Here is a 115,343-nt window from a genome sequence, read left to right as displayed (position 1 = left end):
CACCTGGCCTCGTCGAAGTCCTCCGGCGCCCAGGGCGCGAAGGGGGCCTTCAGCCAGGGGCTGCAACGCTCGGTGAAGTCCTTCACCGCCAGCATGCGGATGTGGTCGCCGTTGATCGCCTCGCACTTCTTCAGGTCGAAGCGGGCCGGGTTCGGGTTCACGTCCGCGATGTCGAAGGCGGCGACCATCTCCTCCACGGAGAAGATGTCCTGGTCGGCGGAGAGCGACCAGCCGAGCAGGGACAGGTAGTTGAGCAGGCCCTCGGGCAGGAAGCCCTGCTCGCGGTAGAGGTTCAGGGACGCCTGGGGGTCCCGCTTGGAGAGCTTCTTGTTGCCCTCGCCCATGACGTAGGGCAGGTGGCCGAAGCGGGGGATCTCCTTCGCGACGCCCAGTTCGATCAGCGCCCTGTAGAGCGCGATCTGGCGGGGGGTGGAGGAGAGCAGGTCCTCACCGCGCAGGACGTGGGTGATCTCCATCAGGGCGTCGTCGACGGGGTTCACCAGCGTGTACAGCGGGGCGCCGTTGGCGCGGACGATGCCGTAGTCCGGCACGTTCTCCGGGGTGAACGTCAACTCGCCGCGGACCAGGTCCGTGAAGGTGATCGTCTCGTCGGGCATGCGGAAGCGGACGATGGGCGCGCGGCCCTCGGCCCGGTACTGCTCGACCTGCGCCTCGGTCAGCTCACGGCAGTGGCCGTCGTAGCCGGAGGGCCGGCCGGCGGCGCGGGCCGCCTCGCGGCGGCTGTCCAGCTCCTCCTGGGAGCAGTAGCAGTGGTAGGCGTGGCCGCTGTCGAGGAGCTTGGCGGCGACCTCCTTGTAGAGGTCCATGCGCTGCGACTGGCGGTAGGGCGCGTGCGGGCCGCCGACCTCGGGACCCTCGTCCCAGTCGAAGCCCAGCCAGCGCATCGCGTCCAGGAGCTGGTGGTACGACTCCTCGGAGTCGCGGGCCGCGTCGGTGTCCTCGATACGGAAGACCAGGGCGCCCCCGTGGTGCCGCGCGAACGCCCAGTTGAACAGGGCGGTGCGGACCAGGCCCACGTGGGGGTTGCCGGTGGGCGACGGACAGAAACGGACGCGGACGGAGGAGCCGGGTGCGCTAGCCACGCTGTACAACCTTGTTGGTGAGAGTGCCGATGCCTTGGATGGTGACGGCGACCTCGTCGCCGACGGTGAGGGGTCCGACCCCGGCCGGGGTGCCGGTGAGTACGACGTCGCCCGGGAGCAGCGTCATGGCCTCGGTGATGTTGACGATCAGGTCCTCGACGGAGTGGATCATGTCGCTCGTGCGACCGAGCTGGCGCTGCCGGCCGTTGACGGTGAGCTGGATGGTCAGGTCCGAGGGGTCCAGGTCCGTCTCCACCCAGGGGCCCAGCGGGCAGGAGGTGTCGAAGCCCTTGGCCCGCGCCCACTGCTTCTCGCGGCGCTGCACGTCGCGGGCGGTGACGTCGACGGCGCAGGTGTAGCCGAGGACGACGTCGCGGACGCGGTCGCGGGGCACCTCACGGCACATACGGCCGATGACGACGGCCAGCTCGGCCTCGTGCTGGAGGTCCTCGGTGAACGAGGGGTAGCGGATCTCGTCGCCGGGGCCGATCACGGAGGTGGACGGCTTGAAGAAGGCGAACGGGGCGTCGGGCACCTCGTTGCCCAGCTCCCTGGCGTGGTCGGCGTAGTTGCGGCCGAAGGCGACGACCTTGTTGGGCAGCACCGGCGGCAGGAGCCTGACCTTGCTCAGCGGCACCTTCGTGCCGGAGAGTTCGAAGTCCGCGAACGGGATGCCCTTGATGATGTCGAGGACGAGCTCGTCCGGCGAGTCGCCTTCGACCACGCCGAAGGCGACGTTCCCGTCGATGGAGAACCTGGCGATGCGCACGGGATCCTTGCGCCCCTTAACTGTGTCACTGAGCCGACTGGAGTCTGACGCTCCAGGCTAACGCGGGTGAGGGCGGTTGATCGCGCGCATTGCGCCGCCGCGGGCCCGGTGCGCCCGCCGGCGCGGAGCGCACCGCGCACGTCGCGGGGGGTCCGGCCACGACGAAGGGCGCCCGCCGGTGGCGGGCGCCCTTCGTACGGCGCGGGGTGGCCGCGTTGAGTGGATCGCGGACCGCGCGCGTATCCCCCCGTGCGAGGTCACTGCGCGGCGGCGGCGACGGGGATCTCGTCGAGGACGGTGCGCTGGGGGTTGGCGGTCTGGGTGGGGAGGTCGACGGAGTGCTCCGGCCACTCCGGCCGCTGGAGCTCCGCGGCATCCTCGAGGTGGGCCAGCGTCGTGCGGCGCGGGTTGGCGATCTTGTGGAACATCGGCGGCGTCTTCACTGTGGAACTGAACCTCGTCGTGTCGGGGCGCGGAGGGAATCCTGAGGCGGATCAACGTATCCCACAGGCGCGTGGTTACCAGACCGTGGCGTTCTGTAAACCGTCAGGTTAAACGCGCGAATTCCCACCCGGGACGCGGAGCGTGCACGGCTCGGGTGTGATTTTACTCACGAGTCGAGACTCAAACCGGTCAATTCAGACCCCGCTCGGAATTCAGCGAAACGGACATTCTGCCGCTGAAGCCATCATTCCGCTCCTGATCATGGCGACTGGGACACCCGACCCGACCTGGCGGCTCGCCCCAATTCACCCGATTCGCACGGGAACACATTCCACACCAGGTAACCCATCACTCACATGGTGTCACGGAGGTCACAGCCTGGCCCACGAGCCTTGTTGGAGATCCTGCACTGTGCTGGAATGCCACGGACCGCCGCGGGATGGATCCGGCGCGCTGGGGCGCAACGCAGCGCCGAGTGGCGGCGGGAAGGGGGAGCCAGCGCCGGTCACTCAGACCACCCGGGGGGCGTGTTCAGGACGCTCCCCACAACGCCGACACCGCTTCTCCGTTCACCCGGAGGGGCGCCTGGTCCAGAGGTTGCGACGCTAGTGCAGGGACGTTTCAAGAGGGATGGCAGCGCTTCGGCGGAGCCGGAGCCGCACGGCGGGACTGGCCCGATGGCCGTCAGCTCCTCGCCCCAGCACGCCCAGAACCCGGGCCCGACCCCGTCCGGCGACGCCGGTGAACGCTCCGGCAGGCCCGGCGCGTCCGCGTCGTCGCCGGCCCCCGCGCCCCCCATCGCCGCCCCCGCGGCGAAGGCGCCCAAGACCCCCACGGGCCCCGGCCCGCGAATAGCCCTGCGCAACTGGCGCATCTCCACCCGTCTGGTGTCGCTGCTCGCGCTGCCGGTGGTCGCGGCCACCACTCTCGGTGCGCTGCGCATCAGCGACTCGATGGACGAGATCCAGCAGCTCGACAACATGAAGCTGCTGACGGAGATGACCAAGCAGGCCACCGAGCTGGCCGCCGCGCTCCAGGAGGAGCGCGACCAGTCCGCCGGCCCGCTGGCCCACAAGGGCAAGGCGACCGACTACACGGTCACCGGCTACCGCAACCGCACGGACCGGGCCAAGGAGAGCTTCCTCAACGCCTCCGAGGCGGTCGACACCGCGAGCACCAACGGCAACCTCCAGGGTGTCCGCGACAGCGTCATCGGCATCGCCCGCGACCTGAACACCCTGAGCAAGATCCGCTCCGAGGCCTACGGCGACGAGGGCAACTCCACCCAGACGGTGGAGGCGTACCACCGCCTCATCAGCCACCTGCTGGACCTCTCCCAGGACATGGCCGAGGCCACCAGCAACCCGGAGATGATCCAGCGCACGCGCGCCCTGGCGGCGTTCTCCTCCGCCAAGGAGTACGCGTCCGTGCAACGCGCCGTCATCGCCGCCGCGCTGCCCGCCAACAACACCACCTACGGTGACCTCTCCGAGAACGACCGGGCCTACGCCTCGTCGGCCCTCGACGGGCAGAAGTCCGATCTGAGCACCTTCCGCAGCATCTACGGCACCGAGAAGGCCGAGGAACTGCTCAAGCCCATCGACCAGGGCAACCCGACGATCGAGGCCACCGACCTGTACGCGACCCGCGTGCTCAGCGGCACCGGCGGCCTGAAGAAGCTCGACAAGCGCTCCTACCGGGACTGGGTGGACGACAGCTCCACCAAGATCCAGCAGATGAAGAACATCGAGCACACGCTGCTCGAGGAGATGGAGCAGAAGGCGCGTGCCCTGCGGGCCCAGTCCGAGCGCGAGGCGATCATCTCCGGTGCCCTCATCCTGCTCGTCCTCGGTGTCTCGCTGGTCGGCGCCTTCATCGTGGCCCGCTCCATGATCCGCTCGCTGCGCCGCCTGCAGGAGACCGCCACCAAAGTCGCCCAGGACCGCCTGCCCGAGCTGGTCAAGCAGCTCTCCGAGTCCGACCCGCAGGACGTCGACACGTCCGTGGAATCGGTCGGTGTGCACTCCCGGGACGAGATCGGCCAGGTGGCCGCGGCCTTCGACGACGTGCACCGCGAGGCGGTCCGCCTCGCCGCCGAGCAGGCCCTGCTGCGGGGCAACGTCAACGCGATGTTCACCAACCTCTCGCGCCGCTCCCAGGGTCTGATCCAGCGCCAGCTCTCCCTCATCTCCGAGCTGGAGTCCCGCGAGGCCGACCCGGACCAGCTGTCCTCGCTGTTCAAGCTCGACCACCTCGCGACCCGCATGCGCCGTAACGGTGAGAACCTCCTCGTCCTCGCGGGTGAGGAGCCCGGCCGCCGCTGGACCCGCCCGGTTCCGCTGGTCGACGTGCTCCGCGCCGCCGCGTCCGAGGTGGAGCAGTACGAGCGCATCGAGCTGGCCGCCGTGCCCGCCACCGAGGTCGCCGGCCGGGTCGTCAACGACCTCGTGCACCTGCTCGCCGAGCTGCTCGAGAACGCCACCTCCTTCTCCTCGCCGCAGACCAAGGTCAAGGTCACCGGTCACGCGCTGCCCGACGGCCGCGTGCTGATCGAGATCCACGACACCGGTATCGGCCTCTCCCCCGAGGACCTCGCGGCGATCAACGAGCGGCTCGCCTCGCCGCCCACCGTGGACGTCTCCGTCTCCCGCCGCATGGGCCTCTTCGTGGTCGGTCGTCTGTCGCAGCGCCACGGCATCCGCATCCAGCTGCGCCCGTCCGACTCCGGTGGTACGACCGCGCTGGTCATGCTGCCCGTGGACGTCGCCCAGGGCGGCAAGAAGCCGCAGGGCAAGCCCGGTCAGGGCGGTTCCGGAGGCCCCGCCGCCGCGCAGGCCGCCGCCGGTGCAGCCGCCGCGCGCCGCCAGGCCAACCAGGGCGGTGCGCAGGGTGCCGCCGGCCTCGGTGCCGGGCAGGGCCCCCGGGCCGCACTGCCCGGCCGCGAGGACGGCCGTCCGGGCGCTGCGGGTGGCACGCGCGGTCCGCAGGGGCCGCAGAACCCCCAGCAGGGCCGCCCGGCTCCGTCCGGCGCCCCGGCCGCCTTCGGTCAGGCCCCGAACGCCCAGCAGGGCTTCCAGGGTTCCGGCGCCGGACAGCAGACGCAGGGCGGGGGTGCCCCGGCCCAGGAACAGGACGCCTTCGGTGCGGTGCGCGGCCCGGTGCCCGCGCAGCGCGGCAACGACAACCAGGGCCCTGCCCGGAACGAGCAGGGCCGCCGCGGCCGTCAGCCGCAGCTGCCGCCGCGGGGTGGCGCACGGGCCGAGCTGCCCGGCGGCAACCCGCAGCAGCGCACGCCCAGCTGGAGCGACGACAACGCGCAGCCGCCCGTGCCGCGCGCCTCGCTGGACGCCCCCCGCGGCCACGAGGAGCCGGACGTCGCGCAGACCTCGCGGATGCCTCGCCTCGACGACCGCCAGGGTCCGGGCGCGACCGCGGAGATCCCGGCGATCGGGCGCCACGACGACCGGCAGGGTCCCGCCGGCGCCTCGGAGTACGGTCGTCCGGACTTCGACGCGCAGAGCTCCGCGGACCACGGTGGCAACGACCAGTTCGTGCGCTCGGACGTGTTCGGTTCACCGGGCGCCCAGGGCGGCCCCGCGTCGACCGGTCGGTTCGAGCGCCCCCAGGGCTACGACAACGGCTCCACCGGCCAGTTCGAGGCCCCGTCGGCGTCAGGCAACGGCTCCACGGGCCAGTTCCAGCGGCCCCAGGCCTACGACAACGGCTCCACCGGCCAGTTCCCGGCCCCGCAGGCCTACGACAACGGCTCCACCGGCCAGTTCCCGGCCCCGCAGGGGTACGGCAACGGCTCCACGGGTCAGTTCGACGGCCTGGGCCAGGACGCGTCGTCGACCGGTCAGCACGCTCTGCCCGGCCGCCAGGACGGGCCGGGCAACGGCCGGTACGACCGCCAGCAGACCGGCGGCTACGGCTACCCGCAGCCGGCTGGACCACAGCGGCCCGAGCGTCCGGGACCGGAGGCGCTGCCGCCGGCGGGCCCCGGCGACGGCCGTACGCCGCTGTACGACACGCTGGAGACGAACTGGTTCCGCGGTGGCCGCGGCGGTGACGCCGGGCAGCCGCAGCAGGGCGGTCCGGCACCGGCCGCGCAGCAGCCGCAGCAGGCACCCGCCCCGCAGCAGCCGCCCGCGGGGTCCGGTTGGCGCTCCTCGCCCAACGACGATCTCGTCCGGCAGGCGGAGCGGGTGCGCCAGCCCGCCTCCGGCGGGGTGACGACGTCCGGTCTGCCGCGGCGCGTGCCCCGGGCGAACCTCGTCCCCGGCACGGCTCAGCAGCAACAGCAGCAGAACGGTCCGCAGGTCTCTCGCGCGCCCCAGGACGTGCGCGGCCGGCTGACCAATCTCCGTCGGGGCATCGCACAGGGCCGTCAGGCCAACAACGGCCAGACGGGCAGTTTTCCCAGCCCCACTCACCAGCAGGAGCGTTAGTTGAGCCAGATGAGCCAAGCGGCACAGAATCTCAACTGGTTGATCACGAATTTCGTGGACAACACCCCCGGGGTGTCCCACACCGTGGTCGTGTCCGCCGACGGTCTGCTGCTGGCGATGTCGGAGGGCTTTCCCCGCGACCGCGCCGATCAGCTTGCGGCGGTCGCCTCCGGTCTGACCTCGCTGACCGCCGGTGCCTCGCGGATCTTCGAGGGCGGCAGCGTGAACCAGACGGTTGTGGAGATGGAGCGGGGATTCCTGTTCATCATGTCCGTCTCGGACGGCTCCTCCCTGGCCGTCCTCGCGCATCCGGAGTGCGACATCGGCCTCGTCGGCTACGAGATGGCGCTCCTGGTCGACCGCGCGGGTGCGGTGCTCACGCCCGACCTGCGCGCCGAGCTCCAAGGAAGTCTGCTTCACTGACCGGTTCAGGATCCACCCGTCTCACCAAATCACCGTCCGGCCGCCACAATCCCCCCACCGGCCCCGTCAGACGGCACGACCGCGACTCGCTCGACCTGCTGTCCAGCCCGGAGGATTCATGACCCCGCCCACCGTCCCTCATGATCCGTACGCCGAGTCGTACGAGGAAGAGGGCGACCAGCCGCTGGTCAGGCCCTACGCCATGACCGGCGGCCGGACCAGGCCGCGCTACCAGCTCGCCATCGAGGCGCTGATCAGCACCACCGCCGATCCAGCGGCGCTCATGGGGCTGCTGCCCGAGCACCAGCGGATCTGCCACCTGTGCCGCGAGGTCAAGTCGGTGGCCGAGGTCTCGGCCCTGCTGAACATGCCGCTCGGGGTCGCCCGGATCCTGGTGGCGGACCTCGCCGAGGCCGGTCTGGTCGCGGTCCATCAGCCGGGTGGCGACGAGGCGACCGGCGCTCCGGACGTGACACTGCTCGAAAGGGTGCTCAGTGGACTTCGCAAGCTCTGAATCTTCGCGCTCCACCACCTCCGCGAAGATCGTGGTGGCGGGCGGCTTCGGCGTGGGCAAGACCACGTTCGTCGGCGCCGTCTCGGAGATCAACCCGCTGCGCACAGAGGCCGTCATGACGTCCGCGAGTGCGGGCATCGACGACCTGACCCACACCGGGGACAAGACCACCACCACAGTGGCCATGGACTTCGGCCGCATCACCCTGGACCAGGACCTGATCCTCTACCTGTTCGGCACCCCCGGACAGGACCGCTTCTGGTTCATGTGGGACGACCTCGTGCGCGGCGCCATCGGCGCGGTCGTCCTCGTGGACACCCGCCGGCTCGCCGACTGCTTCCCCGCCGTCGACTACTTCGAGAACAGCGGCCTGCCCTTCGTCGTCGCCCTCAACGGCTTCGACGGACAGCAGCCCTACCAGCCCGACGAAGTACGCGAGGCGCTCCAGATCGGCCCCGACACCCCGATCATCACCACCGACGCGCGCCACCGCGCCGACGCCAAGTCCGCGCTGATCACGCTGGTGGAGCACGCCCTGATGGCACGCCTGCGGTAGCGCAATCGGCCGTTTTCATACGGTAGTTGTCGTAGAGGCTTTCGGAGCCGGCTGTGGCTTTTGACACGGCCGGCTCCGGTGTTCATAACAGTTCGGCAGAGGAATCCCGCAGGTCCGCCACGCGTCGCGGTCGTGCGGTGCCGCTGTGCGTACGAATGCCCCGTCTTTTGGCGGGGCTCGCTCTTTATGACCGTTTTATCTAGGGCTTACATCACTCCCGATCCGCTCCGCGCAGTGTTTGGAAGAGCGCTGGTCGACGTGCTGGAATGCCTGAACTGCCCAATAGTCAATGACGTACTACCGGTCGACGTACTCCTGGTCGTCGCACACGAGGTCGTCGGCGACGGAACGGGCTCTGAGACACTGCGGCACGACATAGGTGCCGACCGCCGAGAGGTTGTTGGTCGAGTGAGGCGAAGCAAGAACGGTCCCGAGCCGGCGGCGCGGGGCAACTTCACCCCGCCGCCGCGCGGAGCGGCGCCCGCCCCTGCATCCGGCTCCGAGCCGCCAGCCGCGCCCGCAGCGAGCAGCGGTCGCCTCTCCCCACGCAACTGGCGGGTGCCGACCCGGCTGAACGCGATCCTGCTCATACCCGTGCTGGTCGGCCTCGTCATGGGCGGCTTCCAGGTGAAGAGCTCGATCGACACCTGGCAGGAGGCCGAGGACGCCGAGAACGTCGCGCTCCTCGTGCGCGCCGCCGACGACTACGGCAACGCCCTGCTGAACGAGCGCGACCTCACCGCCTCCGACCTCCTGCAGGGCAAGGGCTCCACGGAGACGGTCAAGCAGCTGCGGGCAGCCACCGACTCGGCCAAGGACACCTTCGACCAGGCGGCCCAGAACCTGCCGCACACGGCGGCGCTCGACCGCCGCATGCAGCTCTTCCGCTCCAACGAGTCCAAGCTGGCGGCGCTGCGCGAGGCGGCCTACGGCAAGACGATGGACCCGGTGAAAACCGAAGAGGGCTACGTCACCGTCCAGCACTCCCTGATGGAGTTCGCCAACGAGCTGGGCCTGGGCACGGGCAACGTCACCTCCTACGGCCGGACCGTCTACGCCGTCTCGCTGGCGAAGGCCGCCGTCTCGCTCCAGCGCTCCATCGGCGTGCACATGCTGGTCCGGCCCAGCTCGAAGGAGGCGGTGACGCGCCAGCAGAGCAGTTCGCTGGTGTCGTACCGCTATCTGGAGGGCATCGCCGTCAACGAGTTCGTCTCCGCGGCCACGCAGGGCGACGTCGACAAGCTCGACGAGATCATGGCGGCCCAGCGCAAGAAGGTCGGTGACACGGGCACCGCCGTCGGCGCCGGCGACAGCTCCTCGACGCAGGGCGGCGCCTACACCGCCATGCCGGTCGCGGACGCCATGCTCCAGGGCATCGCCGCGGGCAGCTTCACCGCCGACGAACTGGCCGCCAAGGGCGTGACCGAGAAGTCGTGGCTGGCCGCGTCCACCGCAAAGTTCGACGGTTACCGCGAGGTCGAGAGCGACCTGGTGAACAAGGCCGTGTCCGAGGCGCAGGACGTCGCCGACGGGGCCAAGCGCGACGCTCTGATCACCGGTGCCGCCGTCGTGGTCGCCCTGCTCGCCGCGTTCATCCTGGCCGGCATGGTGGCCCGCCAGATGAGCCGCTCGATGCGCCAGCTGCGCAACGCCGCCTTCGGTATCGCCGAGCAGCGCCTGCCGATGCTGGTCGACCAGCTCTCGCGCACCGACCCCGGCCGCGTCGACACCCGGGTCGCCCCGATCCCGATCGCCACCACCGACGAGATCGGCGAGGTCGCCCGCGCCTTCGACCAGGTCCACCGCGAAGCCGTCCGGCTCGCCGCCGAGCAGGCCCTGCTGCGCGGCAACATCAACGCGATCTTCACCAACCTCTCGCGTCGCAACCAGTCGCTGATCGAGGGCCAGTTGACCCTCATCACCGACCTGGAGAACAACGAGGCCGACCCCGACCAGCTGGAGAACCTCTTCCGGCTGGACCACCTTGCCACCCGTATGCGCCGCAACGGCGAGAACCTCCTCATTCTCGCGGGCGAGGAGCCCGGCCGCCGCTGGGACCAGCCGGTCCCGCTGGTGGACGTGCTGCGCGCGGCGTCCTCCGAGGTGGAGCAGTACGAGCGCATCGAACTGTCCGGCATACCCGAGGCCGAGATCCACGGCCGCGCGGTCACCGACCTCGTGCACCTGCTCTCGGAGCTGCTGGAGAACGCGACGACGTTCTCGTCCCCGCAGACCAAGGTCCGCGTCACCGCGACCCGTCTCCCCGACGGCCGCGTCATGGTCGAGATCCACGACAAGGGCATCGGCCTGACCGCCGAGGACTTCGCGGACATCAACCACAAGCTGGCCAACCCGCCGACCGTGGACGCCGCGATCTCCCAGCGCATGGGCCTGTTCGTGGTCGGCCGGCTGTCCGACCGGCACGGCATCCGCGTCCAGCTGCGCCCCTCCGGCGAGCAGGCCGGAACGACCTCGCTGGTCATGCTCCCGGACGCGATCACGCACGGTGGTGGCGGTGAGTCGGTGCTGGAGCGCGACGAGTTCACCGTCTCGCAGATGATCCCGCAGCAGCACTTCCAGGGCGAGGACTTCAACCAGCCCCAGCCCATGCGCACCGCGGCCGAACTCGGCTTCGACGACAGCCGCTACGCGGAGGTCCCCGACGACGTCCGCGAACTCGACCCCGTGGGCCGCTCCCTGATGCGCGAGGAGCGCCGGGCGGCGCTGGAGGCCCAGGCCCATCCGCAGCCCGAGCAGCACACGTCCCAGGCGCCGTCGTACGCCGACGAGTTCGGCCCGGGACAGCCGGGTCAGCACGACGGTTACGGCGAGCAGGAACACGCGGCGTACGACGGGCAGACGGCGTACGAGGAGCAGCAGCACCAGGCGGGCTACGGTGAGCCGCAGCAGCCGACGTACGACGACCCGTACTACGGCCAGAACGGCAGCCTGCCGCAGACCGACGGATTCTCGTCCGGTGGCTACCCGGAACCGTCGTATGCGGAGCCCGTCCAGCAGGAGTCGACGCCCGCGCACGGTGCCGCGGCGGAGGACTACCCCGGCCTGGACAGGCAGTCCTACCAGGACGACTGGCCGCAGAACAACGGCTACCGGAACGGCTACCCGGACGAGTACGCTCCGGAAGCGGAATCTGCGCAGGCCGCTGACGCAGGTCAGCGGGACAGCGTAGGCTTCGACCGTCCTGGAGCGGCCGCTTCCGCCGGCCACGACCTGACGGACGCCGGGCTTCCCCGCCGCGGATCCTTCGCGGGCGGTACGAACGGCTCCGCCGGGCACGGGCAGCAGGAGACGCCGGGGTCCGTTCCGGACAGCGGCGGCGACAGCGGCGACTGGCGGTCGGCGAACGACGAGCGCTGGCAGCAGGCCTCGCAGCTTCGTAAGCCCAAGGCAGGCGGGGTAACCGCCTCAGGCCTGCCTCGGCGGGTGCCCAAGGCCAATCTGGTCGAGGGTTCCGCCACATCCACTCCCCAGGGAGGCCCACAGGTCTCCCGTGCCCCGGAAGACGTCCGGGGCAGGCTGAGCAACCTGCGCCGAGGCGTCCAGCGCGGACGCAGCGCAGGCAGTGAAACGAACGGCCAGGGCTTCGGTCCTGACAGCACCTACGACCAGGAGCGTTAGTGTGAGCCCGATGAGCCAGGCGGCACAGAACCTGAACTGGTTGATCACCAACTTCGTGGACAACACCCCTGGTGTGTCGCACACGGTGGTGGTCTCCGCCGACGGACTCCTTCTGGCGATGTCCGAAGGCTTTCCGCGCGACCGAGCCGACCAGCTGGCGGCCGTCGCATCCGGTCTGACCTCGCTGACCGCCGGTGCCTCTCGGATCTTCGAGGGCGGCAGCGTGAACCAGACGGTTGTGGAGATGGAGCGGGGATTCCTGTTCATCATGTCCATCTCCGACGGCTCGTCGCTCGCGGTTCTGGCACACCCGGAGGCGGACATCGGTCTCATTGGGTACGAGATGGCCCTTCTGGTGGACCGGGCCGGCACGGTCCTGACCCCGGATCTCCGGGCGGAGCTCCAGGGGAGCCTTCTCAACTAGAAGTCGGACGGTGCGTTTTGGCGTCCCGGGGCCGTAAGGTTTCGGGACGCGGCGTCCACAATGATGGATGCCAGGCACAGTCGGAGGAGGAGAACAGAAGTGGCAACACCCCCAGGCGGTTCACAATCGGGCAATTGGTCGTACGGTCCCGCACAGGCACCGGGCGACGGTTCGGCGAACCGGTACAACTTCCCCCCCTCCGCGCCCAACCACCGGCAGCCGTACGCACCTCAGGGCCCCGGCCCGTCGCCGTACGACCAGCCGTCGGCGCCGCGCATCCAGCCCGGGCAGCCGCACCGCCGTACCCCCGAGCCGGCGCCCGCCGGGGCGTCCAACAACCCGTTGGTGCGTCCGTACGCCATGACCGGTGGACGGACCCGACCGCGGTACCAGCTCGCCATCGAGGCGCTGGTGCACACCACCGCGGCTCCGCACCAGATGCAGGGGCAACTGCCCGAGCATCAGCGGATCTGCAACCTCTGCCGCGAGATCAAGTCGGTGGCCGAGATCTCGGCCCTGCTGACGATCCCTCTCGGCGTGGCCAGGATCCTCGTCGCCGACTTGGCGGAGGCGGGCCTGGTCGCCATCCATCAGCCCGGCGGCGACGAGAGCGCCGGCGGCCAGCCAGACGTGACACTGCTCGAAAGGGTGCTCAGTGGACTTCGCAAGCTCTAGCGGCGGTCCTTCCCGCTCCACCACCTCCGCGAAGATCGTGGTGGCGGGCGGCTTCGGCGTGGGCAAGACCACGTTCGTCGGCGCCGTCTCGGAGATCAACCCGCTGCGCACAGAGGCCGTCATGACGTCCGCGAGTGCGGGCATCGACGACCTGACCCACACCGGGGACAAGACCACCACCACAGTGGCCATGGACTTCGGCCGCATCACCCTGGACCAGGACCTGATCCTCTACCTGTTCGGCACCCCCGGACAGGACCGCTTCTGGTTCATGTGGGACGACCTCGTGCGCGGCGCCATCGGCGCGATCGTCCTCGTGGACACCCGCCGGCTCGCCGACTGCTTCCCCGCCGTCGACTACTTCGAGAACAGCGGCCTGCCCTTCGTCATCGCCCTCAACGGCTTCGACGGACAGCAGCCCTACCAGCCCGACGAAGTACGCGAGGCGCTCCAGATCGGCCCCGACACCCCGATCATCACCACCGACGCGCGCCACCGCGCCGACGCCAAGTCCGCGCTGATCACGCTGGTGGAGCACGCCCTGATGGCACGCCTGCGGTAGCCGGTTCAGGACGAAGGGGCCTCTCCGCACGGGAGGGGCCCTTCACGCGTGCCCGAAACCGCGCCCACGCCCCGTCGGGCCGTCTCCCCCGCCGCCGCGCCTGCGGCCTCCCCGGCAACGCCGAAGGGCCCCTCTCCTGGGCGGATTCCAGGGGTCGTCGCAACACGCGGTGAGTTGATCAAGCCGCGAGCAGTGTGGACAGTCTGGCCGATCTTGCCGGGCTTGGGCCGGGGCCGGCGGGCCAGGGCAGGGGCCTGGGCAGCGTGCGGCCGGTACTGGCCGTTCACGGGGTGCCGGTTGCGGCGTATCTCCCGGCTGACCGTTGAGGGGCTGCGGCCCAGCTCGGCCGCGACGGCCCGGATGGTGGCCTTCTCACGCAGCCGGTCGGCGATGTGAATGCGGTCCGCCTCACCCAGGTAGCGCGAGGGCGCGGGCGGGCCCGTCCCAACGGGCGGCGGCACCACCGCGTTGATCGGTGGTGCCGCCTTGTTCCTGCCCGAGGCGCCGCGTCCGTTCCGCCATCGCTTGCCAGTGCGGACGTTGATGCCGATGACTGCGGCAGCCTCGGAGTAACCCATTCCTTGATCCACAAGCCGGAAGTATGCCTCCCGCTCCTGGACCAGCTTCCTGGGTCCCTGCGGCCTCCGGTTCTCCCGGATCTTGAAGTCCATTGCCACCCCTGAACTGGGGTGTTGCAACGACCACCAGAACCTAAGCTGCGAGAGGGGCCCTTCGGCGTGTCGTACGGCGGCCGGCCGTGGAGGCCGGCCCGGTGCCGGCTGCGCTGCCGGCCGGGGGCCTGGTTCAGCGCCAGCTGTGCGGGGCGCGGAAACCGGACTCGCGCTCCAGGCGGCGCCACCCGGCACGCGGGCGGCCGCGGTGGGAAGGAGTCGTGTCGGCAGGCCGGGCGGCGGCGCGGGCGAGCAGGACCGCCGTGATGGCGGCGACCTCCTCGGGCTCGGCGTGGCCCTTCTCGACGCGGATGTCGGGAGTGTTCATGGGTGTCAGTCTCCGGAAGAGAGGTTTCCGCGGGGGTACCGCGAAGAATCCGCTGGGTTACTGCGGGGGGTTGCCGTGCTTGCGCGAGGGCAGGTCGGCGTGCTTCGTCTGGAGCATCGCCAGCGAGCGGATGAGCACCTCACGGGTCTCGGCCGGGTCGATCACGTCGTCGACCAGTCCGCGCTCGGCGGCGTAGTAGGGGTGCATCAGCTCCGCCTTGTACTCCTTGACCATCTTCTGGCGCATGGCCTCGGGGTCCTCGGCGTCGGCGATCTGACGGCGGAAGATGACGTTCGCGGCGCCCTCGGCGCCCATCACGGCGATCTCGTTCGTCGGCCAGGCGTAGGTGAGGTCGGCACCGATGGACTGGCTGTCCATGACGATGTAGGCGCCGCCGTACGCCTTGCGCAGGATCAGCGAGATCCGCGGCACGGTGGCGTTGCAGTAGGCGTAGAGCAGCTTCGCGCCGTGGCGGATGATGCCGCCGTGCTCCTGGTCGACACCCGGGAGGAAGCCCGGCACGTCGAGGAACGTGACGATCGGGATGTTGAAGGCGTCGCACATCTGGACGAAGCGCGCGGCCTTCTCGCTCGCCTCGATGTCGAGCACGCCGGCCAGCGTCTGCGGCTGGTTGGCGACGATGCCGACGACCTGGCCGTCCATCCGGGCCAGCGCGCAGATGATGTTGCGGGCCCAGCGCTCGTGGACCTCCAGGTACTCGCCGTCGTCGACGATCTCCTCGATGACCTTGGCCATGTCGTACGGCCGGTTGCCGTCCGCCGGGACCAGGTCGAGCAGGACGTCGGAGCGGCGGTCTGCGGGGTCGGAGGTCTCCGCCTGCGGCGGGTTCTCCCGGTTGTTCTGCGGGAGGAGGGAGAGGAGGTAGCGCACCTCGGCGATGCAGGTCTCCTCGTCGTCGTAGGCGAAGTGGCAGACGCCGGAGGTCTCCGCGTGGACGTCGGCACCGCCGAGCCCGTTCTGGGTGATCTCCTCGCCCGTCACGGCCTTGACGACGTCGGGGCCGGTGATGAACATCTGCGAGGTCTCGCGGACCATGAAGACGAAGTCCGTCAGGGCCGGGCTGTAGGCGGCGCCGCCGGCGCACGGGCCGAGCATCACGCTGATCTGCGGGATGACCCCGGAGGCCTTGGTGTTGCGCTGGAAGATGCCGCCGTAGCCGGCGAGCGCGGAAACGCCCTCCTGGATACGGGCGCCGGCGCCGTCGTTGAGCGACACCAGCGGCGCACCGGCCGCGATGGCCATGTCCATGATCTTGTGGATCTTGGTGGCGTGGGCCTCACCGAGGGCGCCGCCGAAGATGCGGAAGTCATGGGCGTAGACGAAGACCGTGCGACCCTCGACGGTTCCCCAGCCGGTGATCACACCGTCGGTGTACGGCTTCTTCGCCTCCAGGCCGAAACCGGACGCCCGGTGCCGGCGCAGCTGCTCGACCTCCCGGAAGGACTCCGGGTCCAGAAGCAGCTCGATCCGCTCCCGGGCGGTGAGCTTGCCCTTCGCGTGCTGCGCCTGGGTCGCCTTCTCGCTCGGGCCGGCCAGCGCCTGGGTGCGGATCCCGTGGAGCTCGGCGACCCGTCCGCGCGCATCCGTCGGCTCGCCGATCGGCTCACCCGTCGTCTCTTCCAAAACGGTCATGTAGCGACCTTACGAAGCCCGCCGAGGAAAGCGAGCCGTCGACTCCGTACAGTCTCGGGCGCGTTTTCCTGGTACCCCTGAACAGAACCTTGGCCGAGTGCAGGCGTTCCGACTGCCCAGAGGGCCTCGGCGTTGTAGGTCTCCGACAATCGCAGGGGGTGCGACGTGCCCCACATCCGGCGCGCGGGATGCCATCACCGGAGTGACGCGGGGACCGCCGAAGAGGTTAGCGGGAGGGGTGACGCCCCGGACACGCGGCACAGAAATGTTGAAGCTTGAATGGAATAGGGCTACGGTCGACAGCGTTGGGCTAGTTGAACATTCAACAGAAGGCTCCGAGTCACAGGCCTTCCCTCCGTCCCCAAGGAGCACGTCATGGGCATCTTCGGCCGCAGGACCACCGAGACCACCGCCGTCGCGACCGCACCGGCCGCCGTCAACCCCGAACTGGCCGTCCTCACCGGCGACTACACCATCGACACGTCCCACTCCACCCTCGGCTTCGTCGCCCGGCACGCGATGGTGACGAACGTCAAGGGCAAGTTCGGCGACTTCACCGGGAGCCTGCACCTGGACGGCACCGACCCGTCCCGGTCCACCGCCGCCATCGACGTCGCGATGGACAGCATCGACACGGGCAACGCCGACCGCGACGGCCACCTGAAGAGCGCGGACTTCTTCACCGCGGAGGAGTTCCCGACCATGACCTTCCGCTCCACCGATGCAGAGGCCCTGGGCGGCGACGACTACCGCATCACCGGCGACCTGACGATCCTCGGTACCACCCGGCCGCTCACCATCGACCTGGAGTTCAACGGCTCCGCCAGGGACCCCTACGGCAACGAGCGCGTCGGCTTCGAGGGCAAGGCGGAGATCCTCCGCTCCGAGTGGGGCCTGACCTGGAACGCCGCGCTGGAGACGGGCGGCGTCCTGGTGTCCGACAAGATCAAGCTCGTCTTCGACATCTCGGCGATCCGCAACGCGTGAGCCGAGGCGCCCGGGAAGCGAGGAGCACGGCGGGAACCGAAAGGCCCCACCCGCTCCTCCCCCGGAGCGCACATCGCACGAACGTCCGCGGGGTCCACTCGCCCGCCCCTGTGCGTCCACCGGTGCCGCGACAAGCAGCAGCCCCCGGCGTGCTCCGCCTCGCCGGACGGCTCGGACCCGCGGTCGGCTCCGGCACCGCTGCCGTGGAGCTCCCCCTCACCGCCTCCCCCGCAGCCGGCATCGGCCGGAGGAGGACCGGAGGAGGACCGGAGGAGGAACCGCCCCGCCGTACCCACGGCCGTCCGCATGCGCGTCGCGAACGCCCCGCCGGACCCGTGCCCGTCGTCGCGCCCGCCACCCGGCGGGAGTTCCCGGGACTCATCCGCCGGGCGCCGTCAGCCCCGCCACCGCCGCCTCGGCCCTGGCCGTGCGGGCGGCTGCGGTGCGGGCACGCAGGACGGGAAGCGTCAGGAGGTAGCGGTCGGTACGGCCCAGCGCCTCGAAACGCTGCCTGGCACGCGGCGCACGCGCCAGGGCCCGGGACAGTTCGTCCGGCATCGGCGCGTCCTTCTGCGAGGCGTAGGCGGCCGACCAGCGGCCGTCCGCCCGGGCCGCTTCCGCCTCGGCGACGCCTGCGGGTCGCATGCGCCCGGCGGCGGTCAGTTCCGCCACGCGCCGGACGTTGACCTGCGACCAGACGCTGCCGCGGCGGCGCGGCGTGATCCGCTGGAGGAAGCAGGCGTCGTCGAGCCCCTTGCGTTGCCCGGTGATCCAGCCGTGGCAGAGCGCGACGTCGTTGACGTCGGCCGCGCTGACGGACGGGATGCCGCTGCCCTTCCTGGCGACCTTGATCCACAGGCCCGGATGGGAAGCGGCGTGTGCCAGCAGCCAGGAGTCGAGGTCGCCGGCGGTGCGGAAGGCGAGCGGGGATGTCGTCATGCGGCGACAGTACGGGCGATGTAGGACAGGTCCTGTCCGCTGTCGCTCCATGCCGGTCCACGTCGGACCGTCCGCCGCCTCAGAAGCCTCCGAAGTCCCCTCCCCCGCCGTCGAAGCCGCCTCCCCCGTCGAAGCCGCCGCCGAAGCTGCCGAAGTCCCCGGGGTCGAAGTCGGCGCCCGAGACGTCACCTCCCTGGTAACCGCCGCCGAAGTCGCCGTATCCGCCGCCGTAGTCGGCGCCGTAGGCCGGGGCGGCCATCATGTTGCCGAGCATCGTGCCGATCAGCAGGCCCGGCAGGATGCCGCCGCCGAAGTATCCGCCGGCCCAGGGTCCGTAGGCGGGGCCCGCGTCCCAGTAGGGGCGGCGGCCCTGGTCGGTGTCGACCTCGCGGACCATCGGGTCGTGGCCGTCGGCGAGGCGGACCCGGTCGGCGGCACAGACCGGCACCTCGCGCGGGGAACCGGCGGGCGGGGTCCACTCGGCGTCGGCCACCGAGGGACCGTGGCGCGGGTCGAAGAAGCAGGGCGGGCGGCGTTCGGGCAGGGGGCTGCCCTCGCGGCGGGCGGCCAGCTGGACGAGGGAGAAGCGGCCGTCCTCCAGCGCCTCGGTGACCCCGCGGACGTCCTCAGGCCGGGTGGCGGCACCCATCAGCGACTTGGCCTCCTCGTAGGCGTCGAGAGACCGTTCGTAGTCCGCGCGCATCGCGTCGTCGGCGCCCGCCTCCGCGGGGTGGAAGTCCAGGCGGTCGAGCTCCTCGCCGAAGGCGGTGATGTCCTCGTCCACGACGACCCGCAGCTTCTCCAGCGCGGCCCGCTGCTCCTCGGCGCGACGGCGCCGGCTGCGGCGGACCAGCGCGTACGCGCCCGCTCCGCCCGCGAGGACCACGGCGCCGGCGGTGACCAGCGCGGTGGTGGAGGCCCCGCCACCGCTGCCGGAGGAACCCCAGCCGGCGGGCGCCGCGCCGCCCATGTTGACCAGCGCGCGGTCGGCGAAGTCGTCGAGCTGGGTCGCGGCGTCGCCGTCGCTCCGGACGCTCGTGACCAGGTTCCGGACGGCCGTGGGCGGCAGGACCGCGGAGTCGGCGCGAGCGTCGAAGCGGTCGCCGAGGCGGACGGCGTACAGGCCGGTGATGCCGGTCGCGGTGCGCAGGTCGGTGAACAGGTTCTCGGTGGGGTAGTCCGCCGGCAGCACCGCGACGAACAGCGGCTTGTCGGCGTCCTTGATCTTCTGGGCCAGGGCGCCGGCGTCGGCGGGCGACAGCTGGCCGGAGGCGGCCGGGTCGACGTAGACGGGCCCTTGGCGCAGGGCCTCGGCGACGGTCGACACGCTCGCGTCCACGACCGCGGCGCGCGCGGCACCGCGCTGCTTTCCCGAGTCCGCCGTGGCGTGCGGAAGACCGGCCAGGACGGCCAGCGCGACGAGCGCGAGGGCCAGCAGGAGTCCCGGGAGGCTTCGGGTCCGTGTGACGGACTTCATATATAGAAGTTACCCGAAGCCTTCCGGGCCGGTCAGTGATGCGGGTGGGAAATGTACCGGTTCATGCGGAACGGTAGGCCGCCGTCAGCCTCGCCACCGCCGCTCCGTAGCGTCCGGTCGACACAAGGTGATCGGCCTCGGCGAACGGCACGGCCACCGCGGCCGTCATCGTGTCCCCCGCTCGGTGCTGGACGATCAGCCGGGCCCGGGTGACCAGGGTCTGCCCGGCCCGGTGGGCGCCGGCCCGTTCGGCGGCCCGGGCGGCGGCGCCGAGCGCGGCGAGGGTGCGTTCGCCGCCCTGCGGGATCCGGGCCAGCGTGGTCAGGCCCCAGCCGTAGGGGAACTGCGGGTCGTAGACGGCGTCCCCCACGTTGATCGGCAGTTGCGCCTCGGAGCGCGGCCAGGTGACCGGCAGCTGTCCGGTGAACGGCCGCCGGCCGTAGAGCACGTCGGCGACGCCGTCGCCCTCGGTGCCCGGGAGCCAGGACGCGACCAGGGCGTCGATCGTGCCGAGGCGGTCGCCGACGAGTTGCGGCCGGCCGGAGACGATCAGCACCGCGCACCTCATCGCCGCGCACACCCGGTCCACGGCGGCCCGGTCGGCCGCGGACAGCTCCAGGTCGTGGCCGTTGCCGACGTCGCCGACGCCCTCCGCGTACGGTGCCTCCCCGACGACGACCACGCCGACGTCGTAGCCGTCGGTGGGCGCGGAGGCGTCCGCGGAGTACGTCACGTTCCCGCCGGCCCCGCGCATGGCCTGCAGGACGGTCGTCCCCGGGGTGACGGCTCCGGAGGAGCCCTGCCAGGTGACGGTCCAGCCGCCGGCCTGATTGCCGATGTCGTCGGCGTTGGTACCGGCGACGTACACCTTCTGCGACGGCTTCAGGGGAAGCAGACCGCCGGCGTTCTTCAGCAGCACCTGCGACTCGGCGACGGCCTGCCGGGCCACCGCGCGGTGCGCGGCCGAGCCGATCTCCGCGGCCCCGCGGGTGTCGGCGTAGGGCCGCTCGAACAGCCCGAGGCGGAACTTCTGGGTGAGGACGCGGGAGACCGCGTCGTCGATGCGCCGCTCGCTGATCCGGCCGGCCCGGACCTCGTCGATGAGTGTGGTGCGGAAGTCCCGGTACGCGTAGGGCACCATGATCATGTCGAGGCCGGCGTTGACGGACGTGCGGACGTCGCTCGCGTAGTCGCCGGGCAGTTGGTCGATGGCCGCCCAGTCGCTGATCACGAAGCCGTCGAAGCCCATCCGGCCCTTCAGCACGCCGTCGATCATGTCGGCGCGGGCGTGCATCTTGACCGGCCCCCGTCCGTCGCCGGCGATGTCGAGGGAGGAGTACGACGGCATGACCGAGCCGACACCGCGCTCCACGGCCGTGGCGTAGGGGGCCAGGTGGACGGCCTCCAGCTCCTGCCGGGTGACGCGGGTGACGCCCTGGTCGATGGTGTAGGTGCCGGTAGTGGAGGAGCCGTAGGCCGTGCCGCCGTCACCGGCGAAGTGCTTGGCGGTGGCGAGGACCTTGTCCGGCCGGCTCAGGTCGCGCCCGTCCGCGCGCCCCTGGAGGCCCTGGACGACCGTCTCCATCGACTCCACCAGGGCGGGGTCCTCGCCGAAGGACTCGTAGGAGCGACCCCAGCGCTCGTCGCGGGTGACGCAGAGGCAGGGGGCGAAGTCCCAGGGGATGCCGGTGGCGCGCACCTCTGCGGCCGTCACGGCCGCGGCCCGCTGGGCGAGACGGGGGTCGCGGGTCGCCCCGATGCCGATGTTGTGCGGCATGATCGTGGCACCGACGAGGTTGTTGTGCCCGTGCACCGCGTCGACACCGTAGATCAGCGGGATCTGGAAGCGGGTGGTCCGCGTCCGCAGCTGGTAGGCGTCGATCATCTTCGCCCAGGCCGCAGGGGTGTTGGGTGTCGGGGTCGAGCCGCCGCCGGAGAGCAGCGAACCCAGGCCGTACGCGCCGATGTCCCCGGGGGCGGCGAGCGCGCCGCGCTCGGCCTGCGTCATCTGGCCGGCCTTCTCCTCCTGGGACATGCGGGACAGCAGATCGGCGACCCGCTCGCGTACCGGCCGCCCGCTGTCGAGGTACGGCAGTCCGTGGGCGTCGATCACGATCTGCGGGGTCTCGGCCGGGGCCCGGGCTCCGGTGACCTGTAGCTCCAGCGGCACCGTCTCGGCCGGCTCGGCGGAGGCGTCCTTCCGCGTGCGGACCCGGACGGTGCGGGCCGTGCCCGAGGGGGTGCCGGCCGGGAAGGTGACGGTGCCGGCGACCGGGGTGTAGTCCCGGCCGGCCTCGGCGGTGCCGCCGGCGGTCCGGTAGGCGACGGTCACGGGCTCGCCGAGGGGTGCGGCGCCGGCGGTGGCGACGGTGACCGTCACGGCGGCGGTGCCGCCCTCGCGCACGGAGTGGACGGGGGCGTCGGTGGTGACGAAGGTGCGCAGGGCCGGGTCGGCCCTGCCGTAGAGCTCCACGCCGTCCATCGCGAACTGCCCCGCGGTGCCCGCGGGGAGCGTGACGGCGTACCCCCACATCTCGGTGAGGCCGAGGACGTGGTCGATACCGCCGACGGGCTGGTGGTAGGTCCGGTAGACGAAGTCCGTGAACGGCAGCTCGATCCGCTTCCAGCCGGTGAAGTCGTCGGTGAAGGACGTGGTCCACAGCTCGGAGGCCTCGCCGTGGGCACCGCCGTCCTTGATCTCGAAGGAGATGGTGCGGCCGTCGCCGCGCCCCTCCCACCACAGGCGGATGCCCCGGTGGGCGGACCAGTCGTGGGCGGGCCGGTCGGCGGCGTAGTCGTGGGTGAAGCCGCCGTAGCCGCTGATGTCGTAGTCGCCGGCGAGGACGTGGCCGCCCTCGGGCGCGTCGGCGCGCTCGGGGAGCCGGAGGGTGGGCGGGTCGTCGCTGTCGGCACCCCAGGTGAAGATGCCTTCGGCGGGCTGGGAGGCGAAGGGGACCTCGCCCTCGAAAAGGTCGACGGGCACGGGGGCGGGGGCGTCGGCGGCGTGCGCCGAGGACAGCGGGAGTGCGGCGGCCAGCAGGGCGGTGGAGACGAGCAGGGCGGTTCTCGGCATGGACCTTCCCTTGACTCTCGTTGTTCACTCATGGCTTAGCTCACGCCGTGAGTTAACTGGCGGCCCGCTGGTCCGTCAAGACGTCGCATCGGCCATGTCACCCCGGCGGACCCACCCCGCGCCCTGCCCCTACGATGCCCTTACCGCCGTCGGCCGACCGGCCGACCGGCCGCAGCGAAGGGGGCGGGGATGGGGACGTTCGTCAGGCGCAGAGCCGGCGACACGACGGTGAGCGAGCTGGCCGAGCTGGACCGGTCGCGCACACGGGCCGACCTCCTGCTGGAGCTGTTCCGGCATGCCGAGCAGGAGGTGATCGGGGCGATCGGCTGGTACCTGGAGCAGCGCAAGCGCCCCGCGATGTGGTCGCGGGCGCTGCGGGCCCTCGCCGCCCTGCTCGGCATCGCCGGGACGATCACCCCGCTCGTGCACGCCGCCGTGCCTGCGGCCGTGCAGCCCGAGTGGGGCTTCGTCTTCCTGGCGGGCGGCGCCGGCTGCGTCCTCTTCGACCGGATCTTCGGGTTCTCCGCGTCCTGGACCCGGTACATCCGCAGCGAGCTGGCACTCCAGCAGATCCTCAAGAAGGCCCAGGCCGAATGGGCGCAGGCGTATCTGAGGATCACCGACTCCCCCAGCGACAAGGAGCAGGCGGCGCTGCTGGGCGTGATCGAGCGGCTGCGCGCGGACGGCCAGCGGATCCTGGAGGAGGAGAGCAGGGCGTGGATGGGCTACCTGGCCGACGGGATCGACGAGCTGACCCGCTCCACGACGCCCAGCGCCGGCCAGCGGCCGGGGCACGCGGGGGTGCTGCGGCTGGACCGCACCACCGGACGCGACCAGGGCGCCGACCCGGCTTCGAGGCCGCGTTCCTCGGCCCTGTGACGCGCCGCGGCGGCGCGGTGCTGTGACCGGAAAGGCACCCCCCGGGCCGCTCGCCCCCGGTCGGCGGCCCGCCCCGGGCGGAGACGGGCCGCGCCCCGTCTCCGACGCACCCCCTTCGCGCGGGAGCGCGGCACGACGACACCCCGTTCCGCCCGGAGGCCACGGGACCGGGGCGGGGCCGCGCGGCGCCGGCGGGGCGGGAGCGGCCGGCGGGCGGCCCGAGCGGGTGCCCGACCTGTAGCCCCGCGGGGCGGCGCGGGCCGGGTGCCCCTTGCGCGGCGATGCCCCCGGCCCGGGCGCCCGCCCGGGCCGGGGGCATCGCCGCCGTCGGGGGCGGTGAGGAACCGGACGCCCGCCACGCGCTCGCCGCGGCCACCGAGCAGGACGGCCCCGGCGCCTGCTCGCCGAAGCGGCGTCGACCCCGACCGCGTCCGCGGACGGCTCGGCGCAGCGGGCGGGCGCGAGAAGTCCGAGCCGACCACGCTCGCCCCGGCCGCCGACGGCGGGGCGGGACGGCCCGGGCGCGGTGCGGCCGGGAGGGGCGAGCGGACCCCCGCGAGCTGCCGCGCCGGTGCCGCGGCCGGCCGGCACCCGGCCGCGGCGGGTCCGGCGTGCGGGTCAGCGCGCGGGCTCCACACCCGCCCGCAGCAGGCCGAAGGTGTAGGCGTCCTCCAGCGCCTGCCAGGAGGCGGCGATGACGTTGTCGGCGACGCCGACCGTCGACCACTCGCCGGAGCCGTCCGTCGTGGAGATCAGCACCCGGGTCGTGGACTCGGTGCCGTGCTTGCCCTCCAGGATGCGGACCTTGTAGTCGACCAGCTCGAACGTGGCCAGCGGCGGGTAGATCTTCTCCAGACCCACACGCAGGGCGCGGTCGAGGGCGTGGACCGGGCCGTTGCCCTCCGCGGTGGCGACGATGCGCTCGCCCTTGGCCCACAGCTTGACCGTGGCCTCGTTGGCGTGGCTGCCGTCGGGCCGGTCCTCGACGATGGCCCGCCAGGACTCGACCTCGAAGTACCGCAGCGGCTTGCCGCCGTGCACCTCCGCGCGCAGCAGCAGTTCGAACGACGCGTCGGCCGCCTCGTAGGTGTACCCCTTGAGCTCGCGCTCCTTCACCCGCTCCACGACCCGGCCCACCAGCTCACGGTCGCCGCCGAGGTCGACCCCCAGCTCCTTGCCCTTCAGCTCCACCGACGCCCGGCCGGCCATGTCGGACACGAGCATCCGCATGGTGTTGCCGACCTGCTCCGGGTCGATGTGCTGGTACAGGTCCGGGTCGACCTTGATGGCGGAGGCGTGCAGCCCGGCCTTGTGGGCGAAGGCGGAGACACCGACGTACGGCTGGTGCGTGGAGGGCGTCAGGTTCACCACCTCGGCGATGGCGTGCGAGATCCGGGTCATCTCGCGCAGCCGCCCCTCGGGGAGCACCTGCTTGCCGTACTTCAGCTCCAGTGCGGCGACGACCGGGAAGAGGTTGGCGTTGCCCACCCGTTCGCCGTACCCGTTCGCGGTGCACTGCACGTGTGTCGCGCCGGCGTCCACCGCAGCGAGCGTGTTGGCCACCGCGCATCCGGTGTCGTCCTGGGCGTGGATGCCGAGTCGGGCGCCGGTGTCGGCCAGCACCGTGGAGACGACCGCGTGGATCTGGGCGGGGAGCATGCCGCCGTTGGTGTCGCAGAGGATCACCACGTCCGCGCCCGCCTGCGCGGCGGTGCGCACCACGGTCTTGGCGTACTCGGGGGCGGCCCGGTAGCCGTCGAAGAAGTGCTCGCAGTCGACGAAGACCCGGCGCCCCTGCGACCGCAGGTGGGCGACCGTGTCCCGGATCATCGCCAGGTTCTCGTCCAGGGTGGTCCGCAGCGCCAGCTCCACATGCCGGTCGTGGGACTTGGCGACCAGGGTGATGACCGGGGCGCCGGACTCCAGCAGCGCCCTGACCTGCGGGTCCTCCTCCGCCGTGGCGCCGGCTCGGCGGGTGGCGCCGAAGGCGACGAGCTGGGCGTGACGAAAGTCGATCTCCTGCCGGGCGCGGGCGAAGAACTCGGTGTCCCGCGGGTTGGCACCGGGCCAGCCGCCCTCGATGAAGCCCACGCCGAAGTCGTCCAGGTGCCGTGCGATCGCGAGCTTGTCGGCGACGGTGAGGTTGATGCCCTCCCGCTGGGCGCCGTCGCGCAGCGTGGTGTCGAAGACGTGGAACGAGTCGTCGAGCTCGTTGTGTGCCGTCTCGGTCATGGTCTCAAGGCTCCTGTTGTGAATCTTCGGTCATACCGGAACAACCGGCTCCACCGTCCCCCCATGTTCCCTCGCACGTGCCTCCCGGCTGAAGGTGGGCCAGGAAACAGAAAAACCCCTCGCGGGTGCGAGAGGTCTGCGCGCGGGTCGAGGACGACGGTGGCCGCCCGTACCTGGTCGTACGTGACGGTCACTGCGGACCGGCGCGCCTGCTGCCAATAATCGTGGCGAACGAGAGCACGGGGGCAGTCTGGCACATTCCGCCCCCGTGCTCACCGTCCGTCTCAGGATGCGAGCAGTGTGCTGACCGCCTCGGGCTGTCGGCGGGCCGCGGTTCCCTTGTCGGGCGGCGCCTGGGCGCGACCCGGTCAGGCGCCGGTGAGGAGCGCCTGCTCCAGGAACTCCCTCACGTGACCGAGGACCTGCACCCGGTCCGTCCCGCGCAGCCCGATCGCGACGTGGATGGAGAAGCCGTCGAGCAGCGCTCGCAGCCGGGTGGCGAAGCGGTCCGGGTCGACCCTGCGGAACTCCCCTCGGGACGCCCCCTCCGCCAGTAGGGCGACGAGATCGCGGTGCCAGGCGCCCTCGATGGCTGCCTGCCGGTCGCGGGCGGCCGCGTCGGCGTTCTGCGAGCGGTTCCAGACCTCCAGCCACAGTGTCCAGTGCGGGTCGCGGTGGCCGTCGGGGACGTACAGGTCCACATAGGCGTCGAGGCGTTCGCGGGCCGTGCCGGGCCGGGTCAGCAGCCTTCCGCGCTCGGCGCCGAGCCTTCCCTCGCTCCACTCCAGGGTCTGGAGCAGCAGTTCGTCCTTGGAGTGGAAGTAGTACAGCAGGTGCCCGCTGCTCATCTGGACCTGACGGCCCAGCGCGGCCATGGTGAGCTTCTCCAGCCCGCGCTCCGCGATCATGTCCATGGCCGCGGCGAGGACCTCCTCGCGGGGCGGGGCGGGCGTGCGGCGGCGGGAGGCGGGGGCGCTCATGCGCCTGCCCCCCGGGCCGCGTCGGACGCCGCGCCGGGCAGGACGCGGCCCGGACCCGGGAGCCCGTCGCCCCCGGAGTGCCCCCGGAGTGCGGCCGGACGGTGCGGGGCTCGGGTGGGCCGGTGACCGCGGGCCCGGCGGTGCAGCGTTACGTTCACCCGTACGTTCTACCCGAGGGGGGCCTTCGGCTGCTGCTGGGTGATGCAGTGGATGCCGCCTCCGCCCGCGAACACCGTCCGGGCGTCGACGAGGGTCACCGTCCGCGCGGGGAACAGCCGGCGGAAGATGCCCGCGGCGATCTCGTCGCGCGGGTCGTCGAAGCCGCACAGGACCACGCCGCCGTTGCAGAGGTAGTGGTTGATGTAGGAGTAGTCGGCCCAGTGGCCGTCGGCCTCCAGGACGGCGGGCGCGGGGACCTCGACGACCTCCAGCCTGCGGCCCCGGGCGTCCGTCTGGGAGCGCAGGATCCCGATGGCCTCGCGGGTCACCTCGTGGTCGGGGTGGGCCGGGTCCGGCTGGTGGTGGGCGACGACCACGCCGGGGCGGGCGAAGGCGGCGACGATGTCGACGTGGCCGAGGGTGCCGAAACCGTGGGGCGGGTAGTCGCCGGTGAGGCCGCGGGGCAGCCAGATCGCCTTGCGGGTGCCGAGGTGGGCGTGGATCTCGGCCTCGACCTGTGCGCGGGTCCAGTGCGGGTTGCGTTCGGGGCCGAGCTGGACCGTCTCCGTCAGCAGGACGGTGCCCTCGCCGTCGACGTGGATCGCGCCGCCCTCGTTCACCAGCTTCGACGCGTACGTCTTCGCGCCGGCGAGGTCCGAGACGTAGGCGGCGATCTTCGCGTCGTGCTCCCAGCGGGCCCAGTCCTGGGCGCCCCAGCCGTTGAACGTCCAGTCGACGGCGGCCAGTTCCCCGCGGGCGTCGGTGAGGAAGGTCGGGCCGATGTCCCGCATCCAGGCGTCGTTCAGTTCACGCTCGACCAGGTCGATGCCGGGGCCGAGGAGCGCGGCGGCCTGCGCCGACCCGCCCGGCCCGCACACCACGGTCACCGGTTCGAAGCGGCGGACGGCGCGGGCGACCGACGCCCAGGCGGCCCGGGACGCGGCGAGGGCCTCAGGGTCGTCGAAGGTGGGGTTGGGGCCGGGCCACGCCATCCAGGTGCGCTCGTGGGGGGTCCACTCGGCGGGCATGCGGAAGCCGTCGGCGGCAGGGGTGCTCATGCAGCGGGTCCTTTGGCGGGTCAGAGGAAGTACAGGCGGTTGAGGGAGACGGAGTCGGCGGGCGCGGAGCGCAGCGGCTCGCCGTCCAGCGTCACCAGGCCCGTGCGCTGGTCGACGTCCACCGCTCCGGTGCGGGAGTTCAGGCGCAGGTCGGCCGGGCCGATGCCGCGGGTGCCGCGGACGGCGACGCGGCGGCGCCGGGTGGGCATGGTGTCGTGGCCCTGGTCGAGCGCGGCCCGGGCGACGAAGGCGACGGAGATGTCGGCGGGGGTGGCCCCGTACGCCCCGAACTGGGGTCCGAGGACGAGGGGTTCGCAGGTGTCGGTGGCGGCGTTGGGGTCGCCGACGACGCCGTACGCCGGGAATCCCGCCTTCAGCACGAGTTGCGGCTTGGCGCCGAAGTACTCCGGGCGCCACAGGACGATGTCGGCCAGTTTGCCGGTCTCGATCGAACCGACCTCGTGGGCCAGGCCGTGCGCGATGGCCGGGTTGATCGTCAGCTTGGCCATGTAGCGCAGGACGCGCTCGTTGTCGTGGTCGCCCGTGGCGCCCAGTTCGGCCTTCATCTTGCCGGCCATGGCGAAGGTACGGCGGACCGTCTCGCCGGCCCGGCCCATGCCCTGCGCGTCCGACGACGTGATGCCGATGGCGCCCAGGTCGTGCAGCACGTCCTCGGCCCCCATGGTCCCGGCGCGGATCCGGTCGCGGGCCATGGCGGCGTCGCCGGGCAGGTCGGTCTTCAGGTCGTGGACGGAGACGATCATGCCGTAGTGCTCGGCGACGGCGTCCCGGCCGAAGGGCAGGGTGGGGTTGGTCGAGGAGCCGATGACGTTGGGCACGCCGGCCATCTTCAGGACGTTGGGCACGTGCCCGCCGCCGCAGCCCTCGATGTGGAAGGCGTGGATGGTGCGGCCCTCCAGGACCCTCAGGGTGTCCTCGACGGACAGGCACTCGTTCAGGCCGTCGCTGTGCAGGGCGACCTGGACGTCGTGCTCCTCGGCGACCCGCAGCGCGGTGTCCAGCGCCCGGGTGTGCGCCCCCATGTCCTCGTGGACCTTGAAGCCGCTGGCGCCGCCCTCGGCGAGCGCCTCGACCAGGGGAGCGCTGTGCGAGGACGAACCCCGGCCCAGAAAGCCGATGTTGACGGGCCAGGCGTCGAACGCGCCGAAGGCGTGCCGCAGGGCCCAGGGCGAGTTGACGCCGACGCCCCAGACCGGGCCGAACTCCTGCCCGACGACGGTGGTGACGCCGGAGGCGAGGGAGGCCTCCATGATGCGCGGCGACAGCAGGTGCACATGGGTGTCGACGGCCCCGGCGGTGGCGATGAGCCCCTCACCGGAGACGATGGAGGTACCCGTGCCGACGACGACGTCCACCCCGTCGAGGGTGTCGGGGTTGCCGGCCCGGCCGATCGCGCAGATCCGGCCCTCTCGGATGCCGATGGACACCTTGCGGATGCCCTGCACGGCGTCGACCACGACGACGTTGCTGACGACCACGTCGCAGGTGTCGCGGACGGCGGCGGCCTTCAGGTGGAGTCCGTCGCGTGCGGTCTTGCCGAATCCGGCGAGGAACTCGTCGCCGTGGAGCTGCGCGTCGGACTCGACCTCGATCGTCAGACCGCTGTCGCCCAGGCGGATCCGGTCCCCGGCCCGGGGGCCGTGGGCGGCGGCGTAGGCGTAGGGGTCGACGTGGACCGTCTCGCTGATCTCCCGTCCCTTCGAGCGGCTCATCACTCGCCTCCTTCCGACGTGTCGGACACCCTGGCGCCGGACGACGCGACGTCCCCGGTGCCGGCTCCGAGGTATCCGCAGGCCGCGGCCCGACGCAGGGCCTCCTGCCGCGCGCCGGGCGCGTCCAGCGGCCCGTCGACGAGGCCGGCGAAGCCGATCGCGACCCGGTCGCCGCCGATCGGTACGAGCCCGACCTCGTGCGCCTCGCCGGGCCCGAAGCGGACCGAGGAGCCGGCAGGGACGGCCAGTCGCATGCCGTAGGCCCGGGCGCGGGCGAAGTCGAGGCGCGGATTGGCCTCGAAGAAATGGAAGTGGGAGGTGACGGAGACCGGCACGGCCGCGGTGTTGGTGACCGTCAGCGTCGTCACCGGCTCGGGATCGGCGTGCATCGGTCCGGGCAGCAGCGCGCCCGGTGCCCGGTCTCCCAGGCCGCCACCGAGGGGGGCGGTGACGACGGCGAGTCGGGAGCCGTCGTCGAAGACGGCCTCGACGTGCACCTCGGTGACGACGTCGGCGACGCCCGGCAGCACGTCGTCGGGGCCGAGCACCGAGCGGGCCCGCTCGATCGCCTCGGCGAGCCGGGCGCCGTCCCGGGCGGCCTCGCAGACCGTGTCGGCGATCAGCGCCGTGGCCTCGGGGACGTTGAGCCTCAGCCCTCGGGCCCGGCGTGCCCGGGCCAGCTCCGCCGCTCCGAAGAGCAGCAGCCGGTCACGCTCGGTGGGGGTCAGTCTCACGACGCGGCACCTCCCTGTTTCCCTCTTGCTTTCCCACTCATTAGAGCATCACTCTAAACATCGGATTCACGCAACCGAAAGCTTGACGAGAAACTGGCGAGCAAGCAGATTGAACGCTGCTCTAACCATCTGGCGGCGTCGAAGGAGACCAGCCATGCCCATAGAACAGCGCGGAGTCGACACCATCCCCGAGGAGGAGCGCACCAGCGGCCCCCGCGATCTCGTCTCGATCCTGCTCGGCTCCAACCTCTGCCTGGGCGTCATCGTCTTCGGCTGGCTGCCCGCGTCGTTCGGGCTCGACTTCTGGTCGGGCGTCGGCTCGATCGTCGTGGGCACGCTCGTCGGCACGGCTCTGACGGCCCCACTGGCGCTGATCTCCCTGCGCACCGCGACCAACCTGTCCACGTCCTCGGGCGCCCAGTTCGGCGTGCGGGGGCGGCTGATCGGCTCGGTGGTCGGCCTGCTCCTGGCGCTCGGCTACACCGCCCTGACGGTGTGGATCGGCGGCGACGTGATGGTGGGCGTGCTGGGCAGGCTCTTCGGTCTGCGGGCGGACGGGTGGTCGTACGGCATCGTCTACGGCCTGCTCGCCGCGGCCACCGTCGCCGGCGCCGTCTACGGCTACAAGGTGCTGCTCGCCATGTCCCGCGTCCTCGCGATCGGCATGACGGCGCTGCTGGCGCTGGGGCTGGTCGCCTACGCCCCGCACTTCACCACGGGCGCGCTGCCGGAGGCCGGCGGCTATCTGCTCGGCGGGTACTGGCCGACGTGGCTGCTGTCGACGGTGGCGGCGGGGCTGTCCGGACCGATCGCCTTCATCACCCTGCTCGGCGACTACACCCGCTACATCTCCCCCGCCCGCCACGCCTCGCGCCGCGTGCTCCACGCGACCTGGCTGGGCCTCGTCCTCGGCCTGCTGGTCCCCCAGTTGTTCGGCACCTTCACCGCGTACGCCTCCGGCGCCGTCCTCGACTACGCCGGTCCGCTGGTGGTCGGCTCGCCCACCTGGTACCTGGTCCCGCTGCTGCTGGCCGCCTCCGCGGGCTCGGTCGGCAACGCCGGGCTGATGCTGTACTCGATGGGCCTCGACCTGGACGCGATCCTGCCGCGCGCCTCCCGCGCCCGCGCCACCCACACGGTCGCCGTCGTCGCCACGGCGTGCGTCTTCGTCGGCCACTACGCCTGGAACGCCCAGTCCGCCATGACGTCCTTCGTGCTGCTGCTGACCGCGATCGGCACCCCGTGGGCGGTGATCACCCTCATCGGCTTCGCCCGCTGTCGCGGCGTGTACGACGCCGACGCCCTCCAGGTCTTCAACCGCCGCTCGCAGGGCGGGATCTACTGGTACCGGGCCGGATGGAACACGCGGGCAGCCGCCGCCTGGGCACTCGGCGCCCTCGTCGGCCTGCTCGCGGTGTCGCTGCCCCGGTACGAGGGACCGCTGCTGGGGCTGACCGGCGGCGTGGACTGCAGCTTCCTGCTGTCGGGCCTGGTCGGCGGGGCCGTGTACCTGCTGCTGACGCCGGCCGCGGCACGGCCGAGGGCCGCCTCGGGGACGGAGTCCGAGGCGGCCCTCAGCATGAGCGGGGAGCGCTGACGGCTCAGCCGAGCCGGTGCATCCAGCCGTGCTTGTCCTCTGTGACACCGCGCTGGATGCCGAGCAGGGCCTCGCGCAGGCGCAGGGTGACCGGGCCGGGCGTGCCGTCACCCTGGGCCCACTGGGCACCGTCGGTCTTGACGGTGCCCACGGGGGTGATGACGGCGGCGGTGCCGCAGGCGAACACCTCGGTGAGGGCGCCGCTCTCGGTGTCTTCCCGCCACTGGTCGATGGAGACGCGGGCCTCCTCGGACGTGTACCCGAGGTCGCGGGCGACGGCGAGCAGCGAGTCGCGGGTGACGCCCTCCAGGATGGAGCCGGTGAGGGTGGGCGTGACGATCCTGTCGCCGTACACGAAGTACAGGTTCATGCCGCCGAGTTCCTCGACCCACTTGTGCTCGACGGCGTCGAGGTAGCACACCTGGTCGCAGCCCTGGGCGGCGGCCTCGGCCTGGGCGAGGAGGGACGCGGCGTAGTTGCCGCCGGTCTTGGCGTCGCCCATGCCGCCGGGGACGGCGCGGACGCGGTCCTGGGAGGCCCAGATCGACACCGGCTTGACCCCGCCGGGGAAGTAGGCGCCGGCCGGCGAGGCGATGACGATGAACAGGTACTCGTTGGCGGGCTTGACGCCGAGGCCGACCTCGGTGCCGATCATGAACGGGCGCAGGTAGAGGGACTGCTCGCCGCCGTGCGCGGGCACCCAGTCGCGGTCCTGGCGGACCAGCGCGTCGCAGGCCTCGACGAACGTCTCGACCGGCAGCTCGGGCATGGCCAGCCGGTGGGCCGAGCGCTGGAAGCGCAGGGCGTTCTGGTCGGGGCGGAAGGTGGCGACCGAGCCGTCGGGCTGGCGGTAGGCCTTGAGCCCCTCGAAGATCTCCTGGGCGTAGTGCAGGACGTTGGTGGCGGGGTCGAGGGGGATCGGCGCGTACGGAACGAGCTGGCCGTCGTGCCAGCCTCGGCCCTCCGTCCACTTGATCGTCACCATGTGATCGGTGAAGTGGCGGCCGAACCCGGGGTCGGCGAGGATCGCCTCGCGCTCCGCGGCGGGCAGCGGATGGGCGGAGGGCTTGAGCTCGATCGTGGGCGTCGTCATGAGTGGTTGTCCTTCACCGGTTGTCGTGACGGGCCGCGCTCACACCCGGAACCGGCCTGGCGGCCGGTGCTAGGACGTCCGAGCATTCCCTCATACCGCGGCTCCGCGTTCGATTATCCCGCGAAGGTGGCGACCGAAGGAATCGGGGTGAAGCGACCCAGGATTCGATGGTGGCACCCGGCGGCAGGCAGAGGAAAGCCGCCGGGCGCGGTGGGCGACCCGACGGCTGCGAGGGTTTCGAGCAGCTCGGGTCAGCCGGCTACTCGTACGGCGAGCGCGTCGCCGATCTCCGACGTGCTGCGGGCAGGCTTGCCGGCGCGCTCGGCGAGGTCGGCGGCGACGGCGTCCTCGACGCGGGCGGCCTCGGTCTCGTGGCCGAGGTGGCGCAGCAGGAGCGCGACGGACAGGACCGTCGCGGTGGGGTCGGCCGTGCCCTGGCCGGCGATGTCCGGGGCCGAGCCGTGGACCGGCTCGAACATGGACGGGAAGGCGCGGCCGGGGTTGATGTTGCCGGAGGCCGCGACGCCGATGCCGCCGGAGACGGCCGCGGCGAGGTCGGTGATGATGTCGCCGAAGAGGTTGTCGGTGACGATGACGTCGAACCGCTCGGGCTGGGTGACCAGGTAGATGGTGGCGGCGTCGACGTGGATGTACTCGGTGGTGACCTCGGGGTACTCCTCGGCCACCTTGGCGAAGATGTTCGTCCACAGGTGGCCGGCGAAGGTCAGCACGTTGTTCTTGTGGACCAGCGTGAGCTTCTTGCGCGGGCGGGCCTGGGCGCGGGCGAAGGCGTCGCGGACCACGCGCTCGACACCGAAGGCCGTGTTGACGGAGACCTCCGTGGCGACCTCGTGCTCGGTACCGGTGCGGATGCTGCCGCCGTTGCCGGTGTAGGGGCCCTCGGTGCCCTCGCGGACGACGACGAAGTCGATCTCGGGCTGGCCGGCGAGCGGCGTGGTGACGCCCGGAAGGAGCTTCGACGGCCGCAGGTTGACGTGGTGGTCGAAGGCGAAGCGGAGCTTGAGCAGGAAGCCGCGCTCCAGAACGCCGGACGGGACGCTCGGGTCGCCGATGGCGCCGAGCAGGATCGCGTCGTGCTGCTTCAGGGCGTCGAGGTCGGCGTCGGTGAGGGTCTCACCGGTGGCGTGGTAGCGCCGGGCGCCGAAGTCGTACTCCTCGGTCTCCAGCTTCACATCCTGCGGGAGAACGGCGGAGAGGACCTTCAGGCCTTCGGCCACGACCTCCTGGCCGATGCCGTCACCGGGGATCACTGCGAGATCGATGCTGCGAGACATGCCGGCACCCTACTCCTCGTCCCATGGGATGACACAAGCTGTCCGCCATGCGGACGGAGCGGCGGGCGGCGGGGGCGCGCCGCCCGATCGACTCAGTGGCCGGTCGCGCCGCCGTTGTCGCGGCGGTCGAGGGCGCGCTGGAGCGCGGCGGCGGCGTTCTTGCGGTCGCTCTCGCTCGTGCGGGAGGTGTGGCGGACGCGGCGGACGGTCGTCTCGGCCATGGGGATCGACTCCTTCGGGCAGACCCGTAGCTCGGGAAGGGGGTGACGAGGCACCGGAAGGGGCGGGGAGCGGCGGTGCCGCAGGGGTTGCCTGCTTGGGGCCCGGCTCACAGCCGCCGTTCGCTTGGTCGAGCGAGGCGTTCGGCTCCTACAAAGCTAAGGGAGCGGGACGCACCTGTCTCCACAATTACTCGGACTTCCTACTATCTGAGACGGCGGAGCCCACCGCACCGCGCCGACCTGCGACGCCGCCGCCCGCGGTGACCGGGCGCACACCCCGCGATCCGGCACTGCCGGCGGCCCGGCGGGATCGGCCGGACCCGCCGGACGGCGAGGAGCAGGCGGGAGCGACCGGCCCCGCCCTGGTCGCCGGGGAGCCGGCGACCAGGGCGGACGGAGAGGACGGATGCCTACCGGGGCCGGGGGAGCCGCCTGGCGGCGCGGGGAGCCGGGCGGCCTGCGATGCGGTTCCGCGGGGCCACCGATCCGGCCGGCCTGTCCGCGGCGGCCCTTCTGGCCGGCCGTCCGCCTCGGGCGCACGATGGGAGAAACGGGACCACGCGGGAGGGAGACTCCATGGGCACGGCACCCGCGCTCACCCAGGTCATCACCCAGCACCGGTTCGGCGGACCGGAGGTGCTGCAGATCGAGAACCGCCCGCGCCCGGGGCCCACGGCCGGGGAGGTGCTGCTGCGGGTGCGGGCGGTCGGGGTGAACCCGGCCGACTGGCTGGCCCGTTCGGGAACCGCCCCCCGCTACGGTGAGCCGCCGTTCACGCTCGGCCGGGACGTGTCCGGAGTGGTGGAGGAGACCGGCGCGGGTGTCACCGCGTTCCGGCCCGGCGACGAGGTGTTCGGCACCGTGGACGGCGGCGCCTGCGCCACGTACACGGTCGCACCTGCCGCCCGGCTGGCCGTGAAGCCTCCCGGACTGGACCATGTGCACGCGGCCGCGGCGCCCACGGCGATGCTCACCGCCTGGCAGGCACTGGTCGAGACCGCGCGGATCGGCCCGGGGACGCGGGTGCTGGTGCACGCCGCGGCGGGCGGCGTCGGGCACGCGGCGGTGCAGCTGGCCAAGGCGGAGGGGGCCCATGTCACCGGTACCGCGCGCGCGGACCGGCACGACTTCCTGCGGGAGCTGGGCGCCGACGAGGTGATCGACTACACCGTGGAAGACTTCGCCTCCGCCGTCCACGACATCGACGTCGCCCTCGACCTGGTCGGCGGCGGCTACGGCCCGCGCACGCTCAACACCCTCAGGCCGAACGGCCTGCTGGTCTGCGCGCTCCCCGGCGACCCCGGCCTGGCCCCGGAGGACGTGGAGGCGCGCGGGATGCGTTTCGCGGTCGTCGAGGCGGAGCCGTCGACGGAGCGCCTCGCCAAGATCGCCGCCCTCCTGGCGGAGGGCCGTGTCCGCATCCACGTGGAGGCGGTGCTCCCGTTCGCCGAGGCGGCGAAGGCACACACCCTGGGAGAGGCGGGGCACCTGCGGGGCAAACTCGTCCTCACCACCCCGAGCTAACCACCTAAAGACACTTGACCGGTCGGTCGAAGCCTGGTCGACTGTGCACCGGGTTAACCACTCACATCGTTTTCAATGGTTAGAAAGGCGTCCGGTCATGTCCGACCAGCAGGTCCACCACCGCACCACCGTCGTCCGCGGCCACGAGGTGTACTACCGCGAGGCCGGCCCCGCCGACGGCCCCGTACTGCTGCTCCTGCACGGTTTCCCGAGCAGCTCGCACATGTTCCGCGACCTGATACCGCTCCTCGTCGACGCCCCGCGGGCCGCCGGCACCGCCCCGGCGGACCCCCGCCCTCTGCGGGTGATCGCCCCCGACCTCCTCGGCTTCGGCCGCTCGGCGGCGCCCGGGACGGCCGACTTCGACTACACCTTCGACGAACTGGCCGCCGTCACCGAGGAGTTCACCGAGCAGCTCGGCCTGAAGCGGTTCGCCCTGTACATCCAGGACTACGGCGCCCCCGTCGGCCTGCGCCTGGCCCTCGCACACCCCGAACGGGTCACAGCGATCGTCACGCAGAACGGCAACGCCTACGAGGAGGGGCTCGGTACCGAGGCGTGGGCACCGGTCCTGGCACTGATCGAGCAGCGCTCGCCGCGGACGGAGGCGGCGGTGCGCGCGCTCCACACCCTCGAAGGAATCAGGTGGCAGTACCTGCACGGTGTTCCCGAGGAGATGAAGGAGCTGGTCAGCCCCGACTCCTACGAACACGACGCGGCGCGTCTGGCGCGCCCGGGCCAGTCGGAGATCCAACTCGACCTGATGGCCGACTACGGCTCCAACCTCGCCCTCTACCCCGCCTTCCAGGAGTACTTCCGCACCAGCGGGGTACCACTTCTGGCCGTCTGGGGAGCCCACGACGAGATCTTCGTGCCGGCCGGGGCCCTGGCGTTCCGGCGCGACCTGCCCGCCGCCGAGGTGCACCTGCTGCCCACCGGGCACTTCGCCCTGGAGACGCACGCGGCGCAGATCGCGGGGCTGATGCGGGACTTCCTCGGCCGGCACGCGACGGCCGGGTGAGGCCCGGTTGCGCACCTCGCCCCCGCGGCTGATCCTGCTGAACGACGGGGGACGTCACGGCACGGCAGCGGGAACGGGTGAGGTCATGACCAACGCGGCGAAGGCACTGCTGGAGGGCGGCCCCGAGGACCTGTCCGAGCGGGTCGTCCCGATCACCCCTCCGGGAACGGAACTGAAGATCCCCTTCAGGGGCGGTTACGAGCACTTCCGGGCGACGTCCCGGCACGAGGACACGTCCGAGGGCCGGCTCGCGGTCTACGAGTGGTGGGAGCGCACCGAGGTGGCCGAGTAGCCCACCGGGTCCGGCCCCCGCGTACACGCCCCGCGCGCCGGAGCCCGGCCCGCGGACCGGGCTCCGGCGCCACCGCGGGGAAACGGGGAGCCGGCCGGCACGGACGGGGCCGGGCCACGGCGGGGCGTGCTCGTCTCCGAGCGCCCCGCGGGCCCGGCCCCCGGCCGTTCACCGCGGCGTACCGCGCGGGCGTCAGCCCATGTGCGGGTAGGTGTAGTCGGTCGGCGCCACCAGCGTCTCCTTGATGGCGCGGGTCAGCGTCCAGCGCATCAGGTTCTGCGGGGCCCCGGCCTTGTCGTTGGTGCCGGAGGCCCGGCCGCCGCCGAAGGGCTGCTGGCCGACGACGGCGCCGGTCGACTTGTCGTTGATGTAGAAGTTGCCCGCCGCGTAGCGCAGCTTCTCCATCGTGTACGCGGCGGCCGCGCGGTCGCCCGAGACGACCGAACCGGTCAGGGCGTAGTCGGAGACGGACTCCATCTGGGTCAGCATCTCGTCGTACTTCTCGTCGTCGTACACGTGCACGGCGAGGATCGGGCCGAAGTACTCGGTGGTGAACACCTCGTTCTCCGGGTCGGTGCACTCGATGACGGTCGGGCGGACGAAGTAGCCGACCGAGTCGTCGTAGGAGCCGCCGGCGACGACCGTGCAGGCCGGGTCCTGGTGGGCGCGGTCGATGGCGGCCTTGTTCTTGGCGAAGGCGCGCTCGTCGATGACGGCGCCGACGAAGTTCGACAGGTCCGTCACGTCACCCATGGTGATGCGGTCGACCTCGGCCGCGAACTCCTCCTTGAAGCCGTCGTTCCAGATCGACGCCGGGATGTACGCGCGCGAGGTCGCCGAGCACTTCTGGCCCTGGTACTCGAAGGCGCCGCGGGTCAGGGCGGTCTTCAGCACGGCGCGGTCCGCGCTCGGGTGCGCGACGACGAAGTCCTTGCCGCCGGTCTCGCCGACCAGGCGCGGGTAGGAACGGTACTTCTCGATGTTGGCGCCGACCGTCTTCCACAGGTACTGGAAGGTCCTGGTCGAACCGGTGAAGTGGATGCCGGCCAGGTCGCGGTGGTTCAGGGCGACCTCGGAGACGGCGAGACCGTCACCGGTGACCAGGTTGATGACGCCCTTGGGCAGCCCGGCCTCCTCCAGCAGCTGCATCAGCAGCACGGCGGCGTGGGTCTGCGTGGGGGACGGCTTCCACACCACGACGTTGCCCATGAGCGCCGGGGCGGTGGGCAGGTTGCCCGCGATGGCCGTGAAGTTGAACGGCGTGATCGCGTAGACGAAGCCCTCCAGCGGGCGGTGGTCGAGGCGGTTCCACACGCCCGGGGAGTTGGCCGGCGGCTGCTCGGCCAGGATCCGGCGGGCGTAGGCGACGTTGAAGCGCCAGAAGTCCACCAGCTCGCAGGGGGTGTCGATCTCGGCCTGCTGGGCGGTCTTGGACTGGCCGAGCATGGTGGAGGCGGCCAGGGTCTCGCGCCACGGGCCGGCCAGCAGCTCGGCGGCGCGCAGGATGATCGCCGCACGGTCGTCGAAGGACATCGCACGCCAGGCCGGCGCGGCGGCCAGGGCCGCGTCGACGGCGTCCTGGGCGTCCGCCCGGGTGGCGTTGCGGTAGGTGCCGAGGACCGACTTGTGGTGGTGCGGCTGCACGACCTGGAAGGCCTCGCCGCCGCCCATCCGCTGCTCACCGCCGATGGTGCACGGCAGGTCGATGGGGTTCTCGGCCAGCTCCTTCAGCTTGGCCTCCAGGCGGGCCCGCTCGGGCGAGCCGGGGGCGTAGCCGTGCACCGGCTCGTTGACGGGGGTGGGGACCTGGGTCACAGCGTCCATGGGTTCCGTAACTCCTTGACTTGAGCGGTGTTGCGAGCGTGTGCGGGGCTCAGCCCTTGCTGATCATCGAGCGCAGGAAGAAGCGCAGGTTGGCCGGCTTCTCCGCGAGGCGGCGCATGAAGTAGCCGTACCAGTCGGTGCCGTAGGCGGTGTAGACGCGCATGCGGTGGCCCTCGGCGGCCAGCCTCAGGTGCTCGTCGCTGCGGATGCCGTACAGCATCTGGAACTCGTACTCGTCCAGCTTTCGCCCGGCCGCGCGGGCCAGCTCCTGGGTGATGGAGATCAGGCGCGGGTCGTGCGAGCCGATCATCGGGTACCCGCTGCCCTCCATCAGGATCCGCAGGATGCGGACGTACGCCTTGTCGATCTCGTGCTTCTGCTGGTAGGCGACCTCGGCGGGCTCCTTGTAGGCGCCCTTCACCAGCCGCACGCGGCTGCCGTCCGCGGCGAGACGGCGGGCGTCGGCCTCGGTGCGGAAGAGATAGGCCTGGATGACGCAGCCGGTCTGCGGGAAGTCCTTCCGCAGTTCCTCGTGGATGGCGAACATCGAGTCGAGGGTGGTGTGGTCCTCCGCGTCGAGCGTGACCGTCGTACCGATGGCGGCGGCGGCCTCGACGACCGGGCGGACGTTGCCGAGGGCCAGCTCGTGGCCGCCCTCCAGCGCCTGGCCGAACATCGACAGCTTCACGGACATCTCGACCCGCTCGCCGAGCTCCAGCTCCTTCAGACGCCCGATGAGCTCCAGGTAGGCGTCCCGGGCGGAGGCGGCCTGCGCGGGGGTGGTGATGTCCTCGCCGACGACGTCCATCGTCAGCTCCAGCCCCTTGGCCGTCAGGCCCTGGATGATCGGCACGATGTCGCCGACGGTCTCCCCGGGGATGAAGCGGTCGACGACCTGCCTGGTCACCGGGGCCGCCGAGATCAGGCGACGCATCCGGTCGCTGCGCGACGCGGCGAGAATCACGGGACCCAGCACGGGGCACCTCCACAAACTGCCGGAAGACGGCCGCCGCCCGACGATCGGGGGACGGCACGGAGAACCACCGTGAAACCTAAGGATCCCTCCGATCGTCGGCCATCGACAGCTGTCACGCATCCGTGCCCGGGATCTCAGACAGATGTATGAAGGCGGCGCGGCCATGCGGGACAATGCCCGGGTGACGTCGGAACACAGGGGTGACTACCAGGAACTGGTCGACGAGATCTCGGAGCTGCTGGGCGCACCGGCGACCCTGGAGAACCGCGACTTCGAGCTGATCGCCTTCGGGGCCTACGACAGCGAGGGCGACCTCGATCCGTCGGCCCTGGACCCCGTCCGCACCCGCTCGATCCTGACCCGGCGGTCCACCACCGCGGTCCGCACCTGGTTCGAGGGCTTCGGGATCGCCCGCGCCACCGGCCCGGTCCGCATCCCCCCGACCCCGGAGGCCGGCGTGTACCGGGGGCGGATCTGCCTGCCGGTGCGCCACCGCGGTGTCGTCCTCGGCTACGTCTGGCTGCTGGACGACGACCCGGGCCCCACGGACGCCCGGTTGGCCGCGGCCATGGAGGTGACGGCCCGGATCGGCGCACTGCTCGCCGACGAGGTCCAGCACGGTGCCGACCTCACCCGCGAGTTCCGGGCGGTACTGACCGCCGAGCGGGGCTGGCAGCAGGACATGGCGGTGGCCGCGCTGCGCACCGCGCTGGGCCCGCGCGCGGAGGGCCCGCACACCGTGGTCTGCGTCGCGCCCTGGCCGTCCGCCGACCCCGAGGACGCCCCGTCGGCCCGGACAGTGCCGCACACGACCGCGCTGTGCACGGTGCCGTGGGGTGCCGCGGGGCAGTGCCTGGCGGTCCTGGTGCGGCTGCGCTCGACGGACGTGCGCCTGCCGGCGCTGACGGCGGCCTCGCGGCTGCTGAAGGAGGGCACCGGCGCGGCCGGCGTCGGCGAGGTCCGCACCGGTCTCGCCGAGGTGGGCGACTCCTGGCAGGAGGCCTCGGCGGCGGCCCGCGCCGCACTCGCCGAACCCCGCCTCGGCCCGGTCGCCGAGTGGTCCCGCATCGGTCCCTACCGGCTGCTGGCCTCACTGCCCGCGGCGACCGCCCGGGACCCCGCCGTGGCCCCGCTGCTGGCACCCGCCCACCGGGAACTCGCCCGCACCGCGGAGACCTACCTCGACCACGCGGGCCAGGCCGGCCGCACCGCCGCCGCGCTCGGCATCCACCGCCAGACCCTGTACTACCGCCTCTCCCGGGTGGAGCAGCTGACGGGCCTCGACCTCGACGACGGCGAGGACCGCCTGCTGCTGCACATGGTCCTGAAGGGGGCGCGACTGTAGCCCCCGGGCCCCGACCGGGCGCTCCGCTTGGCCTGCGTGCCACGGCGCCCTGCTCCGGCGCCTGCCACGCGGCGGGGTCCGCCCACCACGGGCTTTCCCCCCGCCGGCGTGAGGGGGCGTCAGGCCTGAGCCGTCCCCTCGATCACCCGGCGCAGGCCCTCGGTGAGCCGGGCGGCGTCCGTCGCCGAGCCGGGGTCGAACAGCCACTGGACCATCAGCCCGTTGAGGAGGGTCTGGTAGAAGCGGCCCTCGGTGTCGACGGTCTCCTCGTCCAGCCGGTCCTCGGGGACGCCGTTGAACAGGGACACGATGCCCTTGCGGCCCTCCACCTGCGCCTCCGCCAGCAGCTTGCGCACCTCCGGGAGCCGGTCGCCCTGGAGGAGCAGTTCGAAGGTGAGCAGCCAGATCCCGCGTGACGCGGGGACGGTCCGGATGACGTTCGCCCACACCTCCTGGAACCGCTCCAGCGAGCCGGCGGGCGCCGTCAGGTCACCGCCCGCGCCCCAGCCGGGGTCGAAGTCCTCCCCCACGCCCTCGATGAGCGCCACGTACCCCTGCACCAGCAGGGCGTCCTTGGAACCGTAGTGGTATCCGATCGAGGCCAGGTTGGTCCCCGACTCCTTGACGATGTCGCGCGCCGTGGTGCGCAGGAATCCCTTCTCCAGCAGGCAGCGCTTGGCGCCTTCGAGCAGATCCTCACGGTGTCCCATGGCGATCACCCTACCGCCGATCCATACAGACGTCCCAGACAGCCGACTTACACAATCGATTTATACAGTCGTCATAGACAAGCGTTTTAAACATGCGTACATTGCCTGCCATGACGAACTCGCCGCGCACCTCCCCGCCCCCGGCCGACCGCGCCGGCCGTCGCGAATGGACCGCCCTGGGCGTGCTGATGCTTCCGCTGCTGCTGGTCTCGATGGACGTCTCGGTGCTGTACTTCGCGATCCCCGCGATCAGCGCCGACCTGGAGCCGAGCGGCACACAGCAGCTGTGGATCTTCGACGTCTACGCGTTCGTGCTCGCCGGCCTGCTGATGACGATGGGCTCGCTCGGTGACCGCGTCGGGCGCCGCCGCCTGCTGCTGATCGGCGCCGGCGCCTTCGGAACCGCCTCGCTCGTGGCCGCGTACGCGAACAGCGCCGAGACTCTGATCGCGGCCCGCGCGGTCCTCGGCGTCGGCGGGGCGACGCTGATGCCGTCCACGATGGCGCTGATCCGCACCATGTTCACCGATCCGGGCCAGCGCGCGAGGGCGATCGGCCTGTGGTCCGGCGTGATGACGGCCGGCGTCGCACTCGGCTCGGTGCTGAGCGGAGTCCTGGTCCAGTACTTCTGGTGGGGTTCGGTCTTCCTGATCAACCTGCCGGCCATGGCCCTGCTGCTCGTCCTCGGCCCGCTGCTGCTGCCCGAGTCGAGGGACCCGCGGCCCGGCCGCTTCGACCGGGCGAGCGTGCCGCTGTCGATGGCCGCGGTGCTGCCCGTGGTCTACGGCCTCAAGGGGATCCCGTCACGGGGATGGCACCCGCAGTACGTCGTCGCGGTCGCCGTCGGCCTGCTCTTCGCCGCGCTCTTCGTCCACCGCCAGCGCACGACCGACTCCCCCATGATCTCCCCGGACCTGTTCCGCAGCCGCGGCTTCGCCCCCGCGGTCGCCCTCGACCTGGTCTCCTCGTTCGGGATGATGGGCTCGGCGTTCTTCACCACGCAGTACCTGCAGTCGGTGCTCGGCAAGGGCGCGCTGGAGGCGGCGCTGTGGGCGCTGCTCCCCTCGATGCCGATCGGCATGGCCGCACCGGCGGCGACGGCCCTGGTGCAACGGGGCGCCGACCGCGCCCGCGTCGTCGCGGCGGGCTGCGCCGTCGCCGCGGCCGGCTACGGGATGCTGGCGCTCGCCGGAACCGACGCGCTGTGGCTGGTGCTGACCGCGTGCGGGGTCCTCGCCTGCGGCATCGTCACCGTGATCTCCCAGATCACCGACCTGGCGATGGGGATCGCACCGGCGGAGCGGGCGGGCTCGGCGTCGGCGCTGCTGGAGACCGGCGCGGAGTTCGGCGGCGCGCTGGGTATGGCGGTCCTGGGCTCCATCGGGACAGCCGTCTACCGCCATGAGATGCCCGCCTCGGCGCCCACCGCGGCCCGGGAGACGCTGGGCGGGGCACTCGCCGCGGCGGAACGCGAACCGGGGCTGGCGGCGGTGGCACGGGAGGCGTTCACCAACGGCATGCACGCCGCCGCGATCGCGGGTGCGCTGCTCCTGCTGGGCGCGGCCGCCCTGGCGGCCCGGACGCTGCGGGGGATGCCGGTGCGAGGCGAGCAGGCGACACCCGACGCGATCGCGGTCTGAGGGCGCGGCACGACGCGAAACGCCGGGCGGGCCGACCGGCCCGCCCGGCGTGCGCAGGACGAACCCGTTCGCGACGAACGGGCGGCGGGGGCGGAAGTCCCCCGGGACCGGCGGCCTCGGCCGCCGGTCACCGAACAGCGCGGGACCTCAGACGAGGTTCACCGAGCGGGCGGACGTGGCGCCGATCTCGCTCGCGAGTTCGGCCAGCACGGTGGCGCCCACCGTGTCGTCGACCGTCAGCACCGCGAGCGCCTCGCCGCCGACCGTCGCACGGGCGACCTGCATCCCGGCGATGTTGATGCCGGCCTCGCCGAGGATGCGGCCGACGGTGCCCACGACACCCGGACGATCCTCGTACTTCAGCACCACCATGTGGTCGGCGAGCGCCAGGTCGACGTCGTAGTCGCCGACGGCGACGATCTTCTGGACGTGCTTGGGGCCTGCCAGCGTGCCGGAGACCGAGACCTCCTCGCCGCCGGAGAGCGTGCCGCGCACGGTGACCACGTTGCGGTGGTCGGCCGACTCGGAGCTGGTGGTGAGGCGGACCTCGACACCGCGCTCCTGCGCGAACAGCGGGGCGTTGACGTAGGAGACCGTCTCGTCGACGACGTCCTCGAAGACGCCCTTGAGCGCGGAGAGCTCCAGCACCTTCACGTCGTGCTGGGTGATCTCGCCGTAGACCTCGACGTCGAGGCGGACGGCGACCTCCCCGGCGAGCGCGGTGAAGATGCGGCCGAGACGCTCAGCGAGCGGCAGGCCCGGCTTCACGTCCTCGGCGATGACACCGCCCTGGACGTTCACCGCGTCGGGGACCAGCTCGCCGGCGAGGGCCAGTCGCACCGAGCGGGCGACGGCGACGCCGGCCTTCTCCTGGGCCTCGTCGGTGGACGCGCCCAGGTGCGGGGTGGCCACGACCTGGTCGAACTCGAACAGGGGGGAGTCCGTGCAGGGCTCCTTCGCGTACACGTCGAGGCCGGCGCCCGCGACCCGGCCCTCCTTCAGCGCCGCGTACAGAGCCTCCTCGTCGACGATGCCGCCGCGCGCGGCGTTGACGACGCGGACGCCGGGCTTGACCTTGCGCAGCGCCTCGTCGCCGATCAGGCCGATCGTCTCGGGGGTCTTGGGCAGGTGGACGGTGATGAAGTCGGAGACCTCGAGCAGCTCGTCCAGCGACAGCACCTTCACGCCCATCTGAGCGGCGCGCGCGGGCTGCACGTAGGGGTCGTAGGCGACGACCTTCATGCCGAAGGCGGACATGCGCTGGGCGACGAGGGCGCCGATGCGGCCCAGGCCGACGACACCGAGGGTCTTCTCGGCGAGCTCGACACCGGTGTACTTGCTGCGCTTCCACTCGCCGTTCTTCAGCGCGGCGTTGGCCTGCGGGATGTTGCGGGCGGTGGCGAGGATCAGACCGCAGGCCAGCTCGGCGGCGGTCACGATGTTGGAGGTGGGGGCGTTGACGACCATCACGCCGGCCTTGGTGGCGGCGGAGACGTCGACGTTGTCCAGGCCGACGCCGGCTCGCGCGACGACCTTGAGCCGCTTCGCGGCGGCGATGGCCTCCGCGTCGACCTTGGTGGCCGAGCGGATCAGGATCGCGTCCACGTCGGCGATGGCCGGCAGCAGTTCGGAGCGGTCCGCCCCGTTGCAGTTCCGGATCTCGAAGTCCGGGCCGAGCGCGTCGACGGTGGCGGGCGACAGCTCTTCAGCGATGAGTACGACGGGTTTCGAGCTCACGTGAGTCCTCACATGTGCGATGCGGACGGCCGTCCCGACGGCCGCAGGCGGTGGAGGGGGCTTGCCGCGTGGAAGACGCACGACGCTGTGGGCCTGACGCGTGTTGTGGAGAAGTGTAGTGGCGCGGCGACGGCCGTCCTGCGCCTTGGCGGAAGGATCACCCGTCCGTGGCTGGACAGGGTGGACAACAGGGGCCGGGGCAACCGCCCCGGCCCCCGCCGTGAGGCTTACGCCTCCTCGTTCACCCAGCTCATCAGCTTGCGGAGCTGCTTGCCGGTGGTCTCCAGCAGGTGCTCGGAGTCCTGCTGCTTGTACTCGTTGTACTTCTTCAGACCGCCGTGGTACTCGTCCATCCAGTTGCGGGCGAAGGTGCCGTCCTGGATCTCCGTGAGGACCTGCTTCATCTCGGCCTTGGTGGCGTCGGTGATGATCCGCGGGCCGGTGACGTAGTCGCCCCACTCGGCGGTCTCGGAGACCGACCAGCGCATCTTCTCCAGGCCGCCCTCGTACATGAGGTCGACGATCAGCTTGAGCTCGTGCAGGCACTCGAAGTAGGCGATCTCCGGCTGGTAGCCGGCCTCGACCAGGGTCTCGAAGCCCGCCTTCACCAGCGCGGCCGTACCACCGCACAGCACGGCCTGCTCACCGAACAGGTCGGTCTCGGTCTCCTCGGTGAAGGTGGTCTTGATGACGCCGGCGCGGGTGCCGCCGATGCCCTTGGCGTACGACAGGGCCAGTGCGAAGGCGTTGCCGCTCGCGTCCTGCTCGACGGCGGCGATGCAGGGAACCCCGCGGCCCTCCTCGTACTGGCGGCGCACCAGGTGGCCCGGGCCCTTCGGCGCGACCATGCAGACGTCCACGCCGGCCGGGGGCTTGATGAAGCCGAAGCGGATGTTGAAGCCGTGGCCGAAGAACAGCGCGTCGCCGTCCTTCAGGTGCGGGGCGATGGACTCCTCGTAGACCTGGGCCTGGATGGGGTCCGGGACGAGGATCATGATGACGTCGGCCTCGGCGGCGGCCTCCGCCGGGGTCACCACGCGCAGCCCCTGCTCCTCGGCCTTCGCCTTGGACTGGGAGCCCTCGTGCAGACCGACGCGCACGTCGACGCCGGAGTCGCGCAGCGACAGGGCGTGGGCGTGGCCCTGGCTGCCGTAACCGATGACCGCGACCTTGCGGCCCTGGATGATGGACAGGTCGGCGTCGGCGTCGTAGAACAGCTCGGCCACTTTGGGTTCTCTCCTCGGGGTGCTGATGTTGCGTCCCACCGTATGACGGCGGGGGGAAGGGAAGTCTCGGGGTCTCGGTATACGGGCGTGGCGCGGGCGGCCCCGGTGGCGGCGGGCCGCCCGTGCGCCGTGTCAGGCGCTGCGGTCGAGCGCGCGCAGCGAGCGGTCGGTGATGGAACGCGCGCCGCGGCCGATCGCGATCGTCCCGGACTGGACGAGCTCCTTGATGCCGTACGGCTCCAGCATCTTCAGCATCGCCGACAGCTTGTCGTTGCTGCCGGTGGCCTCGATCGTGACGGCCTCCGGGGAGACGTCGACGGTCTTGGCGCGGAACAGCTGGACGATCTCGACGATCTGGGAGCGCGTCTCGTTGTCGGCGCGCACCTTCACCAGAACGAGTTCGCGCTGAACGGCCTGCGACGGCTCCAGCTCGACGATCTTCAGCACGTTGACGAGCTTGTTGAGCTGCTTGGTCACCTGCTCCAGCGGCAGATCCTCGACGTTCACCACGATGGTGATGCGGGAGATGTCGGGGTGCTCGGTGACGCCGACGGCGAGCGAGTCGATGTTGAACCCGCGGCGGGAGAACAGGGCGGCGATGCGCGCGAGGATGCCGGGCGTGTTCTCCACCAGGACGGAGAGCGTGTGCTTGGACATGGTCGTGAGGCTCTCTTCTCGCTCAGTCGTCTTCGTTGTCGCCGAAGTCGGGGCGGACGTCCCGGGCGGCCATGATCTCGTCGTTGGAGGTGCCGGCGGCGACCATCGGCCAGACCATCGCGTCCTGGTGGACGATGAAGTCGACGACGACGGGTCGGTCGTTGATCGCGTTCGCCTCTTCGATGACCTTGTCGAGGTCGGCGGGGTCCTCGCAGCGGATGGCGTGGCAGCCCATGGCCTCGGACAGCTTCACGAAGTCGGGGATGCGGGTGCCCTGCGCGGGTTCCTTGCCGTCGTGCTCCGGGCCGGAGTGCAGGACGGTGTTGGAGTAGCGCTGGTTGTAGAACAGGGTCTGCCACTGCCGGACCATGCCGAGGGCGCCGTTGTTGATGACGGCGACCTTGATCGGGATGTTGTTCAGGGCGCAGGTGGTCAGTTCCTGGTTGGTCATCTGGAAGCAGCCGTCGCCGTCGATCGCCCAGACGGCCCGGTCCGGCACACCGGCCTTGGCTCCCATGGCGGCCGGGACGGCGTAGCCCATGGTTCCGGCGCCGCCGGAGTTCAGCCAGGTGGCCGGCTTGTCGTACTGGATGAAGTGGGCGGCCCACATCTGGTGCTGTCCCACACCCGCCGCGAAGACGGTGCCCTCGGGGGCGAGCTGCCCGATGCGCTCGATGACCTGCTGCGGGGAGAGCGAGCCGTCGTCCGGCTGGTCGTAGCCGAGCGGGTAGGTCTCGCGCCAGCGGCTGAGGTCCTTCCACCAGGCGCTGTAGTCGCCGCGGTGGCCGTCGCTGTGCTCCTTCTGCACGGCCTGGATCAGGTCCGCGACGACCTCGCGGGCGTCGCCGACGATGGGCACGTCGGCAGCGCGGTTCTTACCGATCTCCGCCGGGTCGATGTCGGCGTGGACGATCTTGGCGTACGGGGCGAAGCTGTCCAGCTTGCCGGTGACGCGGTCGTCGAAGCGGGCGCCGAGGGCGACGATCAGGTCGGCCTTCTGCAGCGCGGTGACGGCGGTGACCGCACCGTGCATGCCCGGCATTCCCACGTGCAGCGGGTGGCTGTCGGGGAACGCGCCGAGTCCCATCAGGGTGGTGGTGACGGGCGCGCCGGTGAGTTCGGCGAGAACCTTCAGCTCGGCGGTGGCCTTGGCCTTCAGCACGCCGCCGCCGACGTAGAGGACGGGCCGCTTGGCGGAGGCGATGAGCTTCGCGGCCTCGCGGATCTGCTTGGCGTGCGGCTTGGTCACCGGGCGGTAGCCGGGCAGGTCCATGGTGGGCGGCCAGGAGAACGTGGTCCTCGCCTGGAGGGCGTCCTTGGAGATGTCGACCAGGACCGGGCCCGGGCGGCCGGTGGAGGCGATGTGGAACGCCTGCGCGATCACCCGCGGGATGTCCTCGGCCTTGGTGACCAGGAAGTTGTGCTTGGTGATCGGCATGGTGATGCCGACGATGTCCGCCTCCTGGAAGGCGTCCGTACCGATCGACGTGGACGCGACCTGGCCGGTGATCGCGACCATCGGGACCGAGTCCATGTGGGCGTCCGCGATCGGTGTGACCAGGTTGGTCGCCCCCGGACCTGAGGTGGCCATGCACACCCCGACCTTGCCGGTGGCCTGCGCGTAGCCGGTGGCCGCGTGGCCGGCGCCCTGCTCGTGGCGGACCAGGACGTGGCGCACCCGGGAGGAGTCCATCAGCGGGTCGTAGGCCGGCAGGATCGCACCGCCGGGAATGCCGAACACCGTGTCGGCTCCGACCTCCTCGAGAGAGCGGATGAGGGACTGCGCACCCGTGACGTGCTCGACGGGCGTCGGCTGCTGTCCTCCGGATCGGGGCCGCGGCTGCGGATGATGGGCCCCGGTGGCCTGCTCGGTCATCGGCATTCTCTTCTCGATGCTGAGGGTTTTTGCGAAGTTCGGGCGAAGTGCGGCTGTTGCTGGTGCAACAAAAAACCCCTCGTGCCGTAAGGCAAGCGAGGGGAGCGCGCCGGGTGGATTCGCTGAGCGATCAGAGGCTCAGCGTCAGCCGACGCGCTTTCCAAGTACGAGAATTCGGGTGCGCATGGCACTGACCCTCCCCCCGGCACGCACCCGGTGTCAAGTGGGTGGGACGGGAGTCTCATCATGTGAGCGCAGTGCTGTTCCGCCGAGTGCACCCCGGCCCAGAACAGCGGACACACCACCTGTGTACACCCCCGTACCGCCGCCCGCGAAGGCCGGTTCGGCCGAAGTGTGCGGCACCGGTAAATGGCCGGATCCGAGCGCTCTGCGCAGCCGGTACTCGTCGAGCGGACCGGCGAACGCCATCCCCTGCCCGTGCGTGCAGCCCATCGCGCGCAGGGCGGCGACCTGCTCGGGCAGATCCGCGCCCTCGGCCACGGACTGGAGCCCGAGATCGCCGGCGATCCTGAGCAGACCGGTGGTGATCTTGTGCAGGCGCGCCGACTCCACGAGCCCCTCGACGAGGGTGCGGTCGAGCTTCAGCAGGTCCACGGGGAGCCGCCGCAGCGCCGTGACGGCCGCGTAGCCCGTGCCGAAGCCGTCGAGTGCGATGCGGACGCCGATCCGCCGCAGCGTCGTCAGCCTGCGCTCCAGCTCGTCCATGGGCACCCGGGGGTCGAGGTCGGCCAGTTCGATCACCAGCGAACCGGACGGCAGGCCGTGCCGGGTCAGCAGGGCCTCGATCGAGCCGAGCGGCATCGACCGGTCCAGCAACCGCCGCGCGGACACGCGGACGGCCACCGGGAGGGCGACGCCGGCCGCGGTGCGTTCGGCGGCCTGTTCGACGGCCTCCTGGAGCATCCATCGGCCCAGCTCGGCGGTCCTGTCGCTGTCCTCCGCCACCCGCAGGAACTCGGCGGGCGTGAACAGCACGCCCTGCGAGGAGCGCCAGCGGGCCTGGGCGGCGACCGCCGTGATCCGGCCGTCCTCCAGCCGGACCACGGGCTGGTGCAGCAGGGTGAACTCGCCGTCGTGCAGCGCGGCCCGCAGCCGGGTCGCCAGCTCGGCCTTCCGGACGACGTCGTGCTGCATCTGCGGCTGGTACAGCTCCACGCGGCCCTTGCCGGCCGCCTTGGCCCGGTACATCGCAAGGTCGGCGTTGCGCAGCAGCTCCGCCGCACCGAGGCTCGGTTCGGCGAAGGCGACGCCGATGGAGGCGTTGACCCGGACGTCGTTGCCGTCGACGAGGTAGGGCTGGGAGAGCGTGGCCCTCAGCCGGTCGGCCAACTCCAGGATGTGGCGTTCGCGGGCGGTGCGGTCGCGGGTGCCGTCACCGGCGATCAGCGCCGCGAACTCGTCGCCGCCCAGCCGGGACGCGGTGTCCCCTTGGCGGACCGCGTCCTGGAGTCTGCGGGCGGCCTGGACGAGCAGCTCGTCGCCGGCCTGGTGCCCGATGGTGTCGTTGACGGCCTTGAAGCCGTCGAGGTCGATGAAGAGGACGGCCGTGTTGAGCAGGGCGGTGCCGCGGTCCGTGGCCCGGCGCCCGGACAGGGCCTGCTGCACGCGCCGGGTGAACAGGGCGCGGTTGGGCAGGTCGGTGAGCGGGTCGTGCTCGGCGTTGTGCTGCAACTGCGCCTGGAGCCGCACGCGTTCGGTCACGTCCCGGCTGTTGAAGATGAGGCCGCCGTGGTGGCGGTTGATCGTGGACTCGACGTTCAGCCAGCCTCCCCCGCTCTCGGCTTCGGTCGAGCGGGAGGTACCCCCACCGCCCGAGCGGAAGCGGCACTCGATGCGCGTGGTGGATTCCTCGGACGGACTGGTGGCGAGGAAGCGGCGCACCTCGTGCAGCACGCAACCCAGGTCGTCCGGGTGGATGAGGTGGGCCAGTTCGGTGCCCACCAGTTCCTCGGCGGGACGGCCGTAGACCCCGGCGGCGGCCGGGGAGACGTACCGGAGGATGCCGTTGGGCGCGGCGATCATGATGACGTCGCTGGAGCCCTGCACCAGGGACCGGAAGTGGTTCTCCTTCTGGGCGAGTTCCTGGGTGAGGGTGATGTTGTCGAGCAGCATGATCCCCTGGCGGACCACGAGGGCGAGCACGACGGTTCCGCCGGTCAGCAGCACCACGCGGGAGACACTGCGGCCGTTGAGGACGTTGTAGAGGATCCCCAGGGTGCAGACCGCGGCAGCGAGGTACGGCGTGAGCGCGGCGAGGGACCCGGTGATGGGCCGGCTGCCCGGATGGCGCCCCTGCTCGCCGCCCGGCGCCGGAGGCCGGTCGGCGGGGCTCCGGCCGGGCAGGTGCTCGTGGACCACGCGCGTGTGCCCGTCGCCGTCCCGAGGGTGGCGGGCGGCCCAGGGGGCGTAGGCGAGGAGCAGGGACCCCGCGAACCAGCCCGCGTCGAGGAGCTGGCCGGAGCGGTAGCTGTTGTGCAGCAGCGGCGAGGTGAACATGGCGTCGCACATCACCGTCAGGGCGAGCGCGCCGACCGCGGTGTTGACGGCCGTGCGGTTCACCGGCGAGCGCCGGAAATGCAGCACCAGCACCATGCTCACCAGGGCGATGTCGAGCAGCGGGTACGCCAGCGACAGCGCCACGTGCGCGACGCTCGGGCCGTCGAAGGTGGCGGCCTGGGCCAGCGCGAGGCTCCAGGACAGGGTGAGCAGGGAGCCCGCGATCAGCCAGGCGTCGAGTACCAGGCAGACCCAGCCGGCCTTGGTCACCGGCCGCTTGGCGAGCACCAGCAGGCCCACGATGGCGGGCGGCGCGAAGCACAGGAAGAACAGGTCGGCGCAGGAGGGGCTGGGTACGGGCAGGCCGAGGACGACCTCGTACCACCCCCAGATGCCGTTCCCCAGGGCCGCCATCGCCGAGGACAGGGCGAACAGCAACCAGGCCGGTCGAAAGCGGACGCGCCGGGAGCGCGCGTAGAGGAAGCAGGACACCGCGGCCGTGCCCGCCGCGCCGGCCAGCCCGAAGTCACCCATGACGAGAGCGAGCCGGGTCGATCCCCAGCCGAGGGCGGAGCCGACGGCGTACCCCGCGCACACCGCGGCCAGCAGCAACTGGTGGACCAGGCTCGCCCCGCCTCCCGGGGCCGGCGCACGGGGCGGGGGCACCTGCGCGGACGGCTGCGCGCGCAGTGCCGCGCCGAGGGCGGTCACCGGAGGCGGCGACTTCACCGGACCCTCCCGGTCCGTTCCGCCCCCTGGCCCCGGGGGGTGCGGCGCACCGGGTGCGGGTGCCTGCGGCGGGCGGCGGGCAGGCGTGGGTGCGTGCGCCGACCGCTGTGCCGGCCGCGGTGGGCCGGAAGAGTGGGGTGTTTGCTGTGATCGGCGTGGTGACCGCGTCTGCGTGCGACCGTGTGCCAGGGTCGCTGACGGCGGTCCCGCCGCGTCGGATCGTTCGCCCATAGGCCGTGCATCGCCCGTCGCCCCCCTCACCAGTCTGCAATGTCCATCCCCGGCGCCGAACGGTGCGCGGCGCAGCCCCTGTCGGGACGATACACCAGGATCGTCACTCAGGGACATAGCCTCTCTACGCTCCGTGACGACCAGCGGGAATGCGGGCACGGACCGCGTTCGCAGGACTGCGGAGGGTGTGCGAACAGGTCACGTGCCCGTCGTCAGGATCACGTTGCGCAGCGGCTCCCGGTTCACGAAACGCGTCAACTGGTCCACGATCAGCCGTTCGGCACGCGGCAGGAAGGCGGAGGTGGGCCCGCCGACATGGGGGCTGACGAGGACGCCCGGCGCGCGCCAGAGCGGATGGTCCCGGGGCAGCGGCTCGGGATCGGTGACGTCGAGCGCCGCGGTGATCCGGCCCGTCTCCAGCTCCGCCAGCAGCGCCTTGGTGTCGACCACGGCGCCGCGGGCGACGTTCACGAGCAGCGCGCCGTCCTTCATGCGGGACAGGAATGTGCCGTCGACCAGGCCGCGGGTGGTCTCCGTCAGCGGCACGGACAGGACGACGACGTCGGCCTCGGGCAGCAGCGCGGGCAGGTCGGTGAACGGGCGCACGGGACCGCGCGCCGTGGTGCGCGCCGAGCGCGCGACGCGCGCGACGCACGCGAGCTCGAAGGGCGCGAGCCGGTCCTCGATCGCGGCGCCGATCGCACCGTAGCCCACGATGAGGACGTTCCTGTCGGCCAGCGCGGGCCGGAAGCCGCCCAGCCACTCGCCGCGCTCCTGCGCGCGGACGAAGTCCGGGATGCCGCGCAGCGAGGCGAGGACCAGCGCCAGGGTCAGTTCCGCGGTGCTCGCCTCGTGCACGCCGCGCGCGTTGCACAGCCGCACACCGGGGCGCAGGTGCTTCAGGCCGGGCTCCACGTGGTCGATGCCTGCGGAGAGGGTCTGCACCACCTCGACGGCCGTCATCCCCGGCAGCGGACGCACGCCGACGCCACTGGGCTTCATGTACGGCACGACGTAGTACACGCAGTCGGCGGGGTCGGCCGGGAAGTCCTCCCCGCCGTCCCAGAAGCGGTAGTTCGGGCCCTCGGGGAGCCCCTCGATCTCGTCGGCGCGGAGGGGCAGCCACACGTCAGCAGTCATGTCAGGAGGCTATGTCAGGTCCACGCAGGCGCAGAGGTTAGGTTGGGGGCGCCAGAAGAGGGAGGGTCACGAGCAGGTGGAGCGCAGGACGATCGGCGCGGCGGCGCTCTCGGTGGGGGCCGTCGGACTCGGGTGCATGCCGATGAGCTGGGCCTACAGCGGGTCGCGGCAGCGGGGCGAGGAGTCCCTGCGGGCGGTCGACCGGGCGCTGGATCTGGGCTCGACGCTGCTGGACACCGCCGACATGTACGGCCCGTTCACCAACGAACTCCTGCTGGGGCGGGTGTTGAAGGAACGCCGGGCGGACGCCTTCGTGTCGACCAAGGTCGGCCTGCTGGCGGGCGAGCAGCACATCGTCGCCAACGGCCGACCCGGGTACGTGAAGCGGGCCTGCGACGCCTCGCTGCGCCGGCTCCAGACGGACGTCATCGACCTCTACCAGCTGCACCGCGCCGACCCGGAGGTCCCGGTCGAGGAGACGTGGGGGGCGATGGCGGAGCTGGTCGGGGCGGGCAAGGTGCGGGCCCTCGGCCTGTGCGCGGTCGGGGTGCGCGGGGGCCGCCGCACCGGGGCCGGGCTCTACGACACGACGATCCGGCAGCTCCGGAGGGTTCAGCAGGTCTTCCCGGTCGGCGCGGTGCAGGCGGAACTGTCGGTGTGGTCGCCGGAGGCGCTCCGGACGCTGCTGCCGTGGTGTACCGCGCGCGGTGTCGGCTTCCTGGCGGCGATGCCGCTCGGCAACGGCTTCCTGACCGGCACGCTCACCCCGGGCGAGGGCTTCGAACCGGACGACATGCGCGCCCGCCACCCCCGCTTCACCGCCGAGATGATGGCCGCCAACCAGCCGATCGTCGCCGGTCTGCGCCGGATCGCCGCCCGGCACGGCGAGTCGGTCACCCCGGGCCAGGTCGCCCTCGCCTGGGTCCTGGCCCAGGGCCGCCACGTGGTCCCGGTGCCGGGCGCCAAGCAGGAGCGCTGGGTGAGCGAGAACGCGGGCGCCGCGGACCTCCGGCTGACGGCCGAGGACCTGGCGGAGGTTGCGGCCCTGCCCGCGGCACGGGGATCGTGGGACTGAGCAGGGCCCGCACTCCTCCCCCGCGCACCGCGTGGAGCACCGGCGGCGCCCGCGCGCGGTGGGCCGTGCATCGCGCCGCGGCGTCCGCCGGGAGCGGGGCGGTGCGGGGAGAGGCCGCCGCGTCGAAGGGACCGTGATCGTGCAACGTCGAGCCGTACCGGCCGTGCTGGCCGCCGTCGTGCTGGTGCTGACGGCCGGCTGCTCCGCGGACGGCACGGGACCGCCGGCCGGGGGCGAGCGGAGCTCCCCCAGCCGTGCGGGCACGCCGGTCCCGGGGTCCGCCGCGGCCGAGGAGACACCCCCCGCGCGGGGCTCGGTGGAGGTGTTGCGGACCGTCGCGACGGGCCTGGACACACCGTGGGGCCTGGCGCCGCTCCCGGACGGCGACCTGCTGGTGTCCTCGCGGGACGCGGGCACGATCACCCGCGTCGACGCCGGGAGCGGGCGGAAGACCGAGCTGGGCGAGGTGGCCGGCGTGGACGCGGCCGGTGAGGGGGGCCTCCTCGGCATCGCCCTCTCCCCGGACTACGCCTTCGACCACATGATCTACGCGTACTTCACCTCGGCGTCGGACAACCGCATCGTCCGCGTGCTCTACGAGGAGAAGAAGCCCGCCGGTGAGCAGCTCGGCGCACCGGACACCGTCTTCAAGGGGATCCCCAAGGGCGTCGTCCACAACGGCGGCCGGATCGCCTTCGGCCCCGACGGGATGCTGTACGCGGGCACCGGAGAGAGCGGCCGGCGCGGTCTCGCCCAGGACAGGAGCTCGCTGGGCGGCAAGATCCTCCGCCTGACCCCCGAGGGTGAGCCGGCCCCCGGCAACCCCTTCCCCGACTCCCCCGTCTACTCGCTGGGCCACCGCAATGTGCAGGGCCTGGCCTGGGACACCCGGCAGCGCCTGTTCGCCTCGGAGTTCGGCCAGGACACCTGGGACGAGCTGAACGCGATCAAGCCCGGCGACGACTACGGCTGGCCGCGTGCGGAGGGCAGGTCCGGCACGCCCGGTCTGCACGATCCGATCGCCCAGTGGCACCCCGACGAGGCCTCTCCCAGCGGCATCGCCTACGCCGAGGGCTCGATCTGGATGGCGTCGCTGCGGGGCCGGCGGCTGTGGCGCGTCCCGCTGAAGGGCACGGAGGTGTCGGCGGATCCGCAGGCATTCCTCACCGGCCGGTACGGGCGTCTTCGCACGGTCGTCCCGGCGGGCGGGGACAAGCTGTGGCTGACGACCAGCAACACCGACGGCCGGGGCGACCCGGCGAGCGGCGACGACCGGATCCTGGAGGTCCGGGTGAGCTGACCGGGGCGCTCACCCGGGCCCGGCGGTTCCGTCGTCCGTGGCCGCGCCGTCCTGGTCGTCGGCCGGGGGACGCCGTACGACGACCTTTCCGGACGCCAGGTCTATGGGCCCGCGCCCGGGGTCCGCGTCGCCCACGTCCTCCCGGGTCAGCTCCAGGCGGTTCTGCTCGTCACGCGTGTGTTTGCGGCCGGGTGCGAAGAGTTCCTCGAAGGCGTTGAACACGGCTGTCCCCTTCCGGGCCGCGCGGCAGCCCGCTGCTGTCGGTCGGCACGTGCGACGGCTCCGGGGCCGGGTCCGGGACGGGGACGGCGAGGCGCGGCGGGCGCGCCGCCGACGTCCCCGGCGTCGGATTCCGGGACCGGTTGTGCGCGATCCCCGGCATCTCCTCTCCCGGAGGGTGGGCTCCCCGCCATTATCACGCGCTCGGCGCCTGCGCGGGCGCCGGGAACAGTCCGTGCCGCCTCGCCACGGCCGCCGCCTCGCCGCGGCCGGCGACGCCGAGCTTGGCGAGGATGTTGGAGACGTGGACGCTGGCGGTCTTCGGCGAGATGAACAGTTCCTCGGCGATCTGTCGGTTGGTGCGGCCGACGGCGACCAGGCGCAGGACGTCGTGCTCACGGCTGGTGAGGCCGAGGGACTCGACCGGGTCGGCCGGACGGGCGGGTGCCGGGGCCAGCGGCAGGCGTGCCCGCTGGGCGAGGGCTCCGGCCGCGCCGGCGAGCGGACGGGCGCCCAGGTGCTCGGCGACCGTGTGGGCGAGGCGGAGCAGATCGGTGGCCCGGGCACGCTCGTCGTCGCCGCCGTGGGCCAGGAGCGCCTCGGCGAGGCGGTGGCGGACGCGGGCGAGGGGGTAGGGGCGCTCCAGCGGTTCGAACGCGGTGACCACGTCCGACCAGGCGGCGACCGTGTCGCGGCCCTCGGCGCGCAGCAGTTCGGCACGGATCCAGGCTTCGTGGGCGTGCCACAGGGGGGCGTCCAGGGTGAGCCTGCCGGCCGCGTCGGCGATCCGGGCCAGGGCCTGCTCCCGCCCCGGCCGTGCGGCGGGCAGGACCCGCGCGTCGGCCTCGGCTCGCGCGGCGGCCAGCAGCATCGGCCAGCCGTAGCGGTGGGTGCCGGGAAGGACGCCCGCGTCCAGCGCGGCGGCGACCTCCGCGCGGACGTCGGGGAGGCGGTCCTGCGCGGCGGCGGTGGCGACGGCGAGGTGGGCCAGGGGCAGCCACTGCTGGGGCATCAGGTCGTGCGCGCCGAAGTGCTGCCGGGCGGCGGCCAGTTGCCGCACGGCCTCCTCCACGTCGCCGCGGGCGCAGGCGAGTTGGGCGAGGCAGAGCGCCGCGGTGCCGCGGGGCTTGGCGCTCTGCGCCCGCTGCAGGGCCTTGGCCCCGGCGTCGGCGGCCTCGTCCCAGCGGCCCAGGGAGAACAGCGAGTCCGAGTAGTTCGCCCACACCCATGACTCCGCGTCCAGCAGGCCGAAGCGGTGGGTGTGTCCGGTGCCCTCGGCGAGGAGTTCCAGGGCCTCGCGGGAGCGGCCGGCTCCCTCCAGCGCGGACGGCAGGTTGATGTAGGCCCGGCCCGCGACCCGGTGGACGCCCTCCGCCAGCGCCCGGTCCTTGGCCTCCGTCATCTCGGCGATACCCGCCTCGACGTCCCCGGCGGCCGTCATCAGGCCGCCGGCGGTCACCCGGGCGTTCAGCTCGACCTCGCGGGCGCCCACCATGGCGGCGTACCGCACGGCCTGCTCGGCCGCGGCGAGCGCCTCGGGTCCGGGCTGGTGGAGCATCGACCAGGCGGCGACGCTGGCCAGCACGTCGGCGTGCACCTCCGACGGTGGCAGGCCCCGCACCAGTTCCTGGGCGCTGGCCAGTTCGGGCCAGCCGTCACCACGGGCCATGGCCTGGACGAGGCGGGCACGCTGCACCCAGAACCAGGCGGCGCGCAGGGGGTCGTTCTCCTCCTCCAGCAGCCGCAGCGCCCGCCGGGTGATCTTCAGAGCCCCTTCCCGGTCACCGCTGTAGCGGCCCGCGAAGACGGCCTCGGCCATCAGGTCCACGTAGCGCAGCGGTGTGGTCGCCGGGTCGCAGCCGCACGCCGGGTAGGCCTCGGCGTAGTCGAAGGGGCGCAGGGCGGCGCGCACCTCCTGCGGTGCGGCGTCCCACAGCTCCATCGCCCGTTCCAGCAGCCGCAGCTGCTCGCTGTAGGCGTGCCGGGCGCGGGCTTCGACGGAGGCGTCCAGAACGGCGGGCAGGGCCTTGGCGGGATCGTGCGCCTGGTACCAGTAGGTGGCCAGGCGCGTGGCGCGCTGGTCGGCGGGGACGAGTGTCGGGTCGGCCTCCAGCGCCTCGGCGTAGCGGCGGTTGAGGCGGGAGCGCTCGCCCGGCAGCAGGTCGTCGCCGACGGCCTCGCGGACCAGGGAGTGGCGGAAGCGGTAACCGTCCCCGGTGGCCGCGGCAGTGAGGAGGTGGGCGTTCACGGCGGCGCGGAGCGCCTCGATGAGGTCGTCCTCGGCGAGCCGGGCGACGGCGGCCAGCAGCCGGTACTCGACCGTGGAGCCGCCCTCGGCGACGATCCGGGCGACGTTCTGAGCGGTCTCGGGCAGCGCCTCGACGCGGACCAGCAGGACGTCGCGCAGGGATTCGCTGAGGCCGGGGCAGCAGCCCTCGGCGGTGGCGACGGCGAGTTCCTCGACGAAGAAGGCGTTGCCGTCGGAGCGCTGGAAGATCTCGTCGACATGCGCGGGGTCGGGTTCGGCGGCGAGGATCCCGGCGATCTGGCGGCCGACCTCGTCGCGGCTGAAGCGGGCGAGTTCGAGGCGGCGCACGGTACGCAGCCGGTCGAGTTCGGCGAGCAGGGGGCGCAGCGGGTGCCGGCGGTGGATGTCGTCGGAGCGGTAGGTGGCCAGGACGACGAGGCGGCCGGCGCGCAGGGTGCGGAAGAGGTAGGACAGCAGGTGGCGGGTGGAGGCGTCGGCCCAGTGCAGGTCCTCCAGGACGAGCACCACCGTCCGTTCGGCGGCGATGCGCTCCAGCAGGCGGGCGGTGAGCTCGAAGAGGCGGGCGGTGCCCTCCTCGTCGTGGCCTCCCGGGCCGGTCTCGCCCCACTCGGGGAGCAGGCGGGCCAGCTCGCCCTCCTGCCCGGCGGCCGCCGCGGCCAGTTCGGCGGGCAGTTCGCGGTGCAGGGTGCGCAGCGCGGTGGAGAACGGCGCGAACGGCAGACCGTCGGCGCCGATCTCGACGCAGCCGCCGAGCGCGACGACCGCGCCCTTGCGGCGGGCGGCGGCGGCGAACTCCTCCACCAGGCGGGTCTTGCCGACACCGGCCTCGCCGCCGATGAGGAGCGCCTGTGGTTCCCCCCGCGTGCGGGACGCGGAGGAGGCGCCCTCACCGGCGGCGCGGGAGAGTGCCTCGTCGAGGGCGGCCAACTCGGATGCGCGACCGACGAACACGGGACTGACGGACTTGATCTCCACGGGTCCGAGCATCGCATGCGCCTCGGACGATGCGGCAGGGGTCGTCCTCGGCCCCTGCGTCACGGGCGGCGCTCCGGTCACGCGGCACGCGGGGACCAGCGCCGCCCGGAGCGGCCCGTATGGTCCTCGCGCTCCACCGAGCGCTGTGCGGCCTCCCGGCGGGCGGCGCGGCGGACGCGGACGGCCTCGCGGGCCAGCCGCTCCTGGTCGGCCCGGCGGATCAGCTCGGCGGCCCTGAACTTCTGGATCTCGTACTCGTACATGGCGTTTCCCCCTGCGGAGAGTGCGGTTTGCGGTTCGCTCTGTCGCGATGCCTCAACCTTCGTCTCCCAGGGGGGTCCGCCACATCGGGAGACTTCCGCATCTTCGGCCGCCCGGAGGTCCTTAGCCGCGTCCCGGTCCCCCCGGAACGGCCTAAGGCCCCTCCTGAGGCTGTCTGAGACCCCCGGTGGCACACCGGGCGGGGGCTCGGCGGTGTTCCGGAGGCCGGGCCGGCCGGGTGCGGTCCGGTGCGGACCGGCAGCACCCGTGAAGGGGGCCGGGGGGAACCGCGCGACCGGCCACACGGTGCCGAGGACGCCCGGCGGCCCGTCGCGGCGCTCCCGGCGGATCGCTCAGGCCGACGGCAGGCCGAGCAGGATGTCGGTGTACTTCAGGACGGCCAGGAGGAGGCCGATGACGCCGAGCGCCACGCCCGCCCAGGCAACCGACTTGATCCACGGCGCCTGCGGCCGTCCGGGTGCGCCGAACGCGGGCCGGGCGAGCACGGCGACGCCGGTGATCAGGGCGAGCAGCGCGAACAGCCCGCCCCACAGGGCGGTGGCGTGCCAGGCGTCGCCGTAGCCCTCCTTGATCATCTTGGCGATGTCGGAGGACGACGAGGTCTGCAACTGGCCGACGAGCGACTCGCGGGCCGAGGCGACGGTGCCGATCCAGCCGCCGGTGAGCGAGACGACGCCGAGCCCCGCGGAGACCACGGCGCCGGCGCCCTGGCCGACCCCGGAGGGCCCCTGGTCGGCGGCGGCGTCCTCGGGGCCGTCCTCGTGCTCGATCCGCTCGGTGTCCTCCTCGGCCGCCTCCGGCCGGTCCGCCGCCTGCGTGGTCCGGGCCGTCCCGTCGCCCGGCGCCCCGCCGCCCGGGACGCCCGCGGTGGTCTTCTCGCCCGTCCCGGTCCCGGCGGCGCGGGTCTCCTCGGCGGGGGTCTCGTCGGCCGGCGTCCCGGCGGTCTCGTCCACAGTCTTCGTTCCCATGGCCCGCACCGTACGGAGCGAGTCTGAGAGGTCCCTTAACGTTCGTTGTGGGCGGTACGCGCCTGTGCCGCGCGCCACTCGGGGGCGAGAACGGACCACACCTCCAGGTCGTGCCGTACGCCGTGGTGGAGGTGGGCGGCGCGCCGGACGCCGTCGCGGGTCATGCCGAGCCGCCGGGCCACGTCGATGCTGGGCGTGTTGCCGGAGGCGGCGACCCACTCGACGCGGTGGATGCCGCGTTCCTCGACGGCCCAGTCGATGAGCACGCGCATAGCCCGGGTGATCAGTCCGCGCCCGGTGGCGCCGGGTTCCAGCCAGCAACCGACCTCGCAGGTGCCCTGCTCCGCGTCGAAGGCGAGGGTGAGCACGCCTCCCACGAGTTTTCCGTCCAGCCAGATGCCGTGGTACGAGGCCGTGTCGGCGGCGCGCATCCCGGCGTACCGCTGGAGGGTCTCCCGCGCGGTGTCCAGGTCGGTGACGCGGGAGCCGAAGGGGATGTACTGGTTGATGAACTGCCGGCCCCGCTCCAGGTTGTCGAGGAACTCCTCGGCGTGCCAGGGCTCCAGCGGCCTCAGTTCGGCCCCGTCGTCACCCAGGGATATCGCGTACATCCTGCTGACTCTCCTTCTCCAGCACCTCCACGACGTCCGTGAGCCTCTCATGCGCGGCGGCACGGCACTCGGGCGGTTCGATGCTGATCCGGGGCAGGATGCGGTCCAGCCGGCGCGGCAGCCACCAGTTGGCGCCGCCGAGGAGGTGCATCAGGGCGGGGACGAGCAGGGTGCGCAGGACGAACGCGTCCAGGGCGACGGCGGAGGCGAGGGCGATGCCGAACATGGCGATGACGCGGTCGCCGCTGAGCACGAAGGCGAGGAAGACGGAGATCATGATGACCGCGGCGGAGTTGATCACGCGGCTGGTCTCGGCGAGGCCGACGCGGACCGCGCGCCGGTTGTCGCCCGTCTCCAGCCACTCCTCGTACATGCGGCTGACCAGGAAGACCTGGTAGTCCATGGAGAGCCCGAAGAGGACCGAGACCATGATCACGGGGAGGAACGGCTCGATGGGTCCGGCGCGCCCCAGACCGAGCATGTCGCTGCCCCAGCCCCACTGGAAGATCGCGACGACGACGCCGAAGGCGGCGGCGACCGCGGCGACGTTCATGGCGGCGGCCTTCAGCGGTATGCCGACGGACCGGAAGGCGAGCAGGAGCAGCAGGCAGCCGAGTCCGATCACGACCCCGACGAAGACCGGCAGCTTGCCGACGATCACGTCGGCGAAGTCGTCGTAGGCGGCCGTGACACCGCCGACGTGCACGTCGAGCGAGGTCCCGGCCTCGGCGCGGGGCAGTATGTCGGTGCGCAGCCGGTCGACGAGGTCGCTGGTGGCCCGCGACTGCGGGGAGGAGTCGGGGACGACGGTGAGGTAGGCGGTGGTGCCGCCGGAGTTGTACGTCACCGGGGTGACGGAGGCGACGCCCTCGGCGCCGCGCAGGGACGTGTCGAGGCTGTCCAGGGCGAGTCGGTCCTCGGCCCCGTCCACCGGCGTCACCAGGGTCAGCGGGCCGTTGACGCCGGGCCCGAAACCGTCGGCGAGCAGGTCGTAGGCCTGCCGGGTGGTGCTGGATTTCGGGTCGTTGCCCTGGTCGGAGGTGCCCAGGTGCAGGGAGAAGGTCGGCAGGGCGAGAAGGGTGACGACGCCGAGGGCGAGGGAGCCGAGCAGCTTGGGGTGGCGCTCGACGAACGCCGACCAGCGGGCGGCGAGCCCGGTCGGCACCTCCGGCTCGGGTCCGTGCTCGGCGAGCCGGCGCCGCTCGCGGCGGCTCAGGGCGCGCATGCCGATGAAGGACAGCAGGGCGGGCAGCAGGGTGACGGAGGCGGCGACGGTGAGTATCACGGTCAGCGAGGCGGCCACGGCGACGCCGTTGAGGAAGCTCAGCCGGAGGATCAGCATGCCGAGCAGCGCGATGCACACCGTCGCACCCGCGAACACCACCGCACGCCCGGTGGTGGCGACGGCGTTGGTGACGGCCTCGGTGACGCTGAGCCCCCGTTTCAGCCCGCGCCGGTGCCGGGTCACGATGAACAGCGCGTAGTCGATGCCGACGCCGAGGCCGATCAGCATGCCGAGCATGGGCGCGAAGTCGGCGACGGTCATGGCGTGCCCGAGCAGCGCGATCCCCGCGTAGGCGGTGCCGACGCCGACCAGGGCGGTGGCGATGGGCAGCAGTGAGGCGGCGGGTGAGCCGAAGGCGAGGAAGAGCACGATCGCGGCGACGACCACGCCGACGACCTCGGCGAGATGCCCGCCGGAGGACTCGGTGGCGGAGATGGCCGTGCCGCCCAGCTCGACCTGGAGCCCGTCGGTCTCGGCCTCCTTGGCGATGTCGACGACGGAGCGCGCCTCGGCGGGCGAGATGTTCTCGGCGGAGTCCGCGAAGGTCACGGTGGCGTACGCCGTGTGCCCGTCCTCGCTGACCCGGCCCGCGCCGGCGCCGTCGTAGGGCCCGCTCACGGACGCGACCTCGGGCAGCTCGGCGATCCGGTCCAAGGTGCCGGTCATGGTCTGCTCGACGTCGGCGTCCTGCACGGTGCCGGACGTGGTGTGCCAGACGACGGTGTCACTGTCGCCGCCCAGGCCGGGGAAGCCCTCCTGGAGCAGTTCGGTGGCGCGGCCCGATTCGGTGCCGGGGACCGCGTAGTCGTTGCTGTACGCCGAACCGGCGATCGCCGCGCCGGCGGTCACCCCGCCGAAGGCGAGGAGCCACAGCAGTACGGCGACGAGGCGGCGCTGGACACACCAGCGGGCGAGTGCTGCCACGAACATGCTCCCGGAATTGCTGGACTGTGGATCTTTGACCGGGAACAGTCGTTCGTGTCACGAAAGGCCCGCAAAGAACGCTTGAGCAATGCAAAGCCACTCTTGCAGGAGGAAATGATCCTTTGAGGACTTCGTGGGCTTATTCACAGCACTGGGAGGCACGTCACAGGACAACGAGGTGAACTCTGTCACCTCGTCGGCACGTTCAGTCGAACTGGTCCCCGAGGGCCATCACCATCACTCCGGCGATCATCAGCCACAGGGCGCGCCGGGTCCGTCCACGCGAGCCGAGGACGGCGGCGCAGCCGCAGCCCGCGGCGCCGAGGGCGTAGGCGGCGGGCACCAGGACGGGCGCGGTGCCGGTGAGGCGCATCAGCGCGGCGGCGACCCCGGCGAGGGCCAGCAGGGCACCGGTGCCGGCCGCCGTCCAGCGGGCCCGCCGCGCGTCCTCGACCCGCTCCCCCGGACCCGCCGGCTCCCCGGGTTCCGCGGACTCCGGGGCGGCCCGCGGCGTCCGGTCCGCGGAGTGCTGTTCCTCGGGGTCCTCTGCATCCTCGGGCCCCAGGTCCCGGGGCGTCTCGGGGGCGGAATCGGAATCGGCACGTCCATCCATGCGGCGCGAGCGTAGCGTCTCCGCCCGCGGGACCGGCGGGGAGGTCACCGTCCCGCCGGCGACGCGGACGGGGACCGCGGCGGGGGCACGGGGCGGTGCGGATGCCCGACTGCCGAGGGGCGGCATGGACAGCCGGGTTTCACCCGTCGACGCGGATCCCCGATTGCCGCGACGCGGCATGCGTCCCCGGTGCCCGTGGGAGCGGCGCGACGACCGTCCCCGTCCGGGTCGCGCGGCGCCCGCCCCTGCCGGGGAGCGCCACGAGCCCGTCCCCGCAGGGCCGTCCCCGCCGGTCGGCGCCGGCGCCGTGGTCGTCCGGGCGGGCCGGGGCCGGGACAGGCGGCGCCCACGATGCCCCGCAGGCACGGGCGCTGCCTCTGCCCGGGGAGCCGAGGAGGTGCCGATGCCCCGGGCGGCGCCCGGCGGCACGGACACCCCGCAGCCGGCCGAGGGGGACACTCGCGGGGAGCGGGGCGGCGGGGCAAAGACGCCGAAGGCCCCGGGGACGGGTGTCCCCGGGGCCCGTGCGCCGTCGCGGGATCAGCCCTCCTCGACGCCGAGCTTCTGCAGGATGAGCTCCTTGACGCGGGCCGCGTCGGCCTGGCCGCGGGTGGCCTTCATGACCGCGCCGACCAGGGCGCCGGCCGCGGCCACCTTGCCGCCGCGGATCTTGTCGGCGACGCCCGGGTTGCCGGCGATGGCCTCGTCGACGGCGGCACCCAGGGCGCCCTCGTCGGAGACGACCTTCAGACCGCGCTTGTCGACGACCTCGTCCGGAGTGCCCTCGCCGGCGAGGACGCCCTCGATGACCTGACGGGCGAGCTTGTCGTTCAGGTCGCCCTTCGCCACCAGCACGGTCACCCGGGCCACCTGCGCCGGGGTGATGGCCAGCTCGTCCAGGGCCTTGCCGGACTCGTTGGCGCTGCGCGCCAGCTCGCCCATCCACCACTTGCGGGCGGACGCGGCGTCGGCACCGGCGTCGATCGTGGCGACGATCGGATCCAGGGCGTTGGCGTTGAGGATCGCCTGCATGTCGGTGGTGGAGATGCCCCACTCGGCGAGCAGCCGGGTGCGGCGGGCCAGCGGCAGCTCGGGGAGCGCCGCGCGGATCTCCTCGACCCACTCGCGGGACGGGGCCACCGGGACGAGGTCCGGCTCCGGGAAGTACCGGTAGTCCTCGGCCTCCTCCTTCACGCGGCCCGAGGTCGTCGACCCCGTGTCCTCGTGGAAGTGGCGGGTCTCCTGGACGATCGTGCCGCCCGAGGACAGCACGGCCGCGTGCCGCTGGATCTCGTAGCGGGCCGCACGCTCCACGGAGCGCAGCGAGTTGACGTTCTTCGTCTCCGAGCGGGTACCGAACTTCTCGGACCCCTGCGGCATCAGCGACAGGTTCACGTCGCAGCGCATCTGGCCCATCTCCATGCGGGCCTCGGAGACACCGAGGGCACGGATGAGCTCGCGCAGCTCGCGGACGTAGGCCTTCGCCACCTCGGGCGCGCGGTCGCCCGCGCCCACGATGGGCTTGGTGACGATCTCGATCAGCGGGATGCCGGCGCGGTTGTAGTCCAGCAGGGAGTGGGACGCGCCGTGGATCCGGCCGGTGGCGCCGCCGACGTGCGTCGACTTGCCGGTGTCCTCCTCCATGTGGGCACGCTCGATGTCCACGCGGAAGATCTCGCCGTCCTCCAGCTGCACGTCGAGGTGGCCGTCGAAGGCGATCGGCTCGTCGTACTGGGAGGTCTGGAAGTTCTTCGGCATGTCCGGATAGAAGTAGTTCTTCCGGGCGAAGCGGCACCACTCGGCGATCTCGCAGTTCAGCGCGAGACCGATCTTGATCGCCGACTCCACGCCGGTCGCGTTGACGACCGGGAGCGCGCCGGGCAGGCCGAGGCAGACCGGGCAGGTCTGCGCGTTCGGGTCGGCGCCGAGCGAGGTCGAGCAGCCGCAGAACATCTTGGTCCTGGTGCCGAGTTCGACATGGACCTCGAGGCCCATGACGGGGTCGTACGACGCCAGCGCGTCCTCGTACGACACCAGGTCGGTCGTGGTGGTCACGGTGAAAACTTCCCTCTCAGCCCAGCAGGACGTCGTCGTCGCCCAGCCGCTTCAGCTCGCGGTAGAGGATGGCGAGGCCGGTGACGATCCCGGCGGCGGTCACAGCGGCGTCGATCAGGCGCAGCGTGTCGTTCTCGGTGCGAGCCTTCTTGATCTGCTTGGCGACACCGAGGGCGCCGAACGCCGTGGTGGCCATGGTCAGGTACGTGCCGGACTTGGACTTCTTGAAGCCCTTGGCCTTGGACAGTGCACTCACAGCGACGGAGCCTCCTCCAGGAGCGGGTGCCCCCACCTTTCCACGAAGGCCGCCTCGACCGCCGAGCCCACCTTGTACAGGCGGTCGTCCTGCATCGCCGGGGCGATGATCTGGAGGCCGACGGGAAGGTTGTCCTCCGGGGCGAGGCCGCAGGGCAGGGACATGGCCGCGTTGCCGGCCAGGTTGGTCGGGATGGTGCACAGGTCCGCGAGGTACATCGCCATCGGGTCGTCGGCGCGCTCGCCGATCGCGAAGGCGGTGGTCGGGGTCGTCGGCGAGACGATCACGTCGACCTGCTCGAAGGCGGTCTCGAAGTCCCGCGTGATGAGCGTGCGGACCTTCTGGGCGCTGCCGTAGTAGGCGTCGTAGTAGCCGCTGGACAGGGCGTAGGTGCCCAGCATGATGCGGCGCTTGACCTCGGGGCCGAAGCCGGCCTCGCGCGTGAGGGAGGTGACCTCCTCGGCGGAGTGGTCGCCGTCGTCGCCGGTCCGCAGGCCGTAGCGCAGGCCGTCGAAGCGGGCCAGGTTGGAGGAGCACTCGGAGGGCGCGATCAGGTAGTACGCCGACAGCGCGAGGTCGAAGGACGGGCAGTCCAGCTCGACGATCTCGGCGCCCAGTTCCTTCAGCAGTTCGACGGACTCGTCGAACCGCTGGATGACGCCGGCCTGGTAGCCCTCGCCGCGGAACTGCTTGACGACGCCGACGCGCATGCCGGCCACCGAGCCGTTGCGGGCGGCCTCGACGACGGGCGGGACCGGGGCGTCGATCGAGGTCGAGTCCAACGGGTCGTGCCCGGCGATCACCTCGTGCAGCAGGGCCGCGTCCAGCACCGTGCGGGCGCACGGCCCGCCCTGGTCGAGGGAGGAGGAGAAGGCGACCATGCCGTAGCGGGAGACCGCGCCGTAGGTCGGCTTCACGCCGACGGTGCCGGTGACGGAGGCCGGCTGGCGGATCGAGCCGCCGGTGTCGGTGCCGATGGCGAGGGGGGCCTCGAAGGCGGCGAGCGCGGCGGAGGAACCGCCGCCGGAGCCGCCGGGGATCCTGGTGAGGTCCCAGGGGTTGCCGGTCGGGCCGTAGGCGCTGTTCTCGGTGGAGGACCCCATGGCGAACTCGTCCATGTTGGTCTTGCCGAGGATGACGACGTCGGCGTCCTTCAGGCGCTTGGTGAGCGTCGCGTCGTAGGGCGGGATCCAGCCCTCGAGGATCTTCGAACCGACGGTGGTGGGAATGCCCTCGGTGGTGAAGATGTCCTTCAGCGCGAGGGGGACGCCGGCCAGCGGGCCGAGCTTCTCGCCCCGGGCGCGCTTGTCGTCCACGGCGCGGGCCTGGGCGAGGGCTCCCTCGCGGTCGATGTGCAGAAAGGCGTGCACCTTCTCGTCGACGGCGTCGATACGGGCGAGGTGCGCCTCGGTCACCTCGACGGCCGTGAGCTCGCCGGAGGCGATCCTCGCGGCGATCTCGGCGGCGGTGAGCTTGATGATGTCCGTCATGGCTGCTTAGTCCTCCCCCAGGATCTGCGGCACCTTGAAACGCTGCTGCTCCTGGGCCGGGGCGCCGGAGAGCGCCTGCTCGGGGGTGAGCGAGGGTCGGACCTCGTCCGGGCGCATGACGTTCGTCAGCGGGAGCGGGTGCGAGGTCGGCGGTACGTCTTGGTCGGCGACCTCGCTGACGCGGGCCACCGCGCCGATGATGTCGTCGAGCTGGCCTGCGAAGTGGTCGAGCTCTTCGGGCTTCAGCTCCAGACGCGCCAGCCGGGCGAGGTGGGCGACCTCCTCGCGCGTGATGCCAGGCATGCAGCGATCCTCTGGGGTGAGTGTGTGGGTTGTGGGGCCAATCCTATGGGGCACGGACGCGTGCCCGTGAAACGGTTTCCTCGACCCCCCTTCGGCCGCGCCGGCGGCCCTTGGCCGCTCAGCACGCGGGAGCCGTCCCGTGGCGCCGTGGCGCGGGGCGGGACCGGCGGGGCGTCGAGCCCCGGGGAGCACTCGGCGGTCCCCTCTTTCCGGTCCCGGGACCGGGTGGCGGGACCCGGGGAGCGTCCGCCGCGGACGGGCGGGTCCGGTGGAGCGCGGGCACGCCGCGGCCGGCGCCGGCGGCGTGGCGGGCGACCGGCGGCGTCGCGCGGCGCCGCCGGCGTGGCCTCAGGCGCGTCGGCCCGGGTCCTCCGCCGTGGCCGCCGGCAGGGCCGCCGCCGGGCGCTGCCAGCCGCGGGAGCCGCGGGCCAGCAACCAGGCCGTGGTCTCCTCGGGCGGCATGGCCGCTGCGACCAGCCAGCCCTGCACGGCGTCGCACCCGAGGTCGCGCAGCCGCTCCCAGGTCTCGTCGTCCTCGACCCCCTCGGCGACGACGAGCAGTCCGAGGGAGTGGGCGAGGTCGACGGTGCAGCGGACGATCTCGGCGTCCTCGGTGTCGACGGCGAGGCGGGCGACGAAGGAGCGGTCGATCTTGAGCTCGCTGACGGGCAGCCTGCGCAGGTGCACCAGGGACGAGTAGCCGGTGCCGAAGTCGTCGAGGGACATCTTCACGCCGTGGCCGGTGAGGCCGGCGAGGGTGTCGGCGGCACGCTGAGGGTCCTCCAGGAGGACGTGTTCCGTGATCTCCAGCTGGAGCGCCCCGGCGGGCACCCCGTGGCGGGCCAGGCGGGCGGCGACGGAGCCGGCGAAGCCGGGGGTGTGGACGTCGCGGGGGGAGACGTTGACGGCGACCGGGACGAACAGGCCCTGGGAGCGCCAGGCGGCGACCTGGCCGAGCGCGGTCTCCAGTACGTACTCGGTCAGATGGGGCATCAGGCCGGAGGACTCGGCGATGGCTATGAACTCGTCGGGCGGCACCTTGCCGCGCTCCGGATGCACCCAGCGGACCAGGGCCTCCAGGCCGGCCACCTGCCCGTCGAAGCGGACCTTGGGCTGGTAGTGCAGCTGCACCTCCTGGGCGTCCAGCGCCCGGCGCAGGTCGCCGAGGAGTCCGAGCCGGTCGGGGGTGTTGGAGTCGCGCTTGGACTCGTAGACCTCGACGCCGGTGCGGTCCCGCTTCGCCTGGTACATCGCCACGTCCGCGCGGCGCAGCATCCCCTCGGCGTCCAGCGCGTGGTCGGGGAAGACGGCCACTCCGGCACTGGCCTCCAGCACCAGGGTGAGCCCGTCCAGATCGAGGGGGGAGCTGAGGGCGGCGACCAGGTTGCGGGCGACGCGGGTCGCCGAGGTGGTGGAGTCGGCGACGGGCAGTAAGACGGCGAACTCGTCGCCGCCCAGGCGGGCGACCTCGGCCCCGCGCGGCAGGGCCAGCCGCAGCCGGTCGGCCGTCTGCAGCAGCAGCCGGTCGCCGGCGAGGTGGCCGAGGGTGTCGTTGACGGAGCGGAACCGGTCCAGGTCGATCAGCATGAGGGCGGCGCGGGCGTCGATGCGTTCGGCGTCGTCCAGGGCCGTCCAGATGCGCTCCAGCAGCCACTGGCGGTTGGGCAGTCCGGTCAGCGGGTCGCGCAGCTGCTCCTCCGCCCGGGCCCGGGCGATCCACAGGGTGGAGTCGAGGGCGATGAGCGGGATGGAGAACAGCGGCAGCAGGATCGGCTCGGCCACGGCCACCACGCACACCAGCGGGGCGATGCCGAGCAGCGCGACCGCGACCAGGCCCTGGCGGACCAGGGCGGTGCGGGCGACGGTGGGCAGTCCGCCCGAGCGGGGGGCGTGCAGGTACCACAGCAGCGTGCGGGAGACGAGCAGGTAGGCCGCCGCGACCAGCACCACCTCGGGAACGGTGTAGAGGGTCCAGGTGTCGGGGTCCCAGGGTTCCTCGACGGACGGGACGGCGCCGAAGGCGGCCAGCACCAGGGCGCCGGCGCCGATGCCGAGGATGTCCACCGCACCGTGCAGCACGCCCTGCCGCCAGCGGTGCCGGCGGGCGATGCCGACCAGGACGACGACGGTGAGGCTGACCATGCCGGCCGGCACCCAGCCGTAGAGCAGCAGCACGGCGAGGGTCAGGGCGGCGCCGGAGCCGGTGCCGCCCCACCAGCGGGCGCGGCCCAGCATGACGAGGTGTCCGACGATGATGCCGGTCAGCAGGGCCAGCGACCAGCCGACCGCGCCGGACGGGAAGAGAGCGTGGTCGCCGGTGAAGGCACGCAGGAAGCCGGCGCCCAGCACGACGGCGGCCGAGGCGAGGACCGTGGCGGGCAGCGGGGGCCACGGCAGGTGCCGTTCGGGCTCGGCACCGCCCAGGCCGGCGGGGCACCCCGGGGCGAGCGGCGCGTCCGGCGCGGTGCGCACGGTGGCGGCGCGCCCCTGGGCGCCGCCGCGCTCCGATGCCCGTGTCGCCCGGTCACGCCATGCGCCCGCGATGCGGCGGAAGCGCAGTCGTGAGGCCGGGGCGGCGCTCTCGGTCGGTTCCATTCCCGTCCCTCTCACAGCCGGCGGTGCCCACGCCACGCGGCCCGATGCCCGACAACCGTCAGCGGCTCCGCGTTGGGAAACCCTTTCCCCCGTCCTTGACGAGCCCGTCCGGAACAAGGGGATGCCCCGACCGCAGTTGGGCACGGCAGGTGCACACCTCAACAGTAGGCCGCAGAAGGCTTCCACGGGCACCGGTCGTCGACGGTTGCCCGTTTGCGCCCGGGCCACCCGTATGCATCTGATATGCGCCGATCGGGTGGCCTTCAACCGCTACTCCTCGGTCGGGAGTGCGACTTCGGCCGCCGCGTCGGGCCCCTGTTCCAGCAGGACCTCGAAGCCGCTCTCGTTCAGAACGGGAACCTTGAGCTGCATCGCCTTGTCATATTTCGATCCGGGGTTGTCACCCACAACGACGAACGAGGTCTTCTTCGAGACCGAACCGGTCACTTTCGCCCCTCGGGTCTGCAGGGCCTCCTTGGCGCCGTCCCGGGTGAAGTTCTCCAGGGTGCCGGTGACCACGACGGTGAGGCCCTGGAGCGGACGCGGCCCCTCGTCCTCGCCCGCGCTCTCCTCCTCCATCCGCACGCCCGCGGCCCGCCACTTGCGCAGGATCTCCTGGTGCCACTCCTCGGCGAACCACTCCTTGAGCGAGGCGGCGATGATCGCGCCGACCCCCTCGGTGTTCGCCAACTCCTCCTCGCTCGCCTGCTCGATGCGGTCGATGGACCGGAACTCGCGGGCCAGCGCCTCGGCGGCGACCGGTCCGACGTGCCGGATCGACAGACCGGTCAGGATCCGGGCGAGCGCCCGCTGCCTGGCCGCGGCGATGTTCTCCAGCATGGCAAGCGCGTTCTTCCGTGGCTCGCCCTGCTGGTTGGCGAAGACGGTGGCGACCTTCTCCTCACCGGTCTTCGGGTCGCGCTTGGGCAGACCGCTGTCCTGGTCGAGGACGTAGGCCTTGATGGGCAGGAGCTGCTCCACGGTGAGGTCGAACAGGTCGCCCTCGTCGGCCAGGGGCGGTTCGGCGGGCTCCAGCGGGTGGGTGAGCGCCGCCGCGGCCACATAGCCGAAGTGCTCGATGTCCAGCGCCTTGCGGCCCGCGAGATAGAACAGGCGCTCCCGCAACTGGGCGGGGCAGGTCCGGGCGTTGGGGCAGCGCAGATCGACGTCGCCCTCCTTCATCGGCCGCAGCGGTGTGCCGCACTCGGGGCACTCGGCCGGCATCACGAACTCGCGCTCGGTGCCGTCGCGCAGGTCGGCCACGGGGCCGAGGATCTCCGGGATGACGTCACCGGCCTTGCGCAGCACCACCGTGTCGCCGATGAGGACGCCCTTGGCCTTGACCACGTCCTGGTTGTGCAGCGTGGCGAACTCGACCTCCGAGCCGGCCACCGTCACCGGCTCGACCTGCGCGTACGGCGTGACCCGGCCGGTGCGGCCCACCCCCACTCGGATGTTGACGAGCTTGGTGTTGACCTCCTCCGGGGCGTACTTGTACGCGATCGCCCAGCGCGGCGCCCGGGAGGTGGAGCCGAGCCGTCCCTGGAGGGGGATCTCGTCCAGCTTGACGACCACTCCGTCGATCTCGTGCTCCACGGAGTGCCGGTTCTCGCCGTAGTACGCGATGAACTCCCGCACGCCGTCGAGGTCGTCGACCACCCGGTTGTGCCGCGAGGTGGGCAGCCCCCAGGTCCGCAGCAGGTCGTACACCTGGGAGAGACGGGCCGGCCCCTCGAAGCCCTCCAGGGCGCCGATGCCGTGGACGACCATGTGGAGCGGCAGGGTGGCCGTCACCCTCGGGTCCTTCTGGCGGAGCGAACCCGAGGCGGAGTTGCGGGGGTTGGCGTAGGGCTTCTCACCGGCCGCGACCCGGCGGGCGTTGAGCTCGGCGAAGGCCTCCATCGGGAAGTAGACCTCGCCGCGGATCTCCACCAGCCGCGGGACGTGGTCGCCGGGGAGCCGGTGCGGGATCTCCGAGATGGTCATGACGTTCGGCGTGATGTCCTCGCCGATGCGACCCGTGCCGCGGGTGGCCGCCCGGGTCAGCCGCCCGTTCTCGTACGTCAGGTTCACCGCGAGCCCGTCGACCTTCAGCTCGCAGAGCAGGTGGTAGTCGGACGTCCCGGCGTCCTTGTGGACCCGCTCGGCCCAGGCCGCGAGGCCCGCGTCGTCGAAGACGTTGTCGAGGGAGAGCATCCGCTCGTGGTGCTCGACCTCGGCGAGGTCCGTCTCGAATTCGACGGCCACCTTCTGCGTCGGCGAATCCGGCGTCCGCAGCTGCGGGTACGTCTCCTCCAGGGCCTCCAGGGACCGCAGCAGCTCGTCGAAGTCCGCGTCGCTGATGACGGGAGCGTCCTTCACGTAGTACCGGAAGCGGTGCTCCTCGACCTGCTCCGCCAGCCGCGCGTGCTGCTCCCGTGCCTCGGCGGGCACCGTCGTCGTCTCCGCTTGCTTGTCGCCGGCCACCGTGTTGTCCTCCCGTTACTCTGGGTTGTCCGCGAGGGATCTCGCCGCCCGGACGCAGTGGGCGAGCGCCCGGCGGGCGTACCCGGGGGACGCGCCCGCGAGGCCGCACGCCGGGGTGACCGTCACCGCCTCCGTGAGCAGCCCCGGATGCAGCCCCAGCCTGCGCCACAGCGTCCTGACCCCCATGACGCTACCGGCAGGGTCCGACAACGGGCCGTCCGTGCCGGGGACGACACCCGTGAAGAGCCGGGTCCCCCCCTCCACCGCCTCACCGATCGCCTCGTCGTCACGCTCGGTGAGAAGGGCGAAGTCGAAGGAGACGGCCGCCGCGCCCGCCCGGCGCAGCAGGGCGAACGGGACGTCCGGGGCACAGGAGTGCACGACGACGGGGCCGCCCCCGTGGGCCGCGACGACGTCCCGGAGTGTGGCCTCGACGCGTTGCCGGTCGACGGCGCGGTGGGTGCGGTAGCCGCTGGCGGTGCCGATCCGCCCGCGCAGGACGGCGGTGAGGGAGGGTTCGTCGAGCTGGAGGACGATCCGGGCGCCCGGCACCCGACGCCCCACTTCGGCGAGATGCAGGCGCAGGCCCTCGGCGAGGGAGGCGGCGAGGTCGCGGCAGGCGCCGGGATCGGACAGCGCGGCCTCGCCGTTCTTCAGCTCGACGCCGGCGGCCAGCGTCCACGGCCCGACTGCCTGGACCTTGAGCAGGCCCTCGTACCCCTGCGTGAACTCCTCCAGCGCGTCGAGGTCCTCGCCGAGCCAGGCCCGCGCCCGCCGGGTGTCGCGGCCCGGCCGGTCGCCGATGCGCCAGCCGCTGGGTTCCACGCGCGCGTACAGCTCGACGAGCATCCCGGCCGTGCGCCCGATCATGTCCGCGCCGGGCCCGCGGGCGGGCAGCTCGGGCAGGAACGCGAAGTCCTCGAAGGACCCGGTGGCGGTCTTGGCGGCCTCCCGGGCGTCGCCGCCGGGCAGCGACCCGACCCCGGTGGCGGCACCGAACCTGAACTGGCTGTTTTCACTCACCCGGGAAGCCTACGGAACGCCGGCGCTGCTTTTCACCGGCCCGGCCGCACCGTCAGGTCGTTGACCTCCGCGTCGGCGGGCAGGTCGAGGGCCATGAGCAGGGCGGTGGCGACCGACTCGGGGTCGATCCACCGCGCGGGGTCGTACTCCTTGCCCTCCTGCTGGTGCACCTTGGCCTGCATCGGACTGGCGGTGCGCCCGGGGTAGACGGAGGTGACGCGGACGCCGTGGGCGTGCTCCTCCTGGCGCAGGGAGTCCGCCAGGGCCTTCAGGCCGTGCTTGGAGGCGGCGTACGCGGACCACTCGGCGTGCGCGGCGAGGCCGGCGCCGGAGTTGACGAACACCACGTGGCCGCGGGAGGCCCGCAGCTGCGGCAGGAAGTGCCGGGTCAGCTCGGCCGGCGCGACGAGGTTGACGTTGAGCTGGTGGCGCCAGGCCTTCGGGGTCAGGTCGCCGACCCGCCCCAGGTCGACGACGCCCGCGATGTGCAGCAGGGAGTCCACCCGGTCCGGGAGCGTCTGGTGGGAGAAGGCCCAGGACAGCTTGTCGGGGTCGGCGAGATCGCCCACCAGCGTCCTCGCCCCGGGGAAGCCGGCCGCCAGCTCCTTGGCGCGGCCGGCGTCGCGGGCGTGCAGGACGAGGTCGTCGCCGCGCGCGTGCAGACGGCGGGCGACGGCCGCGCCGATGCCGGACCCGGCACCGGTGATCACATGGGTAGCCATGCCCGCCATGCTGCCACCACCGGCCGCACCCTCACCCGATGCCCCGGCTCTCCTCCAGACGGGCCAGGGCTCCGACCGGCTCCTCGGCGAAGAACACCAGCTCGCCCAGGGGGCGCGGCAGGAAGCCCTCCGCCTCCATCCGCCGGAACTGCTCCTTGAGGCCGTCGTAGAAGCCGGCGGTGTTGAGGAGCACCACCGGCTTGTCCGTGTGGCCGTGCTTCTTCAGCTCCAGGATCTCCGTCGCCTCGTCGAGGGTGCCGGTGCCGCCGACCATGACCACCACGGCGTCGGACCTCTCCAGCAGCAGCCGCTTGCGCTCGGCCAGGTCGCGGGCGATCACCATCTCGTCGGCGCCCGGGCGCGCCTTGGCCGCCAGGAACTCCACGGACACCCCGCACAGCCGCCCGCCGGCCTCCTGCACCCCGTCGGCGACCACCTTCATCAGCCCGACGTCCGAGCCGCCCCACACCAGGGTGTGCCCGCCCTTGCCCAGGAGAGCGGCGAACTCGCGGGCGGGGCGGGTGTAGCGGTCGTCGAGGTCGGCGGCGGAGAGGAAGACACAGATGCGCATGGGGCCACCGTACGCGGGAAGAAGACGGCCCCGGAGAACGCTGTCCTCCTCATGACCCGAGGACACACGATCACCATCGAGCAGGGCACCCGGCGCGTCCGCGTGGTGCACGGCGGCCAGGTCCTGGCGGAGAGCGACCGGCCGCTCGTGCTGCGGGAGACGGGCTGCCCGGTGCGCTACTACCTGCCCGCCGAGGACGTCCGCATGGACCTCCTGGCTCCCTCCGGCACCCGGACCCACTGCCCCTTCAAGGGAACGGCGTCCTACTGGTCGCTGCCCGACGCGGCGGACCTGGTCTGGGCCTACCCCGAGCCGAAGCCCGAGGTGGCCCTGATCAAGGACCACCTCTGCTTCTACGAGGTCGACGTCGTCGGCTGATCCGAGGGCGGCGCGGCTGCCCGTCCGTCACCCCTGAGCGGGCTCGGTCACGAACCGGACCCGGGACTCCAGCTTCCGGGCCAGGGCCTGCGCCTCCTCGGGGGTGTCGGCGCCGACCGCGATGTGCCCGACGCGGTTCTCCACCGAGCGGTGCGCCGCGACGACCGTGCCGGGGGCGACGGCGAGTTCGGCGTGGATGACGGCCGGGTGGGACAACACCTCGTCCCAGCCCTCGACGGCGACCAGGCGGCCCGTCGGCGGGGTCAGGAAGCGGATCGCGGAGCCCCGCACCGGCTTCAGCGCCTCCCGGTCGACCGGGTTGCCCAGGACGTCGTCGTAGACCAGGCCGAACCACTCCAGGCCGGGGATCACGTGCGCCAGCATGCGGTGGATCCAGCCGCCCGCGTTGCGCACGTGGATCTCGCCGAGGACGACGCCCCGCCCGGTCCACCACAACTCGACGTGGAACTGGCCGAATCGAAGCTCCAGGGCGGTCAGTGCCGCGACGACCTGCTCCTCGATCTCCCGGGCGGTGTCCTCGGGCAGGATCGCCGGGATCACGTACTCGATCTCGAAGAAGTTCGGCGGTGGCAGCAGTTCCTTCGAGGTCAGCGCCAGCACGTGCGGCCTGCCGTCGAGGAAGACACCCTCGGCGCTGTACTCGGGCCCCTCGACGAACTCCTCGACGATGAAGGACCCTCCGCCGGGCAGGAAGGCGAGGGCCGCGGACAGTTGTCCGGGCTCGTCGATGCGGGTGACGCCCTCGCTGCCCATCGCGTCCCGCGGCTTCACCACCCAGGGCCCGGTGGTCTCCGCCAGGAACCCGCGCGCCGCGGCCTCGTCCTCGCAGACCAGGAAGCGCGGCTGGGGGAACCCGGCGGCGGCCAGGTGGGCCCGCGCCTCGTCCTTGGTGCGCACCCGGTGCACCGCCTGCGGCGGGTTGCCGGGCACGCCGAGCGCCTCGGCGACCTCGGCCACCGCCTCCTGCGCCATCTCCCGGACGCCGAAGACGACGTCGTAGCGCTCCCCCGCGGCCGCCTGCGCCTGTGCCCAGGCCGCGCTGGCGCCGCGCGTGGAGAAGTCGACCGCGGAGGCGGCGTCGGCCTGGGCGGTGATGCCCGGGGTGGCGGCGAGGGTCGCCTCCTGGTTGGTGACGTGGATGCGCAGTCCGCGCCGGCGGGCCTGCTGGAGCGCCGTGGAGACGACGTCCACGGCGAGGGTGGCGTCCCCGGCTCCGCCGACGAAGAGCAGCTGACGGTCGGCCTCGGTCATCTGGGCTCCTGAGAGAATGAAGGTGCGGGCGGAACGGGTCAGAGCGTGAGCAGGAGCTTGCCGGTGGTGGCGCGGGCCTCCAGCAGCCGGTGCGCCTCGGCGGCCTCCTGCAGCGGCAGGGCGGCGTGCACGAGCGGCTTGATGACGCCGTCGGCGAGACGGCCGAAGACGGCCTCGCCGGCGGCGCGCAGCGACTCGGCGTCGTACACGTAGTCCTTCATGGTGGGCCGGGTCAGGAACAACGAGCCGCCGCCGCGCAGCAGTTCGATGTCCAGCGGCGGTACGGCACCGCTCGACAGCCCGCACAGGGCGAGCGTGCCGCGCCGGCCGAGGCTGCGCAGGCTGGCCAGATGGGTGGCGGCGCCGACGGAGTCGTAGACCACGTGGGCGCCCCGGCCCCCGGTGAGGTCGCGCACGGCCTCGTCGAATCCGTCGTAGCCCAGGGTGTGGTGGGCGCCGGCCTCCCGTGCGACCGACTGCTTGGCCTCGCTCGACGCGATGCCGATCACGGTGGCGCCGCGGGCCGCTGCCAGTTGCACCAGGAGCCGGCCGAGGCCGCCCGCGGCGGCCAGGACGACCACGGTCTCGCCGTCGTCGACGGGGTGCGTCTGGTGCGTCAGGTAGTGGGCGGCCAGGCCCTGGAGGGTGACTGCGGCGGCCTCGGTGAGGTCCACCCCGTCGGGCACCGCGATCAGCTTGTCCGCGGGGACCACGGTGTACTCGGCGTAGGCGCCCAGCTGGGAGGCGTACGCCACCCGGGCGCCGGGTGCGAGGTCGGTGACGCCCTCGCCGACGGCGGCGACCGTGCCCGCGCCCTCCTGGCCGGGAGTGAACGGGGGTTCGGCGGGATAGGTGCCGTTGCGGTAGTAGACATCGATGAAGTTGACCCCGGCGGCGGTGTTGCGCACCAGGACCTGGCCGGGGCCGGGAACCGGCTGCCCGATCTGCTCCAGGCGGAGTTCGGACGCCTCGCCGGGCCGGCTGACGCGGATGGACTGCATGCTCTCTCTTCCCGTTCTGGGTCGTACCGTGCGGTGGTGCGGGCGAGGGGCGGTCAGGACGGGGCCGCGGCTCTGCCGCGGCCCCCGGTGCCGGTCTGCTCGCCGAAGACGTCGAGGAAGTAGTTGATGTCCGCCGTCAGCCCCTTCACCATGTCGCCGATTCCGGCCTGGCCGCCGGCGGCGAGGCTGCGTTCGTTGCGCCGCTGGACGGCGGCGGAGAACGGCAGTGCTCCCGTGGCCGAGTAGCGTATGGCACCGTCGCCGGCCCGGCGCGGAATGATCCGGGACAGCGCATGGCGGCTGGCACTGAAGGGAATGTCCAGGCGGCCCTCGGCGAACGCGGCCGGGATCTCCTTGTGGAGGTCGGACACCGACAGCACGGGCTCCACGATCTCGGCGACCTCCGTGAGGATCCAGTCGAGTTCGTCGGCGATGCGGCCCTCGTCCAGCGCGATGAAGTCCAGCAGTGGCGAGTTGGCCCGGGAGGCCAGCAGGAGGCCGTCGATGTTGGCCCGGGTGTCGGGGATGCCGTGCGCCTCCTGGTACGTCTTGCTGATCAGCTTGCTGGCGCCGCCGAGCCGGGCGACGAGCGCGCCGTAGAGGATGAGGTCCTCGGCGTTGGCCCGTTCACGGGGGAAGACCCCCATGAACTCGTGCAGCACGGAGTGGACTTCGACGTCCGGCGGCAGATAGCGGGCGGCGAGGAGGGGCACGGCGCGCAGCGCCGCGACGTCCTGCTCGAAGTGGCCGCCCTGCGGATAGGCGACGGAGATGCAGCGCACGCCCTCGCGCGCCGCCGCCACCGCCTCCAGCACGCTGACGGCCAGGGAGATGGAGGGCGGGACCAGGACGGCGGTGAGGGTGCCGAACAGCTCCCGGTCGACGACCAGCCCGAGTTCGGCCAGTTCACCGCAGAGCGCGTCCACGTCCCGCCAGGCGGCGAGCGAGTCGGACAGCGGAACGGCCTTGGAGTAGGGCAGGTTGTAGGAGATGCCGCCGCCCTCGAACGACGTGATGCCCGCCGCGACGGACGTCTCGAACAGCAGGCGCGCGTCCGGGGAGCCGTGCCGTACCTCCAGCGGCACCGCCACCGCCTCGTTCAGTTCCCGCCCCCGCTGCCAGCCGTGGGCGACGAGCGGATATCCGTTGAGGTCGGCGGGGTTGCGCTCCAGGACGGCCCGCGCGCTGTCGAACTGCTTGAGCCGGGTGTAGGAGTCGATGGTCAGCGTCAGGATGTCCGGACGGGCGTGCCGGTCCAGGTCCTGCAGCAGCGTCATCATCTGCGCGTGGGAACCGACGCCGCACCGGGGTTGCAGCGCCACCCGGTCCGCCGCCCGCGCATCGCGCAGCACCTGGGCCGCGGTGGGTTTGCCCAGCGCGCGCACATAGGCGACGGACTCGGCGAGCGACGGCAGCGGGGGCGCGTCGCCCGGGGAGACGGTGCCGCTCATGAGGTGACCGTCGGAACGGCGGCGTAGGCTCCCGGGGCGGTGGCGGCCGGCGTGGTCCCGGCGCGCAGCCGGTCCAGGGTCGGGGGAAGGGCGTCCAGGTCGGTCAGGACGACGTCCACGCCGAGTGCGTACAGGCGCTCGTGGTCTGAGGTGTGCTTGTAGCTGCCGACCGAGAGGTTGCCGCCGACGATCACCGGGCAGCCCAGGCGCCCGGCCGCACGGGCGGCGGGGAGGTCGTGCAGGTCCTCGTGGGCGTGCCCGTTGAGGCTGCCGATGATCACCGCTTCGGCGTCCGGATGCTCGGCGTGCGCGTCGGCGAACTCGGCGACGGAGGTGCAGGCGCCGAGGTTGACGACGTGGAAGCCCCGGGCGCGCAGGGCGTGGGCGATGAGGTGGTTGGCGACCACATGGCTGTCACTGGCGGCCACCCCGAGAATGACGGTGCGCTGAGCGGTTTCGTGCCGCATGGAGTCCCCCTGGAATCGTCGAGCGAATGTCGGCGGTGCACGGAACGAGCGGAATGACATTCGGTGCGTTCAGTCATCGAATGCGGCGAACAACTCCCGCTTGCTCACCTCGCGCAGACGAGCCACGTTGAATTCCTCGGGGTCGGCCGCGGACAGCGAGTCGAAAACCAGATTGATGGCGGGTACGAGACCCCAGGCCTGCTTGTACGCCGGCCAGCCGGGGCTGCCTTTCTCCAGGTCCGCCTGGCGCTCGAATATGTAGTTGGCCCAACGGGGCGTGGAGGGATAACGGTGGTGGAAGTCGTGCACGACGGTGTCCCCGGTGAGCACCAGGTAGCGGGTGGGGGCATGGACGAACAGCATCCGCAGACTCCAGCGCGCCCAGGCCGCGGCGCGGCGGACCGGCGGCAGTGCGGACGTGGGGGCGGCCTCACCGATGAAGATGGCATTGGTCAGCCCGCCGAAGTACTCCTTGCCGCGGCGCACGGTGAGGTCCGGCGCTGGGAAGGTGTGCTTGACGCACAGCCGCAGGGTGTTGCTGACCTGGAACAGCGGCACCAGGGGAACGAACCAGACGATCAGCAGCTGCGCCCAGGTGCCGGTGGCGACGGTGGCCGCCACGGCCGTGCCGTAGAGCAGGACGCAGACCGCCTTCTCGCTGCGGGCGGAGCCGCTCCAGAACGAACGGGCACGCGCCACGGCGAAGTTGAGGTGGAACCAGGGTGAGAGGATCTTGCCCAGGACACGCCGCCACATCTGCCGACGGTTCATGCCGGGGTGCAGGTCGAGGCTGATCAGGAAGGCCTGCACGGTGGGGTCGCGCAGCGTCATGTGGTGGGCGGCGTGGTGGTCGCTGACGTGCTCGCGGCTGTAGCGCTCGAAGTTCTGGATGATCAGCAGGCCCGAGGTGGCCCGGCCGATGGCGGCGTCCAGGCGGCGCCTGCGGTACATGTTCCGGTGGGAGCACTGGTGGTAGACCATCATGCGCAGGTTCCGCATCCCGTGCAGCGTGACGGCCCAGCCGGCCGGGACCAGCAGCAGCCGGACCCCGCCGAGCGCCAGTCCGGCGCAGCCGGCGACGACGCCGCACAGCATCGACACCACGGCCGTGAGGAGATGGAAACCCGGGGTCCACCAGGACAGTGCATTCTGCCCCGGTAAAGCTTTTCCGGTGAATATGGTGAGCGGGTACTGGACGAACCGGGGCAGCGCACGCATGGTTTCGCGAGGATCCATATGATCCGCAATGCCTTCGGTCCGGTAGCCACTGTCAATGGCTGCCATCGCACTCCTTGAGGTCAGGGATCTGGCGGCGCCGGGCAACGATGTCCGGTCGGACTCTCGTGAATGCGCGCACGCGTAAGGGATGTGACTGGGTGCGTGATCAATCCTGACAGGTTTTCACCCTCAGGGTCAACCGCTTCGGTACGTGAAAAAGATCTGGTGAATTCTCCGGCAATTCAGGCCGCCGCTTCCCGGGCCACCGGCTCGGGAAGCGTACGGCGCGCCCGCACCGGCGAGAGGAACACCGGCAGGAAGGCCGCCGCGGCGAAGCCCGCACCCACCCACAGCGCGGCCTGGATGCCGATGAGTTCACCGAGCGCCCCGGAGAGCGCGGCGCCGACCGCCAGAGCGCCGGTGAGGAGGAATCGGAAGGTGGCGTTCATGCGACCCAGCAGGGCGTCCGGTGTCATCCGCTGGCGGAGGCTGACTCCGAGCACGTTGTCCATGCCGATCTTGAACATGGCGACGGACCAGCCCAGCCCGGCCGGCAACAGCCAGAACCCGTGGTCCACCAGCGGCACCAGCAACACCGCCGGCGACAGGGACAGGCCGGCCAGGCCCAGCGTACGACCGTATCCGAGACGCGCGGCGACCGGGCGGGCGCAGCGCGCACCGATCAACAACCCGACCCCGCCGGCTCCCCAGAACAGGCCCAACGCGGCGCTGGGCAGGCCCAGTTCACGCACGAACCAGATCGGCAGCATGGTGTTGATCACCGCCGACCCGAGGTTGGCGATCGCGGCGGTGAGCGCCAGCGCCCGCAGTTCCGGGTTGCCGAACACATGCCGAACCCCCTCGGCGACCTGGGCGTACAGCCGGGGGCCGGCGCCCGGCGCGGCAGCCGGGCGCGCGGTGCGCCGCAGCCGGGTGAGGCCCAGCCCGGAGGCGAGATAGGAGCCGGCCGCGACCAGCACGGCGACGGGTGCGGTGAGCAGCGAGACCAGCCCGCCGCCCGCGCTGCGCCCGAGGACGTTCCCCGCGGCGATCAGCGTGTTGACGTCCGCGTTGGCCTGAACCAGGCCTTCCTTGGACACCAGTTGAGGCAGCACGCTCTGCGAACCGACGTCGAAGAACACCGTCGCACATCCGTTGAGCAGAACGACAAGGTACAGCTGGCCGAGAGTGAGCACATCCAGCCACCAGGCCACGGGCACGGACGCGTACAACAGGGCGCGCCCCACGTCCGCCACGATCAGCACCCGCCGGTGACTGAGCCGATCCACCCACGCCCCGGCCGGCAGGCCGATCAGCAGGAAGGCCACCGTGCTCAGCGTGGCGAGCGCACCGACCTGACCGGGGCCGGCGTCGAGCGCCGAGACGGCGACGAGCGGGACGGCGACGTAACTGATGTTGGTGCCCAGCTGGCTGAGGGCGGAGGCGGTGAAGAGCGTGCGGAAGTCAGGCGTGCGCCAGGGAGAGTTGGCTGACATGGTCCGTTCATCCGGTGGTCGGGCAGGGCCGCCCGGGAGCCGGGGGCCTCGTCGGCGAGGAACGTGCTGCGTTCAACCATGCCCGGGCGGCCTGAAGGATCCGGGCAACGATGGCCGGATATCACCCTGTGCAAGAATGCTCATTTGCGCCCCCGTTTCACATACCCACCGGCTCCACGGCCGCCGGTCGCGCCTTCGGTTTGGCGCAAAAACCGATCCCGCCGTTCGGCTGGACACTACGTTTCATCCATTGTTCACGGTACTTGGCCGAACCGTATCGCATACTTCCGAGGGCCCCGGATGCACCGGTGGCAGGCCATCGATGCGACAGTCGCCACTGGCAAGAATGCACCACGGAAGAGTTGTTGAAACACGTTGACAAGGCACCAAGATCAATGTGATCGTCGGTGAGGTTCACGGGGGACCTGCTTCCCTGTGCCCGTTTGCTGTGCGCGTAGTGGCGAACACTTCAGACCACCGTCTGGCCGCCCCCCGAGCAAACCCCGGGCCGGCCTGGCTTGCGTTCTACCGAGCTTCCCTACAAGAGCCCTGCCCGTTCAGGGTCACCGACCTATGAAAAGCCAGGTGAATAGCAAAGTGACCGCTCGTACCGCGCTTCTGATCGGAGCCGCCGGCGGAATCCTCTCGGACGTGGCCCGCGGCCTCGCCGACCAGGGACACCCGCTCGTCCTGTTCGACCGGAACGAGGAGGCCGTCACCCGCCTCGCCGACGAGCTGGCCGGACGGACCAAGATCGAGGTCGTCGTCGGCGACATCACCGACATCCCCGCCGCGGAGGCGCAGTTGACCGGGATCGTCGACCGGCACGCCCCGTCCGTCCTGGTCAACGGGGTCGGCGGGGACACCCGCATCATCGGCTACGCCGACCTCGATCGCTCCCACTTCGACCAGACCCACCTGGAGAACGTGGTGAGCACCTGGATCGCGATCAAGGTGTGCGCCCCGCGGATGGTCGCGGACGGCTACGGACGCATCGTCAACTTCGCCTCCGCGGGGGGCCGTACGTACAGCCACTTCAACAACGCCGCCTACGTCGGCGCCAAGGCGGCGGTGATCGGCATGACCAAGCAGATGGCGTACGAGCTGGCCGGGACAGGTGTGGTCGTCAACGTGGTCGCACACGGGCCGATCGCGACCGCACGGGTCGCGGGCGCCTTCGACAGGCGCACCGAGGAGTCGAAGAAGGACGTGCTGTCCCGGCTGCCCATGGGCCGCTACGGCACCGTGGCCGAGGCGGCCGGAAGCGTGCTGCACCTGTGCTCGGAGAGCGCCGGCTACTCGACCGGATCCGTCGTCGACGTCAACGGCGGCCTCTACATGTGACCTGCCCGCGCGCGGCGCGCGAGGGCCCCCGGCCCGGGGCCCGTCGCCCGCGCGGACGGTCCGTCCGCAGCGGAGCCGAACAGGTCCGCCGTGGCCGAAATCCGCACGGTCGTGGCGCCCGTGCACACCCATGACCGGTCGCGGTCGATTTCCGGCCGCCGGCCCGGGAAATTCCAGCGCAAGGAGCTTGGTGTGGCGAAATTTGTCGTCGAATTCGAGTACAACGTCGACCGGGCCGGCCGCGAAAGCCTGCATCCGGCGCACGCCGAGAATCTCTACCGACTGGCCGAGAAGGGCGTCCTGCTGCTCGGCGGTCCGCTCGTCGGGGAGAATTCCGGACTTCTGGTGTACGAGGTCGCGTCCCGCGAGGAACTTCAACGGCTGCTCGACGAGGAGCCGTATGTCAAGGGCGGCGTGGTGGCCGAAATCCGCGTCAGGGAATGGGCGCCCGGCAAGGGCAGTTGGATCGCCGCACTGAACCGCTCCGAGACGGTGCCCGCCGGAAAGGAAACCCACTGACATGGCGCGATTCGGCCAGGACTCGCTGCACCCCTCGATCACCGACCCCGACATGGACTCCATGCGCATCCTGAGTGAGACCGCGCTGCGCTTCCCCGACGCGCTGTCATTCTCCTCGGGCGCGCCGTACGACGGAAACCATGATCTGGCCAACCTGAGCTTCTACACGGACCGGTACATCAAGCACCTGCGGGACAAGGGGGTGCCGGACGCCCGCATCACGCGCCTGATGTTCCAGTACGGACCCGTCAACGGCCTGATCCAGGACGAGGTCGCCCTGATGCTCCGCAAGGACGAGGGCATCGACGTGCCGCCCGAGGCCGTCATGATCACCCACGGCTTCCAGGAGGCCGCCCTGATCGCCCTGCGCGGCCTGTGCGCCTCCCCGGACGACGTGCTGTTGTCGGTGTCCCCGGCCTACGTCGGCATCCGCGGCGCCGCCCGCATGCTGGACATCCCGATCCGCGGCGTGTTGGAGGGCCCGGACGGGCTGGACCCCGAGGCCGTGGCGGAGGCGGCCCGCGCGGTGCGCGCCGAGGGCCGGCGCCCCGCCGCCCTCTACCTGGTGCCGGACTTCAACAACCCCTCCGGCACGGTGCTGCCCCTCGCGGCCCGCCGACGCCTGCTGGAGGTGGCCGAGGCCGAGGACCTGTACATCCTGGAGGACAACCCCTACGGCCTGTTCGCCCGCGACGGCGAGGCGATGCCGACCCTGAAGTCCCTGGACACCGCCGGCCGGGTGCTCTACCTGGGGTCGTTCGCCAAGTCCGCCTTCCCTGGTGCCCGGCTCGGCTATCTGGTCGCCGACCAGGAGGTCGCCGACGGCTCCGGCACCGTCCGCACGCTGGCCCAGACCCTGTCCAAGGCCAAGGCCATGTACAGTGTCGGCTCCTCGACGCTCTCGCAGGCGGTGATCGGCGGCATCCTCGTCGAGCACGACCACGATCTGCGTTCCGCCACCCGGGAGCTGGCCGCCGTCTACCTGGAGCGGCTGGACGCGGCGCTGGACGCGCTCGCCGAGCACTTCCCGCCCGGCGCGGACCACGGCGTCGAGTGGAACACCCCGCGCGGCGGCTTCTTCCTGGCCCTGAAGGTCCCGTTCACCGCCGACCTCGCGGCCATGGAGCGCTCGGCCCGCGACTACGGTGTCAGCTGGGCCCCGATGAGCATGTTCCACCTGGAGGGCGGCGGCCGGCACGAGATGCGGCTGGGCTTCAGCAACCTCGCTCCCGAAGCGATCCGCGAGGGCATCGCGCGGCTGGCCCGCTTCATCGAGGACACCCCCCGCGAGACGTCCCCCGGGACGCAGCGCCCCACCTCCCGCGAGACCGCCCCCGCAACCCCCGGAGCCGCGGCATGAGCGCGTCCGACCAACCGTTCGCCGTCGTCGTCGACGGATACTCGGCCGGAAACTTCTACCCCGCCGCGTTCACCGCTGCCGGCGCCCGCGTGATCCACCTGCAGAGCACGCCGGAGCTGATCCCGACCATGCTCGCCCCGGACCTGAGCGCCTACGAGCGGAACATCGTCGCCTCCGACGCGGGGGAGGCCGCCGCGCTCCTGCGCCCGTACGCCCCCGCCGCCGTGGTGGCGGGCCAGGAGTCCGCGGTGCAGCTGGCGGACCGGCTCAGTGAGGCGGTCGGCGCGGCGACCAACGGCACCGCGCTGTCCCCCGCCCGCCGTGACAAGTACGAGATGATCGAGACGCTGCGCCGGGCGGGAGTGCGCTGCGCCGACCAGTTCAAGAGCGACGACGCCGAACTGATCGTGAAGTGGGCCGAGGACGCCGGCCGGTGGCCGGTCGTCGTCAAGCCGGTGGACTCCGCCGGGTCCGACTCGGTGTACGTGTGCCGCACGGCCGAGGAGGCCAGGGCCGCCGCCGAGCGCATCCTGGGCGGGCGGAACCTCTTCGGCTTCGCCAACGCCGAGGCGCTGGTGCAGTCGTACCTGGAGGGCACCGAGTACATCGTCGACACGGTCAGCGCCGACGGGCACCGCTACGTGTGCGGGGTGTGGCGGTACGAGAAGACGCTGCTGCCCACCGGCCGGAACATCTACAACCGGGACATCCTGGTGTCCGCCGACGAGGCTCCCGTGCCCGCGCTGGTGGCCTACGTGGACGAGGTCCTGCGGGCGCTCGCGGTGCGCTGGGGGCCGACGCACGCCGAGGTGATCGTCACGGACGACGGCCCGGTCCTGGTGGAGATCGCCACCCGTCTCAACGGCAACCTCAATCCGACCTTCCACGACCTGTGCCTGGGCCACAACCAGGCCGGGCTGTCGGCGCGGGCGTACATCGACCCCGACGGCTTCGCCCGGGAGTACGGGGACCGGGTCTACCGCAAGCTGCAGTCCGCCTACACGTACAACGCGCCCACCGCCCTCGACGGCGTCGTGACGGACGTGGACGAGGCGGCGGTCGCGGCGATCGACGCGCTGCCGAGCACGGTCGTCACCGGGGTGAAGTACCGGCCCGGGTCCCGCATCCGCCCGACCGCCGACCTGATGTCGGCGGCCCTGCGGGTGCACCTCACCTCGTCCGACGAGGCCCGGCTGGCCGCCGACTACGACCGGGTCCGCACCCTGAAGGACTCGGTCTACCGCGTCGGCTGACCCACCGCCGCGCCCGCGGGGCCGCCGACGCCCCACCGCCCCACCCGGCGTCCCCGCCGGGTCTTCCCACCCGCTTGACCACTCGACGCCTCGGACGGACGCCTCCGTCCGACGCGTCCGTCCGGAGCTTCCCTCCCGAAGCCCTTGTCCCGAGCTGGAGGACAGTAGTGCACAGCCGCATCGGCCTGTTCCTTTCACCCGTCCACGAGACGGGCCAGGACCCGCATCTGGCGATCCACCGCAACCTCGAACTGGTCGACCTCGCCGACCGCCTGAACTTCGACGAGGCCTGGTTCGGTGAGCACCACAGCCTGGGCTGGGGTCTCGTCGGCGCCCCGGAGACGCTGATCGCCGCCGCCGCCCAGCGCACCCGCCAGATCAAGCTGGCGCACGGCGTGGTCCCGCTCTCCGGCCACCACCCCTTCCACGTGGCCAGCCGCGCGGTGCACCTGGACCACCTGTCGCGGGGTCGCTACATCCTGGGCGTGGGTCCCGGCGTGCCCTTCGACGGTGCGCTGTTCGGCCTGAACCCCAAGGAGCAGCGCAAGCGGCTCGACGAGGCGCTGCCGACCGTGCTCGAACTGGTCAACGGCGAGCAGCGGATCACCCGCAAGACGGACTGGTTCGAGCTGGTCGACGCCAAGCTCCAGCTGCCCCGCTACGGCACGGCGCCGATGGAGGTCGCCCTGGCCACCTCCGGCACCTCCGAGACCAGCCCGCGGCTGATCGGCCGGTACGGCCTGAGCATGACCTCGTTCGCGCTGCCGTTCGCGCTGCTGACGCCGGGCGCCCCTGAGCACATGGGCCTGGCCCAGCAGTGGAAGCTCGCCGAGGAGTCGGCGGCCGAGCACGGGCGGACCCTGCACCGGGAGAACTGGCGCGTGGCGCTGCCGGTCCACGTGGCCGAGACCCGCGAGCAGGCCTACAAGGAGGTGCGCGAAGGCTACGACCGCTGGCTCTTCGAGTACTTCGGCAAGGCCGCCGGCCGTGACGTGCTGGCCCCGGGTGCCGACCGCGAGCGGGCCCTGGAGGACCGGGTGGAGGCGGGCGGCGCCCTGGTCGGCTCGGTCGACGACGTCGTGGACGGCATCCGCCGGATGCACGAGATGACCGGCGGCTTCGGCACGCTCCTGGTCTACGTCGCCGACTGGGCGAGCTACGAGGCCACCGACCGCAGCATGGAGCTGCTGGCCCGCTATGTCGCCCCGCGCGTCAACGGCTTCGTCGACCGCCCCCAGGAGGCCGTCGACTGGGCGATCGCCAGCCGAGCGAAGTGATCGAGGAGCCGGGCGGCGGCCGTCCGATCCCGGCCGCCGCCCGGCCGGCACGTGCGTCCCTCAACACCGAAACCACCCCGCCGGATTGAGTGGAAGTCCTCACATGCTTCAGCAGACCGAGCCGGTATCGACATCCTTGGACCAGCGCTCGTTCCGTGACATCCTCGGCCGTTTCACGACCGGAGTCGTGCTCGTCACCGCGCAGACCGCGCACGGACCGACGGGCATGGCCGTCAACTCCTTCACCTCCGTCTCGCTCGACCCGCCGCTCGTCGCCCTGTGCGCGGGCCGGACCTCCACCACGTGGCCGGCCGTCCGGGCGGCGGGAGGATTCGCGGTGAGCATCCTCGGCGAGCGGCACGCGGACCTGTGCCGACTGTTCAGCACCCCGGGAGCGGACCGTTTCTCCGGCCACGAGTGGGCGCGCACCGAGGCCGGCCATCCCATCCCCGCCGACGGACTGGGCTGGCTGGACTGCGAGATCTCCGTCATCCATCCGGCCGGCGACCACGAACTGGTCGTCGCCTCGGCCGACCGCGGCGCACTGACCGGCGCAGTCCGGCCGCTGGTCTTCCACGCGGGCCAGTTCCGCACCCTTCTCGCGTGAACGCCCGGACAGCACAGGTGAGAACGAGCAGGCAGTACAAGGGGGATTGGGAAGCCGTGAGCGGTTCGCACTGGCAAGAGCACTGGACGAGGCGGCGTGAGGTCTTCCGGGAGGAGTGCCGGCGCTCCCGGGACGGGCTCCTGGCCGACCTCGCCGAACCCTGGGCCGCCCAGGACCGGGCCCTGCGGGACGTGGTCGCCGTGTGCCGGGACTCGCTGCACTGGAAGGAGCAGGGCTACGACACGGTCGCGGCGGACGCGAAGAGCTTCCGGGACGCCCTGCCGATCCGGCGCTACGACGACTTCGCGGCGGCCATCGACCGGGAGGCCCTCACCAAGGGAGGCGTCCTGTCGTGCAGCCCGGTGATGCGCTGGCTGAAGACCAGCGGGACGACGGGCACCCCCAAGCGCGTCCCGTACACCCTGCACTGGCTGCTGACGTACCGGATCCCGGCGATGCAGGCGATGTGGGGCACCTATCTGCTGCACCACCCCTCCCTGCTCGCCCATCCGCACGCCACCCTCGACACCCAGACCGTGCACGACGACGTCGAGGACTTCCTCCACGGCGTCCAGTACCAGTCGATCAGCAACCGTCACCCGCGGATCAACAGCCGCGACTGGAACCCGCCGTGGGCGGCGGCTCCCTGGTTCGGCACCGAGGCTCCGTCCTCGCACGCGGGCCGGATGTACCACCGGGCCCGCCACCTGATCGGCCGGCGGCTGCAGTTCGTCTCCGCGATCAACCCGAGCACGCTGATGTCGCTGCGCGACCTGATCGGGGAGTTCGGCGACGACCTGGTCCGCGACCTCGCGGACGGCACCCTGGAGGGGAAGCCGTACACCGACCCGGACCCGGAGGCCGCCCGGCATCTGCGGTCCGTGCTCGACCAGGGCGAGTTCACGCTCTCGGACCTGTGGCCCTCCCTCGGCGTCTACAGCTGCTGGCTGTCCTCCTCCGCCGGGCGCTACCGCTCCCGGCTGGAGGCCCTGCTGCCGCACGCACGCGCCATGCCGTTCATGAGCTGCGGCACCGAGGGCGTGACCACCATCCCGGTCGACGACTCCCTGGAGAGCCAGCCGCTCGCGGTGAACCAGGCGTTCTTCGAGTTCGTGCCGGCCGACGTCGACCTGGGCCGGCTGCTGGACGCGGGCGAGCACGTCGACACCCTGCTGTTCGACGAGGTCGCCGCGGGCCGCGACTACCACCTGATCATGACGCAGGGCAACGGCCTGTACCGGCTGTGGAGCGGTGACGTGTACCGGGTGGACCGGATCGTGGACGGCGTGCCCTGGATCCGCTTCGTCCACCGCGACGGCATCTTCCACTCCTTCACCGGCGAGAAGATCACCGAGGGGCAGGTCACCGACGCCCTCGACCGGGCCCTGACCGCGGCGGGGCTGGCCGGCGGGCTGTACCTGTGCGGGCCGCAGTGGGGTGATCCCCCGTACTACGTGGTGGTCGGCGAGGTCCCCGAGCCGGGCGCCGCGCTGGACGAGTCGCTGTCCCGTGCGGTGGACGGCGCGCTCAGCGACATCAACATCGAGTACGCGTCGAAGCGCACCAGCGGCCGGCTGGGCCGGCTGGAGTTCCGCACCGTCGCGCCCGACGCCGTCGCCGCCTACGCCGAGGCACGCCGGCAGCAGGGCAACGCCACCCAGTACAAGTACAAGCCGTTCCAGAAGGACACCGAATTCGTCGCCGACCTGGTCGGCGGGGCGGGAGCGCACCGGTGATCGAGACCAGGAGACCTCCGCAGAACGTCCGCCGCGAGATCATCACCCTGCCCCGCGGCGGCGCCGACCTGGCGCTGCACCTGTGGCGCCCGCGCGGGGAGGCCAAGGGCGCGGTCTTCTACTTCCACGGCCTGCAGAGCCACGCGGGATGGCTGTGGGAGGTGGGGCCGCGGTTCGCCGACAACGACATCGCCTTCTTCGTGCTCGACCGGCGCGGCAGCGGCATCAGCGGCGGCGACCGCGGCGACCTGCCGGACACCGGCACGATCATGGCGGACTACACCGCGGCGATCGCGCACACCCGGGAACTCGTCGGCGACGACGTGCCGCTGACGCTCTTCGGGCACTGCCTGGGCGGTTCCTTCCTGGCCGCGCTGCTGCACGATCCGGCCTTCACCGTCCGCCACGAGGCCACCGTCTTCTGCTCAGCCTGGCTGGGCCGGCTGCACACCGTCCTGTCCCCGCGGGAGCGGGCGGAGCTGGCCGCCGAGCAGGGTAGCGAGCCGTGGGACGCGGGCCTGAAGTCGGCCGACTTCACCGCCGACCCACGCTACCGGGACTTCATCGACCACGACGATCTGGCGGTGCGCAGCCTCACCCGGCGCTCCCGGGCCGTGCTGCTCGCCCTGGAGGCGCGGTACATGGCACCGGACCGGCCGAGGCCGCCGGACGCACCCACCGCGTTCGTGTCGGGGCTGACCGATCCGATCGTGGACCTGGAGGCGACCCGGGGCGTCTTCCAGGAGCTGTTCGACGGCCGGGGGCTGGTCCTGCAGTTCCCCACCGACCGGCACTACCTCTTCTACACCGACGTCCGGGACGGCCTGGTCGACTGGGCCTCGACGCACACTCTGCTGCAGGGGCTGGACCGTGACGTCGTGTGAGGCGCGGCTGTACCGGGTGGCGCTGCCGATGCGGATCGCCTTCGACCACCCGGCGGCCCGCCGCCGCACCAGCGACAGCCTCGTCCTGCGGCTGACGGTCGACGGTGCCGACGGCATCGGCGAGTGCGCGCCGCGCCGGTACGTCACCGGCGAGACCTCCGACGGTGTCGCGCACGCGCTGCGCCGCCACCCGATGGAGGTGCTCTTCGACCGGCTCGTGCGCGGCGAGCCGGCGGCTCTGCTGGCCGAGTTGCGGGAGCAGGGCTTCACGAAGACCTTCGGCGGCCCCCGGCCACCCGCCGACGGCTCCGGCAACAACCTTCTCTGTCTGCTGGAGACGGCCGTCCTGGACCTTCTCACGCGCCGGCTCGGACTGCCCGCCGGTGCGGCGGTGTCGACGGCCCTCCCGCGACGGGAGGTCCGCGTCTCGCAGGTGCTGGACCTGAGCATGGACGTGGGCGAGTTCCTGGACACGCGCGGGCCGTTCCACTTCGTGAAGGTCAAGGCGTCCGACGACCTCGACCGGGACGTCCGCACGGTGGCCGCGATCCGCGACCGGCTCGGCCCGGACGTGCCCGTGATGGTGGACGCCAACATGAGCTGGACGCCCGCCGGCGCCGCGCGGCACGCGGAGCGGCTGCGGGAGGCGGGCGCCGGGTACGTCGAGGAGCCTCTGCCACCGCGCTCCTGGCGGGCGCTGCGCGACCTGCGGCGCGCGACCGGCCTGCGCGTGATGCTGGACGAGTCGGTGTGCACCCTCGCCGACGCCCGGCAGGCCGCCACCGCCGAGGCGTGCGACGCGCTGAACGTGCGGGTGGCGAAGAACGGCGGGCTGCTGGCGTCGGCCCGTCTCGTGGCGTTCGCGCGCAGCGCGGGACTCGGCTTCCAGATCGGGGTGCAGGTCGCCGAGACCGGTCCGCTGATCAACGCGGGCCGGGCGCTCGCGCTGCGCTGCCCGGACGCGCTGGCCGTCGAGGCGGGCCAGTCCGACCGCTTCTTCCCCGAGATGATCGTCTCGCCGCCCCCGGTCGTGGACCGCATCGCCAACACCGTCGCCCCGGTGACCGGGCCGGGCTTCGGCCTGCGCCTGAACGAACGGGCCGAGCCGTGGGCGGCGTTGTCGTGGACCGCGGACGGCTGGCGGTCCGTGGCGCCGTCCCACCCCGCCCCCGTCGAGGAGAGTGCTCTGTGACCGTTCTGTTCGAAGCGTCCCACCGGGGAGAGCCGTACGTCGGACTCGGCGATCCGGAGGACGCGGAGCTGACCCTGTATCCCGCGGCCGGGCTCGACCTGCCGGGGGCGGTGCTCGCCGCCGGGAGCGACACGGAGGCGCTGACGCGGGCGCTCACCGCGGGCCGCCCGGTGGAGGTGCCCGCCCTGGACGTGTCCTTCCGGCCGCCGCTGCTGCCGCGCTCGCCGGGGGACGCCCTGGTCGGGGGCTTCATGGCGACCCACAACGTCAAGGCCGACAGTGGCGCGCCCGACCAGCCCAACTGGTTCTTCAAGGGACTCGGCGACGTGCTGAAGGTCTCCGGTGAACCGCTGCGCGTGCCCGGGTCCGCGGTGGCGGTCACCGAGGAGGCGGAGGTCGTGCTGGTGTACGTCGGGGACGCAGACGGCACGCCGCGCTATGCCGGGTACACCTTCGGCAACGACCTGACGGACATCGGCCGGTTCCGCCGCCACAACGGGCACCTGTCGTACGCCAAGCTGTGCGACGCGGGCATCGCCCCGTGGCTGTTCCTGGGGACACCGCCCACACACGTCACCGGTCATGTGACGATCGAGCGGGACGGGGACGCGGCCTGGCAGGGCGCGTTCGTGACCGGGACGAAGGCCTTGCACTACCCGCTGCGGGACATCACCTCGCGGCTGCTGTCGTACTCCTCGCTGCTGCATCCGGGCCGCGTGCACTACGTCTACCTCGGTGCCGACCGCAGCAGCTTCCACCACGGTTTCACCATGGCCGACCGGGACCGGGTCACCATCGCGTTCGCCACCCACGGGGTGGCACTCACGCATCCGGTGCACTGGGGCTGAGCGGGCCGGGCCGCACGATCCGGGCATGTCGTCGTCGATGAGCCCGCGCCGCAATGGCAGTCTGCACAGGCATGGAGAAGCAGACTGTTTCACGCGACGGGACCGCGGTCGCGTACGACGTGACCGGCCGGGGCCCGACGGTGGTCCTGGTGAGCGGTGCGATGTCCACCGGCGGCACCCTGGCCCCGCTGGCGCAGCGGCTCGCCGGCCGTTGCACGGCCGTCGTGTACGACCGCCGGGGACGCGGCGAGAGCGGTGACACCGCGCCCTACGCCGTGGACCGCGAGGTCGAGGATCTCGTGGCGCTGACCGAGGCGGTGGGCGGGGACGCGGCCCTGTTCGGTGTCTCCTCGGGCGGTGCACTGGCGCTGCGGGCGGCGGCGACCGGGTTGCCGGTGGGCCGGGTCGCGGTCTACGAGGTGCCGTTCGCCGACAGCCTGGCGGGCGGCGCCGAGCAGCAGGCCCGGTACACGGCCGACCTGGAGCGGGCGCTCGGCGAGGGCCGGCGCGGGGACGCGGTCGAGCTGTTCCTGCGGCTGACGGGCCTCGGCGAGGAGATGATCGCCGGTGCCCGTCAGTCCCCGATGTGGGCCGGCATGAAAGCCGTCGCGCCGAGCCTGGCCCACGACGCCGCGGTCATGGGCGACGGTCTCCTCCCCCGCGAGCGGCTGGCGGCGATCGGCGTGCCCGTCCTGTCGGTCGCGGGCGCGGCGAGCCCGCGATGGATGCGTGAGGCGGGCCGGGAGATCGCCGGGGCCGTGGCCCACGGCACGTACCGGGAGCTCGAGGGGCAGACCCACATGATCGATCCGGACGTACTGGGGCCGGTGCTGGCCGAGTTCGTCGCGGGCTGAGCGCTCAGACCCCGGTCGTCGCGCGCGTGGTCGACGCGATCGTCGCGGAGCCCACCACGCGCGTGCCGTCGTACAGGACGATGGCCTGACCGGGGGCGACGCCGCGGACCGGCTCGGCGAACGTCACCGTCAGCTCCCCGGCACCCGCCTCGGCCGTCACCTCCGTCTCGCCGCCGTGGGCGCGCAGCTGTGCGGTGTAGGTGCCGGGGCCGGCCGGGGCGGTGCCGCACCAGCGGGGCCTGATCGCGGTCAGCGCGGACACGTCCAGCGCCTCGGCGGGGCCCACGGTGACGGTGTTGTTCACGGGAGAGATGTCGAGGACGTAGCGCGGCTTGCCGTCCGCGGCGGGCGTGCCGATCCTGAGACCCTTGCGCTGGCCGATGGTGAAGCCGTACGCGCCCTCGTGGGTACCGAGCCGGTTGCCGGCCTCGTCGACGATCTCGCCCTCGGCCGTGCCCAGCCGCCGGGCCAGGAAGCCCTGGGTGTCGCCGTCGGCGATGAAGCAGATGTCGTGCGAGTCGGGCTTCCTGGCGACCGTGAGGCCGCGCCGCTCGGCCTCGGCGCGGATCTCGTCCTTGGTCGTGACGGTGTCGCCGAGCGGGAACAGGGCGTGGGCGAGCTGCTTCTCGTCCAGCACGCCGAGGACGTACGACTGGTCCTTGGCCGCGTCGGAGGCGCGGTGCAGCTCCCTGCCGCCGTCCGCGTGCTCGACGATCTTCGCGTAGTGGCCGGTGCACACCGCGTCGAAGCCGAGGGCGAGCGCCTTGTCCAGCAGCGCGGCGAACTTGATCTTCTCGTTGCAGCGCAGGCACGGGTTGGGGGTGCGGCCCGCCTCGTACTCGGCGACGAAGTCCTCGACGACGTCCTCGCGGAAGCGGTCGGCGAGGTCCCACACGTAGAAGGGGATGCCGATGACGTCCGCGGCGCGGCGGGCGTCGCGTGAGTCCTCGATGGTGCAGCAGCCCCGTGCGCCCGTGCGGAACGACTGCGGGTCGGCGGAGAGCGCCAGGTGGACGCCGGTCACGTCGTGGCCCGCCTCGGCGGCGCGCGCGGCGGCGACGGCGGAGTCGACGCCGCCCGACATGGCGGCGAGGACGCGGAGGGGGCGGGGGGAGTGCTGCGGGGTGTCAGTCATAACCCCTCCAGGGTACGGGGGCGCGGGAACCGGGGTCCGCGCCTGCGCGTTGTCGATCACATGGGGGATGCGAGGAGCGACACGGACCGGCGGATCGGGCGGCGCACCCTGCTGGTCGGCGGCGGGGCCGCGGCGGTGGGTTCGGCGGTGCTGGCCCGTGCGGAGCTGGCGCGGCTGTGGTGGCGGCTGCCCGGGGTGGAGAAACCGCGCACGGCGGGTGCGGTCGACTTCCCGGGCGCGCGGTGGGTGTCGGCGTCGCCGGCGAACTTCCGGCGGGCGGACCGGCCGGACGACTATGCGGTCGACCGGGTCGTCGTCCATGTCACCCAGGGCAGCCGGGGCGGGGCGGTGAAGGCCTTCCGGGATCCCGGGCACGGGGCGGCGGCCCACTACGTCGTCGGGCAGGACGGCGGTGTCACGCAGATGGTCCGTGAGCTGGACGTGGCCTTCCACGCGGGCAACCGGGGGTACAACGAGCGCAGCGTCGGCATCGAGCACGAGGGCTTCGTGGACCGGCCGCAGGACTTCACGGACGCGATGTACGCGGCCTCGGCCCGGCTGGCGGCGGTGGTCTGCCTGCGGTACGGCATACCCGTGGACCGCGAGCACGTCGTCGGGCACGTGGAGGTGCCCGGGACCGACCACACCGACCCGGGACCGCACTGGGACTGGGAGCGGTATCTGGGGCTCGTGCGACGTGCGAGAACGGTCGCCGAGAACAAGAAGAAAAATCCCGCTGCATCCCCTTCCGCCCGATAGCAAACGGTTTACTCTGGAGATAGACCTACGAGATGAGTGAGGGAGTCCGACCGGAGTAGCCGACGTGGGCGTGAAGCCTCGGTTTCCGCCGATGCCGACGTCGACGGTAGGGCTGAGAGGCCGGAAGGCCGACCGACCGAAAGGCCGATCGACCGGAAGGCGACCCCCAGTCACCTGATCCGGACCATGCCGGCGAAGGGAACCCGTCTCGTAGGTCGCTTCGTGTTCGGGCCCGCGGCCGGACCCGGCCCTCCCCCGACGGACCACCGGGTCGACCTGCGCCCGGGCTCGCCACGCTCGCCCCTCCCGGGGGCGGCCACCGGCCCCGCGCATGCTCCCGCCCGACCCCGGACCGGACGGGTCCCCGCCTCGCGCGGGCACCGGTTTCCGCGGGACCGGGCCTCAGGTGAGTCCGGCCGCCCGGGCCCGCTCCACCGCCGGGCCGATGGCCTTGGCGACCGCCTCCACATCGGCCCGCGTGGAGGTGTGGCCGAGGGAGAAGCGCAGGGTGCCGCGGGCCAGGTCCGGATCGGTGCCGGTGGCCAGCAGGACGTGACTGGGCTGGGCGACGCCCGCGGTGCAGGCCGAGCCGGTCGAGCACTCGATGCCCTGGGCGTCCAGCAGGAGCAGCAGGGAGTCGCCCTCGCAGCCGGGGAAGGTGAAGTGGGCGTTCGCCGGGAGGCGGTCGACCGGGTCCCCGCCCAGGATCGCGTCCGGGACGGCCGCCGCGACCGCGTCGACGAGGTCGTCGCGCAGGCCGCCGATCTCCCGCGCGAACCACGTGCGCCGTTCGGCGGCGAGCCGTCCGGCGACGGCGAACGAGGCGATGGCGGGGACGTCCAGGGTGCCGGAGCGCACGTGCCGCTCCTGCCCGCCGCCGTGCAGCACGGGCACGGGCTCGTACGCGCGGCCGAGGACGAGCGCGCCGATGCCGTACGGGCCGCCGACCTTGTGGCCGGAGACGGTCATCGCGGCGAGCCCGGAGTCGGCGAAGCCGACCGGGACCTGGCCGAAGGCCTGGACCGCGTCGGCGTGCAGCGGGACGTCGAACTCGGCGGCGGCGTCGGCCAGTTCACGGACCGGCATGAGTGTGCCGATCTCGTTGTTCGCCCACATCACGGTGGCCAGGGCGACGTCGCCGGGGTTGCGGGCGATCGCCTCGCGCAGGGCCTCGGGGTGGACGCGGCCGTGGGCGTCGACGGGGAGGTACTCGACGGTGGCGCCCTCGTGCTCGCCGAGCCAGTGGACGGCGTCCAGGACGGCGTGGTGCTCGACCGGGCTGGCGAGGACCCGGGTGCGGGCCGGGTCGGCGTCGCGGCGGGACCAGTACAGGCCCTTGACGGCGAGATTGTCCGCCTCGGTGCCGCCGGAGGTGAAGACCACCTCGCTGGGGCGGGCGCCGAGCGCTTCCGCCAGGGTCTCGCGGGCCTCCTCCACGGTGCGCCGGGCGCGGCGTCCCGATGCGTGCAGGGAGGACGCGTTGCCGGTGATGCCGAGTTGGGCGGTGAGCGCCTCGACTGCCTCGGGGAGCATCGGCGTGGTCGCGGCGTGGTCGAGGTAAGCCATGGTGAGGCCGATTCTACGGGGCCGGATCGCGTCGGCCCGCAGGGGAAGTCGGCCACGCGCCCGGGAGGGCGCCGGTGGCGCCGAGCCGCGCTAGAAGCTCCAGGAGACGGTGTGGTCCACCTGCATGAAGGCGAGCAGGACGACCAGGTCGGCGACGCCGAGCGCGAGGCCGAGGTAGGCGCGACCCGGGCGGGTCGTTCCGCGCCACAGGGCCACGGCGGCCAGCGCGATGGCGACCGGACCGAGGAAGAGGTTGAGGACGAGGAGGCCGAGCAGGCCCAGGATGAAGGACGCGACGGCCATGCCGTCGGTGTCACGGGTACCGGTGCGGCGCGTGGCCGGTGCGGTGAGTTGCATGGCGGGTCAGCTCCCGGTCGGACGTAGGGGCGGATCAGTGGACGGACGAGCCGCGGCGGCGGGCGTGGTGCTCGCGGAGCGCGAAGATGCCCAGCCAGGCGGCGATGACGGCGGCCGTGACGAGGGTGAAGGGCAACGGCGCGTGGGCCACGGTGCCCATCACGACCCCGAGCAGCAGGAGTGCGGCGACGAGGAACAGCATGGGACGGAATCCCCCTCCGTGAAGTTCGGTGAACGCTTGTGGTTACACTTGTTCACTGACTTTTGAGTCTAGCGCGTCGCACGGCTTCCCAATTCCAGAGAACAGTTGTTAACTGTATGGCATGAGTCACACCGTCGGCATCCGGCAGGCACAGAAGCAGAAGACCCGTCAGGCGCTCCTGGACGCGGCCCTGCACCTGCTGGAGGAGCAGAGCCTGAGCAGCCTGGGCCTGCGCGAGGTCACCCGCGCCGTCGGCGTCGCGCCGACCGCCTTCTACCGGCACTTCCCGTCCACCGCGGACCTGGGAGTGGCGCTGGTCGAGGAAGCGCTGGGCAGCCTGCACCCGATGATCCGGACAACGGTGTCCACGGCGGGCGACAGTCGGCAGCGCATCGACCGCGCCATCGAGCTGATCGCCCGTCATGTGGCCGCCTACCCCGCGCACGTCCGCTTCATCGCCCGCGAGCGGCACGGCGGCGTGCAGCCGGTGCGCGAGGCGATCCGGGACCAACTGGCGCGGTTCGCCGAGGAGGTGCGGACCGAGCTGGCCGAGGACCCCGTCTCCACCGACTGGAACGACGACGACCTGCTGATGCTCGCCCACCTCTACGTCGACCAGATGCTCAGTACCGCCTCGCTGTTCCTGGAGACGCTCGACGCTCCGGAGGAAGAACGGATCCGGGCCGCCGATCTGGCGCGCCGTCAGCTGCGCCTCATCAGCATCGGCCGCCGGCACTGGCACGACTGAGCCGCCCGGAAACGCCGCGGGACGGCGCCCCCTCGCGGGGTGCGCCGCCCAACCTCGGATCAGCCCTGCTGTCCGGCCTGTTCGCCGCTTCGGCCCGGCGCCTTCGCGCCGGGCCCGCCGCAGCCGCCGCCCTCGACGCCGCCGCGGCCCGGACCACCGCGACCGGGACCGCCCTGGCGCCCGTCGGGCGCCCCGCTCGGCGCACCCGACGGCCCGGCGCCGCCCGGACCGGCGGCGGGGGCGCCAGAGGCACCCGGGGACGGGGCCTCCGGCCTCCGGGAGGGCATGCCGCTGGGCGCCCCCGACCGATCCCCGCCCGGGGCGCCGCACGCCGTCGGCCGCCCGGCCCCACCCCCGTCGGACGAGGAGGACGCCGAGTCGCCCGAACCGCAGGCAGCCAGGGCGAGGGGCGACAGTGCCAGCAGGGCCACCGCGGGAAGGAGACGGGCACGCTTCATGACGATCAGCTCCACGAAAGGTGAGGATCTTCTGAGGAGCGCACTCAACCAACGGCACCTGGGCCTTTGTTGGGCCCCGCCTGTCCCGCGCCTGTGCACGGCACGGGGGCACCGCCCCGACCAGGGGCGTCACCGCCCGCGCCCGCCCGGCCCCTGGTACGGGTTCGTGACAGAAGCCGCCGTACGAGCCGCCGCCGGACCCGCCGGATACGGCGGGAGCACCGCGCACGGGCCGCACAGGGGCGGACGTCGGGGCCTTCGGTGTCCGGCATCCGGCGGCACACACCCGCGGCACGCCGGCTTCCCCGCCCGCGCCCGTCGGGGCAGGAACGCGGACCCGGAGGCGGGCGCAGGGGTGGACCCGGACGCGGACCCGGACACGGAGGCGGACGCAAGGGTGGACCCGGACGCGGACGCGAACGCTGGGGGCGGACGGGACTCAGGGCAGGACACCGACACAGCGGCGCACGCGCCCGTGCCGTTCGGCGCCGTGTGGGAAGCCGGAGGGCCGCCGGTGCCTACGGGCGGGCGGCGGCGCGGAGGAGTGACGGGCCGCTCAGCGGAGTCTGACCCGTGCCAGCTGCCGGGACTGCGCCACCAGCCGGTCGGCGCTGTCCCAGACCTCGGCGTCCTCCTCCAGGAAACCGCCGGCGAGGTTGCGGGTGGTGATCGCCACCCGGAGCGGGCCCGGGGCCGGACGGCAGCGGACGTGGACGGTCAGCTCGACCGTGGGCACCCAGCCGGACAGGCCGAGTTCGAAGGCGGTGGGCGGGAGGGCGTCCACCGCGAGCAGGAGGGAGAGCGGGTCGGCGTCGCGCCCGTCGGCCAGTCCGAACCACGCCCGCATCTCGCCCCGGCCGGACGGCTGCCCGAGGGCCCAGCCGAGGGTCGCCGGATCGAGCTTGAGCATCAGGCGCTCGGTGATGGCGGAGCTGCCGGAGACCGGCGCAGGACCGTCCTCGGGGCCGAAGCACTGCTCGATGGGCGGGATGGCCGGCGGCTTCGCCGAGGTGCGGACGTCGTCGGGCAGGGTGTCCAGGTCGCCGTAGGACGCAAGGACGCGGATCCGCTCGACCTCGGTGCCGTCCTCGTCGTACTGGAAGAGGGAGGCCTGGCCGGTGGAGAGGCTGCGGCCGCTGCGCACGACGTCCGTGCGGACCACGGCCGGCCCCGGCTGGGAGGCGGTGAGGTAGTGCGCGGAGACGGTGAAGGGGTCGGCGTGCGGCAGGGCGTCCGCCAGGGCCCTGCCCAGGACGGCCAGCAGATAGCCGCCGTTGACGGCACTGATGATCGTCCAGCCGGCCGAGAGGTCGATGTCGTAGACGCCGGGCTCCCGGCGGGTGAGCGCGGTGTCCCGGTCGAACTCGCTGTCGCCGATCACGGCCCGGTCGGCTGCGGCGAAGGCTGCTTCTGGCATGGTCGAACGGTACAACGAAAAATTACTAAGCGGTAGCTTTCAGGGTTGCACCGCTGCCGCACCGGTGAATCTTCGGCAATTAATCGGTAAGTGTCCGTACTCGTCCGTCAACCTTGGGCCCACGCTTTCCCTCTCTAGGGACATGAGCCTCACCGGGACTCCCTTCCTCGCCACGCTGATCACGCTGGCCGTCGTCGCTCTCGCCCTGCCCCTGGGTCTCTGGTCACGCCTGCGCGGGCCCCGGCTGCTGCGTGCCGCGGCCCGCGTGGTGATGCTGCTGTTCGCCCAGGGCACGGCCGTCGCCCTGGTCTTCGTACTGGTGAACAACGACAACAACCTGTACGACAACTGGGGAGACCTGCTTGGCACGGGCGAGCATGTGCGGCGGGCGGCGGACCTCGGTGCCAACGGCACCGGGGGCGTCGTGGTGGAGCAGCTGCCGTCCGTGCGGCAGAGGTTCGAGCCGGCGTCGGGTCCCGGGATGCGCTCGGCCGGCGGCGTCCGGGTCACCCAGCTCCGGGGGCGGGTCTCGGGCGTCGACGCGGAGGTCTACGTCTGGCTGCCGCCGCAGTACGACGACCCCGCCTACCGCCACCACAGGTTCCCCGTCGTCGAGCTGCTGCCGGGCTACCCCGGCTCGGCGAAGGCCTGGTTCGGCTCGCTGCACGCGCACGAGCAGCTGCTGCCGCTGATGCGCTCCGGCAGCGTGGCACCGTTCATCCTGGTCGCGCCGCGTACCAACCTGCTGTCCGGCCGCGACACCGGTTGCGCGAACACCGCCGGCACGGTGAACGCCGACAGCTGGCTCAGCATCGACGTGCCGAAGATGGTCAGGGACAACTTCCGGGCCGCACCGGGGCCGTCGGGCTGGTCGGTCGCCGGCTACTCGGCGGGAGCCCACTGCGCGCTCAGGCTGGCCGTCGCCCACCCCGACCGCTACCGGGCGGCCGTGAGCATGTCCGGCTACAACGACCCCATCGGCGAACGCCGCTCCGTCACCGCGCAGAGCCCGGCCCTGCGGGCCGCCAACAATCCCTACCTGCTGCTGAGGAAAGCACCCGTGCCGCCGCGGATCTCGCTGTACCTCTCCGGGCAGCCGAGGGACGGGTACGAGGCCGCCCTCGCCCTGAGGAGGATCGCGAAGGCACCCACCTACGTGCACGTGGTCTATCTGCCGCGCAACGCCGGCGGCCACACGATGGCGCTGTGGCGGCCGCAGGTGGTGCCGGCCTTCCGCTGGCTCACGTTGCACCAGGGCCCGCGGCACGCACCGGCCGGGTCTACTCCTCCCGCACCGTCGAGCGGCGGTTCCAGGCACGTGGGGCACGCCAGTTGAACCGCATCGCGAGCAGCCGCAGCACGAACGCCGTGACCGCGGCGAGCGCGCTGGTCAGCGGGGTCAGGACGTCGTAGCGGATGCACAGCGCCACCATGGTGGCGCCGACGACGGCGGGCACCGCGTACAGGTCGCGGTCCCAGCGCAGCAGCGACGGAACCTCGTTGGCGAGCACGTCGCGCAGCACGCCACCGCCGACCGCCGTCGCCAGTCCGAGGGCCGCCGACTGGGGGAGGCCGAGTCCGTAGTCGTACGCCTTCGTGGTGCCCGCGACGCAGAACAGGCCGAGGCCCGCCGCGTCGAAGACGTTCACCCCGACCTGGATCCGCTCCACATGGGGATGCAGGAAGAACACGAGCAGGGCGGCGAGCAGCGGCGTGGTGAAGTACCCCAGGTCGGTGAAGGCGGCCGGGGGGACGGCGCCGATGATCAGGTCGCGGAACAGCCCGCCGCCCAGTGCGGTGGCCTCGGCGAGAGTGGCGATGCCGAAGACGTCGAAGTTCTTGCGGACGGCCAGCAGCGCGCCGGAGATGGCGAAGACGAAGATGCCGACCAGGTCGAGCGTGTGCTGGACGGACGGGCTGAACAGTTGCTGATACACCCCAACATTCTCGCCTGAAGACGAGCCCCCGCCTTACAAAGCAAGGCGGGGGCTCGGGTGAAGCTACTTCTTCTCGGACGTTCCCTCGGCGTCGTCGGAGGCGGCGGTCGCCTGCGCGGGGGCGTCCTCCTCGGCCTCGGCGTCACCCGCCGGCTCGCCCGGACCGTCGGCCGGCTCCTCCGACCCGGTCTCCCCGGTCACCGTGGTCTCCTCGGCCGCGGTCCCGGCCGGCGCGGCCTCCTCCGCCGCGGTCTCCTCCGGCGCGGCCTCGACGGCCTCCTCGGTCACCGGCTCGGACTCCTTCTCGGAAGCGGTCAGCAGGACGGTGTCCTGCGGCTGCTGGTCGTCGAAGTTCTCCGGGTGGTGGCAGGCGACCTGCTGGCCCACCTGCAGCTCGATCAGCGGCGGCTCGGTGGTCCGGCAGACCTCCGTGGCCTTCCAGCACCGGGTGTGGAAGCGGCAGCCGCTCGGCGGGGAGAGCGGCGAGGGCACGTCGCCCTTGAGCAGGATGCGCTCGTTCCTGCCGCCCTTGCGCTTCGGGTCCGGGATCGGCACCGCGGAGAGCAGGGCCTTGGTGTACGGGTGCATCGGCGAGCGGTACAGCTGGTCGCGATCGGCCAGCTCCACGATCTTGCCGAGGTACATCACCGCGATCCGGTCCGAGACGTGCCGGACGACCGACAGGTCGTGCGCGATGATCACGTACGTGAGGCCGAGCTCGTCCTGCAGGTCGTCGAGGAGGTTGATGACCTGCGCCTGGATCGACACGTCCAGGGCGGACACCGGCTCGTCGGCCACGACCAGCTTCGGGTTCAGGGCAAGCGCGCGGGCGATGCCGATGCGCTGGCGCTGACCGCCGGAGAACTCGTGCGGGTAGCGGTTGTAGTGCTCGGGGCTCAGGCCGACCAGTTCCAGCAGCCGCTGGACCTCCTTCTTCACCCCGCCCTCGGGCTCGACCCCCTGGAGGCGGAAGGGCGCCGAGACGATCGAGCCGATGGTGTGACGGGGGTTCAGGGAACCGTACGGGTCCTGGAAGATCATCTGGATGTCGCGCCGCAGCGGGCGCATCCCGGCCGTGTTCAGCCGCGTGATGTCCTTGCCCTCGAAGCGGATCGTGCCGCCCGTCGGATCCTGGAGCCGCGTGATGACCCGGCCCATGGTGGACTTGCCGCAGCCCGACTCGCCGACCACACCCAGGGTCTCGCCCTTGCGCACCTCGAAGTCGATGCCGTCGACGGCCTTGACCGAGGCGACCTGCCGCTTGAGCAGGCCCTTGCGGATCGGGAAGTGCTTGACCAGGCCCTCGACCTTGAGCAGTACCTCCCGCTCCTCGGGCGCCGACGCCTGCGCCGGAACCGTGGCCACCGGGTCCGTCTTCTTCGTCTCACTCACAGCTTCGGCGCAATCTCTTCGGTCCAGATCCGCGTACGGTCCTCGGGCGAGAGGTGGCACGCGGACCAGTGCCCGGTGCCGACCTGCTGAAGTTCCGGGCGGACGGTACGGGTGACGTTGTCCTTGGGGACGTCCGCGTACGGGCATCGGGGGTGGAACGCGCAGCCCGAGGGGACGTTGATCAGGCTCGGCGGCTGGCCCTTGACCGGGACCAGCCGGTCGGTGGTGTCGCGGTCGATGCGGGGCATCGAGCCGAGCAGGCCCCAGGTGTAGGGGTGCTGCGGACGCTCGAAGACGTCGTCGACCGTGCCGCGCTCCACGCAGCGGCCGCCGTACATCACCAGCACGTCGTCGGCGATCTCGGCGACGACGCCGAGGTCGTGGGTGATGATGACGACGGCGGAGCCGAACTCCTTCTGCAGGTCCCGGATCAGGTCGAGGATCTGCGCCTGGACGGTCACGTCGAGGGCGGTCGTCGGCTCGTCCGCGATGAGCAGCTCGGGGTTGTTGACGAGCGCCATGGCGATCATCGCGCGCTGGCGCATACCGCCGGAGAACTCGTGCGGGTAGGCGTCGATGCGCTTGTGCGGCTCGGGGATGCCGACCCGGTCGAGCATCTCGACGGCCCGGACCCGGGCGGCCTTCTTGCTGACGTCGTGGTGGACGCGGTACGCCTCCACGATCTGGTTGCCGATCGTGTAGTACGGGTGCATCGCGGACAGCGGATCCTGGAAGATCATCGCCATCTCGCGGCCACGCAGCCGGCGCACCTCGTCGGGGTCGGCGGAGACCAGCTCCTTGCCGTCGAGCCAGATCTCGCCGGACATCTGCACGTTCTTGCCGCGGGCACCGAGCCGGTGCAGGCCCATGATCGCGAGCGAGGTGACCGACTTGCCGGAGCCGGACTCGCCCACGATGCTGAGGGTCTTGCCCTTCTCCAGCTGGAAGCTGAGGCCGTCGACGGACTTGACCAGGCCGTCGTCGGTGGGGAAGTGCACCCTCAGGTCACGGACGTCGAGGAAGGCGGTCCCGTCCGGGGAGGCCGGGGCGGGCTCGCCCACGGCGGCGCCGGTCTTGGACAGTTCGGTCACGAGAGCCTCACCCGCGGGTCGGCGGCGGCGTACAACAGGTCCACCAGGAAGTTTGCGAAGACGACGAAGAAGGCGGCGAGCAGGGTGACGCCGAGGATCGGGGGCAGGTCGTTGTCCTGGATCGACTTCACCGCGTACTCGCCGATGCCGTGCAGGGAGAACACGGTCTCGGTGATGACGGCGCCGCCGAGCAGCAGGCCGAGGTCCATGCCGAAGACGGTGATGATCGGAGTCAGGACGGACCGCAGCCCGTGCTTCACCACGACGTTGCGCTCGCGCAGGCCCTTCGCGCGGGCCGTGCGGATGTAGTCCTCGCTCATCGTCTCCAGCATCCCGGAGCGGGTGAGCCGGGCGTAGATGGCGGAGTAGAGCAGGGCGAGCGAGCACCACGCCGGGAAGAGGGTGTTCGCCCACTGCGACGGGTTCTCGGTGAACGGCACGTAGGTGCGGCCGAAGATCGGCCACTGGAAGGTGAAGAGCAGCAGCGCCAGCTGGCCCGTGAAGAACATGGGGAGCGAGACGCCGGAGAGCGCGACGCCCATGAACAGCCGGTCGAGGATCGAGCCCGGCTTGAGGGCGGAGATCACACCGGCGGTGACACCGGACACCAGCCACAGCACGGCGGCACCGGCGGCCAGCGAGATGGTGACCGGCAGGCGGGAGGTGAGCTGCGGCCAGACCTCGACGTGGGTCTTGAAGGAGTAGCCGAAGCACGGCGCGTCGCAGTGCACGGTGGTGGGGCCGAGGTCATAGGTGGCGCCGGCCACGATCCCCTTGATGAAATGCCAGAACTGGATGTAGACGGGCTGGTCCAGTCCCAGGTTGCGCTTGACCGCGGCGATGTCGGCCGGCGACGGGTTCTTCCCGATGTACTGCTGGGCGAGCTGGTCGACGGTCTGACCGGCGAGCCTCGGCAGCAGGAAGAAGATGCCGAAGGTGACCGCGGCGACGACCAGCAGCAGGATCACTGCCGCGATCGTCCGGCGGATGATGTACGAGATCACGGGGATCGGCGCTGGTGCCCGCGGGCCGCGAAGCCCGCGGGCACCAATGCCTTCACCTGCCTTCCGGGGCTACTTCTTGGTCGTGCCGATGTTGAGGTAGTCGTACTGACCACTGAAGGCCGCCGTCGACACCAGGTTGGTGAAGTTCGCCGGGCGGTACAGCAGGACCTTGAAGTAGGTCAGCGGCACGAGGGCCGCCTCATCCATCGTCTTCTGGTCGATCTGGGCGTAGAGGGCCTCACGCTGACCCTGGTCCTGGGTGGCGATCGCCTTCTCCAGGTTGGTGTTGATCTCGGCGTTGTCGAGCTGCGAGAGGTTGGTGTTGCCCGACTCGCCGATGGCGTCACCGTGCAGGATCTGCTGCAGGAAGCCGTAGCCGGACGGCCAGTCGGCGCCCCACTGCATCATCATCAGGCCGATGTTCTGCTGCCCGTCGAACTTCGGCACACCCACGGAGTCGGTGAAGTACTTGCCCGACGGGTACTGCTTGAGGGTGGCGTTGATGCCGACCTTCTTCAGCGAGCTGATGATCGCGGTCGCCGCGTCGATCTCCTGCGGACGGTCGCTGCGCGCCGAGATGTTGGTGTTGATCGACGTCTTGCCGCAGGCCTTCAGCTGCTCCTTGGCCTTGGCGACGTCGCCCTTGTTGCCGTCGGAGGCGTACAGGTCCGACTTCTGGTAGCCCGGGATGTCCGGCGGGAGGACCGTGGTGGCCACGTCACCGCGGACCGGGCCGCCCTCGGCGGTCTGCACCGAGACCTTGTCGACCGCGAACTCGACGGCCTTGCGGCAGGCGACGTTGTCGAACGGTGCGAGCTTGGTGTTGATCGCCATGTAGACGAGGCGACCGCCGTAGGTGTTGTCCGTGTTGGCCTTCAGCGAGGCGTCGTTGACGACCTTCGCCTGCGTCGCGGCCTGGACGCCCGTACCACCGAGGTCGATGGCCTCGCCGGCCATCACGTCCTGGTCGATGGTCTCCGGGTTGACCTTCAGCTTGACGACGATCTTGTCCGGGTACTGCTTGCGCAGCGGGTCGGTCTTCGCGTCCCAGTTGTCGTTGCGGACGAGGACGACCTGCTTGCCCTCCTCGTAGCTCTGGAACTTGTACGAGCCCGAGGACACGATGTGCTTGACGTAGTCGACGCCGGTGTCCTTGGCCTTCGGCACCGGGGCCGTCTGCGGGCTGGCGACCAGGTAGTCGAACTCCTGGAAGGCCCGGTTCAGGTGGAAGACGATCGTGGTGTCGTCCGGCGTCTCGATGGACGCCAGGCCCGCGTCGCTCTTGTCCTTGTACGGACCCTTGTACTTGTCGCCGCCGTCGAGGAACTGCTGGAAGTAGTTCGGGCCGAGCGAGAGCACGTCACGGGCGAAGTTGGAACGCTCGACGGCGTACTTGACGTCCTTCGACGTGATCGCCGTGCCGTCCTCGTACTTCAGGCCCGTACGCAGCTTGTACGTCCAGGTCTTGCCGCCGTCGCTGGGCACACCGGCGCTCGCAGCGAGGTCCGGGACCAGCTCGTTGCCCTTCTGGCCCGGACCGGGCGTGAAGGTCATCAGCGGGCGGGCGTAGAGCCGGCTGAGGTTGAACATGTACCCGTAGTAGGTGTTGCCCGGGTCGAAGGAGTCCGGCACGTCCGAGTACTCGTACGTGACCGTGCCCCCCTTCTGGGTGGAGGCGTTGACGACACCCTTGGTCGCTGCGTTGGCCCCAGCAGACTTGCCCGAGTTGTTGTCCTTGTTGTCATCGGCCTTGCTGCAGCCTGAAAGCACCAGGCTGACGGTGCCGACGGCCGCGAGCGCGGCCAGCGCTGACCTTCGCATGATGGTCTGCTTCCCCTCCATTGTCGGAAACTTGATGGGCTCTCGGCGCGGCGGCACGTCAGCGGCTGCGCGGGTCGAGGGCGTCGCGGAGACCGTCACCGAGCAGGTTGAACGCCAGGACGGTGACGAAGATGGCGAGGCCGGGCACGATCATGAACTGCGGATCGACCTGGTAGAAGTTGACGGCCTCCTTGAGCATGCCGCCCCACGACGCCTGCGGGGGCTGGATGCCGACCCCGAGGAAGCTCAGGCTGGCCTCGAAGAGGATGTTCGTCGGGATGAGTAGCGTCGAGTAGACGATGATCGGGCCGACCAGGTTGGGCAGCAGCTCCCGGAAGAGGATGTACGGCCCCCTGGCGCCCATCCCCCGGGAGGCGTCGACGAACTCACGCTCTCGCAGGGCCATGGTCTGACCGCGGACGATGCGTCCGAGGTAGGGCCAGTTGAAGAAGCCGATGATGAAGATCAGCACGCTGATGTGGAGCGGCAGGCCCTCCAGGCCGAAGGCGCCGCCCTGGAGCGTCGCGGAGATCGCGATGGCGAACAGCAGGAGCGGGAAGGCGAGGAAGGTGTCCATCAGGCGGCTGATGACCGTGTCCACCCGCCCTCCGTAGTAACCGGCCACCACACCGAGGACGGTGCCGATCGTGTTGGACAGCAGCGTCGCGCCGAACGCGACGACCAGCGAGACCCAGGACCCCTCGAGAATGCGGGTGGCGATGTCGCGTCCGAACTTCGGCTCCACACCGAGCGGGTGATCCGCGCTCATGCCGCCCATGCTGCCGGTGGGCAGCGAGGTGTTGGGGTCGATGAGGTCCTGGTGGAAGGCGTTCGGGTCCAGACCGAAGAGCGCCTGGAGGGGACGGGAGAAGACCGCGAGGGTGATCAGCACGACCACCACGACGCCGCCGGCGACCGCCACGCGGTCCTTCTTGAAACGGGACCAGGCGATCTGCCCCAGGGAACGGCCCTCGATCCGCCCCTTCTCGACACCGTCGGGCACAGTCTCAGGCTGTGCCTCGGGCGCCGACCCGGTGGTCTCGATCGGTGCGGTCACGGTGACCCGACCCCTCTCGCCGGTGGTGACCGGCCTTTGTCCGCCGCTGTGGGCGGCTTCGTTCGCTTACCTGCTGTGCGGTGGGCACGATCGATGCCTTCACCTGTCCAACTCATCCCTTTTCGGCGCCTAATGGGCACTCGATCAAAGGATCGATGAGCGTCTTGAGAGGTGAGTCTTCAATGGGGCCGCGATCACGCGCCAGATCTGACCGCGAAAGTATGCGCAACCGTGACACCTGCCTGGGGAATCCGTTATCCGAACAGCCCCCGCCGCCCTGCGGACGATCGGCGCCCCGGCCCACCCGCCCTGCGGATAGCCTGGACACCGCGAATGACGGTTCCCACCAGGCGGTAGGCAGATGGACTTTCCGGCGGATCTCCCCGGCGACTTCCCCGCACCGGCACACCCCCACCCGCACGGCGGGTGGCCCGGCAACGAGCTGGAGGAGGTGCTGTCCGCCTCGCTCGGCGTCCCGGGCGCGGGCGGGCGGATCATCGAGGTGCTGTGCCGCAGCTTCCTCTGGGTGCCGCTGCCCGGGGGCGGCGGCCCGGACAGCGGTGCGCTCGATCTGCCCGGCACGGAGATCGACGGTCAGGCCTACGTCCCGGTCTTCAGCTCCGAGGAGCAGCTCCGCCGGGTCGCCGGGGCCCACATGCCGTACACCGTCGCCCCCGCGGTCGAGTTCGCCCGCGGTCTGCCCCCGCAGGTGGGCCTCGCGGTGAACCCGGGGGGCGTCGTCGGTGTGCCGCTGCCGCCGCAGGCGGTGGCGGAGCTGTGCCGGGCCGGCCTCACCCCGCTGGACGGCCCCGGGGGCGGCGGCAGGGTCCGTCTCTTCGAGCCCGACTGGCAGGACGACCCCGTCGACTTCCTGTCGGCCGCCGCCGCCGAGTTCGAGGCGACCGGCGTCGTCCTGACCGCCCGCCGCTGCCTGGCCGCGATCGAGACGGCCGACCCGGTGGTGTTCGTCGGGGTGGAGCTCTCCCCCGGCGAGGGGGACGTGCGCGCGGCCCCGCTGGACGCCCTCGGCCGCGCCCTGGGCAGGGTCCCGGTGCGGTGGCCGGTCAACCTGGTCCTGATGGACGTGGCACAGGATCCGGTGGCGGACTGGATGAGGGAGCAGGTGCGCCCCTTCTATCAGCGGGGACTTTGACCCCCGAGCCCTCCCCGGTCCTCCCAACCCACCGCTTAACCTGATTTCATAGCTCGGCCGAGGGTGTTGAACGAAGGGGCGATACGAAGTGAGCGCTGGCACGGCCGCGACCGGGCAGGTCGAGCACATGCTGCGCCAGGTGACGCCCGGGCGCTACGACGCCTACGAGGCGCTCCTGCGCGCGCTCGCGACCCCCGGCTCCGGCCAGATCTGGATGCTCCTGTGGCACGGCCAGGCCGGTTCCCCGGACGCCCAGTACGGGAACATGGAGGTCGACGGCCACGGCTACGCGCCCTGCGTCACCTCGGCGCAGGAACTCTCGGCCAGCGGCTGGAACCGCTCGTACGAGGTCGTCGACGGCCTCGACGTGGCGCGCACCCTCTACCCCGACCACTACGGGCTCTGGCTCAATCCGCACACCCCGGGCGGCGGCGTCGGCGTCCCCTGGCTCGATCTGCGCCGCATCGCCACGGGCCTGGACCGCCAGCCGGCCGGCCCGCTGCGACTCAGCGAGCCCGGCATCGAGATCCCCCAGTTCTACGCCCTGCTCACGCAGAACGCGCACCGCACCTCCGCGGTCCGCGCCCTGCGCCGCGCCTGGGTGCAGCCCGCGCTCGGTGCGCCCTACCTGGCCATCGGCCTGGAGGTGTACGACACCTCGCCGCAGGCCGTGGACGCGGTGCGCGCGATGATGCAGCAGTCGGTCGCCGCCGTGCCGGACGGGCTCGCGGTGTCGACGGTGGCGATGTCCGACGAGCACGACCCGGTCGCGATGTGGATGCGGGCGAGTGCCCGGCCGTTCTACGACCGCGAGGCCCACGCCACCGCCCCGGTCCAGGCGCCGGGCGGCGGCTACGGCTTTCCCGGCCCGCCGGCCTACTGACCCTCTCCGGTGCGCCGGCCCCCGGCGACCTGCTGCCCCCTCGACCCCGCCGGACCGCCGGCACCTCGCGGTCCCGCTGGCCCCGCCGGCACCCCGCCGCCCGCAGCCCCCCTCCGGCGCGCGGGCAGACCCCGCGCCGTGTCGCCGACCGCTCGCCGGACGTCTGCCGGGACCGCCGGGGTCCCGCGGGTCCGCCGGCTGCTACCGGCCGTGGGCCGGGGCGGCCCCTCCCGTCGCCCGGAAGGCGATGCTGCGCAGCGTGTCGGCCGCGTCCCGGTCGAGCAGGACCGCGGAGTCGCAGCCGGACGGCAGCTCGCCGCGCTCCACGGCCCGGACCAGCCGGGCCGTCGCCCGGCGGTGGCGCAGGAAGGCGTAGCGGGAGACACCGCGCCCCCGCGCGCGCTGTCCGGACAAGGCGGTGTCGGGGGTGACGTCGAGGAGCACGAGGTGGAGTGTTCCGCCACGGCGCCGGGCGGCACGCGCCAGCCAGCCGCGGACCCAGGTCTGGGTGCCGCAGTCGTGCACGACCAGGCCCCGGCCGGCGCGCAGGGCGCGGCGCACCGCGGCGTAGTGCGCGAGGCGGACCAGGGGGCGGTAGACGGCGTAGGGGAGGAGGCGGGGCATACGGCCCGCCCACCGGTCGCGGGCGTCCTGGGAGTCGATGCCGACGCCCCGGACCGCGCGGCCCATCAGTGTGGACTTGCCGCTGCCCGGCAAGCCGGTGATCACGACCAGGTCCTGCGGGCCGAAGAGCAGGGCGTGCGGGCTGCGGCCGGCACGCTCGCGCAGGTCGCGCACGACGGGTGCCGGGCGGGCGTCGCGCGACCGCACGGCGGCCGGCCGGCGGGGCACCGGGATGCCCGTGGTGGCGGCGTACGCCGTGGTCCTGTTCACCGTCATCGTCCCTCCCCTGGGCCAGGTGGTCGACCTGCCCACCGAACGTAAAGAGAAGGTAATACCGGATGGCTCGCCGTTGTGTGCGCTTACCGCCACAAGCCGGTTACAGATGCGGCCCTGCCGCGATCGGGGCAGGCGTGCAATGATGTCCGCGCCAACTGCATACCGGCCGTTTGAATCCGCGCGGGAGAGTCCCCAGGTCACTGGGGCGCCGAAGGAGCAAGTCCCTCCCTTGAATCTCTCAGGCCCCGTTACCGCGCGGGCGAGGCACATCTGAAAAGCGGACCGCTGTACTCAGCGGTCCCACCCAAGGTGCAAGCCAGGACCACGCGTGTGGTCATGGCGAACCTCTCAGGTTCCGATGACAGATGGGGAGGAACCTCCTCGCCTGTCCTGTTTCCCTGGGAGACGACCGTCCGATGAGCAGTACCGATTCACCTCAGCCCCGCCGTACCGCGCTCGATGCCCTGCATCGCTCGCTCGGCGCGACGATGACCGACTTCGCCGGCTGGGACATGCCGCTGCGTTACGGCTCCGAGCGCGACGAGCACCTGGCCGTGCGCACCCGGGCCGGCCTCTTCGACCTCTCGCACATGGGCGAGATCACCGTCACCGGGCCGCAGGCCGCCGCCCTGCTGAACCACGCACTCGTCGGCAACATCGCCGCCGTGGGCGTGGGCCGCGCCCGCTACACCATGATCTGCCAGGCCGACGGCGGCATCCTGGACGACCTGATCGTCTACCGGCTCGCCGAGACCGAGTACATGGTCGTGGCCAACGCCTCCAACGCCCAGGTGGTGCTGGACGCCCTCACCGAGCGCGCGGCCGGCTTCGACGCCGAGGTCCGCGACGACCGGGACGCCTACGCGCTGATCGCAGTCCAGGGGCCCGAGTCCCCCGGCATCCTGAAGTCCCTCACCGATGCCGACCTCGACGGCCTGAAGTACTACGCGGGGCTGCCCGGCACCGTCGCCGGCGTCCCGGCCCTGATCGCCCGCACCGGCTACACCGGCGAGGACGGCTTCGAGCTGTTCGTGAAGCCGGAGCACGCCGTGGAGCTGTGGCAGGCGCTGACCGAGGCCGGCGAGGGCGCCGGGCTCGTCCCGTGCGGCCTGTCGTGCCGGGACACCCTTCGCCTGGAGGCGGGCATGCCGCTGTACGGGCACGAGCTGACCGCCGAGCTCACCCCCTTCGAGGCCGGGCTCGGCCGGGTGGTGAAGTTCGAGAAGGAGGGCGACTTCGTCGGGCGCGAGGCCCTGCGGAAGGCCGCCGGGCACGCCGAGGAGAACCCGCCGCGGGTCCTGGTCGGCCTGGTCGCCGAGGGCCGCCGGGTGCCGCGCGCCGGATACGCCGTGGTCGCGGGCGGCCAGGTGATCGGCCAGGTCACCTCCGGCGCTCCCTCCCCCACGCTGGGCAAGCCGATCGCCATGGCCTACGTCGACGCCGCGCACGCGGCCCCGGGCACACAGGGCGTCGGCGTGGACATCCGCGGCGCCCACGAGCCGTACGAGGTCGTGGCGCTGCCGTTCTACAAGCGGCAGAAGTGACAGCGTCGTAGTCACACGCGCGTGAGGCGGGACACATCCCCCCGGTCACGTCGGCCCCTGCGCCCTCCCCCATTCACCAGCACTTTCCCGCGTACAGGAGAATTCAGGCCATGAGCAACCCCCAGCAGCTGCGTTACAGCAAGGAGCACGAGTGGCTGTCGGCCGCCGAGGACGGCGTGGCGACGGTCGGTATCACGGAGCACGCGGCCAACGCGCTCGGCGACGTGGTCTTCGTCCAGCTCCCGGAGGTCGGCGACACCGTGAGCGCGGGCGATACCTGCGGCGAGCTGGAGTCGACCAAGTCCGTCTCGGACCTGTACTCCCCCGTCGCCGGTGAGGTCACCGAGGTCAACCAGGACGTGGTGGACGACCCGTCGCTGGTGAACTCGGCCCCCTTCGAGGGCGGCTGGCTGTTCAAGGTGCGCGTCACGGAGGAGCCGCAGGACCTGCTCTCCGCCGACGAGTACACCGCCTTTTCCGCCGGCTGACGAGGGAGACCCCATGTCCGTCCTGAACACGTCCCTGCACGAGCTCGACCCGGAGGTCGCCGCGGCCGTCGACGCCGAGCTGGTCCGCCAGCAGTCGACGCTGGAGATGATCGCCTCCGAGAACTTCGCCCCGCTCGCGGTCATGGAGGCGCAGGGCTCCG

At 72.0% G+C, this 115,343-nt stretch carries 96 protein-coding genes, 2 pseudogenes and 2 riboswitches (1 of these 100 running past the window's edge); of the genes and pseudogenes, 38 read left to right on the top strand and 60 right to left on the bottom strand.

Features of this window, described 5'->3' with window-relative positions; genetic code table 11:
• The 3 genes from gltX to JS756_RS19175 form a co-directional block, all read right to left on the bottom strand.
• On the bottom strand, window positions 1-1,103 hold the 5' portion of the coding sequence (gene gltX / locus JS756_RS19185) for a glutamate--tRNA ligase (RefSeq protein WP_205384352.1). It extends 382 nt beyond the left edge of the window; only the first 1,103 of its 1,485 coding nucleotides appear in the window; its start codon is at window positions 1,101-1,103; the stop codon falls past the left edge of the window.
• Entirely contained in the window at window positions 1,096-1,872 is a 777-nt protein-coding gene (locus tag JS756_RS19180; protein ID WP_205384351.1) for a fumarylacetoacetate hydrolase family protein, read from the bottom strand. Before JS756_RS19180 ends, gltX begins: the two co-directional genes overlap by 8 nt.
• A 257-nt stretch (window positions 1,873-2,129) precedes the next feature.
• Window positions 2,130-2,315: a hypothetical protein gene (locus JS756_RS19175; RefSeq protein WP_205384350.1), complete on the bottom strand. Its 186-nt coding sequence runs from the start codon at window positions 2,313-2,315 to the stop codon at window positions 2,130-2,132.
• A 609-nt stretch (window positions 2,316-2,924) separates the two neighbouring features.
• Here JS756_RS19175 and JS756_RS19170 point away from each other — a divergent pair.
• From JS756_RS19170 to JS756_RS19135, 8 genes are all read left to right on the top strand, one after another.
• The gene (locus tag JS756_RS19170; RefSeq protein ID WP_205384349.1) at window positions 2,925-6,764 is read left to right on the top strand and encodes a sensor histidine kinase; all 3,840 of its coding nucleotides are present in this window, start codon (window positions 2,925-2,927) and stop codon (window positions 6,762-6,764) included.
• 9 nt (window positions 6,765-6,773) lie between these two features.
• Window positions 6,774-7,187 carry a roadblock/LC7 domain-containing protein gene (locus tag JS756_RS19165; protein WP_205384419.1) on the top strand — a complete coding sequence of 138 codons (414 nt, stop codon included), beginning with the start codon at window positions 6,774-6,776 and terminating at the stop codon, window positions 7,185-7,187.
• A gap of 118 nt (window positions 7,188-7,305) precedes the next feature.
• On the top strand, window positions 7,306-7,701 hold the full coding sequence (locus JS756_RS19160) for a DUF742 domain-containing protein (protein WP_205384348.1): 396 nt from the start codon (window positions 7,306-7,308) through the stop codon (window positions 7,699-7,701).
• The gene (locus JS756_RS19155; RefSeq protein WP_205384347.1) at window positions 7,682-8,257 is read left to right on the top strand and encodes a GTP-binding protein; all 576 of its coding nucleotides are present in this window, start codon (window positions 7,682-7,684) and stop codon (window positions 8,255-8,257) included. Before JS756_RS19160 ends, JS756_RS19155 begins: the two co-directional genes overlap by 20 nt.
• Window positions 8,258-8,665: 408 nt before the next feature.
• Window positions 8,666-11,896: a sensor histidine kinase gene (locus JS756_RS19150; protein ID WP_205384346.1), complete on the top strand. Its 3,231-nt coding sequence runs from the start codon at window positions 8,666-8,668 to the stop codon at window positions 11,894-11,896.
• Between the two features lie 10 nt (window positions 11,897-11,906).
• Entirely contained in the window at window positions 11,907-12,320 is a 414-nt protein-coding gene (locus tag JS756_RS19145) for a roadblock/LC7 domain-containing protein (protein ID WP_004983065.1), read from the top strand.
• 99 nt (window positions 12,321-12,419) lie between these two features.
• The gene (locus JS756_RS19140) at window positions 12,420-12,995 is read left to right on the top strand and encodes a DUF742 domain-containing protein (RefSeq protein ID WP_205384345.1); all 576 of its coding nucleotides are present in this window, start codon (window positions 12,420-12,422) and stop codon (window positions 12,993-12,995) included.
• Complete coding sequence (locus JS756_RS19135) at window positions 12,976-13,557, top strand: GTP-binding protein (RefSeq protein WP_030216560.1); 582 nt, start codon at window positions 12,976-12,978, stop codon at window positions 13,555-13,557. Before JS756_RS19140 ends, JS756_RS19135 begins: the two co-directional genes overlap by 20 nt.
• 203 nt (window positions 13,558-13,760) lie before the next feature.
• On the opposite strand, the pseudogene JS756_RS19130 reads toward JS756_RS19135, so the two are convergent.
• From JS756_RS19130 to JS756_RS19120, 3 genes and pseudogenes are all read right to left on the bottom strand, one after another.
• Window positions 13,761-14,228, bottom strand: a pseudogene (locus tag JS756_RS19130) (helix-turn-helix domain-containing protein); the annotation flags it as partial.
• Window positions 14,229-14,361: 133 nt separating this feature from the next.
• Window positions 14,362-14,556: an acyl-CoA carboxylase subunit epsilon gene (locus JS756_RS19125; RefSeq protein ID WP_205384344.1), complete on the bottom strand. Its 195-nt coding sequence runs from the start codon at window positions 14,554-14,556 to the stop codon at window positions 14,362-14,364.
• Between the two features lie 57 nt (window positions 14,557-14,613).
• On the bottom strand, window positions 14,614-16,209 hold the full coding sequence (locus tag JS756_RS19120) for an acyl-CoA carboxylase subunit beta (RefSeq protein WP_205384343.1): 1,596 nt from the start codon (window positions 16,207-16,209) through the stop codon (window positions 14,614-14,616).
• A gap of 375 nt (window positions 16,210-16,584) precedes the next feature.
• On the opposite strand from JS756_RS19120, the gene JS756_RS19115 reads away from it, so the two are divergent.
• Complete coding sequence (locus JS756_RS19115) at window positions 16,585-17,196, top strand: YceI family protein (RefSeq protein WP_205384342.1); 612 nt, start codon at window positions 16,585-16,587, stop codon at window positions 17,194-17,196.
• Between the two features lie 378 nt (window positions 17,197-17,574).
• Here JS756_RS19115 and JS756_RS19110 read toward each other — a convergent pair whose 3' ends face one another.
• From JS756_RS19110 to JS756_RS19100, 3 genes are all read right to left on the bottom strand, one after another.
• The gene (locus JS756_RS19110; protein ID WP_205384341.1) at window positions 17,575-18,135 is read right to left on the bottom strand and encodes a YdeI/OmpD-associated family protein; all 561 of its coding nucleotides are present in this window, start codon (window positions 18,133-18,135) and stop codon (window positions 17,575-17,577) included.
• A 79-nt stretch (window positions 18,136-18,214) separates the two neighbouring features.
• Window positions 18,215-19,612 (bottom strand): hypothetical protein, encoded by a 1,398-nt coding sequence (locus JS756_RS19105; RefSeq protein WP_205384340.1) that lies wholly within the window; start codon window positions 19,610-19,612, stop codon window positions 18,215-18,217.
• Window positions 19,613-19,673: 61 nt separating this feature from the next.
• Entirely contained in the window at window positions 19,674-22,685 is a 3,012-nt protein-coding gene (locus JS756_RS19100) for a glycoside hydrolase family 3 protein (protein ID WP_205384339.1), read from the bottom strand.
• Between the two features lie 189 nt (window positions 22,686-22,874).
• Between JS756_RS19100 and JS756_RS19095 the strand changes: the two genes are divergently transcribed.
• On the top strand, window positions 22,875-23,564 hold the full coding sequence (locus tag JS756_RS19095) for an SLATT domain-containing protein (protein WP_205384338.1): 690 nt from the start codon (window positions 22,875-22,877) through the stop codon (window positions 23,562-23,564).
• Window positions 23,565-24,182: 618 nt separating this feature from the next.
• Here JS756_RS19095 and cimA read toward each other — a convergent pair.
• The 5 genes from cimA to ureA form a co-directional block, all read right to left on the bottom strand.
• Complete coding sequence (cimA, locus tag JS756_RS19090) at window positions 24,183-25,796, bottom strand: citramalate synthase (RefSeq protein ID WP_205384337.1); 1,614 nt, start codon at window positions 25,794-25,796, stop codon at window positions 24,183-24,185.
• A gap of 368 nt (window positions 25,797-26,164) precedes the next feature.
• Window positions 26,165-26,776, bottom strand: a complete 612-nt coding sequence (locus JS756_RS19085; protein WP_205384336.1) for a TetR/AcrR family transcriptional regulator — start codon at window positions 26,774-26,776, stop codon at window positions 26,165-26,167.
• A 167-nt stretch (window positions 26,777-26,943) separates the two neighbouring features.
• Window positions 26,944-27,993, bottom strand: coding sequence for an agmatine deiminase family protein (locus JS756_RS19080; RefSeq protein WP_205384335.1), 1,050 nt, complete (start codon window positions 27,991-27,993; stop codon window positions 26,944-26,946).
• A 20-nt stretch (window positions 27,994-28,013) separates the two neighbouring features.
• Window positions 28,014-29,726, bottom strand: coding sequence for an urease subunit alpha (locus JS756_RS19075; protein ID WP_205384334.1), 1,713 nt, complete (start codon window positions 29,724-29,726; stop codon window positions 28,014-28,016).
• Window positions 29,726-30,460 (bottom strand): urease subunit gamma, encoded by a 735-nt coding sequence (ureA, locus tag JS756_RS19070; protein WP_205384333.1) that lies wholly within the window; start codon window positions 30,458-30,460, stop codon window positions 29,726-29,728. The genes JS756_RS19075 and ureA overlap by 1 nt, the downstream gene beginning before the upstream one ends.
• Before the next feature lie 154 nt (window positions 30,461-30,614).
• Here ureA and JS756_RS19065 point away from each other — a divergent pair, with 154 nt between their 5' ends.
• Window positions 30,615-32,057: a cytosine permease gene (locus JS756_RS19065; protein ID WP_205384332.1), complete on the top strand. Its 1,443-nt coding sequence runs from the start codon at window positions 30,615-30,617 to the stop codon at window positions 32,055-32,057.
• Between the two features lie 4 nt (window positions 32,058-32,061).
• Here JS756_RS19065 and JS756_RS19060 read toward each other — a convergent pair whose 3' ends face one another.
• The 3 genes from JS756_RS19060 to JS756_RS37580 form a co-directional block, all read right to left on the bottom strand.
• Window positions 32,062-33,150: a branched-chain amino acid aminotransferase gene (locus JS756_RS19060; RefSeq protein ID WP_205384331.1), complete on the bottom strand. Its 1,089-nt coding sequence runs from the start codon at window positions 33,148-33,150 to the stop codon at window positions 32,062-32,064.
• Window positions 33,151-33,401: 251 nt separating this feature from the next.
• Window positions 33,402-34,445 carry a 3-isopropylmalate dehydrogenase gene (locus tag JS756_RS19055; protein WP_205384330.1) on the bottom strand — a complete coding sequence of 348 codons (1,044 nt, stop codon included), beginning with the start codon at window positions 34,443-34,445 and terminating at the stop codon, window positions 33,402-33,404.
• A gap of 92 nt (window positions 34,446-34,537) precedes the next feature.
• Window positions 34,538-34,666, bottom strand: coding sequence for a hypothetical protein (locus JS756_RS37580; protein ID WP_106409672.1), 129 nt, complete (start codon window positions 34,664-34,666; stop codon window positions 34,538-34,540).
• Between the two features lie 576 nt (window positions 34,667-35,242).
• On the opposite strand from JS756_RS37580, the gene JS756_RS19050 reads away from it, so the two are divergent.
• From JS756_RS19050 to JS756_RS19040, 3 genes are all read left to right on the top strand, one after another.
• The gene (locus JS756_RS19050) at window positions 35,243-36,190 is read left to right on the top strand and encodes an NADP-dependent oxidoreductase (protein WP_205384329.1); all 948 of its coding nucleotides are present in this window, start codon (window positions 35,243-35,245) and stop codon (window positions 36,188-36,190) included.
• Between the two features lie 97 nt (window positions 36,191-36,287).
• Window positions 36,288-37,211 carry an alpha/beta fold hydrolase gene (locus JS756_RS19045; protein ID WP_205384328.1) on the top strand — a complete coding sequence of 308 codons (924 nt, stop codon included), beginning with the start codon at window positions 36,288-36,290 and terminating at the stop codon, window positions 37,209-37,211.
• An 85-nt stretch (window positions 37,212-37,296) separates the two neighbouring features.
• Window positions 37,297-37,503, top strand: coding sequence for a DUF5988 family protein (locus tag JS756_RS19040; RefSeq protein ID WP_205384418.1), 207 nt, complete (start codon window positions 37,297-37,299; stop codon window positions 37,501-37,503).
• A 192-nt stretch (window positions 37,504-37,695) separates the two neighbouring features.
• Here the strand turns inward: JS756_RS19040 and pruA are convergent, their stop codons facing one another.
• Complete coding sequence (gene pruA, locus JS756_RS19035) at window positions 37,696-39,327, bottom strand: L-glutamate gamma-semialdehyde dehydrogenase (protein WP_205384327.1); 1,632 nt, start codon at window positions 39,325-39,327, stop codon at window positions 37,696-37,698.
• A 49-nt stretch (window positions 39,328-39,376) separates the two neighbouring features.
• The gene (locus JS756_RS19030; protein WP_205384326.1) at window positions 39,377-40,303 is read right to left on the bottom strand and encodes a proline dehydrogenase family protein; all 927 of its coding nucleotides are present in this window, start codon (window positions 40,301-40,303) and stop codon (window positions 39,377-39,379) included.
• Window positions 40,304-40,445: 142 nt separating this feature from the next.
• On the opposite strand from JS756_RS19030, the gene JS756_RS19025 reads away from it, so the two are divergent.
• The gene (locus JS756_RS19025) at window positions 40,446-41,648 is read left to right on the top strand and encodes a PucR family transcriptional regulator (RefSeq protein WP_240203991.1); all 1,203 of its coding nucleotides are present in this window, start codon (window positions 40,446-40,448) and stop codon (window positions 41,646-41,648) included.
• Window positions 41,649-41,767: 119 nt separating this feature from the next.
• On the opposite strand, the gene JS756_RS19020 is transcribed toward JS756_RS19025, so the two are convergent.
• Window positions 41,768-42,358, bottom strand: a complete 591-nt coding sequence (locus JS756_RS19020) for a TetR/AcrR family transcriptional regulator (protein WP_205384324.1) — start codon at window positions 42,356-42,358, stop codon at window positions 41,768-41,770.
• Between the two features lie 110 nt (window positions 42,359-42,468).
• Here JS756_RS19020 and JS756_RS19015 point away from each other — a divergent pair, with 110 nt between their 5' ends.
• Window positions 42,469-43,998: an MFS transporter gene (locus tag JS756_RS19015; RefSeq protein ID WP_205384323.1), complete on the top strand. Its 1,530-nt coding sequence runs from the start codon at window positions 42,469-42,471 to the stop codon at window positions 43,996-43,998.
• Window positions 43,999-44,145: 147 nt separating this feature from the next.
• On the opposite strand, the gene serA is transcribed toward JS756_RS19015, so the two are convergent.
• From serA to JS756_RS18985, 6 genes are all read right to left on the bottom strand, one after another.
• Window positions 44,146-45,735, bottom strand: coding sequence for a phosphoglycerate dehydrogenase (gene serA, locus JS756_RS19010; RefSeq protein ID WP_205384322.1), 1,590 nt, complete (start codon window positions 45,733-45,735; stop codon window positions 44,146-44,148).
• Between the two features lie 227 nt (window positions 45,736-45,962).
• The gene (gene ilvC, locus JS756_RS19005) at window positions 45,963-46,961 is read right to left on the bottom strand and encodes a ketol-acid reductoisomerase (RefSeq protein ID WP_205384321.1); all 999 of its coding nucleotides are present in this window, start codon (window positions 46,959-46,961) and stop codon (window positions 45,963-45,965) included.
• Window positions 46,962-47,093: 132 nt separating this feature from the next.
• A complete protein-coding gene (gene ilvN / locus JS756_RS19000) occupies window positions 47,094-47,618 on the bottom strand; it encodes an acetolactate synthase small subunit (protein ID WP_205384320.1) in 525 nt (174 codons plus the stop codon).
• A 22-nt stretch (window positions 47,619-47,640) separates the two neighbouring features.
• Window positions 47,641-49,500, bottom strand: a complete 1,860-nt coding sequence (locus JS756_RS18995) for an acetolactate synthase large subunit (protein ID WP_205384319.1) — start codon at window positions 49,498-49,500, stop codon at window positions 47,641-47,643.
• Between the two features lie 213 nt (window positions 49,501-49,713).
• Entirely contained in the window at window positions 49,714-52,740 is a 3,027-nt protein-coding gene (locus JS756_RS18990) for a putative bifunctional diguanylate cyclase/phosphodiesterase (RefSeq protein WP_205384318.1), read from the bottom strand.
• 429 nt (window positions 52,741-53,169) lie between these two features.
• Complete coding sequence (locus JS756_RS18985) at window positions 53,170-54,111, bottom strand: 2-hydroxyacid dehydrogenase (protein ID WP_205384317.1); 942 nt, start codon at window positions 54,109-54,111, stop codon at window positions 53,170-53,172.
• Window positions 54,112-54,187: 76 nt separating this feature from the next.
• On the opposite strand from JS756_RS18985, the gene JS756_RS18980 reads away from it, so the two are divergent.
• Window positions 54,188-55,186, top strand: a complete 999-nt coding sequence (locus tag JS756_RS18980; protein WP_205384316.1) for an aldo/keto reductase — start codon at window positions 54,188-54,190, stop codon at window positions 55,184-55,186.
• Window positions 55,187-55,319: 133 nt separating this feature from the next.
• Window positions 55,320-56,486, top strand: a complete 1,167-nt coding sequence (locus JS756_RS18975) for a PQQ-dependent sugar dehydrogenase (protein WP_205384315.1) — start codon at window positions 55,320-55,322, stop codon at window positions 56,484-56,486.
• A gap of 9 nt (window positions 56,487-56,495) precedes the next feature.
• Here JS756_RS18975 and JS756_RS18970 read toward each other — a convergent pair whose 3' ends face one another.
• The 16 genes from JS756_RS18970 to JS756_RS18895 all read right to left on the bottom strand — a co-directional run bounded on the left by JS756_RS18970 (window position 56,496) and on the right by JS756_RS18895 (window position 76,113).
• The gene (locus JS756_RS18970; protein WP_205384314.1) at window positions 56,496-56,708 is read right to left on the bottom strand and encodes a DUF6191 domain-containing protein; all 213 of its coding nucleotides are present in this window, start codon (window positions 56,706-56,708) and stop codon (window positions 56,496-56,498) included.
• A gap of 193 nt (window positions 56,709-56,901) precedes the next feature.
• Window positions 56,902-59,961, bottom strand: a complete 3,060-nt coding sequence (locus JS756_RS18965) for a helix-turn-helix transcriptional regulator (protein ID WP_205384313.1) — start codon at window positions 59,959-59,961, stop codon at window positions 56,902-56,904.
• Window positions 59,962-60,026: 65 nt separating this feature from the next.
• Complete coding sequence (locus tag JS756_RS18960; RefSeq protein WP_205384312.1) at window positions 60,027-60,212, bottom strand: hypothetical protein; 186 nt, start codon at window positions 60,210-60,212, stop codon at window positions 60,027-60,029.
• Window positions 60,213-60,563: 351 nt separating this feature from the next.
• On the bottom strand, window positions 60,564-61,199 hold the full coding sequence (locus JS756_RS18955; RefSeq protein WP_205384311.1) for a hypothetical protein: 636 nt from the start codon (window positions 61,197-61,199) through the stop codon (window positions 60,564-60,566).
• A gap of 35 nt (window positions 61,200-61,234) precedes the next feature.
• Window positions 61,235-61,810, bottom strand: coding sequence for a GNAT family N-acetyltransferase (locus JS756_RS18950; protein ID WP_205384310.1), 576 nt, complete (start codon window positions 61,808-61,810; stop codon window positions 61,235-61,237).
• Window positions 61,788-64,019 carry an MMPL family transporter gene (locus JS756_RS18945; protein WP_205384309.1) on the bottom strand — a complete coding sequence of 744 codons (2,232 nt, stop codon included), beginning with the start codon at window positions 64,017-64,019 and terminating at the stop codon, window positions 61,788-61,790. The genes JS756_RS18950 and JS756_RS18945 overlap by 23 nt, the downstream gene beginning before the upstream one ends.
• A 205-nt stretch (window positions 64,020-64,224) precedes the next feature.
• Window positions 64,225-64,632 (bottom strand): hypothetical protein, encoded by a 408-nt coding sequence (locus JS756_RS18940; RefSeq protein ID WP_205384308.1) that lies wholly within the window; start codon window positions 64,630-64,632, stop codon window positions 64,225-64,227.
• Window positions 64,633-65,172: 540 nt separating this feature from the next.
• A complete protein-coding gene (gene gatB / locus JS756_RS18935) occupies window positions 65,173-66,687 on the bottom strand; it encodes an Asp-tRNA(Asn)/Glu-tRNA(Gln) amidotransferase subunit GatB (RefSeq protein ID WP_205384307.1) in 1,515 nt (504 codons plus the stop codon).
• 16 nt (window positions 66,688-66,703) lie between these two features.
• Window positions 66,704-66,943, bottom strand: coding sequence for a hypothetical protein (locus JS756_RS18930; RefSeq protein ID WP_205384306.1), 240 nt, complete (start codon window positions 66,941-66,943; stop codon window positions 66,704-66,706).
• Entirely contained in the window at window positions 66,940-68,433 is a 1,494-nt protein-coding gene (gatA, locus tag JS756_RS18925; RefSeq protein ID WP_205384305.1) for an Asp-tRNA(Asn)/Glu-tRNA(Gln) amidotransferase subunit GatA, read from the bottom strand. Before gatA ends, JS756_RS18930 begins: the two co-directional genes overlap by 4 nt.
• Before the next feature lie 6 nt (window positions 68,434-68,439).
• Entirely contained in the window at window positions 68,440-68,736 is a 297-nt protein-coding gene (gatC, locus tag JS756_RS18920) for an Asp-tRNA(Asn)/Glu-tRNA(Gln) amidotransferase subunit GatC (protein ID WP_031117542.1), read from the bottom strand.
• A 348-nt stretch (window positions 68,737-69,084) separates the two neighbouring features.
• Window positions 69,085-71,331, bottom strand: coding sequence for a putative bifunctional diguanylate cyclase/phosphodiesterase (locus tag JS756_RS18915; protein WP_205384304.1), 2,247 nt, complete (start codon window positions 71,329-71,331; stop codon window positions 69,085-69,087).
• A 270-nt stretch (window positions 71,332-71,601) separates the two neighbouring features.
• The gene (ligA, locus tag JS756_RS18910; RefSeq protein ID WP_205384303.1) at window positions 71,602-73,797 is read right to left on the bottom strand and encodes an NAD-dependent DNA ligase LigA; all 2,196 of its coding nucleotides are present in this window, start codon (window positions 73,795-73,797) and stop codon (window positions 71,602-71,604) included.
• A gap of 15 nt (window positions 73,798-73,812) precedes the next feature.
• Window positions 73,813-74,820, bottom strand: a complete 1,008-nt coding sequence (locus tag JS756_RS18905) for a methionine synthase (RefSeq protein WP_205384302.1) — start codon at window positions 74,818-74,820, stop codon at window positions 73,813-73,815.
• Between the two features lie 32 nt (window positions 74,821-74,852).
• Window positions 74,853-75,551 carry an SDR family oxidoreductase gene (locus tag JS756_RS18900; RefSeq protein WP_205384301.1) on the bottom strand — a complete coding sequence of 233 codons (699 nt, stop codon included), beginning with the start codon at window positions 75,549-75,551 and terminating at the stop codon, window positions 74,853-74,855.
• A gap of 22 nt (window positions 75,552-75,573) precedes the next feature.
• Complete coding sequence (locus JS756_RS18895) at window positions 75,574-76,113, bottom strand: LOG family protein (RefSeq protein ID WP_205384300.1); 540 nt, start codon at window positions 76,111-76,113, stop codon at window positions 75,574-75,576.
• A 51-nt stretch (window positions 76,114-76,164) separates the two neighbouring features.
• On the opposite strand from JS756_RS18895, the gene JS756_RS18890 reads away from it, so the two are divergent.
• On the top strand, window positions 76,165-76,491 hold the full coding sequence (locus tag JS756_RS18890) for a DUF427 domain-containing protein (RefSeq protein WP_205384299.1): 327 nt from the start codon (window positions 76,165-76,167) through the stop codon (window positions 76,489-76,491).
• A 27-nt stretch (window positions 76,492-76,518) separates the two neighbouring features.
• On the opposite strand, the gene JS756_RS18885 is transcribed toward JS756_RS18890, so the two are convergent.
• The 6 genes from JS756_RS18885 to JS756_RS18860 all read right to left on the bottom strand — a co-directional run bounded on the left by JS756_RS18885 (window position 76,519) and on the right by JS756_RS18860 (window position 83,396).
• Entirely contained in the window at window positions 76,519-77,763 is a 1,245-nt protein-coding gene (locus JS756_RS18885) for an ATP-grasp domain-containing protein (protein WP_205384298.1), read from the bottom strand.
• 38 nt (window positions 77,764-77,801) lie between these two features.
• Window positions 77,802-78,764, bottom strand: a complete 963-nt coding sequence (locus JS756_RS18880) for a quinone oxidoreductase family protein (protein ID WP_205384297.1) — start codon at window positions 78,762-78,764, stop codon at window positions 77,802-77,804.
• Window positions 78,765-78,817: 53 nt separating this feature from the next.
• On the bottom strand, window positions 78,818-80,215 hold the full coding sequence (locus JS756_RS18875) for a methylaspartate mutase (protein WP_205384296.1): 1,398 nt from the start codon (window positions 80,213-80,215) through the stop codon (window positions 78,818-78,820).
• Window positions 80,212-80,682 carry a cobalamin-dependent protein gene (locus JS756_RS18870; RefSeq protein ID WP_205384295.1) on the bottom strand — a complete coding sequence of 157 codons (471 nt, stop codon included), beginning with the start codon at window positions 80,680-80,682 and terminating at the stop codon, window positions 80,212-80,214. The genes JS756_RS18875 and JS756_RS18870 overlap by 4 nt, the downstream gene beginning before the upstream one ends.
• Before the next feature lie 69 nt (window positions 80,683-80,751).
• The gene (locus JS756_RS18865; RefSeq protein ID WP_240203988.1) at window positions 80,752-81,900 is read right to left on the bottom strand and encodes a fatty acid desaturase; all 1,149 of its coding nucleotides are present in this window, start codon (window positions 81,898-81,900) and stop codon (window positions 80,752-80,754) included.
• A gap of 242 nt (window positions 81,901-82,142) precedes the next feature.
• Window positions 82,143-83,396 (bottom strand): MFS transporter, encoded by a 1,254-nt coding sequence (locus JS756_RS18860; RefSeq protein WP_205384293.1) that lies wholly within the window; start codon window positions 83,394-83,396, stop codon window positions 82,143-82,145.
• Window positions 83,397-83,993: 597 nt separating this feature from the next.
• Between JS756_RS18860 and JS756_RS18855 the strand changes: the two genes are divergently transcribed.
• The 11 genes from JS756_RS18855 to JS756_RS18805 all read left to right on the top strand — a co-directional run bounded on the left by JS756_RS18855 (window position 83,994) and on the right by JS756_RS18805 (window position 95,270).
• A complete protein-coding gene (locus tag JS756_RS18855) occupies window positions 83,994-84,740 on the top strand; it encodes an SDR family NAD(P)-dependent oxidoreductase (protein WP_307790776.1) in 747 nt (248 codons plus the stop codon).
• A 90-nt stretch (window positions 84,741-84,830) separates the two neighbouring features.
• Complete coding sequence (locus tag JS756_RS37820; protein WP_307790774.1) at window positions 84,831-85,259, top strand: YciI family protein; 429 nt, start codon at window positions 84,831-84,833, stop codon at window positions 85,257-85,259.
• A 1-nt stretch (window position 85,260) separates the two neighbouring features.
• Window positions 85,261-86,619 carry an aminotransferase-like domain-containing protein gene (locus JS756_RS18845; protein ID WP_205384291.1) on the top strand — a complete coding sequence of 453 codons (1,359 nt, stop codon included), beginning with the start codon at window positions 85,261-85,263 and terminating at the stop codon, window positions 86,617-86,619.
• Window positions 86,616-87,872 (top strand): ATP-grasp domain-containing protein, encoded by a 1,257-nt coding sequence (locus JS756_RS18840; RefSeq protein WP_205384290.1) that lies wholly within the window; start codon window positions 86,616-86,618, stop codon window positions 87,870-87,872. Before JS756_RS18845 ends, JS756_RS18840 begins: the two co-directional genes overlap by 4 nt.
• A gap of 167 nt (window positions 87,873-88,039) precedes the next feature.
• Window positions 88,040-89,149, top strand: coding sequence for an LLM class flavin-dependent oxidoreductase (locus JS756_RS18835; protein ID WP_205384289.1), 1,110 nt, complete (start codon window positions 88,040-88,042; stop codon window positions 89,147-89,149).
• Window positions 89,150-89,252: 103 nt separating this feature from the next.
• Window positions 89,253-89,756: a flavin reductase family protein gene (locus tag JS756_RS18830; RefSeq protein WP_205384288.1), complete on the top strand. Its 504-nt coding sequence runs from the start codon at window positions 89,253-89,255 to the stop codon at window positions 89,754-89,756.
• 56 nt (window positions 89,757-89,812) lie between these two features.
• Entirely contained in the window at window positions 89,813-91,492 is a 1,680-nt protein-coding gene (locus JS756_RS18825; RefSeq protein WP_205384287.1) for a GH3 family acyl-acid amido synthetase, read from the top strand.
• Entirely contained in the window at window positions 91,489-92,376 is an 888-nt protein-coding gene (locus tag JS756_RS18820; RefSeq protein WP_205384286.1) for an alpha/beta hydrolase, read from the top strand. Before JS756_RS18825 ends, JS756_RS18820 begins: the two co-directional genes overlap by 4 nt.
• Complete coding sequence (locus JS756_RS18815; RefSeq protein WP_307790771.1) at window positions 92,363-93,568, top strand: mandelate racemase/muconate lactonizing enzyme family protein; 1,206 nt, start codon at window positions 92,363-92,365, stop codon at window positions 93,566-93,568. The genes JS756_RS18820 and JS756_RS18815 overlap by 14 nt, the downstream gene beginning before the upstream one ends.
• Window positions 93,565-94,416: an FAH family protein gene (locus JS756_RS18810; protein WP_205384285.1), complete on the top strand. Its 852-nt coding sequence runs from the start codon at window positions 93,565-93,567 to the stop codon at window positions 94,414-94,416. The genes JS756_RS18815 and JS756_RS18810 overlap by 4 nt, the downstream gene beginning before the upstream one ends.
• A 71-nt stretch (window positions 94,417-94,487) precedes the next feature.
• On the top strand, window positions 94,488-95,270 hold the full coding sequence (locus JS756_RS18805; protein WP_205384284.1) for an alpha/beta fold hydrolase: 783 nt from the start codon (window positions 94,488-94,490) through the stop codon (window positions 95,268-95,270).
• A 4-nt stretch (window positions 95,271-95,274) separates the two neighbouring features.
• On the opposite strand, the gene mnmA is transcribed toward JS756_RS18805, so the two are convergent.
• The gene (gene mnmA, locus JS756_RS18800; RefSeq protein WP_205384283.1) at window positions 95,275-96,405 is read right to left on the bottom strand and encodes a tRNA 2-thiouridine(34) synthase MnmA; all 1,131 of its coding nucleotides are present in this window, start codon (window positions 96,403-96,405) and stop codon (window positions 95,275-95,277) included.
• Between the two features lie 60 nt (window positions 96,406-96,465).
• On the opposite strand from mnmA, the gene JS756_RS18795 reads away from it, so the two are divergent.
• The gene (locus tag JS756_RS18795) at window positions 96,466-97,164 is read left to right on the top strand and encodes an N-acetylmuramoyl-L-alanine amidase (RefSeq protein WP_205384282.1); all 699 of its coding nucleotides are present in this window, start codon (window positions 96,466-96,468) and stop codon (window positions 97,162-97,164) included.
• Window positions 97,165-97,566: 402 nt separating this feature from the next.
• On the opposite strand, the gene JS756_RS18790 is transcribed toward JS756_RS18795, so the two are convergent.
• From JS756_RS18790 to JS756_RS18780, 3 genes are all read right to left on the bottom strand, one after another.
• A complete protein-coding gene (locus JS756_RS18790; protein WP_205384281.1) occupies window positions 97,567-98,730 on the bottom strand; it encodes a cysteine desulfurase family protein in 1,164 nt (387 codons plus the stop codon).
• 90 nt (window positions 98,731-98,820) lie between these two features.
• Complete coding sequence (locus tag JS756_RS18785) at window positions 98,821-99,087, bottom strand: DUF4190 domain-containing protein (protein WP_205384280.1); 267 nt, start codon at window positions 99,085-99,087, stop codon at window positions 98,821-98,823.
• Between the two features lie 34 nt (window positions 99,088-99,121).
• The gene (locus tag JS756_RS18780; RefSeq protein ID WP_205384279.1) at window positions 99,122-99,289 is read right to left on the bottom strand and encodes a hypothetical protein; all 168 of its coding nucleotides are present in this window, start codon (window positions 99,287-99,289) and stop codon (window positions 99,122-99,124) included.
• A 121-nt stretch (window positions 99,290-99,410) separates the two neighbouring features.
• Here JS756_RS18780 and JS756_RS18775 point away from each other — a divergent pair, with 121 nt between their 5' ends.
• The gene (locus JS756_RS18775; protein ID WP_205384278.1) at window positions 99,411-100,037 is read left to right on the top strand and encodes a TetR family transcriptional regulator; all 627 of its coding nucleotides are present in this window, start codon (window positions 99,411-99,413) and stop codon (window positions 100,035-100,037) included.
• A 1,014-nt stretch (window positions 100,038-101,051) separates the two neighbouring features.
• Here the strand turns inward: JS756_RS18775 and JS756_RS18770 are convergent.
• Window positions 101,052-101,912 carry a thioesterase family protein gene (locus tag JS756_RS18770; RefSeq protein WP_205384277.1) on the bottom strand — a complete coding sequence of 287 codons (861 nt, stop codon included), beginning with the start codon at window positions 101,910-101,912 and terminating at the stop codon, window positions 101,052-101,054.
• A 142-nt stretch (window positions 101,913-102,054) separates the two neighbouring features.
• On the opposite strand from JS756_RS18770, the gene JS756_RS18765 reads away from it, so the two are divergent.
• A complete protein-coding gene (locus JS756_RS18765) occupies window positions 102,055-103,248 on the top strand; it encodes an alpha/beta hydrolase (protein ID WP_205384276.1) in 1,194 nt (397 codons plus the stop codon).
• Here the strand turns inward: JS756_RS18765 and JS756_RS18760 are convergent.
• From JS756_RS18760 to JS756_RS18735, 6 genes are all read right to left on the bottom strand, one after another.
• A complete protein-coding gene (locus JS756_RS18760) occupies window positions 103,193-103,849 on the bottom strand; it encodes a trimeric intracellular cation channel family protein (protein ID WP_205384275.1) in 657 nt (218 codons plus the stop codon). The genes JS756_RS18765 and JS756_RS18760 overlap by 56 nt on opposite strands.
• Before the next feature lie 63 nt (window positions 103,850-103,912).
• Window positions 103,913-105,241 (bottom strand): ABC transporter ATP-binding protein, encoded by a 1,329-nt coding sequence (locus tag JS756_RS18755; protein WP_205384274.1) that lies wholly within the window; start codon window positions 105,239-105,241, stop codon window positions 103,913-103,915.
• Window positions 105,238-106,332 (bottom strand): ABC transporter ATP-binding protein, encoded by a 1,095-nt coding sequence (locus JS756_RS18750; RefSeq protein ID WP_205384273.1) that lies wholly within the window; start codon window positions 106,330-106,332, stop codon window positions 105,238-105,240. Before JS756_RS18750 ends, JS756_RS18755 begins: the two co-directional genes overlap by 4 nt.
• Window positions 106,329-107,336, bottom strand: a complete 1,008-nt coding sequence (locus JS756_RS18745; protein WP_205384272.1) for an ABC transporter permease — start codon at window positions 107,334-107,336, stop codon at window positions 106,329-106,331. Before JS756_RS18745 ends, JS756_RS18750 begins: the two co-directional genes overlap by 4 nt.
• 69 nt (window positions 107,337-107,405) lie before the next feature.
• Window positions 107,406-109,157 carry an ABC transporter substrate-binding protein gene (locus JS756_RS18740; protein WP_498063050.1) on the bottom strand — a complete coding sequence of 584 codons (1,752 nt, stop codon included), beginning with the start codon at window positions 109,155-109,157 and terminating at the stop codon, window positions 107,406-107,408.
• Window positions 109,158-109,215: 58 nt separating this feature from the next.
• The gene (locus JS756_RS18735; protein WP_205384270.1) at window positions 109,216-110,214 is read right to left on the bottom strand and encodes an ABC transporter permease; all 999 of its coding nucleotides are present in this window, start codon (window positions 110,212-110,214) and stop codon (window positions 109,216-109,218) included.
• Between the two features lie 361 nt (window positions 110,215-110,575).
• On the opposite strand from JS756_RS18735, the gene JS756_RS18730 reads away from it, so the two are divergent.
• Window positions 110,576-111,367, top strand: coding sequence for an enhanced serine sensitivity protein SseB (locus JS756_RS18730; RefSeq protein WP_205384269.1), 792 nt, complete (start codon window positions 110,576-110,578; stop codon window positions 111,365-111,367).
• A gap of 127 nt (window positions 111,368-111,494) precedes the next feature.
• The gene (locus tag JS756_RS18725) at window positions 111,495-112,250 is read left to right on the top strand and encodes an enhanced serine sensitivity protein SseB C-terminal domain-containing protein (RefSeq protein WP_205384415.1); all 756 of its coding nucleotides are present in this window, start codon (window positions 111,495-111,497) and stop codon (window positions 112,248-112,250) included.
• 201 nt (window positions 112,251-112,451) lie between these two features.
• Here the strand turns inward: JS756_RS18725 and JS756_RS18720 are convergent, their stop codons facing one another.
• Window positions 112,452-113,150 carry an AAA family ATPase gene (locus JS756_RS18720; RefSeq protein WP_205384268.1) on the bottom strand — a complete coding sequence of 233 codons (699 nt, stop codon included), beginning with the start codon at window positions 113,148-113,150 and terminating at the stop codon, window positions 112,452-112,454.
• Between the two features lie 171 nt (window positions 113,151-113,321).
• Window positions 113,322-113,414, top strand: a riboswitch (glycine riboswitch).
• Window positions 113,415-113,525, top strand: a riboswitch (glycine riboswitch). It begins immediately after the preceding riboswitch.
• Between the two features lie 41 nt (window positions 113,526-113,566).
• On the opposite strand from JS756_RS18720, the gene gcvT reads away from it, so the two are divergent.
• The 3 genes and pseudogenes from gcvT to JS756_RS18705 form a co-directional block, all read left to right on the top strand.
• Window positions 113,567-114,694 carry a glycine cleavage system aminomethyltransferase GcvT gene (gene gcvT, locus JS756_RS18715; protein ID WP_205384267.1) on the top strand — a complete coding sequence of 376 codons (1,128 nt, stop codon included), beginning with the start codon at window positions 113,567-113,569 and terminating at the stop codon, window positions 114,692-114,694.
• Between the two features lie 110 nt (window positions 114,695-114,804).
• A complete protein-coding gene (gcvH, locus tag JS756_RS18710) occupies window positions 114,805-115,182 on the top strand; it encodes a glycine cleavage system protein GcvH (protein ID WP_205384266.1) in 378 nt (125 codons plus the stop codon).
• A 13-nt stretch (window positions 115,183-115,195) separates the two neighbouring features.
• Window positions 115,196-115,343: pseudogene (locus tag JS756_RS18705) on the top strand (serine hydroxymethyltransferase); the annotation flags it as partial.

The organism is Streptomyces actuosus (assembly GCF_016921115.1).
GTDB classification, from domain to species: domain Bacteria; phylum Actinomycetota; class Actinomycetes; order Streptomycetales; family Streptomycetaceae; genus Streptomyces; species Streptomyces actuosus_A.
The sequence above is the reverse complement of the archived record's forward strand: the minus strand, read 5'-3'. Positions and strand labels throughout refer to the sequence as shown.

Bases quoted from the DNA above. Each gene is read 5' to 3' on its own strand.
- JS756_RS19165 (WP_205384419.1), top strand. From the start codon at position 6,774: ATGAGCCAAGCGGCACAGAATCTCAACTGGTTGATCACGAATTTCGTG.
- JS756_RS19160 (WP_205384348.1), top strand. From the start codon at position 7,306: ATGACCCCGCCCACCGTCCCTCATGATCCGTACGCCGAGTCGTACGAG.
- JS756_RS19145 (WP_004983065.1), top strand. From the start codon at position 11,907: ATGAGCCAGGCGGCACAGAACCTGAACTGGTTGATCACCAACTTCGTG.
- JS756_RS19125 (WP_205384344.1), bottom strand. From the start codon at position 14,556: ATGAACACTCCCGACATCCGCGTCGAGAAGGGCCACGCCGAGCCCGAG.
- JS756_RS19120 (WP_205384343.1), bottom strand. From the start codon at position 16,209: ATGACCGTTTTGGAAGAGACGACGGGTGAGCCGATCGGCGAGCCGACG.
- JS756_RS19115 (WP_205384342.1), top strand. From the start codon at position 16,585: ATGGGCATCTTCGGCCGCAGGACCACCGAGACCACCGCCGTCGCGACC.
- JS756_RS19110 (WP_205384341.1), bottom strand. From the start codon at position 18,135: ATGACGACATCCCCGCTCGCCTTCCGCACCGCCGGCGACCTCGACTCC.
- JS756_RS19105 (WP_205384340.1), bottom strand. From the start codon at position 19,612: ATGAAGTCCGTCACACGGACCCGAAGCCTCCCGGGACTCCTGCTGGCC.
- JS756_RS19100 (WP_205384339.1), bottom strand. From the start codon at position 22,685: ATGCCGAGAACCGCCCTGCTCGTCTCCACCGCCCTGCTGGCCGCCGCA.
- JS756_RS19095 (WP_205384338.1), top strand. From the start codon at position 22,875: ATGGGGACGTTCGTCAGGCGCAGAGCCGGCGACACGACGGTGAGCGAG.
- cimA (WP_205384337.1), bottom strand. From the start codon at position 25,796: ATGACCGAGACGGCACACAACGAGCTCGACGACTCGTTCCACGTCTTC.
- JS756_RS19085 (WP_205384336.1), bottom strand. From the start codon at position 26,776: ATGAGCGCCCCCGCCTCCCGCCGCCGCACGCCCGCCCCGCCCCGCGAG.
- JS756_RS19080 (WP_205384335.1), bottom strand. From the start codon at position 27,993: ATGAGCACCCCTGCCGCCGACGGCTTCCGCATGCCCGCCGAGTGGACC.
- JS756_RS19075 (WP_205384334.1), bottom strand. From the start codon at position 29,726: ATGAGCCGCTCGAAGGGACGGGAGATCAGCGAGACGGTCCACGTCGAC.
- JS756_RS19065 (WP_205384332.1), top strand. From the start codon at position 30,615: ATGCCCATAGAACAGCGCGGAGTCGACACCATCCCCGAGGAGGAGCGC.
- JS756_RS19060 (WP_205384331.1), bottom strand. From the start codon at position 33,150: ATGACGACGCCCACGATCGAGCTCAAGCCCTCCGCCCATCCGCTGCCC.
- JS756_RS19055 (WP_205384330.1), bottom strand. From the start codon at position 34,445: ATGTCTCGCAGCATCGATCTCGCAGTGATCCCCGGTGACGGCATCGGC.
- JS756_RS37580 (WP_106409672.1), bottom strand. From the start codon at position 34,666: ATGGCCGAGACGACCGTCCGCCGCGTCCGCCACACCTCCCGCACGAGC.
- JS756_RS19050 (WP_205384329.1), top strand. From the start codon at position 35,243: ATGGGCACGGCACCCGCGCTCACCCAGGTCATCACCCAGCACCGGTTC.
- JS756_RS19045 (WP_205384328.1), top strand. From the start codon at position 36,288: ATGTCCGACCAGCAGGTCCACCACCGCACCACCGTCGTCCGCGGCCAC.
- JS756_RS19040 (WP_205384418.1), top strand. From the start codon at position 37,297: ATGACCAACGCGGCGAAGGCACTGCTGGAGGGCGGCCCCGAGGACCTG.
- pruA (WP_205384327.1), bottom strand. From the start codon at position 39,327: ATGGACGCTGTGACCCAGGTCCCCACCCCCGTCAACGAGCCGGTGCAC.
- JS756_RS19025 (WP_240203991.1), top strand. From the start codon at position 40,446: ATGTATGAAGGCGGCGCGGCCATGCGGGACAATGCCCGGGTGACGTCG.
- JS756_RS19020 (WP_205384324.1), bottom strand. From the start codon at position 42,358: ATGGGACACCGTGAGGATCTGCTCGAAGGCGCCAAGCGCTGCCTGCTG.
- JS756_RS19015 (WP_205384323.1), top strand. From the start codon at position 42,469: ATGACGAACTCGCCGCGCACCTCCCCGCCCCCGGCCGACCGCGCCGGC.
- ilvN (WP_205384320.1), bottom strand. From the start codon at position 47,618: ATGTCCAAGCACACGCTCTCCGTCCTGGTGGAGAACACGCCCGGCATC.
- JS756_RS18995 (WP_205384319.1), bottom strand. From the start codon at position 49,500: ATGCCGATGACCGAGCAGGCCACCGGGGCCCATCATCCGCAGCCGCGG.
- JS756_RS18985 (WP_205384317.1), bottom strand. From the start codon at position 54,111: ATGACTGCTGACGTGTGGCTGCCCCTCCGCGCCGACGAGATCGAGGGG.
- JS756_RS18965 (WP_205384313.1), bottom strand. From the start codon at position 59,961: ATGCTCGGACCCGTGGAGATCAAGTCCGTCAGTCCCGTGTTCGTCGGT.
- JS756_RS18960 (WP_205384312.1), bottom strand. From the start codon at position 60,212: ATGTACGAGTACGAGATCCAGAAGTTCAGGGCCGCCGAGCTGATCCGC.
- JS756_RS18955 (WP_205384311.1), bottom strand. From the start codon at position 61,199: ATGGGAACGAAGACTGTGGACGAGACCGCCGGGACGCCGGCCGACGAG.
- JS756_RS18950 (WP_205384310.1), bottom strand. From the start codon at position 61,810: ATGTACGCGATATCCCTGGGTGACGACGGGGCCGAACTGAGGCCGCTG.
- JS756_RS18940 (WP_205384308.1), bottom strand. From the start codon at position 64,632: ATGGATGGACGTGCCGATTCCGATTCCGCCCCCGAGACGCCCCGGGAC.
- gatA (WP_205384305.1), bottom strand. From the start codon at position 68,433: ATGACGGACATCATCAAGCTCACCGCCGCCGAGATCGCCGCGAGGATC.
- gatC (WP_031117542.1), bottom strand. From the start codon at position 68,736: ATGCCTGGCATCACGCGCGAGGAGGTCGCCCACCTCGCCCGGCTGGCG.
- JS756_RS18915 (WP_205384304.1), bottom strand. From the start codon at position 71,331: ATGGAACCGACCGAGAGCGCCGCCCCGGCCTCACGACTGCGCTTCCGC.
- JS756_RS18900 (WP_205384301.1), bottom strand. From the start codon at position 75,551: ATGGCGGGCATGGCTACCCATGTGATCACCGGTGCCGGGTCCGGCATC.
- JS756_RS18895 (WP_205384300.1), bottom strand. From the start codon at position 76,113: ATGCGCATCTGTGTCTTCCTCTCCGCCGCCGACCTCGACGACCGCTAC.
- JS756_RS18890 (WP_205384299.1), top strand. From the start codon at position 76,165: ATGACCCGAGGACACACGATCACCATCGAGCAGGGCACCCGGCGCGTC.
- JS756_RS18885 (WP_205384298.1), bottom strand. From the start codon at position 77,763: ATGACCGAGGCCGACCGTCAGCTGCTCTTCGTCGGCGGAGCCGGGGAC.
- JS756_RS18880 (WP_205384297.1), bottom strand. From the start codon at position 78,764: ATGCAGTCCATCCGCGTCAGCCGGCCCGGCGAGGCGTCCGAACTCCGC.
- JS756_RS18875 (WP_205384296.1), bottom strand. From the start codon at position 80,215: ATGAGCGGCACCGTCTCCCCGGGCGACGCGCCCCCGCTGCCGTCGCTC.
- JS756_RS18870 (WP_205384295.1), bottom strand. From the start codon at position 80,682: ATGCGGCACGAAACCGCTCAGCGCACCGTCATTCTCGGGGTGGCCGCC.
- JS756_RS18865 (WP_240203988.1), bottom strand. From the start codon at position 81,900: ATGCGTGCGCTGCCCCGGTTCGTCCAGTACCCGCTCACCATATTCACC.
- JS756_RS18860 (WP_205384293.1), bottom strand. From the start codon at position 83,396: ATGTCAGCCAACTCTCCCTGGCGCACGCCTGACTTCCGCACGCTCTTC.
- JS756_RS18845 (WP_205384291.1), top strand. From the start codon at position 85,261: ATGGCGCGATTCGGCCAGGACTCGCTGCACCCCTCGATCACCGACCCC.
- JS756_RS18840 (WP_205384290.1), top strand. From the start codon at position 86,616: ATGAGCGCGTCCGACCAACCGTTCGCCGTCGTCGTCGACGGATACTCG.
- JS756_RS18830 (WP_205384288.1), top strand. From the start codon at position 89,253: ATGCTTCAGCAGACCGAGCCGGTATCGACATCCTTGGACCAGCGCTCG.
- JS756_RS18805 (WP_205384284.1), top strand. From the start codon at position 94,488: ATGGAGAAGCAGACTGTTTCACGCGACGGGACCGCGGTCGCGTACGAC.
- mnmA (WP_205384283.1), bottom strand. From the start codon at position 96,405: ATGACTGACACCCCGCAGCACTCCCCCCGCCCCCTCCGCGTCCTCGCC.
- JS756_RS18795 (WP_205384282.1), top strand. From the start codon at position 96,466: ATGGGGGATGCGAGGAGCGACACGGACCGGCGGATCGGGCGGCGCACC.
- JS756_RS18790 (WP_205384281.1), bottom strand. From the start codon at position 98,730: ATGGCTTACCTCGACCACGCCGCGACCACGCCGATGCTCCCCGAGGCA.
- JS756_RS18785 (WP_205384280.1), bottom strand. From the start codon at position 99,087: ATGCAACTCACCGCACCGGCCACGCGCCGCACCGGTACCCGTGACACC.
- JS756_RS18780 (WP_205384279.1), bottom strand. From the start codon at position 99,289: ATGCTGTTCCTCGTCGCCGCACTCCTGCTGCTCGGGGTCGTGATGGGC.
- JS756_RS18775 (WP_205384278.1), top strand. From the start codon at position 99,411: ATGAGTCACACCGTCGGCATCCGGCAGGCACAGAAGCAGAAGACCCGT.
- JS756_RS18770 (WP_205384277.1), bottom strand. From the start codon at position 101,912: ATGCCAGAAGCAGCCTTCGCCGCAGCCGACCGGGCCGTGATCGGCGAC.
- JS756_RS18765 (WP_205384276.1), top strand. From the start codon at position 102,055: ATGAGCCTCACCGGGACTCCCTTCCTCGCCACGCTGATCACGCTGGCC.
- JS756_RS18740 (WP_498063050.1), bottom strand. From the start codon at position 109,157: ATGCGAAGGTCAGCGCTGGCCGCGCTCGCGGCCGTCGGCACCGTCAGC.
- JS756_RS18730 (WP_205384269.1), top strand. From the start codon at position 110,576: ATGGACTTTCCGGCGGATCTCCCCGGCGACTTCCCCGCACCGGCACAC.
- JS756_RS18725 (WP_205384415.1), top strand. From the start codon at position 111,495: ATGCTGCGCCAGGTGACGCCCGGGCGCTACGACGCCTACGAGGCGCTC.
- JS756_RS18720 (WP_205384268.1), bottom strand. From the start codon at position 113,150: ATGACGGTGAACAGGACCACGGCGTACGCCGCCACCACGGGCATCCCG.
- gcvT (WP_205384267.1), top strand. From the start codon at position 113,567: ATGAGCAGTACCGATTCACCTCAGCCCCGCCGTACCGCGCTCGATGCC.
- gcvH (WP_205384266.1), top strand. From the start codon at position 114,805: ATGAGCAACCCCCAGCAGCTGCGTTACAGCAAGGAGCACGAGTGGCTG.